Below are 113,276 nucleotides of genomic sequence, written 5' to 3' on the forward strand. Positions count from 1 at the left end.
ATCCCTTGCCCTGCCCGCTGGCATGACTGCGGCCGCGTCGGCCAAATCGTCTATCGGCAGGCTCGACCTGTTGACCCGCGTGATCACCGATCATGGGATCGAATTTGACCGTGTGCCCGAAGGCTACGTTGGCCCGCTTTACGTCGAAATCTGCCCGCGGTCATTTTCTGTCGTCGCCCAAACGGGCCAGATGCTGAACCAGATCATTTTCCGCAATGGCAAAACGATCATGGACGACGACGCGCTGCGGGCGCTGCATGCCAAGACCCCGATTGTGGACGGGGATGCTGTAATCTCGGACGGGCTCGGGTTCTCGGTCGATCTGCGCCCTGACGGCACCGATCTGGTCGGCTACCGCGCCAAACCGCACACAGGCGTGATTGATCTGGGCAAACTGGCGCACTACGACCCTACTGAGTATTGGGAGGAAGTGCGCACCGACAAAGGCTGGATCATCCTTGATCCCGGCGCATTCTACATTCTGGTCAGTAACGAGGCCATCGTGATCCCGCCCATGGCCGCCGCTGAAATGGCGCCCTACATCGCGATGGTGGGCGAATTTCGGGTGCACTACGCAGGCTTCTTCGATCCGGGGTTCGGGTATGCAGAAGCAGGCGGATCAGGGTCACGCGGGGTGCTAGAGGTGCGCTGCCACGAGGCTCCGTTTGTGCTGGAACACGGCCAGATCGTTGGGCGGCTGGTATACGAACACATGGCGGCAATGCCGGACGCGCTATACGGGCGCGAGATCAAGTCGAATTATCAGGGGCAAGGGTTGAAGTTGTCGAAGCATTTTGGGTCAGGTCGACAGGTTACTGCACAGTCAGAGTAAACGTCTGAATATCGCCGCAGTTTCTCAAGTCAGAAATGAGGAATGACTTGTCCGCGAGTTGTGAATCGTAAAGTCGGCGATAAGTCCCTTCATTAAATGCAAGTACATCTGCCAGTGTTTCCCCTGAGATCTGATTGCTTACACTATCGACAAGTTGAAGAATCTTGTCTTCCGTTCCGAAGATCGCAACATCAAAGGTAGCAGATCGCAAAACTTGAAAGAATGACCTGCGGTTCCTTTCGACGACTAGGACCGGCGAATACCATACCCAGAAATTCGGCCAATTCATATCGGACGTGACCGTGTTGTTTCGGGCTTTTCTACGTGCCTCTGCCGCATGACGAGCTCCAACAAGCCAGTCATCATAGCCGCGAAGCTCGACCTCATCACAAGTGAGGCCTTGACCACCAGGGAGGAATTTTTCGCTTAGCCTTACAGCGCGCTGAGCACTTCTTTCCGCAGGCGGTTCGTTTCCGTAGTCAAAATCCCAACGCCTACTAAGAACCTCTTCTCCATCCAATTGCAGACGAAAAATATCACTTATGAATAGTTTAAATCTTGGCAAAGGGTCGTCTAGCGCAATGCAGCCAGACAACATGAACAGCGGTACAAAAATGTATAAGAATGAATCAAAACGAATCCGCGACGGAAATCTCATGCAAGCATTCCTAATAAATTACTGGTCGCGTTTGACAGCATTAGCGGCATAGAAACCTAAACGTTAGAACCATATCGCTGCCTCTATGCAGGAATTTGGAAACCCTTCAAAGGAAAGCGACTGAGTGAAGACCTACTGGGTTCCTCTGGCTGCACCAAGTACGGAATTCCCGCCCCTAGTATCTTTATCTGCCTTTACTCCTCAAACATCTCTTCCTGCCCGTCATCCTCATCATCAACGTCAACATCCCCCGTCCCCGGCGGTGGTCGGTTCTCCAACAACCCAGCGGACCGAAGTTCTTTCAGCCCCGGCAGGTCACGCGCGTTTTCTAGCCCGAAGTGGTCGAGGAAACCGGCCGTCACCACAAACGTCACAGGTCTGCCCGGTGTCATGCGGCGACGGCCAAGCCGCACCCATTCCAGTTCAATCAACTGATCAATCGTCCCGCGAGAAACGCTAACCCCCCGAATTTCTTCGATCTCCGCCCGTGTCGCGGGTTGGTGGTAGGCGATGATCGCGAGGGTCTCGATCGCAGCGCGACTTAGCTTGCGCACCTCGACCGTTTCTTTCTGCATCAGATAGCCAAGGTCAGGTGCCGTCCGAAACGCATAGGCGTCTTCGATCTTGACCAGATGCACGCCCCGCCCTTCGTATCGTTTGCCCACATGCACCAGCGCCTCCGCCGGATTGCAGCCGTGCGGCATCCGCCCCGTCAGTTCCTTGATCGACACGGGGTCGGCGGTCGCAAACAGGATCGCTTCGACCATGCGGGTCTGTTCGGCCATGGGGGGCGCCTCGAACAGGCTTTCGTTCATTGTGTCGTCAGTCACGGGGTAGCCTTTTTCGGATTTGGATCGGCGCGAAAATCTCGCCCTGCCGAATTTCGATCTTGCCTTCTTTGGCCAGTTCCAGCGACGCCGCAAAGGTCGCCGCGGTGGATGATCGCGTGCGCACCGCGTCCGCATCCCAGCCATCGGGGAAATAGCTTTGTAAATCAGTCCAGTCGCCTGCAAAGCCGATCATGCCCCGCATCCGTTCCAGCGCCTGCTCCATCGTCATCACATGGGCGCGGTCCAGCACAAAAGGTCGGAAATCGTCCTTCGTCCTGATCCGCGCGTAGCCTTGCATCAGATCAAGCAGCGTTGCGGTATAGGTGACTTTGCGCACGCGTTGCACATCTTCGGTGATGCCGCGTGCAAAGAAATCACGGCCCAATTGATCGCGGCCCATCAGCTTTGCGGCAACTTCACGCATGGCGGCCAACCGTTCCAACTGGAATGCCAGATGCGCGGCAAGCTCTTCACCCGACGGTCCGTCTTCAGTCGGATCAGGGGGGAGCAACAGCCGCGATTTCAGAAACGCGAGCCACGCCGCCATCACCAGATAATCGGCCGCCAATTCCAGCCGCAGTTCTTTGGCTTTCTCAACAAACGCCAGATATTGTTCGGCCAGCGCGAGGATGGATATCTGGCGCAGGTCCACCTTCTGCGTCCGCGACAGCGTCAGCAGCAAGTCCAGCGGCCCTTCATACGCACCCACGTCCACGATCAACGCTTCAGCGGCCACACGTTCGCTGACGCTCATCAGGTCGGGTTCAGAGGTATCTGTATCGCTCATCTGTGCCTTCAGCCAAGTTGGGCTGCAAGGTCCGCTTTGAGCGCTGAAATGTCAATGTGATCAGGGTCTTTTCGCCATGTCAGCGCGCGATCTGCGCGGGATTGCGCGGCATCGGTCATTTTGCCTGCAGCCGCTGCGACAGCGATCATTTCGTTCTCGTCGCCGTTGCAATGCAAAGCCACGTCACAGCCTGCTGCAATCGACACTTCGGCCCGTTCAGCGATACTGCCCGACAAAGCCTCCATCGAGATATCGTCAGTCATCAGAAGCCCGTCAAACCCGATATCCACACGGATCATTTCGATCAATGCAGGGTTCTGGGTGGCAGGCAGTTCACCAGCTTCGGGGAACACCATATGCGCGGACATGCCCATCGGCAGGTCGTTCAACGCGCGGAACGGGGCGAAATCCCATGCGCTGGCTTCCAGCAGTTCCGCGTTGGCGGTCGGCAGGTTCAGGTGGCTGTCCACCGTCGTGCGCCCATGCCCCGGCATGTGTTTGATAATCGGCAGGACACCGCCTGCAAGATAACCATCAGCCACCGCACGCGCGTTTTCAGTCACCGTCTCTGGGTTGCGGCCCATACACCGGTTTTGCAGAAACGGATGGGTTTCATCAGATGCGATGTCGCAAGTCGGCCCACAATTCGTATCAATGCCCACATCACGCAATTCAGCCGCAATCAAACGGGCCCGCATATAAAAGCTTTTGGCAGGGTCCTGCGCCCGATCCGCTTGGTCTAACGGCGGCCAGTATTCGGCCCAATGCGGTTCGCGCAGGCGTTGCACACGACCGCCTTCTTGGTCGATCATGATCGGGGCGTCGCGGCCGACGCTGTCACGCAATTCGGCGGTCAGTGACCGCAGTTGATCCGGCGTATCCACATTGCGGGCGAAAAGGATAAACCCCCACGGGTCCGCATCCCGAAAGAACGTCTTTTCCCACGCTGACAGGCGCAGCCCCGCGGGCGCGAGGATCGTGGCACCGTTGCGCATCAGCGTACGACGACCGGAATACAATCCGTGTTTGCAGCCTGCAGCGTCGCACAGAAACGGCGGGCATCCGCAGCCTCAGTAAAGCCACTGGCGCGCAGACGGTAGAACGTGCTGCCACCACTTGATGCTTCTTGGATCACGCGGGTCTTATCGCCCATGTAGTCAGAGAAAAGCGACGACATACGCGTCCATTCAGCGGCGGCTGTATCGGCGGACGGGAACGCGCCAAGCTGCACAAGGTTGGTGCCAACAGGCAATGCGCCATCAGTTGCAATAGTGGCCTCGGCCAGTGCTGCAGCAACAGCTGTGCTGGTATCAGCAACCTGTGGTGCCGCAGCGACAGGCGCTGATGTCGTCACCGAAACAGGTGTGGCGCGGCGCGGTCGTACAGTTGGGCGCAAGGATGTCGAAACACCCGGCACAGATGGATCGACGGCAGGCGCAGACGCAACCTCGGTACCATCAACCGTGACGGTTGGTGCCACGTCTTCGCCGTCAGCCAAGGCTGTCAGCGGCGCGGCAGTGCCTGCGATCTGATCGGCAAGTGCCAGAATGCCTTCGGTCGTCAACGGCTCTTCCGTGTCAGTTGTCACGGCGGTTTCAAGCGCTGTCGGAATTTGTGTCTCGGACGGGGCCACGTCCGCAGCAGGCAGAACTTCACCCGCTTCGGCCAACGGCTCAACCCGTAAATCTTCTTCGGCCAACCCCGGTGTGGCAGGTGCCAACAACAGGCTATCGGACGGCCCTGCGGCCTCGCCTATCCCTGCTACGTCATTCACGGACAAACCAGCGTGGGATGCAATCTCACCGCCCGGTGCTTGCGGGGCGACACGCATCGCCCCTTCCATCGCGCGGACGACGGGGATGCCGGACACGTCGCGCATGATCAATTGGTAGCCCCAAACGCTCACGCCTACGACCAAGGCCAGCGATACCGCCGCACCTGCGTAGTTCACCAGTGAACCGGATTGCACAAAAGACTGGGATTGATCCCGCTCGTCGTAAATCGCCATACCTGCCTCGCGCCAGCTTACCGCCAAGCCAAGTCAGGCGGGGACTGATCATCTAGAGTTTGCTCGCCCCCGCGACGGTGCAGTTGATCTACATCTCTTCCGCAGGAGTAACCCCAAGAATACCCAACCCAGCCACGATCACAACAGAAACGGCGCTGATCAGCGCAATTTTCGCCTGTGTTGTCGAAACGTCACCCTCTTGGACAAAGCGCAGCGACACATCGTCGTTGCCTTTGTTGTAGAGCGCATGGAAGTCTGACGCGAGTTCATAGAGGTAGAACGCGATCTTATGCGGCTCGTGCCCCTTGGCAGCAATTTCCACCAAACGCGGCCATTCGGCGAGCTTTTTGGCGACGGTCAATTCGGCCTCATTGGTGAGACCAGACAAATCAATCTCTGCCAAAGTGGCGTCTGACACGTCCGCAAACGCAGCTGCTTTCGCCTTGGCTGAATTCACCCGTGCATAGGCGTAGTTCACGTAGAACACAGGGTTGTCTTTGGACTGCTCCAGCACTTTCGCGAAATCGAAGTCCAGCGGCGCGTCGTTTTTACGGGTCAGCATGTGGAACCGTGTGACGCTTGCGCCCACCTGATCCACAACATCGCGCAGGGTCACAAACGTCCCTGCCCGTTTCGACATCTTGAACGGTTCACCGTTTTTGTAGAGCTTCACAAGCTGCGTCAGCTTGATATCCAACGGCACCTTGTTGTCAGACAGCGCAGACACAGCCGCTTTCATCCGCTTCACATAGCCGCCGTGATCCGCCCCAAAGACGTTGATCAGCGCGTCATAGCCGCGTTTCACCTTGTCGTAGTGGTACGCGATATCAGGCGCGAAATAGGTCCACGCCCCGTCAGATTTCTGAACAGCTCGATCTTGGTCATCGCCAAAGTCGGTGGATTTGAACAAGGTCTGCTCACGTGCTTCCCAATCATCGGGCATTTTGCCTTTTGGTGGTTCAAGCGTGCCTTGGTAGATCAGACCCTTCTCCTTGAGTTCCGCAATCGCGGATTCAATCAAGCCCGTGCCGTAAAGCGACTTCTCAGAAAAGAAGTTATCCATCTCGACGTTCAAAGACGCCAGATCGTCGCGGATCAGGTCCATCATCTTCTCGGTGGAAAATTCACGAACGTCTTGCAGCCAAACATCCTCTGACTTCCCGAGGTACGCGTCGCCAACTTTTTCTTTCAACGCTTCGCCAACCGGGATCAGATAGTCACCCGGATAAGTGCCATCCTCGAACGCAACCTCTTGGCCGTGCGCCTCTTGATACCGCAGGAACACAGACCGCGCGAGCACGTCGACCTGACCACCGCCATCGTTGATGTAGTATTCTTTGGTGACGTCGTAGCCTGCATAGGAAAGAAGCGTTGCCAGCGCATCACCAAACACAGCGCCCCGCGTGTGACCAACATGCAAAGGCCCTGTGGGGTTGGCGGACACATATTCCACCATCATCTTTTTGCCCTGACCGAGATCGGACTTGCCGTAGGACGGGTCAGTCAACGCGGCCTTCACCACGCCCTGCCACACATCCGCGTTCAACCGCATGTTCAAGAAACCGGGTCCTGCGACCTCTGCCGACGCAATCCGCGCATCAGCCGTCAGTTTGCCTGCAAGAGCTTCGGCAATCGCCCGCGGGTTCATCTTAGCGGGTTTCGCCAGAACCATCGCCGCGTTCGTCGCCATATCACCATGTGCTGCGTCTCGTGGCGGTTCCACAGACACATTGGTCGTGGACAAACCGTCCGGCAAAGTGCCGTCAGCAACAAGCGCGTCAAGACTGTCGATCACAACAGTCCGGATATCAGCAAAAAGGTTCATAGCGTTTTCACATCTCTCAAAGGTAAGTCGTCCGTCTAACACTCTTGGCGTCTAGGTCAATTGCCGGGACAGAGCTTCTGCCACAATCTAAGGGAAACGACCGTCGCCGACATGAAACGGCTCATCGCCAAAAATCGCTTTGCGTTTTGCATTGTGGATCATGTGCAGTTGCCATTCCCACATAAACGGATCACCGATCACTTGAACACGCAGTGGCCATGAATGGGTTTCATCGGGCGCAAGCAGGACACCAGTGTCCGGCCATGCGTCATCCGCCGGTTCGATGGATGTATCGCTGATGCGTAAATCAAACCCCGCCAAAAACTCTGGCGTCAAGAAATACGGCTCATCGGACAGGTTTTCGATAACCATGCTGCCAATATCGAACATAGGTAGATCAGGCCGCGTATCGCCCATACCAAGCGAAATCATGCGCGGAGAAAAATGGATCCGAAGCCCATCGTACAGTACAAAGTCGGACTGCGAATGCGCGCCGCAAATGCGCGATATGTCGTAATTCTCGGCGTTTGGATCGGGAACATCCGACCGATACCAACCATAGCTCAGGCACGCATTGCCGACCAACAAATCGTCATCAAATCCGACGCCTACCGGTAAATTGCCTGGGCGAGCCACCACGCGGGACCCGTAGAAAATTTCATTTTCGACGACTGCATAAGCGCCAAGGCGCGAAGCTGGGCCATGATCGATGATATGGCGGTCTTCGACTTCGTCTTCAGGAACTACGGTGAAGTAATGCCCATTTAGCCAAAACGCGTATCTAAAGCTCATCGCTTCTTTGTCCGGCAGCGCGTTCAGCACCCCAATGTTTTGCACAACCGGCTTATCGTTAAGTCGGACCGCGTAAACGGTCCCAGACGGCGCTAGCGTCAAGAACACGTTCCGAGAATTTAATCCGCGCCCCATGAACACAGCCTGCGCAATCGGTTCCGGAAGCGTCACGATATCCACCACATCATGTAGCAATGTGAGCCGCGTGATAGCGGGCCCTTGCCGGATCAACAGCCCAGCGTTAGCCGACAGGTCTTCCGTGCCGACACCGTCCTTAAACTGTGTAGAGACGAGCGTATCACAATCAAGCATTTCGGCCGGTTCGTTCGCAACTAGATCATATAGCCGCGTCGCCCCCTCCCAAATGGCCCCGTTCATCTCGAACCAGAGCCGGCAATGGTGACGCGGCTCGGTGACGGGCCGTTCGGGCAGCGCAAACGCAGGGTTGCTGGCAAACCAAGTCTCTTCGCCAATCGATAGTATATGATCTGAATGGATTTCGACCGTAGGCGTCTCTCCTGCAGGCAACGACATCACCTGCGTGCCACCTTTCCAAACCTGAAAAGCGTCATGGGCAAAACCACGTTCCAAAACCGCAAACGTCGCCGGATCAGCGCCCACGATCTGGCGACCTTCCAGCCAGACCCGTGTGTGATCCAGACCGTAGCGCCCCGCGATGACGCGAAAACTATCAACATCAGCCGTGTCTAATGTCCGCCCGTTCACCGTCTTGGAATTGGCAGCCAACCCTAGCGTCAGGACATTGAACACAAATTTGTCGACACCCGACATCGGCCGCCAAGCCATTTTCCCGTCCTCGACGACGTAGCCGGTTGTCGCACCGCTGCGCTGCGCGGGCGCGTCTCTGTTTTGAAACAATGGCCGCCATACGAAAACATATGCCACCACAAGCAACACCACGATGACCAACGCACGACGGAAAGATTTAGACGGCGTATCGCTATGATTACTCATGTCGCGGCCCCGCGTCCGTCACCCTTTTGCGTCCGACGGCGGTTGCGTCCCTGCCCTGTCTTCGGCAGGCCGCAACGCGATCAAGCGCACGTTGGCCCCACTTTTGATTTCAGTGTCGTACCGCACCAGCTTGATCGCACCGCCATCAGGCCACCAGCCCAACAAAATACTGTCAGCATGTTCGGCGCGCCAAGCGTCAAAATCGAACTCTTCCGTCAGACGTGTCACGCGGAACGTCCAACCATCTTCCACCATCGCTTCAAGATCTTGATACGACTGATCGGGGCCAAATCGCTGTCCACCCAACGTCCGAGGCAATTGGTGCCGCGCACTGTCGGATTTTTCGCGCATGATCTGGAAAACATTGTCGCGACCATATTCAGGGGACAAATCTGTTGCGACCAAGGTGTTGTAGGCATCGTTATCAGTCGCGGCGACCAAGGTTGCGTAGTTGATAAACTCAAGCCGGTTCTCTGCAGCTTCCGATAGGATATCACCAGAGAACGTCGCAATCCCCGCGCTCCGCGCACGGCGCAAATGGCCAAAGTTGGGATCGGTCATCAGCACCGGAATTTCCGCTTTCTGCAACGCTTCAGCCAAGCCAGTAGTAAAGCGCGATCCACCGATCAAGATAACCCCCGGCGTGCTCGCACCTGTCAGGCCCAAGAGCCGCGCAAACGGGGCCAAGGTAAAGCCGTGGATCACAACGGTCACGGCCACCAGAACAAACGCCAACGGCCCGATCAGGTCTGCGTCGGGAATGCCCAGTTCTTGCAAGCGTTCCCCGAACAACCCTGCAACGGCGATCAACACGACACCCCGCGGGCCGGTAAAGGCGACCAAAACCTGTTCCTTGAATGGCAGCTTTGACCCGATCAACGACACAAATACAGTCACGGGACGCGCAACAAACACGACGGCCAACACAAAGATCACCGCGCGCATGTCCAACTTGGCTAGCGCTGCGAAATCAAGGTTAGCTGCCAGCAAAATAAAGACACCCGATACCAACAGAACGGTCGCGTGTTCTTTGAAGCGCAGCAATTCAGTATAGCTGGGCAGGTTCGCGTTTGCGATCACAACGCCCATGACGGTCACAGCCAATAGACCGCTTTCGTGCAGCACCGCGTCCGATACGGCGAAGGTCGCCAAGAGCAGCGTGAACAACACAGGCACCTTCATATATTCCGGCACAAGCGCTTGCTTGAACGCACGAGACAACCCGTAGCCCGCGAGCCACCCCAGAACTGACGCGACAACAATGCCCAAGATCAGCTCGATTGCGGCGTCCATGGGGGTCGCACCTTCGGTGTTCAGAACCAAAACGACAGAGAACGCGAATACAGCCGCCAACGCCCCGATGGGATCGTTTACGATGGCTTCCCACTGCAGCAATGCAGCTGGCCTGCGCGACAAACGCGCCGTGCGCAAAAGCGGCGCGATCACTGTGGGGCCCGTCACGATCATGATCCCGCCAAAGACAGCCGCACTTTCCCAGCCGATCCCGGCCCCATAATGCAGCGCCAGCACCGACGTTAGCCACCCCAACGGCGCACCAATAAAGACAAGCCTACGCACACCAACAGCCGCATCCCGCAGGTGGTGGAAATTCAGGGTCATCCCGCCTTCAAACAGGATTATCGCCACGGCAATCGAAATCATTGGCGCCGTCAACGGGCCGATGTCACGGATCGGATCAAATATCCCCAAGACAGGCCCGACGATGATGCCAGCGACCAACATCAGGACAATCGCAGGCATCCTTAAACGCCACGCAAGCCACTGTGATCCAACACCTAAAGCGCCAACAAGGGCGATTGCTTCAACGGGGCTAAGGCCCGTCGTGGTTTCAGTGGCCATGAGTATTCTCCTGTCGCAGGCGTATTGCCTATCATGCAAAACCTAGATCACAAGGGGAGAGAAACCAGTTAAACCGCAGCTTTGCGTCCCATCCAGCGCCGCCAGCCCACAAAAGCCAGCAATCCCGACAGTAAAAGCGGCAACCCAGCTGGCACCGGAACAGGCGCGACAGGTTGCGCCAAGCCGAAAGAAAAGTTGTCGAAATTATGGGTTTCAGCACGACCTGGGCCAGATCCAGCCTGAACAGTCACGGACGTAAAGGACAAATCCGAAACGAACCCCCAAAATCCTTCGAACGGCGCACCGATTTCTTCCGAAACGATCTCTCCGTTGCTCAGGACAAACCGCAACCCATTTCCGTTTCCGCGCGGCGACAGGTCAAAATCACCACCAAATGCGGTGGTCGGCGACGCAAACGTGTAGGTGGTCGTATCGCCTGACTGAAAAAAGCTGCTTGGCGTCGGCCTGTCGCGGAAAAAGCCGCTGGTGACAAAACCGGCATCCGAACTGATCGCTACGTTCTCGAAAGTCGTATCACTGAAGTCTTCAAAATTGAGACTGCCACCTGTCGCAATATCGAAAGCAGCCCTATCCGTGTATATCGTGGTCGCCGCAATTGTGGCACCTGCATCAATGCACAGCGCACACAAAACGCCGCATAAAACATGCGTTCGCTTCACAGAACTACCCTTCTCGTCTCAATCGCGTGGCGCCTGCGCATGAAAGCGCGGAACCCTTTGTTGAGCGCAAAAGACTATCGGCGCACGTCTTTTGGGTGACGAGAATATGTCAAATCTGCGGAAATTAACCTTTTGTTAACTATTTGGCAGTCAGCACCCGTCACGTTCCCTTGAGACCGGATACCCCACCCAAAAGACGCCCGTGTTCTTGGATCGCAAACCGGTCTGTCATGCCCGCAATGTAATCCGCCACGATGCGCGCCAGCGTGATCTGATCAGGGGCCGCATCCACGTCCTTGCGCCATTGTTTGGGCAATTCTTGCGGGTTTTCCATAAAAAACGGGAACAGCGAGTCGACCATGGCCGTGACCTCTACCCGCATTTCGACGACTGCAGGGGCGCGGTACATCCGTTCGAACAGGAACTGGCGAATAACCTTAAGGTCTTTCCAAATCTCGGGCGTAAACTGGATCACCATACGGCCCGCATGACGGACATCATGCACGGAATGCGGATCAAGCTCCGCCAGATTACGGCGGGCCAGAACAATCACATCTTCCACAAGAATACCAAAGAAGCGGCGTAAGGCTTCATGCCGGCGACGGTAATAATTCAACCCCGGATATTTGTGATCCACGCGCTTGAAGCAATCATCTAGGATCGGCAGCTCAGCAAGGTCATCCGTGCTGAACAACTCCGCACGAAGACCATCGTGTAAGTCATGGTTATTATACGCAATATCATCTGCTAAGGCGGCAACTTGTGCTTCGGCGCTGGCATGCGTGTGCAGTTCCAGATCATGGCGGTCGTTGTATGCAGACAGCGCATAGGGAACATCACCAGTGACGGGTCCGTTGTGTTTAGCGATGCCTTCAAGCGTCTCCCACGTCAGGTTCAGCCCGTCCCATTCGGCGTAATGGCGTTCCAGATCAGTCACGATCCGCAAGGCCTGCGCGTTATGATCAAACCCGCCATATGGGGCCATCAATGCATCCAACGCCTCTTCGCCGGTATGACCAAAGGGCGTGTGCCCAAGATCATGGGCCAACGCGACAGCCTCGGTCAGCTCCACGTTCAAATCCAGTGCCGCAGCCACAGTCCGCGCCACCTGTGCCACTTCAATCGAGTGGGTCAAACGTGTGCGGAAATAATCGCCTTCATGTTCTACGAACACTTGGGTCTTATGTTTCAACCGCCGAAAGGCGCTCGCGTGGATAATCCGGTCGCGGTCGCGCTGAAACGGAGACCGAAAGGTGCTTTCCACCTCAGGATAAAGCCGCCCGCGCGGATTTGCGGGGTCGGTTGCATAGGGGGCTGCCATTGGTGTCCCTGCCCTTTTATCTTCACAAGTCATCGCATTGCCCTGCGACGGTCTTGTTGTGTTTGCCTGCCGTCTCTATATTGCAAACGTAACCAGATCGTAAGGTGCCAAGATGCTAACCCTGCCCCCAAAAGTCACAGAACGCGCGTTTGAACGTCTCGCTGAAATTGGTGCGGCGGCGCAAGGCAAAGCATTGCGTGTCGCCGTTGAGGGCGGCGGCTGTTCCGGTTTCCAATACGAAATCGATCTGGACGAACCCAAAGAAGACGATCTGATCCTTGAAGGCCAAGGCGAAAAGGTCCTGATCGACAGCGTCTCACTGCCGTTTCTGACGGACGCCGTGATCACGTTCTCCGAGGAATTGATCGGCGCGCGGTTCGTCATCGAAAACCCCAACGCAACATCATCCTGCGGCTGCGGCACGTCCTTTTCAATGTAGCCTTTCCGGCTAATCTGCCCCACTAATAGGGTTAGATTGGCTAAAGGATACCGCGCAAATGACTGACGACACTGACAAAACGCTTGAGCTGGGCCAACAACGCGGATCGCATGGGCGTCAGCAAGACGAAGGCGTACTTGTCATTCGCACCATCGCGATGCCTGCCGACACGAACCCATCCGGCGATATCTTTGGCGGCTGGCTGATGTCCCAAATGGACCTCGCAGCAGGCAACATGGCAGGCCGCGTGTCGCAAGGACGCTGTGCCACGGTATCGGTCGAGGCGCTGCAATTCCTGCGGCCCGTCAAAGTCGGCGACGAAGTCACCCTCTACGCCACCCTGCGCAAAGTCGGCCGCACATCTATGCGCATCCACGTCGACGCATGGGGCCGCCCCCGCTATTCCGACAAAGCCGCGAAAGTGACCGACGCGGACTTTGTTTTTGTGGCGCTTGATGACGACGGCAACTCTCGGCCTGTGTTTGACAGCTGAACGATTTGTTACGTTACGCGACTAATCGACCTACCGTACACCAATAACGCCTAGGGTCACGCTGCGACGAAGGTCTGCTTCGAGCCCATGCCTAGAAAATTGTGCGTTTCGGGGAACATCGCTTTGTGTGCATACGGAGGTTAATCGCCTACCTCTAGATCTAGGGGTCCCGCACGATCCTACGATTGGCAAGGTTCACATTCATATGCTCTTTTTGGGTGAGATTTTCCTGAACATAGCCTGTTAAAAACAATCTTCTTACTATCTAAGGGAGGCTGGTATTCTCTCGGATCACGGCAGAAATATGAAAAATCCGGTTAAAAAAACCCTTGTTCTAGGGGCCGCTTCTTTTTTAGCTCTCCTTTATTTTTGGCCCGCCCCGCCAAAATACTCGCGTGATCCGCCAACCACCGACGGTTGTTCTGCGCCTCGTACTGGTTTTGTAGTAATACAGTCAAAAATCTGTCTGGATCTAGCTGACAGCCCTTTTTTTGACGTCCGCATAAATCCGGATGATGCAAAAAGCGATCTGGGTCTTATAAGACGCATAACTTGGCAGGATCCTGAACTACTAGTGGGAAAATATGGCTTTCCTGCCGCAACAAGACGTGTTGTGCTTTCCTATGGGCAGATCACACATGTCCGTGACCAATTTGAGGTCACGGCGTCAGAGCTGCCCAATCTGCAACGTTATGAAACACCAATCGGAGAGTATGTATTCACGGATGGTGATAGGGGCTTTGTTCTAAACTGCAAGCCAAGCTTCAGTGGTCGGCAGAAAGAACTAGGTGCGGAATACTGCGATGTGAGTTTTCAGCTTGATCCATTTTTAGCGGTTACCGTTTCATATGGGACGTTTCAATGGTCCGGCGAACCGGGTTGGCCGGTCTTAGATGCAAATTGGGCGACTAAGCTCGCACCCGTTATTCAAGCGGCCCGGGAAAGTGTGCCTGCTCTCATTGAAATCCAACGGAAATAGATCCACGTATTCCGACATTCGATGAATACTAAAAAGCGTTGTTCCACTGACGAAAGCCACTCGTGGATGCGCCCCTCGGTCACCACTGCGAAAGCTCGCTAAGGCCGCATCTGGCAAACTTCCGATTAGCGCTAAGAAATTAATAAATCCACGTCAAACATTCACCCCACACGATTATCCCCCACACCAGTGGCCAATCCATTTCATTGTGATAGATCACTCCCAAGCAATCGGGGGCCAATCCATGAAAATCGCGACTTTCAACATCAACGGTGTCAAAGCCCGGATCAACGCATTGACCGACTGGCTTAAAGAAAGCGCGCCTGACGTGGCCCTGCTGCAAGAAATCAAGTCCGTTGACGAAGGTTTCCCCCGCGAAGTGATCGAAGACCTCGGCTACACTGTCGAAACCCACGGCCAAAAGGGCTTCAATGGCGTCGCCATACTGTCGAAACTTCCGCTAGAGGACGTCACACGCGGCTTACCCGGTGACGACGAAGACGAACAGGCCCGCTGGATCGAGGCCACGGTGATTGGCGAAACTGACGCCGTGCGCGTCTGCGGCCTATACCTGCCCAACGGCAACCCTGCCCCCGGCCCGAAATACGATTACAAACTCGCTTGGATGGAACGGCTATACGCCCGCGGCCAACAGTTGCTTGCGGATGAAATGCCCGCGCTGATGGCGGGCGATTACAACATCATCCCGCAGCCCGAAGACGCCAAACGCCCCGAAGTCTGGACCGACGACGCGCTTTTCCGCCCCGAAAGCCGTGCAGCCTACCGCAAAATCCTGAACCTTGGGTTTACCGAAGCGTTCCGGTCCCGCACCCTCGGCCCCGGCCACTACAGCTTCTGGGACTACCAAGCAGGCGCGTGGAACAAAGACGATGGCATCCGTATCGATCACTTCCTGCTGACACCACAATGCGCGGACATGCTGCAAGACTGCTGGATCGAAAAAGAGGTCCGTGGCCGCGAAAAGCCATCCGACCACGTGCCGGTCTGGGTCGACCTCAAAGCCTAAAATAGTCGGAACTTTTTCGCTGACTGTCCGTTCTTTACGCAACATTGCATATAAAGAAGGGCTTGTATCATGCTGAAGTTAATCACTTTTGTCGGTTTTCTCTTGACCGCGTCCTCGATTCCTCTGACCGCGACCGCGCAAAGCTGCGCGATGCAAACGACTGGCGCATCGTGTGTTGTCGCGGGAGAACCGACCACTGCCAAACCCCAACTGCGGCAACGCCGTGCACCAAAGGTTGATATGCTTGATGCAGGTACGACGCTGCCGCGTGGCGAATACAATGTGATCATTATGGCGGATTATTACGGGCTACCCCCCGTACAGGATGGTTGGGTCTATATGGACATTGACCGCCAAGTCTACCGGGTCGATTTTTCGTCACATACGGTGATCGACAATGTGACGCATCAAACTGCCGCAAACTGGTGAACCGCTGCGGCATCGTGATCGTAGAGCCAAGCCAACCGACTAAGAAACGCATTTGGTGCGATGGCCCCCAACACGCCCAGACCCGCATGCGCAATCCTGCGCTGCACACCATCCAAATGATAATTGCGGGCATTCGCATTCGCCGCTTTGATCGCCTTAGACACGCGCGGGCGGCGGAGCGCTTGGTAGTTCTCCAATGCCCGCTCCAATGACGGATCATGCTGGCAACAGGCGGCCAGCGCCAACCCGTCTTCAATCGCGAGGTTCGCGCCTTGTGCCAAAAACGGCAGCGTCGGGTGGGCAGCATCCCCGACCAAGGCCAAGATACCGTCCTGCTGCCAATGGTCGGCAACCGGATGGCGGAACAAGCCCCATAACCGCGCGTCCGTCACATCTGCCAGAATAACCCGCAGGTCATCGCCCATATCCGCAAACACGGCTTGCATGTTCGCAGGGTTATCTTCGTGGTGCCAGCCTTCGGCGGCCCAATCGGAGCGTTCCTGAACGGCAACGACATTCAGCATCCCGTCCCGCAGCGGATAAGTCACGACATGTCGCCCCGGTGCCATCCAGATTTGCGCACGCGGCGCGGCATCTTCGCGACGCACCAACGCACGCCAAGCAACTTGTCCGGTAAAGAACGGCTTTTCCGGCCCATTCAACAATGGACGCGTACTGGAATGCAGACCATCCGCGCCAATCGTCAAAAGCGGTTCAATTGTCTCGCCATCCGCGACGAACCGGCCATCCGATGACACGGTATCAATCCGGCACCCCAGCTTGATCGTCACGCCCGCCCCGCGGCATCCGTCCGCTAGGACGGCCAACAAATCAGCGCGGTGATAAAAGCGGTAAACCGGATCTTGCGTGGTCAGATCAAACCGCGCGATCTGGCGGCCCGTTATCGCATCCATTGGACACACGGCCTGTGCAGCAACGCCGACAGCCGCCAAAGCGTCTTCAAGACCAAGCGCGTTCAAAACCCGCGCACCATTTGGGGTAATTTGCAGACCTGCCCCGACTTCGGCCAGTGCGTCTGCCTGTTCGTAAACCGTGACCTCTGCACCTGTCAGGGCAAACGCCAATGCGGTGGTCAGGCCGCCGATCCCTGCCCCGATAACGGCAACACGGCGACCCTTGTTAGCTTGCACCAATCCGACCTTAGTCGTCGCGGTGAACTTTTTCACGACGCTCGTGACGCTCTTGCGCCTCAAGGCTCATCGTGGCGATTGGACGTGCGTCCAGACGTTTCAGACTGATCGGTTCGCCTGTGATAGAACAGTACCCGTATTCGTCTTCTTCAATCCGGCGCAGCGCTGCATCAATTTTGGACACCAATTTGCGTTCGCGATCCCGTGTACGCAATTCCAGCGCACGGTCAGTTTCTTCGGACGCACGATCGGCAACATCAGGGATGTTGCGCGTCTGGTCTTTCATACTTGCCACTGTATCAGAGCTGTTTTCAACGATGTCAGACTTCCAAGCCAGCAATTTGCGGCGGAAGTATTCTGTCTGACGGTCGTTCATGAACGGCTCGTCTTCAGCTGGGCTATAATCCTCTGGCAAGAAAACTTCGGCTTTCATGTCAATTTCCCTCACTTGGTCCAAGGACGCATCAGCTAAATTATCAGACATGTCCGGACCCCCACTGAACTGTGGGTCGTTTACGCCCTAACCTTTGAATTGTCACCCCCTTTTCCTGTTTATCGCGAGGTGTTGAAGCCAGGCGCATTGCTGATAATGTATCCAGCGAAACCAAGGACATGACTTATGCAATTTACCGGCACCGACGACTACATCGCGACTGACGACCTTAAGATGGCGGTGAATGCGGCCGTCACGCTGGAACGCCCCCTGCTCGTTAAAGGCGAGCCGGGCACAGGCAAAACAGAACTCGCCCGTCAGGTCAGCGCGGCGTTAGACATGCCCATGATTGAATGGCACGTCAAATCTACGACGAAAGCACAGCAAGGTCTGTACGAATATGATGCCGTCAGCCGCCTGCGGGACAGTCAACTTGGGGATGAAAAGGTCAACGACGTGTCGAACTACATCCGGCGCGGCAAACTGTGGCAGGCTTTCACGGCTGAACGCCGATCCGTTTTGCTGATTGATGAGATCGACAAGGCCGATATCGAGTTCCCGAACGACCTGCTTCAAGAGCTCGATAAGATGGAGTTTCACGTTTACGAGACCGGAGAAACTGTCAAAGCGGTTAACAGGCCTGTCGTCATCATCACGTCAAATAACGAGAAAGAATTGCCAGACGCGTTTCTACGCCGCTGCTTCTTCCACTACATCCGGTTCCCGGACATGGAGACACTGCGCAAAATCGTCGAAGTCCACCATCCGGGGATCAAAGACGCCCTGCTGACGGCAGCGCTGACGCAATTCTACGAAATCCGCGAAACGCAGGGTTTGAAGAAGAAGCCGTCGACATCGGAGGTCATCGATTGGCTGAAACTGCTGCTGGCCGAAGATCTTTCGCCAGAAGACCTAAAACGCGACGGTGCTAACGCATTGCCCAAACTACACGGCGCGCTGCTGAAAAACGAACAAGACGTTCACCTCTTCGAACGGCTGGCATTCATGGCGCGCGGCGGGCGGTAATCGATCCTCAGCCTTGGCGCTCGCGCGCCATCTACCGCCCAGCTTAGGATTTCGCTTCGCGGCCAAGTTCATCAGCAAGGAACCGCACGAACAGTAGTGTCAGATTTTCCCGCCGTGACGAATCCGGCCACACAGCGTGCAGATCAATGTCGGGCGGCCGCCACTTGGGCAACAAGCGGACAAGTGCGCCAGACGCGACCCCTTGCGCGGCCAGATTTTCCGTCAGCACTGTTGTGCCCACGTTCTGCTGGGCGAAGTGATAGAGCGCGTTGACGCTATCAACCTCAATCTGCGATTGCCCGCCGACCTTTTCCATTTTGCCCTTTTCGGACATCAGGTCGACCGTGTCTGACCGCTGCTGGTACTGGATCCAGTCCCAATTTTCGAGGTCTTTGGGTCGCTGGGGGACCGAACGGGCGGCTGCGTATTCGACACCAGCGACCAACGCGCGCGGGATAGCGCCTAGCTTGCGAGACATCATCGCGCTGTCCGCAAGCGAACCCGCTTTAATGGCAAGATCGAACCCGTTTTCGATGATCTCGACCTTCCGATCGTTATAATAAAGTGAAAGCGCCACGTTCGGATACCGTTTGATAAAATTGGCCATGGCGGTTGAAAGATCAGACATAGCCAGAAACGCCGGAACAGACACGCGCAGCGCGCCGACTGGGTCATTCGTATTGGCGTTAATTTCATTGAACCCGGCTTCGGCACTGCGCAACATTTCCGTGACGCGTCGATAAAGCGTTCTGCCCTCACCCGTCAGCGCAAGCTTGCGTGTCGTGCGATAAAGCAGGGTCGTGCCGAGATAACTTTCAAGATCAGTAATCGTCTGACTTACGCGCGACGGGGCCACGCCAAGATCCTGTGCCGCAGCGCTAAATGACCCTTTATCGACGACGCGGGCAAAAACGGCCATGTGTTTCAGGTGGTTAATCATTGATCTCTTTTTCGGAACTATGAAGTCAATATTCATACCATATTCGAAACAGATCAACGGGACTAGATGTGTTTTCAACACTGAAGGAACACCCCGATGAACGCAGAAACAACATTCAAGACAGAACAGGCGCAACGCTACCTCGGCACGCTGTGCAAGCACTTCGGCCATAAGGTTCCGGTAGAACTGGACGGAAATACTGGCCGGATCGACCTCCCGTTTGGACAGTGCGAATTGGCCGCGAACGACGCCGCGCTCGACATGAAAGTGTCCGCGGAAAACAAGGCCGATCTCGACAAAACAGCACAGATTATTGCCAGTCACCTCGAACGTTTCGCCTTCCGCGAGAACCCGCAAATCGAATGGCACTAAGCCACGCGTTCCACCCATCGACCTGACCAAATCACCCCTGAAACCTGGAGTTAAACATGACTACGAAAACACTTATGGCCACCGCCGCCATCGCAGTTGCGCTACCAATCACCGCGATAGCTGACAGCGCGGAAAACAAGGCATTTGTTCTTGAGGCGTTGGAAAACACGCTCTTGGCGGGCGATGTCGACGCTGTTGATCAGTATTTCGCGACCGACATTATCCAGCATAACGACATGTTCGCAAACGGCATCGAAGCCCAAAAAGGCGTTGTCGGCTTCCTGTCCGGCAATGGTGACTTTAGCGCTGAATATATCCGCGTGATCGCCGATGATGATATCGTCGCCGTCCATGCCCGTTACGAAGGCTTCGGTCCCGATCCGGTCATTGGTTTCGACGTTTTCCGTGTCGAGGACGGCAAGATCGCTGAACACTGGGACAACCTGATCTCCGAACAGCCCCTGAACCCGTCAGGCCGCAGCCAGATCGACGGCGCGACCGAGATCACCGATCTTGATCAAACCGAAGCGAACAAGGCGCTGGTTGAAGATTTTCTGACCAAATCATTGATCGAACATGCTGAGGTCAACATCACCGATTACATCAGCCCTGTCACATACATCCAGCACAACCCGATGGTTGCAGATGGATTGGAAGGCTTCGGCGCATTCATGGCTGAGATGGCCCAGCAAGGCATCAGCATGGACTACACCAAGGTCCATAAGGTCATCGGCGAAGGCAACTTCGTACTGACAATGTCCGAAGGCACGCTCGGTGAAGACCCTACCGCATTTTACGACCTGTTCCGCGTCGAAGACGGACTGATCGTCGAACATTGGGATGTCATCGCGCCGATGCCAGCCGCAGACGCGGCACACAACGAAGCCGGCAAATTCTAATCCACCGTAGCGCCGCGGCCCGCCCGCGGCGCACCAAACAGGAGCAAAAAATGAACCGTAGAACATTACTCACAACGTCGCTCGGCGCATCGCTGGCGATCATCCTTGGAACACAAGCAGGAGCACAAGAAATGGACGAAGAAACACAAGCATCATTCGACACAGTCATGGCCTTTATGGGCGCGATGGGATCAGGCGACATGGAAAAAATGAACAGCCTGATGGCCGATGACATGGTTTGGCACAATGAAGGCGACGAAAGCCTGCCGTGGATCGGCGAGACCCGTGGCAAGGAAAACATCTTTACCTTCCTCGGCGTCTTTTCCGAAAACTTGCAAACGACCAAATGGGAAAACACCGACGCTTTCGCATCGGGCGATACCGTGGCCGTTTTCGGTGTGATGAACGGCATCACAACACATTCAGGCAAAGAAACGGGTGAATTCACATTCGCCCTGCGCGCCAAGGTCCGTGATGGACAGGTCGTTCTTTGGCACTGGTTCGAAGACAGCTTCGCAATCAGCCAAGCATATCACGGCTGATATTTACTGACCGGAATGGCCTGCCAATCGGGCCATTCCCCCGCCCGTAGGAGAAACTTATGATTTACGCCGTCACCGCCGTTTCCGGACAATTGGGCCGCGAAATCGCGCTCAAACTCATCGACAGATTTGGTACAGACAACGTCATAGGTCTGGCCCGCACCCCCGCCCGCGTGGAAGGCTTAGGTATCCAGGTTCGCCCCGGCGACTATGATAAACCAAACGATCTACGCGCATCGCTCAAAGGCATCGACGCCCTAATCCTCGTCTCCGGCATAGCCCCGCCGGAAGATCGCATTCAGCAGCATCGCAATATAATCGATGCCGCAAAATCCGCAGGGGTGCGCAAAATCGTCTACACCAGCATTCAGGGCCCCATTGAAGGCACCGCCTTTTCCCCTGTTGTCCAAAGCAATCGCCAGACCGAGGCGGACATCCGCGCCAGTGGCCTAGACTGGGCAATCGGGCGCAACGGGATCTATATCGAACCGGATGTCGAATATATCGACAGCTACCGTACCCAAGGCGAAATCGCCAACAGTGCAGGCAACGGCAAATGCGGTTACACCACGCGGTCGGAATTAGCCCATGCCTATACAGCTTTGCTGACACGGGATGACCTGAACGGTGAGACCTTCAACCTGAACGGCACGCCCATCACGCAAAACCAACTGGCCGAACACCTGAACGCCGCATTCGACACCGAACTGACCTATCGCGCAATGTCGTCGGCAGACTTTGTCGCGGATCGCTCCGCAGAATTGGGTGACTTCTTCGGTCCAATCATCGGCGGCATTTATGACGGCATCAGCAAAGGCAGCTATGACCGAATAGGAGGTTTCGAGACAGTGACTGGCCGCCCCCATCAAAGCTGGGGCGACTATTTTTCGTCTCTTGCAGAATAACCGCGACGGAGCTGCAGCCGCGCTTCGTACAACTCTCGATCTTTCGGAGAAACCCCATGTCCACACTCAAATCCATTTGGGACCATCCCTACACCTTCTGGGCGCTGCTCAGCCTGCCCGCAATTCCCATGATCCTCGGCTTGACCTCGGGCGATCCCGATGCGGTGAAGAACGTCCTTCACCCATCCGGCGAATTCGCCGCGCGGTTTATGATTATCACGATGATGATTACGCCGTTGATGATGTTGTTTCGCAATTCAAGCTGGCCGCGCTGGATGATGAAGCGCCGCCGTCACCTTGGCGTTGCTGCATTCCTTTACGCGCTGGCACATACGGTGCTTTACCTCATTGACGAGGGGGCCGTGGCCTTCACCGGTGGCGAAATCTCGAAACTCTATATCTGGACGGGCTGGCTGGCCTTCCTGATCTTCGTGCCATTGGCCATCACATCAACAGACGGTTGGGTCCGCAAATTGGGCCGCAATTGGAAAACGCTTCAGCAGTTCGTATACGGCGCTGCTGTGCTGACGCTTGTCCACTGGGCGGCATTACATGATTGGGGCGGTGTCGGACCTGCCTTGGTACACTTCATGCCACTCGTCCTTTTGGAAATCTACCGCGTCTCGTCGATAAGGGCGCGCCGCCGCCAGCGTGTTACGGCGTAGGGTGTTCATCGAATGCGACCGTGGTATCAAAGCCTGATGGACAAAGGCACAAGATGACCCGCAAAACCCACCCTTATTCGCTGGGCCGGACACTCTTGGTCGGTCTGGCGACAGCGGTCGCATTCGCGCTGCTCTCGCTGTTTTTCCTCTACATGCAGGCGCAAGAAACACATCACCGTCTTGCGGGTGAGGTCGTCAGCGTCACCACAGACAGCGCGCGCATTCAGGACGCACACGGCGAGATCACCGTCCTTGTCGTGTCCGCCGACGCGGAGCTGCGCGATATCGCGTCGTTCTGGGAAATGGAAATTGGACAGCATGTCATGATGCGGGGCAGCTTTGTGGACGATGGGACTTTCGCGGTCGACCGCATGCGGCCCCTAACCGATAGGCCAGCAGAGTGACCGCCGCCGAAATCAATCCGCCCCCAAGACGCGGCAAGAACGTCGCCAAAGTGGTTACGGTGGTCGGTGCATACCTCGCGATGTCGATCGCTGTGGCAAGCTTTCCGGCAGACGACCTGATTGACGCGGTCGGTGCCACCAATGCCTATGTGGTAATGTTCGCCTTGGGCATGATCGGCGGCTTCACAACATTCACCGGCATTCCTTATCATCTGGTTTTGATGAGTCTGGCAGCCGGCGGGTTGAATCCTGTTGTGCTTGGGATCAGCACTGCCATGGGCGTCATGATCGGTGACAGCACGATGTATTTGATCGGGCGCACGGTCAAAACAAGCCTGCCGCCAAGGGTCGAGGCAACGATGGAGCACTTATCCGAACGCCTCGCGCGTCACCCCAGATTAGTGACACCTGCTCTTTTCGTTTACGGGACTGTATCGCCGTTCTCCAACGATTTCGTCGTCGGCTCGCTCAGCATTATCGGCTACAACTACTGGCGGATCATCGTGCCGTTGGCCATTGGGAACACCATCTACAATATCGCTCTGGCTTACCTTGGATTGTATGCCTACGACGCGATCATCGATTGGTTCTAAACCGAGCTTCGAGAGTAGGGCCTGACGTTAGACGTGAACGGTACAACCACAACATTGAACGCGAAGTGATCATTCATCAATTCGCGCTCGTTGCTTAAACCTGCCTAGGCGTCCTCAATCGCTGTGATCATGTCGACCCGCGTGCCGTGGCGGCCGCCCTCAAAGGCTGCTCCAAGAAACGCATCGACGATATCCAGCGCAAGGCCTTCGCCGATCACCCGCGCGCCCATCGACAACATATTCGCGTTATTATGTTCACGGATCATCCGAGCGGAAAACGTGTCAGAGCAGACGCCGCAGCGGATGCCCTTCACTTTGTTGGCCGCCATCATGATCCCCTGCCCCGTGCCGCACAGCAAAATGCCAAGCGCACAATCACCTGACGCGACCATCCGCGCAGCCGCTTCGCCATGCTTGGGGTAATGGGTGCTTTCCGAAGTGGTCGGGCCGATATCAACCGCCTCATAGCCCAACTCAGCCACGCGCGCCGCAATGGCTTGGCGCATCGCGATATCGGCATGGTCGCTTGAAATAACGATACGTGTGTTGTCAGTCATGGTCGTGGCCTCCCGCCGCCCAGTCTATCGGGTCATGTTGCGCGGGCCTGATACGCGGATGCGGGACGGTGGTCTAGGACCAACCCGTCGCCTGTTAGCGTTAAAACTGATCGAGCGTATCTTGAACCGCCTGAAAAAACGCACCGACATGCGCGCCATCGACCAACGCGTGATGCACTTCGAGCGTCATGGCCATTTTCCATTCGTGCGCTTCAGACACATATTTGCCCCAAGTGACCCGCGGAATGCTGTCATCTTTATGGGGCATCGCGTTGTTGATCGACGTATAATCCAGCCACGGCATACAGGACAAGAAAGCCACATCGTCGGTCCCCGCCCCCACAGCATTCAATTCGTCAGCGGCGGCGGCGGCGTGTAAAATTGCTTTAGTCTGGGGATCAAACTCCGCGAAGTCTGAGATAAACGGAACATAGGCGTAGTTAAAACTCCCCTGCGGAGTCGGCACTGGCATCGACAAATGCGTCGTCGCGTGGCGCACAACCGTGTCACTTCGAAACCGCATCAGCAGCTCGGGCACCGCATGCAGGCCACAGCCAATCGCAAACAGGCTCGCGCGGTACACAGAAAAGTCCGACGCGCCACGCCGCGCGATTAAACGCGAGACGTCCAAACGAGACGTGGTTGCATAATGCGGGCGATCATAGGTGCGAAACCAGCGAAACTGGGCAGCACGGGGCCATGTCTCTAAATCTACAATTGTCTCGGTCATAACGTGCCTTTTAGCCTAGAATGCAGGCCGTATTGTCATGGACCCGACAGGCCTGAAAATCTACGGGGAAAAAGTCACGTCCAATCGCATCAGCCTGCCTTGCCAACGGTTTCAGGACCACTGAGATGATATTTGAGACGCCCGACCGCGAGGTTGATTTCGAATATGATCCGGTATCGCTGCTTGTCCTTGATTAGGAACGAACTTTGCCATCTTAACGCCTTAGAAGTGTATTCAATGTGTGAGATATTGAAAACTACGCTCAACTTGCGGTTACAGATTGACTTTCAGCCAACCGCCGCTTTTACAACATATGAGTGGTCAAAAAAGGAATGTACAAATGAATAAGTTGTTTGGATTAGCCGTCGCTGCAGCAACCTTGTCTGCCTGCGGCAACAGCTCAGGCAACGAAGTCATTACAACGCCGGACATTCCTGCCGTGGAGGCGGAAACCCCTGAAACGCCGACCGAAGTCGTCGATACACCAACAGATGGCACAGTCGTACCACCATCGCCAGGCGAAGCGGCCGATCCCAAAAACCTGCCGCGTGCGCAGCCGCCAGTCGTTGCGGCCCCGACCGATCCTTCCGCTGAATTAGCGACAACACGGGCAGTCGCATCAGGCGATGTTGGCACCGCCTCGTTCGATCCAGAAGCTGGCACCTTGACCGTACAAATCGCATTGGACGGCAATGACATTCTGCAAGAATACATCGCAGCAGGAACAGTGGATGGCTATGCGCGCTTTGTGAAGCAAGATGACCCGCTTGATCGCGCATTTACAGGCTTTGCAGCCGAATCTGATGACGCTGGTCTCAATGCTGTTCTTGTGATGGATGGCGGACAATTCAACCGTTACTTCGGCGGTGGGGTCGTTCAGCAGGTCGCGTACACAGCGGCGCCAGCAGGACTTGCAAGCTTTGCAGGTGATTATGTTGGCCTGTCCAACATCGGGTCACTTCTGACGACCGGCAACGGCGCGGATCCATCACTTGTACCAGAAGCTGCTACGCTGATTACCGGCGATATCTTCGTCAATGTCGATTTTGGCGAGCGTCAGGTCAACGGATCTATCTATGATCGTGTGTATGATCCCGACGGGCTGGCCGTCGACCTGCAGACCATTATCCTGACAGCAACTGAATTCGATCTTGACGGTCAATTCGCTGGTACTGTCGAATTTCAGGACCTCGAAAGCGTCGGCACTTACGAAGGGGCATTGGGCGGCGAAGAAGCATCAGCCATCGCAGGTGCGATCACTCTTGGCGAAGGGTTCCTTGAAGACGCAACTGTTGGTGGCGTTGCGACAACGCTTTTCGACGACGTCGAGGGCGAAGCCGAATTTGGCCTCTTCCTCAATGAACGGTGTCAGGCTGGTAACGCCGGGTGCTTTGACGCGAACTAATTATCGGTGCTCACATCGACGGGCCCCGCGATTGCTAGGCTTGGATGCACCAACACCTGATTGAAACGGCCCGTCACCAATGTGGCGGGCCTTTTGCTTTCCCATGAACGCCGCACCCAAAAACGCCACCTTTAACAAAGTTGCGAAAAATCGCCTTCTGACGACATTTTCTCCAACTCAGGCGTTGACCCCCCTTTTTCATCTGCATAGTGTGTCCCCACACGAAGGAGCCTGAGATGAACATCGTCATTCTAGTGGTGAATATAACGCGCATGGGCCGGTAACGGTAAAGCCATAACAGCTTCCCATGCGCCCTCGATAACATCGGGGGCTTTTTTGTGAGAACACGACCGGCACCCCACGTTGCCAATCGATTTGAAAACTGACGCGAAGGACGCGAGTGATATGACAAAAGCCATGACCGGCGCAAAAATGGTAGTACAGGCTCTGATAGATCAGGGCGTGGAAGTCGTCTTTGGATATCCCGGTGGTGCCGTCCTTCCGATCTACGACGAGATTTTCCAGCAAAACCATATCAAACACGTTCTGGTCCGCCACGAACAAGGTGCGGTTCACGCAGCCGAAGGGTATGCGCGATCCACTGGTAAGGTTGGTGTGGCCTTGGTGACATCCGGCCCGGGTGCGACAAACGCCGTCACGGGGCTGACGGATGCATTGATGGACAGCATCCCATTGCTGGTTCTGACCGGTCAGGTGCCGACATTCATGATCGGGTCCGACGCGTTCCAAGAAGCCGACACCGTTGGCATCACACGGCCATGTACGAAACATAACTGGCTCGTCAAAGAAACCGACGATCTGGCGCAAACACTGCACGAAGCGTTCCATGTCGCAACGTCTGGCCGTCCGGGTCCGGTGCTGATCGACATTCCGAAAGACGTGCAATTTGCAACTGGGGCCTATTCCCAGAAAAAGCAGATGGAAACGCACTACCAGCCGCAGGTCAAAGGCGATCTGGAAATGATCACCGAACTCGCCAAAGCGATGGAAACGGCAAAACGCCCGATCTTCTATACAGGCGGCGGCGTCATCAACTCTGGCACGGCGGCCTCCCAACTGCTGCGCGAACTGGTTGCGGCGACAGGTTTCCCGATCACATCTACGCTGATGGGTCTGGGCGCCTACCCTGCATCCGGCGACAACTGGCTGGGCATGTTGGGGATGCACGGGCTGTACGAAGCCAACATGGCGATGCATGACTGCGATCTGATGATCAACATCGGGGCGCGTTTCGACGACCGGATCACAGGGCGTCTTGATGCGTTTTCACCGGGATCGAAGAAAGCACACATCGACATCGACGCATCATCCATCAACAAGGTGATCCACGTTGATATGCCGATCTTGGGCGACGTGGCCCATGTTCTTGAGGACCTGCTGAAAGTTTGGAAGGCCAACGGACGCAAGACCAACAAAGAAGGTCTGGCCAAATGGTGGGACCAGATCAACGAATGGAAAAAAGTCGACTGTCTGAGCTTCAAACAAGAAGGCAAGATCATCAAGCCGCAGTACGCGTTGCAGCGCCTTGAGGAACTGACCAAGAAACACGACCGCTACATCACAACCGAAGTGGGCCAGCACCAGATGTGGGCCGCGCAATACCTTGGCTTTGAAGACCCGAACCGCTGGATGACCTCCGGTGGTCTGGGCACGATGGGCTACGGCTTCCCTGCCTCCATCGGTACACAAATGGCGCATCCTGACGCGCTGGTCATCAACGTGGCAGGAGAAGCGTCATGGCTAATGAACATGCAGGAACTGGGCACCGCGATGCAGTACCGCCTGCCCGTCAAACAGTTCATCCTGAACAACGAACGTCTGGGCATGGTCCGTCAATGGCAGGAATTGCTGCACGGCGAACGCTATTCATCCAGCTGGTCTGAATCCCTGCCCGATTTCGTGAAACTGGCCGAAGCGTTTGGTGCAAAAGGCATCCAGTGCCACGACCCCGACACGCTGGACGATGCGATCATGGAAATGATCACGCACGACGGTCCGGTCCTGTTCGATTGTCTGGTCGAAAAGCACGAAAACTGCTTCCCGATGATCCCGTCAGGCAAGCCGCATAACGAAATGCTGCTGGGCGACGCGGACACGCAAGGGGCAATCAAGGCGGGCGGCGCAGTCCTCGTTTAATGACACACCTGTGCACGGGTTGTGCACGCATTGTGCACGTCAGTCACAATGCAAAAAATGCGAAAAAGGGACATCACCATGTCACCACTCAAACTCAAAAAAGGCGCCTCCAGCCACTCTGCCTATGACCTGAAAACGCCGTTTGGCGATACGGTCGAACAGCACACATTGGCGGTCATCGTCGAAAACGAACCGGGTGTTTTGGCCCGTGTCATCGGCCTGTTTTCAGGCCGCGGCTACAACATCGAAAGCCTGACAGTGGCTGAAATTGACCACACCGGTCATCAGTCACGGATCACGATTGTGACGTCTGGGACGCCGCAAGTGATCCAGCAGATCAAGTCGCAGCTGGGCCGGATTGTCACCGTGCACACCGTCAACGACCTGACTGTCGAAGGCCCATCTGTGGAACGTGAACTGGCGCTGCTGAAAGTCGCTGGCAAAGGCGATCACCGGATTGAGGCGATCCGCTTGGCCGATATTTTCCGCGCCAATGTGGTCGATAGCACGTTGGAATCATTTGTGTTTGAGATCACAGGCACGCCTGAAAAGATCGACGCATTTGCTGACCTGATGCGTCCGCTGGGCCTTCAGGAAGTCGCACGTACGGGCGTCGCTGCCCTGTCGCGCGGACCAGACGCACACGTCTAAAAATCATGCTCACGGCAGGCGTCCCCGCCGTGCGCATCTATCTGTTATTCTTCTGGATTGACGATCAGACCCGCTTCGATTGCGGCCGTAATTTCGTCAGCTTCCAGTAGGCCATCCCCGTTCACATCCAGTACGACATAAGCGTCTTCGGTGATCTCGGGCATTGCGGCCTGCAGTTCCGGAAAACTATACATTCCATCCCCATTCACATCGATACTTGCGGCCTGTGCGGACGCAGCCCCGGCTGTCATCATCAATGCGATTGCAGGCGTTGTGAGCTTCATTTGCGTTGTCATGGTCATGTCTCCATTTTTCGGATCTTGAAAAGCTGATGCTTCCCGAAACCCTTTTGACCACAACGTCTTAGACCCACCATGGGGTTGTGCGTTGATGTCCAATTTCGGCCATGAGTTGCTGAAATCATCCTTGCGATACAGCGTAAAAAGGATCGCTTAAAAATCAGCCTGAATTCGGCGGACGACGCGCCAAAACCAACGCAATCATCGGCGCAAATCAGCCTTCGCGCGCCACGTTATCGCGCCGCCAGCCCTTGCCCCTTTTGCCCCAAACCGACACAGTGACGCGGAATCAAAAGGACGTTTCATGCCCCGCAAAATCATCATCGACACGGACCCCGGCCAAGACGACGCGGTCGCCATTTTGTTGGCGCTTGCGTCACCCGAAGACCTTGATGTCTTGGGCGTTGTGGCCGTCGCCGGTAACGTACCACTGCCCCTGACCGAAAAGAATGCACGCATCGTTTGCGAATTGGCTGGTTTCCCCGAAACAAAGGTCTTCGCGGGCTGTGACGCACCCATAAATCGCAAACTGATCACAGCCGAACATGTTCACGGATCGACCGGTCTGGACGGGCCGCAAATGGATGATCCGACCATGCCGCTTCAGGACCAGCACGGCGTTGATTTCATTATCGAAACGCTGCGCCGCGAAGATACAGGTACCGTTACGTTGTGCCCGCTTGGTCCTTTGACGAATATTGCGACTGCATTCGACCGCGCACCGGATGTCGTTGAAAAGGTACAAGAAATTGTGCTCATGGGCGGCGGTTATTTTGAAGGTGGCAACATCACACCAAGCGCCGAATTCAACATTTACGTCGATCCAGAAGCTGCTGATATCGTGATGAAATCCGGCGTGAGGATCACGATGATGCCGCTTGATGTGACCCACAAGGCGCTGACCACCAAAGCCCGCGTTGATAAGTTCCGCGCTATGGGGACCAAGGTCGGCGACATGGTCGCTGCTTGGACCGATTTTTTTGAAAGGTTCGACATGGAAAAGTACGGATCAGAGGGCGCGCCGCTGCATGACCCAACCGTGATTGCCTACCTCATCCAGCCGGATTTGTTCGCAGGCCGCCACATCAACGTCGAGATCGAGACAACGTCGGAACTGACGCTTGGGGCCACAGTCGCGGATTGGTGGCGCGTGTCGGATCGACCGGCTAACGCGACCTTCATGAAAGATATCGACGCTGACGGTTTCTTTGATTTGCTTGCCACACGGTTGGCAAGACTATGAGCGCCGCCGTGAACCTTGCGACGCCCGATAGCGCCGAATTGTGCCTCGCGTTGATGGAAAAACACCATACCGAACAAGGGCTTCCTTACGACGACGCCCACCGTGCAGCGGTGGCCGCCCCTTTGCTTGAAGGAAACCCACTGGGTGCCATCTGGCTGATCGGCCCTGCCCGCGCCCCGTTGGGTTACGTGCTGGTCACCTTCGCATGGAGCGTTGAGGCTGGCGGTATGGTCGGCTGGATTTCAGAAATCTATATGCGCCCGTCTGTCCGTAAACGCGGAATTGGCACCGAAACTTTGCACGCGGTCGCTGTGGCCTTGCGTGCGGGCGGTGTGAAAGCTTTGCATGCTGAACTTGGCGCAGCGGACAATCCGCTGCTGCATTTCTGGAAACGCGTTGGTTTTCGGACAGATAGCACCCGGTCAGTGGTGACTGATATTCTGTCATGAAGGCGCATTTCGATAATTCTTACAGTCGCTTACCGGCCAATATGTTCGCTGAGGTGACACCGACACCCGTCGGAAACCCGCATTTGATTATCCGTAACGATGAACTGGCCAAGGAACTTGGGATTACGTTTGACGATGACGACACGGCTGTGTTTGCGGGCAATACCATTCCAGACGGTGCCGCCCCCCTTGCGCAGCTTTACGCGGGCCATCAATTCGGGAACTGGAACCCCCAACTGGGCGACGGACGCGCGCTTTTGTTGGGTGAAGTTGTTCACGACAATCAACGCTTCGACATCCAGCTGAAAGGGTCCGGTCGTACGCCGTTTTCACGTGGTGGCGACGGGCGCGCCTGGCTTGGTCCTGTGTTGCGCGAATATCTCGTGTCCGAAGCCATGCATGCGCTTGGCGTTCCCACAACGCGCGCCTTAGCCGCTGTATCGACGGGTGAACCTGTGGTGCGTGAAACCGTCCTGCCCGGTGCTGTGCTGACCCGCGTTGCCAGCAGCCACATCCGCGTCGGCACGTTCCAGATTTACGCCGCACGCGGCGATATGGATGCGTTGAAGGCCCTGACCGACTACACAATTGCGCGGCATTATCCGGATGCGACAGGTCCAAGCGACCTACTGAATGCCGTGATTGCGCGGCAGGCCAGACTGATCGCGGAATGGATGGGGCTTGGGTTTATCCACGGTGTGATGAACACCGACAACGCATCAATTGCGGGTGAAACGATTGACTACGGGCCCTGCGCCTTCATGGACAGCTATCACCCCGAACGCGTGTTCAGCGCGATTGATCAATTTGGTCGCTACGCCTATCAAAACCAGCCGCAAATCGCGACGTGGAACATGGCCCAATTTGCCACGTCCCTTATTCCCCTGATGGATGATCGCGACGCCGCGATTGAAGAATTTACGATTGTGGTCAACGGCTTCGACAACATCTTTCAAGCTGAACGTCGGCGTGTTTTTGGGCGAAAGCTGGGCCTGACCGTGATGACAGAGGCCGATAATGACCTTGCGCGCGATCTACTGGACCTGATGGCGGCGGACGGTGCCGATTTCACGAACGTCTTTGCCAATCTTGACGATGCGCGGGATCAATTCATGGACCGCGATGCATTTGATGCGTGGCATGATCGCTGGACCAAACGTCGCGATGCTGAGCCGGTGAACCCTGTGATCATTCCGCGCAACCACAATGTCGAAGCGATGATCACAGCCGCGGTTTCCGGGGATTTTGCACCGTTTCACGCACTTTTGGCAGCCGTCACGGATCCTTTTGCGCCGCTCACTGACGCGACCAAGGGATTCGCCAAGGCTCCGACCGAGGAGGAACAGGTCACCCGCACATTTTGCGGGACCTAGCGGTCTGCATTACCAAAAAAGAAGACTTCTGGGGTGCTCAGGTCAAAGGACGGATCGCTGATATCGCCCCCGACCCCAAACGCCTGATCCCCGTCGAACAAGACGGCCATTGCGCCTGTTACATTTACTGTTTGCGTGGTCCCACCACCGGTATCGGCGCTGAGCGTCCCCGCGATTTCAAATCCGGCAGCAGCGACACCGGACGTATTGGCCAATTCGCCGTTTGTGAAAGTGATCGACCCTTCGGCATCGAAAGTCGGCGTATCGCTGGCGATCGGCACAAAAGAATCCGTTTCCACGACAGCCGCTAATTCCGGCCCATCCACATAGATGAAACCATCCGCACCGCCTGCAACGCTTGGGTTCGAAGGATCATCAAAGCCGATTTCAATAACGCTGTTGCCGACAAATCCATCAACACGCGAAGCGTTGCCATAGACGTAAAAGACACCGTCATAAGTCGCACCGCCCCGTGCCTGCAGGTCGGCGACAGAATCTAGCGGAGCCAGCTCAGTCAGGTCTTCGCGTGCTCCTATTTCCGTCAACAAAGCCGCGAACCCAGCAGCGTTCGCGTTCACCTGTGAAAGCGTAATTGAGGTGTCAGATACAGCCGGCGGCGTCACGGCGGGCGTTTGCGTATCTGGTGTCGGGGTTGCGGGTTGGTTTGGCGTCGGAACAGATGTCATTACTTCGGCCGTATTCGACGCGCCACCGCCGCAGCCAGCCAGTAGCACTGCTATCAAACCGTAAGTTAGAAAATCTGGTCGCATATCTGTATCACCACTAAACTCAACAAGTCGCGACACTAACAGCCTTGCGACCTGACACAACCATCGGTCGTAGCGTCACAGCAGTGTTTCCCAAAAGGAAACGTGGTTGCCCAATAAAAAAGGCGGGCCCTATTGGACCCGCCTTTTGCACATCAAGTATGATGCGTTATTCCGTTACGCGTACGGCGCTCATCACGTCAGGCGTGCCCGCAACAGACCCGCTTTGGCCTTGACCGCGCTTGATCGCGTCGACAACGTCCATGCCCTCGGTAACTTCACCAACCACTGTGTATTGACCGTTCAAGAAGTGACCCGGTGCAAACATGATGAAGAACTGCGAATTCGCAGAGTTCGGGTTTTGCGACCGCGCCATGCCGACGACGCCACGATCAAACGGAAGATCAGAGAATTCCGCGTTGATGTTGCCGAGGTCAGACCCACCAGTACCCGCACGGGACAGGTTGCCACCCGCGACGCCATTTTTGACATCGCCGGTTTGCGCCATGAAACCTTCAATCACACGGTGGAATACGACGTTGTCGTAATCACCCGCTTCTGCAATCGCAGTGATCTGGGCTACGTGGTTTGGTGCTACATCTTCGAAAAGGTCGATCTTGATGGTGCCATTGGCCTCACCTGTCACGTCGATTTCAAGACCTGTCGCCACCGCAGGACCTGCGACAAGTGCAAGAACGGCAGCAAACTTAAGCATCAGCAGCCACCACAACTTTCACCATACGATCAGGGTTCGCAGGTGGTTCGCCTTTTACGATTGCGTCAACGTGCTCCATGCCTTCGATGACTTGACCGTAAACAGTGTACTGGCCGTTCAGGAAGTCATTGTCTTTGAAGTTGATGAAGAACTGGGAGTTCGCAGAGTTCGGGTTCGCAGACCGTGCAGCTCCGATAGACCCGCGTGCGTGTGGGATCTTGGAGAATTCCGCTGGCAGGTCGGGCATGTTCGAGCCACCTGTGCCTGCGCGGCCCGGGTTGTAATCTTTTTCCATGTTCGCATTCGCCACGTCGCCTGTTTGCGCCATGAAGCCGTCGATCACGCGGTGAAACGCCACGTTGTCGTAGTCGCCATTGCGCACGAGTGTCTTCATCCGCTCGCAGTGTTGTGGTGCCACATCAGGCAAAAGCTGGATCACAACGTCACCGTTTTTCAGTGTCATGATGATCGTGTTTTCTGGATCTTTAATATCGGCCATTGGGCGCTCCCGTGTTTTTAGGTTGGCCTAGACATATGGCCCAAAGCGGCAATTGCCAAGGGACGGCTAGTTGACGTTTTCGGGTCCTTCCCTCAGGTAAGACACAACCCAGACTTAGGAGACGGCAAATGGCGTGGAAAACCCTTGATGATATGGACTTTGCGGGCAAGCGCGCGTTGGTCCGCGTAGACATAAACGTGCCGATGGAAGACGGGCGCGTAACGGATACAACTCGCATTGAGCGGATTGCCGCGACTGTTGACGATATTCAGGCCGCGGGTGGCAAAGTTATCCTGATGGCTCACTTTGGTCGTCCGAAGGGTCAGGTCGTTCCTGAAATGTCGCTGGAACACATCGCAGGTGCGGTGTCAGACACGCTTGGTTTGCCTGTGACATTCGTGGATGGTGATTACGCTGATGCCGTCGCTGAAATGGAAGACGGCGACGTACTGCTGCTGGAAAACCTGCGGTTTAATCTTGGCGAAGAAAAGAACGACGAAGGCTTTGCAAAGCGTTTGGCGTCACTCGGCGATATCTACGTGAACGACGCCTTTTCTGCAGCTCACCGCGCGCATGCGTCGACCGAAGCCATTGCGAAATTGTTGCCCGCCTGTGCAGGTCGTCTGATGGCGGCAGAGCTTGGTGCGCTGGAAGCGGCCCTTGGCACGCCAAAACGTCCGGTTGTGGCCGTGGTTGGCGGCGCGAAAGTGTCCACGAAACTTGATTTGCTCGGCAATCTTGTCGGTAAGGTCGATCATCTGGTGATCGGTGGCGGCATGGCGAATACGTTCCTTGCGGCCCAAGGCATCGATGTCGGCAAATCCCTGTGCGAACACGATCTGGCGGATACAGCCCGTGATATCCTTGGCAAAGCCAAAAAGGCGGGCTGCGAAATCATCCTGCCGCGCGACATCGTTGTAGCGCGTGAATTCAAGGCTGGTGCAGACAATGAAACAGTCGCCCCTGACGCCTGCCCTGCGGACGCAATGATCTTGGACGCGGGTCCGGACACGGTGACATACATCTCCGAAGTTCTGGCGGGCGCCAAAACCCTCGTCTGGAACGGCCCGTTGGGTGCGTTTGAAATCGAACCGTTTGATCGGGCTACAAATGGCGCCGCCAAGGTAGCTGCAGCCCTGACAGAATCGGGTGCGCTGATCTCTGTTGCGGGTGGCGGTGACACCGTAGCCGCGCTGAACCAAGCGGACGCGGCGGACAGTTTTACCTACATTTCAACCGCTGGCGGGGCCTTCTTGGAGTGGATGGAAGGCAAAGTTTTGCCGGGCGTCGCGGCCCTAGACGACTAGAATACCAGTTTAGCGCTAACAGTTAGCGTAACCATAATTGCAAGGATCATCCCCCGCGCCTAATGACATTGGGTAACGGGGGTGACCCAGTCAATTGCAAGGAAATTGGTGATGCTAGACATGTCTAATCAAGCGCAGTGGGAACAGGTTCGGGCCGGCAAAGGCTTTATCGCAGCTTTGGATCAAAGTGGCGGTTCAACCCCAAAAGCACTCAAATTGTACGGCGTCACAGAAGATGCCTACAAAACCGAAGACGAAATGTTTTCATTGATCCACGGGATGAGGTCCCGCATCGTGAATGCCCCCGCCTTTACGGGCGATAAGGTCGTCGGCGCAATCTTGTTTGAAATGACGATGGACCGCCAGATCGACGGTAAGCCTGCGGCAACGGCACTGTGGGAAGATCACCACGTTGTCCCATTCCTGAAAGTCGACAAGGGCCTGTGCGATGCAGAGGGCGGCGTTCAGTTGATGAAACCGATCGACGGTCTGGATGCACTTTTGAAAAAGGCGGCTGATGCCGGTATTTTCGGAACCAAAATGCGCTCTGTTATCTCGGCGGCCAATGCTGACGGCGTTGATGCGATCGTCGCCCAACAGTTCGAGGTTGGCAAACAGATCTTGGCGCACGGTTTGATGCCAATCCTGGAGCCTGAGGTCACGATTTCTATCGCTGACAAAGCAGAAGCCGAAGACCTGCTGCTGGCCGCGATCACAAAGCAATTGGACGCCCTGCCCGACGATCAGCAAGTCATGCTGAAACTGACGCTGCCGGAAGTCGCAAACCAATATCAATCATTGGTCGACCATCCGAAGGTGCTGCGCATCGTGGCGCTGTCTGGTGGCTACAACCGTGAAGAAGCCAATACGCGTCTGGCCCAGAACAAGGGCATCATCGCGAGCTTCTCTCGGGCGTTGACCGAAGGCCTGTCTGCCCAGCAGGACGACGCTGATTTCAACAGCGAATTGTCCAAAACAATCGATGCGATCTACGCGGCCTCTGTGGCTGGCTAATGCTAGACCACGCCCACTTGCACGGCTAAGTTGCACCAAAGCAAGGGGGCGTGGTGATGCTACGATATAGTTTTGTTCTTTTGGGACTGGTGGCCTGCACGCCTGTCGAAGAACCAGTGCTGGATGGTATCCCGCCCGCATGGACGCAAGTCGCAGCGGAAGGTAGCCCAAATTGGCAGCAAAGCGATCATCCCCTGCGGGATATCCCAAAGCTTGGTACAATTCACCTGTCCATCGCGGGTGATCTTTATGATTGGGAAACGGTAGATTTCTCAACCGACGTCATCGACTTGAGCGCCGAGTTTCTGGCCGAAGGCGGCCCGATGCCCAATACGCTGTATCTGGTCGGCTATGACAGCGGCGACCGCCTGCTTGAAGGCGCAGGCCTGATCAATATCACCGCCACCTTCGCGCAAGCCGCCCCTAGCACAGGCACAAGCGCCACGCTTTTCACGGCAGGACAATTCGCGGAAGACGTCGTCGCACGCACGCAAAGCGATCTACGCGTGACCCTGACAGAGCTGACACCGGATCCGGTCGACGACATCGGATATGTCGCGGGAACCATCGCAGGCCACCTGTGTGGCGAACCGCCAAGCGCCCCCGAATGCCACTATATCACCGGCAGTTTTGCGACGCAGGCTTGGATGCCGGATTAATCCGCCATTAATTGCATGGCGGTGCATTTTTAGGATTCACAAAGTGATTCGGATGTGCGATTCTAGCGATAGATCGTCCAAAGAAGACGGCATTTTGAGGCACCGATGCGAAAACGTAGCCGCCCAGCGATGGGCACACTCCTTTCTTTCCTAGGTCTGTTGGCCATGGGTCTGTATTTCACTTTTGCCGCCGTGCAGGGTGATTACGGGGTGTTCAAACGTGCGGAAGTCACAGCAGAGGGTCGCGCGCTATCCCAAGAGCTCGCGACCCTACACGCCGAAGTGGCACGCATGGAAAACCTGACACGGCGGTTGTCGGATAACTACCTTGATCTGGACCTTCTGGACGAACAAGCGCGCGATGTGCTGGGCATGATCCGTGCAGACGAGATTGTTATTCAGTAGGTTTGGCTGGTCGTGGGATAGTTGAGCGGACAAAATGTGGCTTCGCTGCGGATGCGCCAACGGTTGCTTCTTCGGTGACTGAACCTGCCTTACAGACATATGCCCCCATATTTTGATGTCATTTCGCTGACAGCACCATCTACTTCTTCCCAAAGGATTCTCCAGATTAGCGTGCAGGGAAAACCGCTCTGTTCAAAGTTTCCATAGTTATTTTCAGCATAAACTTTAAACCCTTGCTCGCTCAACCGATCGGTGAGTTCTTCGACCGTTAATGGCATCGGGAATGCTGCCAACACTCGCCTATTAAACTCTTCGTCAGCTTCGGAGAAATTACTCGGAAGTCCTTTAGCAATTTCGGGGAGATTTGGGAGCGGCGGAAACAGAAAAAGATTTCCCCCGATGAAAATCAATGCCAATAGCGCGCCCACCCAAATAAGCAATTTCCTCAGCATTTCCGTCCTCTTTTATTGCGCAGCCCCCAAGTCTTTAGTCGATGTTGAAGGACTTTGCAGCATCTGGAAACTTTGGCTCTTCCAACATCATCACTGCGCTGATCACCAGTTGCCGGTCCGGAAATTACCGCCGTTCGCTTAGCAGCGCTTAAGCTAGTAAGAGACGGACTTTGTTACACTTTGTACATCGGTCGAAACCAACGCTTCGGAGCCAAGCCCACGCGAGAATTCATCAAGTTCCGCAACAGTCAATGAGGCCACGGGTACAGCCCTTTTAATATCGCTGAAGGGAAACCATCCTTGGTGGTTTCAGCCCATGCAAATTCGCTTGGGACAAGCTTCGCATTAACAAGATACTCAGTGCCATCTCTCTCGCTAAATATCTCATAAAATTCGGTGAAATCGTCTCCCCAAATATCAAGGTCAGTTACGATTTGGGTTTCTCGATTGAGATTTTCCAGTCAGGCGTTCCAAGAGTGCATAGTTGGTTTGACACGAAACAGACATTCGCTCTCTTATCAGTTGATCTGTAAAATCTAATAGAGCGAGCTGTTGACCATGATCCCTTCAGAATCTTGCATCAACATCTAGCCCGCTGCGCCACCGCCACCACAAACGTCTGAGTCTTCTGTGCAACGCAGTACCGAGAAAGCGGGTACTATCCCGAATATCAGGTGCGTGCCTCCCTCTGTTCACCTTTAATCAACCTGCCCCCACCATGATGGCCGCGCATTTGCCGTAGCCACACACACGAGGGGACGCAGTCTTGTGGCAGGCAAGATTGACGCACTTGAGGAGAGCAGACGTGACCAAGGCAAAAATGCCGGTCATCATTCGCCCGCTTCACGCAGCTGATCAGGCGGCGTGGTCCGGGCTGTGGACCGCCTATCTTGAATTCTACGGCACCGCTTTGCCGTCTGACATCTTTGCGTCCACCTTTGACCGCCTTTTGGGCGACGATCCGCAGGATTTTTCCGCTCTTGTCGCTGAAGTAGATGGCGAACTGATTGGCCTCGCCCATTACCTTTTCCACCGCCACGGCTGGAAAATCGAAAAGGTTTGTTATCTGCAAGATCTCTACGTCAACCCCGCCGCGCGTGGCACTGGCTGCGGTCGGAAATTGATCGAAGCGGTTTATGCCGCCGCCGACACCTATGGTGCGCCGAACGTGTACTGGCTGACCCAAGACGACAACGCCGCCGGTCGCCAGCTGTATGACCGCGTAGGTCACCTGACTAATTTCATCAAATACCAACGGCCCGCCGCATGAGCCGTCTCGCAGCCCTCAGCCTCGCCGTTCTCACGGCATGTGCACCCGTCCCGCAAGACGTCGCCGCAACCCGCGCGGCCCCGATTGCGTCCGTGTTGCCACCGGTCAAAACTTTCGCGGCTGTGCCCGTGCGCACCCCATTGCGATCAAACACCGAGATTTCGCAGGACTTTCTCGACCTGTCGTTCCGCATGGAAAGCGGCAAACAAATCCCGTTTATGACCCGTTTCGAAGGGCCGATTAATGTCCGTGTACAGGGCGAAATTTCTGACACATTGCTGAATGACCTTGATCAATTGCTTAGCCGTCTACGGCGCGAAGCGAACATCAACATCGACATGTCAGAGGCCGCACAGCCACAGATCATCGTGCAGGCCATCCCCCGTCGCGTGCTGAACGACGCGGTGCCGCGTGCAGCCTGTTTTGTTGTACCCCGCGTGTCCAGTTGGGACGAATTCCTGCGCGTCCGCCGGACCGACACGGTCGACTGGACCACGCTGACACGCCGCGACCGCGCAATTATGTTTGTGCCGTCCGATGTGGCCCCGCAGGAAATCCGCGACTGTCTGCATGAAGAACTGGCGCAAGCGCTTGGACCGCTCAACGATCTGTACCGCTTGCCGGATTCGGTGTTCAACGACGACAACATCCACAACGTACTGACCAGCTTTGATATGCTGGTTTTGAAAGCGTATTACGCCCCTGAATTGGCAAACGGCATGACACGCGGTCAAGTGGCAGAAAAGCTCCCTGCCCTTCTTGCCCGGCTGAACCCTGCGGGCAATCGCGGATCGCGGTTCCCCGAAGATGACACCAATCGCGACTGGATTGACGCCGTTCAAACGGCGCTGTCGGGTGCAGCAACACCATCGCGCCGCCGCGCAGCTGCCCAAAACGCAATCCAGATTGGCAACGCCTTCGGCTGGGGCGGCACACGTGAAGCATTTGCACATTACGCCCATGGACGTTTGCAAGTCGGGAACAATTCCGAACTTGCGCTGGCCTCTTTCAACGCGGCCGACCGCATCTACCGGTCCAATCCTGCGACACAAATTCACGCAGCACACATCGCCGTGCAACGTGCGGCATTTGCGCTCACTGCGGGGGATGCAGAGGCCGTCATCGCGCTGACAAACGGTGCAATTCCCCTCGCCCGTGACCACCAAAACGCCGCCCTGCTTGCTACGTTGATGATGTTCAAGGCCGAAGCACTTATGCTGCAAGGCAACACCACAGAGGCCGAAGCGGTGCGTCTGGACAGTCTGGGTTGGGCGCGATACGGCTTTGGTCAGGATGTATTTGTGCAGGCCCGTCTGAACGAGATCAGGGCGCTGCGCCCGCTCTAAAGGACGATTTGCGCGATGATTTACCCCCTTTCCGGCCTTCTGATTGGTGCCATTCTTGGGGCGCTCAGCGCCAAACGGCGCGGTGGCAAGATGCTTGATCTGTTGCAATGGGGCGGCGTGCTGGCGATCATGGGCGGCATCATCGGCATGTTCGCACTTGTGCTGATCGAACGCGCCAGCATCTAAACGATGTTCCTGCCCTTCTTCGAAAACCTCCGCGCGGCAAAGGTTCCTGTGACGCTGCGCGAATTTCTGGCCTTCCTCGAAGGGATGCAGGCGGGACTGGCGACCTATGATGTGGACGCGTTCTACTTTCTGGCGCGCACTGTGATGGTCAAAGACGAACGGCACCTCGACCGGTTTGACCGTGCATTCGGGGCAACCTTCGCAGGGCTGGAAAACATCACCACAGATCAGGTTCTGAACGCAGTCGACCTGCCCGCAGATTGGCTGGAAAAGCTCGCTGAAAAGCACCTGAGTGCGGAAGAAAAAGCCGAGATCGAAGCACTAGGCGGCTTTGATAAACTGATGGAAACGCTGAAGAAACGGCTCGAAGAACAAAAGGGTCGCCACCAGGGCGGGTCTAAATGGGTTGGGACAGCTGGCACGTCCCCGTTTGGCGCCTACGGCTACAATCCCGAGGGCATCCGCATCGGCCAAGACAAATCGCGCCATCAACGCGCCGTCAAAGTCTGGGACAAGCGCGAATTCCGCAATCTGGACGACACGGTTGAACTGCAAACCCGCAATATCAAGGTCGCCCTGAAACGCCTGCGGTCTTGGGCACGTGACGGGGCCGCCGAAGAACTCGACCTGAACGGCACCATCCGCGCGACGGCCGAAAATGGCTACATCGACGTCAAAACGCGGCCTGAACGGCGCAACGCCGTCAAAGTCTTGCTGTTTCTCGATATCGGCGGGTCCATGGATCCGCACATCAAAATGGTCGAAGAACTGTTTTCAGCGGCCAAATCCGAATTCAAAACGCTGCAGCATTTCTACTTCCACAATTGCATCTACGAAGGCGTCTGGCGCGACAACCGCCGCCGCTGGAACGACCAGACCGATACGCATGAAATCATGCGCACCTACGGGTCCGACTACAAATGCATCATCGTTGGCGACGCATCCATGTCACCCTACGAAATCGCCTACCCCGGCGGCGCGAATGAGCATTATAATCCCGAATCCGGCGAAGTCTGGCTGACCCGCGTCCGCGACCAATGGCCCAACCACATTTGGATCAATCCCCTGAACGAAGCCTACTGGCGTCACACCCAGTCCACCCAGATGATCCAGCAAATTTTCGGTGCAGACCGCATGGTGCCAATGACCATCGCAGGGCTCACCAAGGGGATGAAGTCGCTTGGCTAGGCGCGCCTTCCCCTTCGCTTCGCCAAAACAACTCATTCCACCGCTTGCCCTGCACGCCCCCGCACCCCATATCTAGGGCATGTTGCGCCTCGCCCCTATTTTGCTCGCCGTTCTGTACGGCCTCGCCATGTATCGCTTTTCCGTTTGGCGGACGCAGCGCGAGCTTGATCAGAAATCAACGCCGTTAACCGATCCCATGCTGCGCCAGCTCTGTGATCAGATGGCTGGTGCGTTGGATCTGAAGCAGATCAAGGTCAATATCTACGAAATTGATCCTGTAAATGGCCTCGCGTCCCCTGATGGTCGCATCTTCATCACGCGCGGTTTCTTCAACAAGTACCGCGCGGGCAAGGTGTCCGCTGATGAAATGGCCAGCGTGATTGCCCATGAACTCGGGCACGTAGCACTGGGCCATGCCCGCCGCCGCATGATCGACTTTTCCGGCCAGAACGCTGCGCGTACCGCGATTGCAATGGTGCTGGGACGGTTCCTGCCTTTTGGTATTGGCAACTGGATCGCAGGGCATGCAATGCGTCTTCTGGCGGCAGGTTTGTCTCGCAAGGACGAATTTGAAGCTGACGCCTACGCCTCTGCCCTGCTCGTGAAATCCGGCATCGGCACCGCGCCGCAGATTTCGCTATTCCATAAACTCGAAACGCTGACAGGCGCACGTGGTGCAAAAATTCCCGCGTGGATCATGAGCCATCCAAAGACCGACCAACGGATCGCGGCGATTGAAGCAAACGCTGCGAAATGGCAGACCTAGGCCGTTAGGGCTTTGCCCAAACGCGGCAGGCGTGCCTTCTTCATCAATGGCCGCATCTGCCAATCGTCGCCTGACAATCGCCGCGCCTCAGACAGCACCGCGTCGCCAACGCCGCGCACCACATCCGGGTTTTGATGGAACATTTCCACAAGATAAACGTCAGGGCTGAGCCGATCCAGATCGTTTTCGGCCAGCACATCCTTCGGGAAATCCTTGACGTTCACCGTCATAATCGCGTCGCAAGATCCAACTACAGCGGCCGTCAGCACGTGGATATCGTCCTTATCGGGCAACCAGAACTGACGCAGCTTGTCTTCGGGATAGGCCACCACAGCATTTAGAAAACGGGCAGAAACACCCGCGATTTCGCCACGCGCCAAGGTTTCCCCTTCTGGTCCGATCTTGCGTGCTGCCCGCGCCCATTCTTCCAAAATGCGTGCTGACCAGCGAACTTCGAATAGGCCCGCCTGCGCACAACCAAGCACGACTTCGCGCATGACTGTTGGGTATAGAACGCAGGTATCGACCAAGATCCTCACAGGCGGAAGAACACCGACTTCAGATAACCTGTTTCCGCCAGATGTGGCATCAACGGGTGATCAGGACCGGCAAAGCCTGTGTAAATGATCTGACCGCGACGCCCTGCACGGCCAATGCCACGCGCAGAGGCATTGCGGAATTTTGTGAGGTCCGCTGCGTGTGAACACGAACACAGCCCCAAATAGCCACCTTCAGCAACCAAAGGTGCCGCAAGGCGCGCGACACGTTCATAGGCGCGCAGGCCTGCTTCCATCGCTTTTTTCGACGGCGCAAACGCGGGTGGATCACAAATCACCACGTCGAACGTCTCGCCCTCTTCCGCCAATTTCGTCAGTACGTCAAAGGCATCGCCCTTACGCGTTGTAAACTTATCAGACACGCCCATCACCTCAGCACCTTGTGCAGCGAGATCCAATGCTGGTTGCGATCCGTCAACGGCCAATGCAGACGTCGCACCACCAGCCAAAGCTGCCAGACCAAACCCGCCAACGTGTGAAAAAACATCCAAAACCCGTGCGCCTTTGGACAGCGACGCCGCAAAGGCATGGTTCGGACGTTGGTCAAAGAACAGACCCGTTTTCTGGCCACCAATGACATCCGCCATATAGGTCGCACCGTTCATCTGTACCGGAATTGCCGCTGTGGGCGTCTGGCCCACCATCACATCGGTGCGTTCGTCCAGACCTTCCAAGGTCCGCGCACGCCCCGTTCCGTTCATCACCACGGTCGCAACACCCGTCACATCGACCAATGCCTCAACCAGCGCCTCGATATTCGCATCCGCATAGGCGGCGTTGGGCTGCACAACAGCCGTATCGCCAAAGCGGTCAATTACAACACCCGGCAGCCCATCAGCCTCGGCATGAACCAACCGATAGAACGGTTCCGCAAACATCCGTTCGCGGTGCGTCAACGCACGCTGTAGCTTCGCCGCAAACCACGCCTGATCAATCACCGCATTTTCATCGCGGTCCAACATCCGGCAGATGATTTTCGACTGCGGGTTCACCGCGACCATCCCCAACGGGCGGCGTTCGGCATCTTCAAGCCGCGCGATTGTGCCCGCCTTGATGCCTTTGGTGCGGCGGTCCATGACCACCTCGTTTGCGTAAACCCATGGAAAACCATGCCGAATTGCGCGTGCATCACCCTTCGGGTTCAGGCGCACTGTGGGGGAAGCTGTATCTGTCATACCTGCCTCCTACAGCGAAACACCGTCCCTTGGAAAGAGCCCAGCCAGACTGCGACAAAGAACACTGTTGTTAGCGCTAACAAACCCTGCTACGAGAACACCAAATCAAACGTAGAGGTGCGTCATGACACTGAACCCCCAAATCGCCGCAGTCACAGACCGTATTCGCAAACGGAGCGAAGCCACACGCGGGGCCTATCTGGATTTGATGGCAAAGGCCGCCTCTGACGGGCCGCGTCGCGGGCATATTTCGTGTAGCGGTCAGGCTCACGCATTTGCGGCAATGGGCGAACAAAAGGGTGATCTGGCAGCAGGCAAGGCCCCAAACATCGGGATCATCACCGCATACAACGATATGTTGTCCGCGCACCAACCGTTTGAAACATATCCGAACCTGATCAAGTCAGCCGCGCGCGCGGTTGGGGCCACGGCCCAAGTTGCAGGTGGCGTGCCTGCGATGTGTGACGGCGTGACTCAAGGCGAAACAGGCATGGAATTGTCCCTGTTTTCGCGTGACGTGATCGCATTGGCGGCGGGCGTCGGCCTATCCCACAACGTCTTTGACGCGGCAGTTTACCTTGGCGTCTGCGACAAGATCATTCCGGGTCTGGTAATTGCAGCAGCGACATTCGGCTACATCCCGTCCGTATTCCTGCCTGCAGGTCCAATGGTCAGCGGCCTACCCAACGATGAAAAAGCCAAAGTGCGCCAGAAATTCGCCATCGGCGAAGCCACGCGCGAAGAACTGATGGCCGCCGAAATGGCCGCTTACCATGGTCCGGGCACTTGTACCTTCTATGGCACGGCCAACACCAACCAAATGCTGATGGAATTCATGGGGCTGCACCTACCGGGCGCGTCTTTCGTGAACCCGAATACACCGCTGCGCGACGCGTTGACCGTTGCAGGCACAGAACGCGCCGCTGCAATCACAAGCCTTGGCAACGAATTCCGGCCGGTCTGCGATATTCTCGACGAAAAAACATTCGTGAACGGCCTTGTCGGCCTGATGGCAACGGGCGGGTCAACCAACCTTGTGCTGCACCTGCCAGCCATGGCGCGGGCGGCGGGTGTGATCCTCGACCTCGAAGATTTCGATGACATCTCAAAGGCCGTGCCTTTGATGGCCAAGGTCTATCCAAACGGTTTGGCGGACGTAAACCACTTCCACGCGGCGGGTGGGCTTCAGTACCTGATCAACGATCTGCTGGATGCGGGTCTGCTGCACGACGACGTGAAAACCGTCGCGGGCGACGGGCTGTCGCATTACCGCAATGAAGCCGAACTAAAAGACGGGCGCGTCAGCTACCGCGCAGGTGCGAAAAAGAGCTTGAACGAAAAGATCGTGCGCCCCGTATCCGATCCATTCGCGACGACAGGCGGGCTTGTGCAGCTTGCGGGCAACCTTGGGCGCGGCGTGATGAAAGCGTCCGCCGTGGCACCAGAACGGCACATCGTCGAAGCACCGGCAAAGGTCTTCCACACCCAAGACGCTGTTAAAGCAGCGTTTAAGGCGGGCGAATTGGCGCAAGACACAATCATCGTTGTACGTTTCCAAGGACCGCGATCCAACGGCATGCCAGAACTGCACGGCCTGACGCCGACCCTATCGATCATGCAGGATCGGGGCCTCAAGGTCGCACTCGTCACGGACGGCCGCATGTCCGGCGCATCCGGTAAAGTCCCATCCGCAATCCACGTCAGCCCAGAGGCTGCAGATGGCGGACCGCTTGCGAAAATCCAAGACGGAGACATCATCCGCCTTGACGCCACGACCGGGACCATTGATGTAGTCGGCGTCGATCTGGACACACGCGACCTTGCGGTTGCGGACCTGACTGGCAATGGAAACGGGGTTGGCCGCGAATTGTTCGAGGTCTTCCGCCAGAACGTCGGACGTGCCTCTGAAGGCGCAGGCGTTGTGGTTTAACTTTTATGCCTCCGGCGGGGATATTTGGAGCCAAAAGAAACGGGGACAAAAATTCCCGCGACACCAGCGCCTGATACTGCCGCCGCATAATACGTAACGCAGACGAAAGAGATACCAATGACACCGCAAGACGCCTCTCAAGCCGCCGCCGACATTTGCGCCCTCGCCCCTGTTGTGCCTGTGCTGGTTGTGGAAAAAGCCGACACTGCCGAAGAACTCGCAAAAGCACTTGTTGCTGGCGGTTTGCCGGCGTTGGAAGTCACATTGCGCACGCCAGCCGCGTTGGACGTGATCCGCGAGATGGCAAAAGTTGAGGGCGGCGTTGTCGGTGCTGGCACATTGTTGACGCCGAAAGACGTGGAAAATGCGAAGGCCGCGGGTGCAACATTTGGCGTATCTCCGGGTGCAACTGACAAACTGCTCGACGCGTGTGAAGCCAACGATCTACCATTGCTGCCGGGTATCGCGACGTCCTCCGAGGCGATGCGCCTGCTGGAACGCGGCTATTGGGTGCAGAAATTTTTCCCGGCCGAAGCAAATGGCGGTGCCGCAGCCCTGAAAGGTATCGGCGGTCCGATCCCACAGGTGAAGTTCTGCCCAACAGGCGGTGTGTCATTGAAGAACGCACCGGATTACCTGAGCCTGTCGAACACGCTTTGTGTTGGTGGTAGCTGGGTTGCCCCCAAAAACCTGATTGATGCGGGCGACTGGGCTGGCATCACTGCCATCGCAGCCGAAGCCGCAAAACTAACGCGCTAATCTCGCAGCTCGCCCGCCCCGTCGTTTGGCGGGGCTGGCATCCGCCAATGCGGCCGTTAGCGTTTGTGTCATCGGATGATCCAACCGCCCCGGCCCGTAAGCCGTCAGCAGCTTTTCAATGGCAGGCGTATGATCGTCGCTATTGTGGCTCAACGCCCAATCCAGAAAAATTGACCGGCATTCATAGGATGAAATGCCGTCGATGTTGTAGGCTTCGCGGATCAGACCTTTGGGGTCGAGCGGATCTCTTTCAGCCATTTAAGTCTCTCCTGCCAATAGCGCCGTTATCGCGGCATCCGCTTGTGTCGCGGCATCATCCATCTGGGTCAAGAGCGATTGCATATCCTCTGCCCCCGTTTCGCGTAGCACCACAGCACATCCGCCCACGCCGATCTGTTCAGGGTCCAGCACCCCGCCTGTCAACAAACGCGCAGCGCCCTGCACCGCTGAGAATAGACGATACGCCCGCAGGATCGCATCGGCCTGCGCGGCATCGAGCCACCCGTCCGCGACACCCGCCGCAATCTGGTCTTCCGTTGCGATAACAGCCTGACCTGCACGCAAAGCAGCCGCTTGCGCCAACAGTTCGCAATCCTGCAGACGTCCTGCACCGTTCTTGGCATCCCACGCGGCCCCGTCCCCACGTGCATCCGCGATCCGGCGCCGCATATCCCGCAGGTCTGTCATGATCCCCGCTTTGTCGCGGTGTGTGGCCACGACGACGCCCAGAAAATCCGTGATTTCAGCACACAATCCCGCATCGCCAACAATCGGTTGCGCCCGCGTAAGCGCAAGATGTTCCCACGTCCATGCTTCGTTCAATTGGTAATTCTTGAAAGCAGGCAACGATGTCGCCACTGGCCCTTGCCGTCCCGACGGACGCAACCGCATGTCCACTTCATACAACCGACCTTCGGACATTGGCGCGGAAAGTGCGGTCACCAAGGCTTGTGTCAAACGCGCAAAATACGGTCGCACGGCCAGCGGGCGTGGCCCGTCGGACATTTCGGCCTCGCCTGCATCGTAAATCACGATCAGGTCCAAATCCGACATCGCCGTCAGACGATGCGCACCCAGCGACCCCATGCCTACAACAGCGGCCCCACGACCGGGGGCGGCCCCGTGTTTCCGAGCAAATTCTACTTCGACCACTGGCATAACAGCCGCTATAGAGGCCGCCGCAAGGTCCGCATATTGCTGCCCCGCTGTGGGCGTATCGGTCAAACCGCGCAACAAATGCACGCCAATTCGGAAATGCCATTCCTTTGCCCAACGCCGCAACGCGATCAATTGCGCCTCGTAATCGGGTGCGGCCGACAGGACCTTGGTCGCTTCCACAGTCAACGCATCCGCACCCGGCCAATCGCCAAAGAACGATCCCCCCAGCACGGCGTCAAACACACCTGAATTGCGCGAAAGATATTGGGCCAAGGCAGGTGCTGTCGCTGCAATATCCACGACCAATTGGGTCAATTGTGGGTTCGCTTCAAACAACGAAAACAGCTGCACGCCTGCTGGCAGTCCCGCAAGGAAACCGTCAAACTGCGCGAGCGCCTCGTCCGGTTTTGCAGACGCCGCCAGACGGCGCATAATATCAGGCCGCAACCGATCAAAAATCGCCTGCCCGCGGTCAGATCGCAACGCGGGGTACGTGGGCCAACGGTCTGTGGTGTCTTTACCCCAATCGCTATCGTCTTCAGCTGCGACCTCGTCTGGCGCAAAGAAGCTTTCCGTCAGTTCGTGCACCGCGTCCAACCGCGTCTGAATATCCGCCCGCAGCCCCGCCACATTGCGCCCCATCAACGCCGCCAAGCGGGCAAACCCGTCATCGGTCGTCGGCAATGTATGGGTCTGCGCGTCATTAATCATCTGCAACCGATGTTCGACTTCGCGGTGGAATTCATAATGGTCGGTCAGTTCTGCCGCATTATCGTCGGTGATCCAGCCCGCTGCCGCCAAGCGCTGCAACCCTTCCACCGTTTCGCGGGTCCGCAATGACGGATCTCGCCCGCCCGAAATCAACTGTCGGGTCTGCGTGAAAAATTCGATCTCGCGAATACCACCCTGCCCCAGCTTCATATTGTGGCCTTCAAGCGATTGCGTCCCGCCCAGCCCCTTATGATCCTTGATTAGCAACCGCATATCATGGGCGTCCTGAATCGCAGCAAAGTCCAGATGCTTACGCCAGACAAACGGCCGCAACGTGTCCAAGAACCGCATCCCCGCCGCAAGATCACCACCGCAGGGGTTTGCCTTGATGTACGCGGCGCGTTCCCACGTGCGGCCAAGGCTTTCGTAATACCGTTCAGCCGTTTCCATCGAGATGCAAACAGGTGTGGACGATGCATCGGGACGCAACCTCAGATCGGTCCGAAACACATAGCCGCCCTTAGTCACATCCTGCATGATCGCCGTCATCTTGCGGGTCACGCGGATAAATGCGGCGCGGGCGTCGTGGTAGTCATCAGGGTCGAACCGCGTTTCATCAAACAGACAAATTAGGTCGATATCCGATGAATAATTCAGCTCCCCCGCGCCCATTTTGCCCATTGCGAGCGCCACCATCCCTGCCCCGGTTTCGGCATCCGCATCGACCATCCCCGGCAACTTGCCGCGTTTGATCTCTGCGGCAACCAATTGCGTGATGCATTGATGAACAGCGGCATAGGAAAAATCGGTAATGGTCCCCGTGACGGTCGCCAAAGGCCACACGCCCGACAGGTCCGCCAATGCCGTGATCAACGCAATCCGGCGTTTGGCTTGGCGTAGGTGATCTGCCAGATCAGCGGCCTGACAACCGCGCACTCCTGCCAGAATATCAGCGACCGCCGTCTCTGGATCATCCATTGCGGGGATGACCCAATCCGCTTCGCTTTTCAGCAAACCTGCAAGGTACGGACTAGACCCCGCCGTGCCCCTGACCAGATCCGCCAATCCATCCGGCAACGCATCAAACGCAGCCAAAGCATCCGCGCCCCGTTCGGCATTAAACGGATGCGGGCAACGGGTCATCCGGTCGGCGATACTCATGGGGAAGCTCTTGTCTTTAGGAAAACGCGATGATGTGTTGGAGGTCCACGCTAGGCAAGGACGTTCCCATGAGCAAGAGCTTGAAACGAGTGAAAGCAGCCCTTGAAGCGGCAGGCATCACAACAGACGTGATGGAAATGGGAGAACTGACCAAAACCGCGCAACAAGCCGCAGACGCGGCTGGGTGTCATTTGGACCAGATCGCGAAATCTGTGATCTTCCAAGGCTTGGACAGCGGTGACGCGGTCCTGTTCCTGACAGCCGGCGGCAATACGGTCGACGCGGATAAAGCCAGTCGCGTCGCAGGCGAACCGCTCGGCAAAGCGGACGCCGCGCTGATACGCAAACAAACCGGCTTTGCCATCGGGGGCGTTTCACCCGTTGGGCACCTGAACCCGATACGGGCGTTCGCGGACCCCAGATTGACGGAATTCGACGTTATTTATGCGGCAGCGGGCACGCCACGGCACATTTTTCCGATCAATCCAGATGAACTGCTGCGAATTTCAAACGCGCAACAGGCTGATTTTACAAGCTAATCCCGATTAATGTAAAAAACATTTACATTATCCCTTGCAAGAATGCGCCACACCTCCCATCTTGAGTAATGTAAAGGGCATAAACATAAGACCCTCTACCTTACACACAAAGGATTTTGAGATGGACACCGCAACCCTGAACTCCACGTCTTCCATGGGCACACAGGCCCCTGGCTTTTTTGCCCGGACCGAAGCGTGGTTGGACGCACGCGGTCGGGCTGCATGGATCACGGCAATGGTCGGCAGCTATATTGTTTTCTGGCCGGTTGGTCTGGCGATGACGGCTTATATGGTCATCAATAACAAATTTTCGGGCACGCACAGCCAGAAACGCTATCACCGTGGGTCACATTCTGTCCACATGAACCGGTCCACCGGCAACGCAGCCTTTGACACGTACAAAGACGAAACACTGCGCCGCTTGGAAGAAGAACAGACAAACTTCGAGGAATTCCTCGAACGTCTGCGCGAAGCCAAAGACAAAGCAGAATTCGACCAATTTATGGACGAACGTGGTCATCAGAACAAATCTGACGACTCTGCTGACACCTCTCACTAATGGTTCAACGGGTCCCTTCGGGGACCCCATTTGATTTAGGATTTTTTTTGATGACGCACACACCGCCCCCCGCACAACAGATGCCGGTCGCTGTCCAAATTGTATCAACCGTGTTGTTTGCAGGGTTTGCTATTCCGGTCACCATTGTCGCGCTGAATGTCTTTTGGCCGGCAGGTATCGCAATCGCAGCCATCCTTGCATGGCGCGGTGGATTTGCACCGGGAATGGGGAATAGCATTGATATGGCAGCCCTTGGTGAAGCCGTAAAAACCGTTTCCCCCGAAGCCGCGCAACGGCGCAGCGGCAACGCCAGCTTTGACCGATACCGCGACGAAATGCTGGAACGGCTCGAGCATGAACAAGAAAACTTTGAAGATTTCTTGGACCGCCTCCGCGCCGCGAAAGACTCGACTGAGTTTGATCAATTTATGGATGACCGTGCAGGCAGATTGTCCGCATCGTTCTAAGACGGGTGTCACCCCATCCCCGTCGCGCCTTGCCTGTGTCCCCGGGCAAGGCGCCCCTTTTTTGGGCGGATGCATGAAAGAACGGCATAAGATTGCTTTGTAAGAACCTCGCTATTTTCGGGGGGCTTGGTTTGTGCGATATTGCTTGCTAACGTCACCCTAGTTCATTTCGACAGAGTACCATGCGCCACACGCTTCCCATCGCGCCGCAGTTTTATGTCACGGCCCCGCAACCCTGCCCTTACCTTGAGGGCCGGATGGAACGGAAGTTGTTCACTGCTTTGCAAGGTGACACCGCAACGCGTCTGAATGATAGCCTGTCCAAACAGGGATTTCGGCGGTCGCAGAACGTGCTTTACCGCCCATCTTGTTCGGAATGTTCGGCCTGTATGTCTGCACGCATTCGTGTGGCGGACTTTGTACCAACAAAATCCCAAAAACGCGTCAGGAACCGCAACACGAACCTGTCACGCCGCGCGACGTCGCCTTGGGCGACTGAAGCGCAATACGACCTTTTCCGGCGTTATCTGGATAGCCGTCACGCGTCCGGTGGCATGGCCGACATGGACATGTTCGAATTCGCAGCCATGGTCGAAGAAACCCCGATCCGGTCCCGATTGATCGAATATACCGACAAGGAAACAGAAGATCTGCGGGCCGTATGCCTGACAGATATTCTCGATGACGGGTTGAGCCTTGTGTATTCATTCTTCGATCCGGACTTTGACCGATCGTCGCTGGGTACGTTTATCATTCTCGACCACATCGCCATCGCAATCGACCTTGGCCTGCCCTATGTCTATTTAGGTTATTGGGTGCCGGGATCGCCGAAGATGGATTATAAGTCCAAATTCAGCGGGTTAGAGGTTTATCACAATCGTGAATGGGCGCCCATTCGTGAACCATCGGACTACGATAGCGCGCTGCATCCACTGAGCACCGATCCCATCGCCGAACAAGTGGCACGGATCAGTCTGCCAGACAGCCGCCCAACGGGTTAAGCGATCTTCGGTCCGCGGACCTGTTTCATCGTGACATCGCGAACGTCGTCGACTGGCATTGGTTTGCCAAAGAAATAACCTTGCACCGCATCACAACTTTCTCCTACTAGAAATGCGATTTCTTCTGCAACCTCTGCCCCTTCCGCAAGAACCGGCACATCTAACGCGCCGCCCAACAAAAGCGTGGCGCGCACAATCGCTGCGTTTTGTCGGCTTTGATGGACGTTGTGCACAAAGCTGCGGTCAATTTTGATTTTATCAAACGGAAAGGCCTGCAGGGTCGACAACGACGAATATCCGGTGCCAAAATCGTCCATCGCAATGCGTAATCCCATCGATTTCAGTTTATGCATCACGGCAAGCGCGTTTTCTTGATCCTGAATGATCGTGGCTTCGGTGATTTCGACCTCTAAGCGTTCAGGCGCGAGCTGGCATTCGTCCAAAATCGCAAGAACCTGCGTCACAAAGTCGGGTTCGATCAATTGCTGCGGCGATACGTTGACGGCAATCGGATAAGGTTGATTCCATGTTGCAGCTTCCTGGCAGGCAGTCCGCATCACCCACATCCCGATATCCTTGATCAGGCCGGTTTCCTCGGCCAGTGGAATAAAGACATTCGGGCCGATCAGCCCTCTTTCAGGATGTCGCCAGCGCAACAGAACCTCAAAGCCAATGATGGCGTGACTGACGATACTGTTTTGGAATTGGTAGTGCAAAAACAACTCTTCCCGGTCGATTGCCTTGCTAAGATCACCCATTAACGCTTGTTTTTCGCGTCTGCGTTGCTCAATCTCATTGTCATAAAACTCGATCTTACTGCGCGACTGGCCCTTGGCCTGATACATTGCCAGATCGGAATATTGTTGCAGTGTTTCCAGCTGATCCCCGTCATCGGGGTACGTCGCAATCCCGATGCTGACCCCCAGTTTCAGATCAGACATGCCCAAATACAACGGTTCGCCAATAGCGGTTTGCAGACGCATAGCAAATTCGCGCGCGTCATCTGGGTCGGTCAAATCCGACTTCAACGCGGCGAATTCGTCGCCGCCAATACGTGCGATGAATTCATGATCTTGCAGGACTGCATTCATTTGATCAGCGACGTGCCGCAGCACGATGTCACCCGTTGCATGCCCCATCGTATCATTGATTTGTTTAAACAAATCCAAATCAATCGTCAGAACTGCAATCCGGATTTGGTGCCCTCGATCAACCCGTTTTTGCAGTCGCGCGGCACGTTCTGCAAAGCCTAAACGGTTTGGCAACGTCGTCAGCAGATCGCGGCGCACGGCATCGCTTAGCTTGCGTTGCGTATCCGCGCTCATTTCAGTTTCAATGACAAACGTGGTGAAGCCGATCAACAGGATCAGGCTCACCACCGTCAAAACGATGAACCCTAAAACAAAGTTCGAAATCAAGCGCGCAGGCACGATAAAGCTGGGGTCAGGGACAAATGTCGCCGCAGCCATCCCTGTGAAGTGCATGGTGCAAACCGACAAAACCATCGCGGCCGTGGCACCCGCCCAGCAAAACCGTGTCACAGGATGCATCACGCGGTGCACCATGATCATGCCAAACACGCTGCCGAAAACGATCGACAGAATGACGAGGTCTGCGTCCCATTCAAACCGTCCGGGAACCTGTAGTGCTGCCATCCCAGTGTAATGCATTGCGGTCACGGTCAGGCCGAACAACGTGCCGCCCACAACGCTTCGCCATCGCATTTGCGGCATTGCGGCAAGTGCGACAGCCGCAGTACAGCCGCCGATAGCAATGAGCAGCGATAGCCCCGTGAGAACGGGTTCATAGGCGGTCGTTTCCGCAGGGCTATACCCCAGCATTCCGATAAAATGGGTCGCCCAAACAGTGGTCCCTGCAATCATTGCAGCAAGACCCAGATGCAGTTGACGTCGCCTTCTACGCAACGCCTTGGACCGCATCAGAAGCACGACCGTCAAAGCCGCACCAATCGTACATACGAACGCCGCCACGATGACAAAGCCACCGTGGTGGGCGTGGACGAGTTCGGACATCGCGTGGTTCATAAAGAAAGCCCCGGTTCTGCGCTCTGCATAACCGGGGCTTCCTAAGGTTTCGTTGACGCGGACCTAAGCCGCATCCGTTAGTTCAGCAAATTCGGAACAATTGTCACCACCGCTGGGAAGGCCGCAAGCAACGCGAGGCCCGCAACTTGGATCCCGATGAATGGCATCACACCGCGATAGATTTGACCCGTCGTGATTTCTTTCGGGGCAACACCCCGCAAGTAGAACAAGGCAAAACCGAACGGTGGCGTCAGGAACGATGTCTGCAGGTTCACCGCAATCATGATCGTGACCCACTTCGGATCGAATGTACCGCCGTAGATAACGGGCCCTACAATCGGGATCACGATGTAGATGATTTCAAGGAAATCAAGCACGAAGCCCAGCACAAACAGCACCAGCATCACGATGATGAAGACCTGCCATTCACTGTCGAATGACCGCAGGAACTGCTGAATGTAGTGCTCACCACCGAACGAAATCAGCACAAGGTTCAACAACTGCGACCCGATCAGAATGGTAAAGACCATCGACGTGACCTTCGCTGTTTCGCGGACCACCGGGGACAGAACCCCGCCCGTGAACAACACGCCACATGACCAGATCAGACCGAACATCGAGAACAGGAAGGCTGCGAAAGCAACCAAGTAGGCCACGTAGTTTTCGAACAACACGACTTCTTGGCCAAGGCGCATATCAAAGTTCGTGCCAACCAGCAGCATGATCATGATTGCAGCAGTGGTATAAAGCACCATGTTGCCGGACTTGCCCTGCTCTTGCAGCTTGCGGAAGGTGGCCAACAGAATAGCCCCGCCTGCCCCAAGTGCCGCTGCAGGTGTCGGGTTTGTAATCCCGCCAAGGATTGACCCAAGCACAGCAATGATCAGCACCAACGGTGGGAAGACCACTTTGACGATCTCATTGGCAAACAAACGTGCAGATGCATGTTTCATGCCATAGAACACCGCGATCATTGGCAATGCGATCAGGACAACGGTCGTTCCCGGCGTCGTCAATGGCCCGATCAACAGGATATCGACCAACAACAAGGCCAGCACACCAGCAGCACCTGCGATCAGCGGTGCCGCGTTTGCAGACGGTGCAACACCGCGTGCTAGTACCAACGTCAGACCTGCCAGCAATGCGATCAGACCGATGCCTGTGCCGATCGGTGCCGCTGCCGCTACTTTCGCGTCCACAGCTGCCGCACGTTCTTCCGGCGACAATTCACGCGCTTCGGCAACGCCACCCGCATCATCAATTGCAGCTTGTTCTGCCAAGGCCGCAGCCCAAGCTTCCGCACCGTGCAGTTCCTGCATAGAGACTGCGCATTCTTCACCAACATTGGTCCGCAAGGACGCCGTTTGGCCTGCATCTGTATAGCTATCAACGATAACTGTCTGTGACCCGCGGATGTCGAATGCACCGAATGCGATGAACACGGCGATCAATGCGATAGGTGCGCCAAGGAACCACAACAGCGCTTCGTTACGTGTGATGACTTCACCGCTAGACGCTTCGCCCATTTCCACGGGTGGGGCCTTCGATGGGTTCAGCAATGCGAAACCAAATGCATATGCGGCATAAAGGAACGCCAACAAGATACCCGGCAACAAAGCGGCCTGGAACAACGTCCCCACCGACACAACCGCAGGCTCACCAAGGAACGTCAGCGCGTCTGAACAGCCAGCCAATTGGGCGCGGTCTTCTTGTGCAGCGGAATACAGGTCGCCCGCGAGCGTCCCGAGAAGAACGATCACGATGGATGGCGGAATAATCTGACCCAGCGTACCGGATGCGGCAATCACACCAGTAGACAGTTCCGGCGAATAGCCGTTCTTCAACATGGTTGGCAGCGCCAGCAGACCCATGGTTACAACAGTTGCACCAACGATCCCTGTGGACGCCGCGAGGAATGCTCCCACGATCACAATGGACACAGCCAAACCACCTGGCAGCGGGCCAAAGACCTTCGCCATTGTGGTCAGCAATTCATCGGCAATACGGGACCGTTCCAACACGATACCCATCATGACGAACATCAGCACGGCCAACAGAGTCTCAATAGACTGACCCGCGAGCACGCGTTCGTTCATCCGGTTCACGAGGAAACCAACGTTCCGATCCAGCGCCATTTCCCACCCTTGCGGGAACAGCGCCGTTTCATAAATCGGCAAATCAGGGTTTCGGAATACTGATATGGCATCAGGTCTGACCCCTTCTGCGATCAAGGCCGCATAGGCGTCCGATCCAGTGTCGATGGCCTCGTGGATCAAAAGACCCGAACTATCGAGTGCTGCAATCACAGCGAATGAAATGACCGCAGAGCCACCAATCGCAAAGGCCACGGGAAAGCCTGACAGAATGCCCGCAAAGAGCGTCAGGAAAACAATGATAATACCGACTTCTACGCCGTCTAATCCAAAAAGCATGGTCTTTGGTCCTTAATGAATTTCAGCGACGAGTTCGGCTTGCGCGTCACCCAGCTTGTCTTTGTCGAGGTATTTGCCTTCGCTATCCTCGCCTTCTTTGCGCTCAAGGTATGAACGGTAGAAGAACGCGATGGCTTGCAAGATCACCATCAAGGTGAAGACCACGAGCAGAATTTTGAACAGGAAGTAGGCGTTGAACCCGTTTGGTGAAAACCCGATGGTCTCAATATTCCAGCGTAGTGCACGGGATTTACCCAGCAGACGTTCAAGACTATCAGACGCAGACGGGTTCGGCACTACAAGGTGACGCCACAAGAAGAACCAACCGTAAAGCCATGTCAGCAATGCAGCAGGCACCATGAACAGCATGGCCCCGATCATATCGATCGTGCGCTTGGCGCGGAACGAAATCGCGGAATAGACAAGGTCAACACGCACGTGGCCACCTTGAACAAAGGTGTAGGTGGCGCACAAACAAACGATCATCGCGTTGTAAAGCTTCAGTTCTTCAGACCACCAGCTGACGTCCTTGGTAAAGGCCGATCCGAACCCGAGCGATATCTCTGACACCGCAAAAATCCGCTGCATAAAGATGATCATGATCTGCTGAAGCACCATCAACAGCCCCGCCCACGCAAAGAACCGACCAACGCCGTTGGCAAAGCCTTCCAACACGCGCACGCAGGCCCACATAAACTGATTGCGCCGTAGGCCGATTATCGTAACGACCCAGAAGATGCCGAATAGAATGAAGAAGAGTTCCGCTGACGCTCCATAATAGATAAAGCGCATAAGCGATTCTTTATCTTCAACCGTACCATTCCAACTTAACCAGTCCAGCCATAGGGATGGATTGGTCAAAGCATCCCATAAATTAAAAAATGGGCTGAAAATTGTATCGAGGAATTCACTTCGACGAGTGCTGAACATCATTCACCTCATGATATCGGATAGAAGCGATGTACCACTTCTGTCCTCGGTGCGCGGGGATTCAATAACAAACCCGCTCCACGCAAAAATGTCGAATATGGCCCGACATCGCGTAGATGCCGGGCCAATCTTTATTGATTTAGAACAATGCCTTACGGGCTTAACCCATCACGCGGTCACGCTGGGCGCGGTACGCACCTTCGGACTTCTGGATCCAACCAGAAGACGCAGCCATGGATGCGTTGTAAGACGCGCGCAGGCGGTCATACAGGTCATCACCAGCGTACTGGTCAAGCGTTTCGCGTGCTGCGTCGCCCATTGCATCCCAAACAGAGTCAGGGAATTCCAGAACTTTTACGCCGCCAGCTTGCAGGCGCTGCAGTGCTGCACCGTTGTTGTCCATGAACTGGGCAAGGTTCCACTGGTGTGCTTCGCCAGATGCGATCTCGATGACCTTCTGGTGCGCAGGTGAGAGGCTCTCAAACACGTCGAGGTTCGTCGCCAAAGACAGAGCTGCGCCCGGCTCGTGCATACCAGCTGTGTAGTAGAACTTTGTGATCTCTTGGAAACCAGCTTTTTCATCTGCCCATGGGCCGATCCACTCTGTGCCGTCGATGGCGCCAGATGCGAGAGCTTGGTAAACTTCAGCACCTGGAAGGTTCTGAACGGATGCGCCCATTTTACCCAGTGCTTGACCACCAAGACCCGGCATACGGAACTTGAGACCTTGGAAATCTTCTGGACCGTTGATCTCTTTTGAGAACCAGCCACCAGCCTGTGGACCAGTATTACCCGCGAGGAAGGATTTCAGACCAAAGATGGAACCCAGCTCGTCGTGGAATGCGCGGCCTTCGCCTTGGTAATACCAGTTAGAGATTTCCTGTGGCGTCATGCCGAAAGGCACGGATGTGAAATACGCGTAACCAGGGTGCTGGTTGACGAAGTAGTAGTCAGCACCGTGATACATGTCAGCCTGACCAGACGTCACAGCGTCAAACACTTCGAACGCACCGACGAGTTCGCCAGCCGCTTTCAGATCGATGGTCAGGTCGCCATCTGTCATTGCGGTGATTGTGTCAGCGGCACGCTGAGCTGCGTCATGCACACCAGCAAGGCCACGGCCCCATGTTGTGACAAGCGTCAGTGTCCGCTTGCCCTGCGCGTAAGCAGGTGCTGCCAGCGTAGTTGCTGCTGCAGCTGTCCCGCCAAGCGCGGAATTTTTAAGAAAAGAACGACGATCCATTTGGTTTCCTCCCATTGGTATTCCTCACAGCACGCGCACCTCCCAGTGGCGCACTGCGGATCATTTCGTAGGCAAAAGCTAGCCTAGTCGTCCGGAAGGTAAAATACGTAGTTCTGCGTAGTTTGTGGTCGAATTTGCAGAATTTGCGATTTTTCTGAACAAAGTTTGGGCGCTAACGGCCAATGATCCAATAAACCGTTGTGCGATTCGGATTTGATTCGCCGGGGATTCGCGACTATCCCCGCCCCCCATGAAAGACATCTTTCACCGCCTGCGCGGCGCACTCAGTTTCAGTTACGGGCAAAAGCTTTTTTTGCTGGCAACGGTCCCGTTGATCCTTGCGGTGTCGGTGATTTCGATTGTCGTGACCAACCAATCGCGCGACTTGGCCGAACGCGAAATTGCAGCGCTTGAGGCGCAGCTGATCGCCACCAAGCGCGAAGAGCTGAAGAACTACCTTTCCATCGCACGCACCGCATTTGTGAACACCTACGGACGAGCAGCGCCAGATGACGAAGCGGCAAAACTTGAGGTTTCTCAATTACTTTCAGCCATTCTTTATGGTCAAGACGGCTACTTCTTCGTGTTCGATTACGACGGTAACAATCTCGTCGCCCCGCGGCAGACCTACCTGATCAACCGCAATTGGACCGGCCTTGAAGACGCCAGCGGCATTCCGATTACAGACGAATTGATCCGGATTGCGCGAACTGGCGGAGGCTATCACAGCTTCGATTGGCCAAAGCCGTCGACAGGCGAAACAGGTCGGATGATCGTCTATGTGAACGGCCTACAAGACTGGCGTTGGGTCGTTGGCACCGGCATCTTTATCGATGACGTGCAACAGACGGTTGCATCCGCACGCGCCGAAGTTGAATCACGAATCGCGCAGACCTCCGTTTACATCGTGGCGATTGTCATTGTGGCCCTGCTTGGCGTGTTTCTGAGCGGATTGGTGATCAATATCCGTGAGCGGCGTTTGGCCGACGTGAAACTCAAGGCGCTGACCCAACGGATCATCGACACCCAAGAAGAAGAACGCGGACGGGTGGCGCGTGAACTCCATGACGGGATCAGTCAGATGCTCGTCGGGGTCCGCTACGCGCTGGAACTGACCAAACGCCGGTTCCAGATCAACGATGATCGTGTGGGCGATAGTCTTGATAAAGGCATCGACGGGCTGGGTGGTGCAATCCAAGAAGTCCGTCGGATCAGCCGCGACCTGCGCCCCGGTGTCTTGGATGACCTCGGTCTCGGCCCTGCCCTGCAATCGCTGGCGGATGATTTTGCCCAACGGACCGACGTGACCTGTAGCGTGGAAACCGTGGTCTTCCGCAACCGGCTCGATCAAGAAGCCCGCATCGCGCTGTACCGGATCGCCCAAGAGGCGCTAACCAACATCGAACGCCACGCAGCCGCCCAAAACGTGACGATATCGCTTAAGGGCAAACGTAGCGGTGCTCACCTGATGATCACCGACGACGGAAAAGGCATGCCAGCCCAGAAATCCCAAGCCCGCACCAGTGGTGGTCTTGGCCTGCGCAACATGCAAGAACGGCTGGAACAGATCGGAGGGACATTGCGCATCCGCTCTTCGACACAGGGCACAATGATTGAAGCCCAAGTCCCCCTGACACATATGCTCCGCCCAGAGGCAGGCAGCAATGACGACGACAACCAAAGGAAATCCGCATGAACGTCCGTGTTCTGATTGTAGACGATCACCCAATGGTCACCGAAGGCATCCAAGCGATCCTTGAAAGCTATGACGACATCACGGTCGTCGGTGCACTGAACAACGGGCGCGAGGCGGTTGAACAGGTCGGTGATCTTGCGCCTGACGTGATCTTGATGGACCTCAACATGCCGGACGTGAGCGGACTGAATGCGACCGAAATGATCTTAGAGAAATGCCCAGACACCCGCATTCTGATCCTTTCGATGCACAACAGCCCCGAATACATCAACACTGCCCTTTCACACGGCGCCAAAGGGTATGTCCTGAAAGACGTGCCGACCGACGAGATCAAGACGGCAATTGAAACCGTGATGGCGGGCCAACAATACCTGTGTACGGGGGCCAAAACATCGCTGTCGCCGCGTATCGCAGACGGGCGCGAACCGCTGACAGGGCGCGAACAGACGATCCTGCTGGAACTGGCGCAAGGCAAGTCCAACAAAGACGTGGCCGCGACGCTGAATATCTCTGTACGCACGGTTGAAACACACCGCAACAACATCAAACGCAAACTCGGGATTTCCAGTACAGCTGGGCTGACCCGCTACGCAATGGAACACGGCGTACTCCAAGGCACGGGACGTTAAGTGTGGGCGATCCTGTCTTCTTTACATCCAAGAACGACTTTGCGGCTTGGTTCGCAGAAAATCCCGCAGCAACAGAACTTTCTGTTGGTTACTACCGCAAAAGCACTAAACGGCCCAGCATCACATGGTCGGAATCCGTGGACGTCGCACTATGCTACGGCTGGATCGACGGGGTGCGCAAATCAATCGACGATCAAAGCTACAAAATTCGATTTACGCCTCGCAAAATCAATAGCGTATGGAGTGCTGTGAATGTCAGAAAGGTACAGGAATTCATCCCGCTTGGGCTAATGAAACCAGCGGGGCTGCACGTCTACAACAACCGTAAAGACACCAAAGGCTACACATCTGCGGACCGCAACGTCCCGCTGTCACCGGATTTTGAGGCACAAATCAAAGCCAACCCGGCAGCATGGGATTTTCTCAATGCGCTCGCGCCATCCTACAGAAGGGATTCCATCTGGTGGGTCATGAGCGCAAAACACGAAGATACACGACTAAAAAGGCTCGGTATTCTGATTGAATCTTGCCAAGCGGGGATGAAAATCCCGAGCATGCGCAAGACCTAAACACCCGCCACGAGATCGCTAAACTGTGATGTATCTCTGCTATTTTTGAGGTGGTGGTTTTACATCCGCTCGGCCACCCCTATGTCACTGAACACAACTTGAACAACGCGCTCAAAGGACACAACATGACGTATACGCCCCCCAAAGTCTGGACATGGGACGCCGAGAGCGGCGGCAAGTTCGCCAATATCAACCGCCCCATCGCAGGCGCGACCCACGACAAAGACCGCCAAATCGGCAAACACCCGCACCAGCTGTATTCGCTAGCAACGCCCAACGGCGTCAAAGTCACGATCATGTTCGAAGAACTTTTGGCGGCAGGTCACACAGACGCCGAATATGATGCGTGGCTAATCAACATCCAAGAAGGCGACCAATTCTCGTCCGGCTTTGTGGAGGTGAACCCGAACTCCAAGATCCCCGCCCTGTTCGATGAGACCAACGGCGTGCGTATCTTCGAATCCGGCGCGATCCTGCTGTATCTGGCCGAAAAATTCGGGGCGTTCCTGCCGACCGATCCCAAGGCACGGGTCGAAACCCTGAACTGGCTGTTCTGGCTCCAAGGCTCCGCGCCTTATCTCGGCGGTGGCTTTGGCCATTTCTACGCCTATGCGCCCGAAAAGTTCGAATACCCGATCAACCGCTTTGCAATGGAAACCAAGCGCCAACTCGACGTGCTCGACCGTCGTTTGGGCGAGGCCAAATATTTAGGCGGAGACGACTATTCCATCGCCGATATGGCGACCTTCCCGTGGTACGGCGCGCTCGTGCAAAATCAGGTCTACGAAGCCGCCGAGTTCCTCGACGTTGCATCCTACAAAAACGTAAACCGCTGGGTGGACGACATCTCCGCACGTCCGGCGGTGGTGCGCGGTAAGATGGTGAACAAAGCATGGGGCGACGAAGACCAGCAACTACGTGAACGCCACGATGCGAGCGATTTTGATACCCAAACATGGGACAAAATCAAACCGGCAGACGCTGAGTAAAACGAACTTGCCAAGCATTTACGGGTGCTTGGCACGATCCGGACGGATGAGATTGCTATTCGGTAATCGGTGCATTAATTTGGCTGTTCCGGCTTTGTGACCCTTCTCGACCGCTTCTCAAAATCGAAAAAAACCGCTCAATTGCTAAACGGCAATTTATGTAGATTGTATCCCGTGTTTTGCAAAATTCATTCTGCGAGCAACTCTTTGACCTTTGGATGGATCAACCAGCCAAATGCACAGTGGTGCGCAAAAAAATTGCTGTCTCTATTCCAAATCTCGTCACTTAGCCAGGCACCAAAATGCCACTTTGCCGAAAACCAATTCTCCAATGCATGGGGTTTAGATCCGATATTCGAAAGGATGTAGTCTTTGTCCTCTGACGATGCCGTTTGAACAAGTTGAACTGCCGTTTCGCGAAGAAGCGCGTCTACTCCTTCAGCATATTGCCCAGTTTTACCATCGCAAAAGCCCCAGCGACCCAACGCGTGCAGTAGAAATTCCCTAGAAGGTAAACCGCTGGAATCAATCAGCTCTAGCGAAACAAGGATCGGTTCCAGATCATGATCAACAGGCATCGGATCGGTCAGCGCACGAGAGCAGCCGTAAAAATGAGTATTCAAACAAAGCGCCGTGTCCAAGAATGCCTGAATACAGGGAATGTCGCCCGACGCGTCCCCATCGATCACTTCCAACATTTGCGCTATTGATTTCGACGGCTTGTAGCCTTGGAATGACGTGTCTTCTGGTGGATCGAAATGCCACAAAAACCGACACGCGTGTTCCCATGTTGAGTCGAAGCAATGCTCAAAGCTCGTACGTCCATTCAAGGCTCTGTTGCGAACGTACTCCAAAAGTTGCTTTTTCACGAGCCGCTCATTTGGTTCCGAAAGTTGAATTAACGCCATTCAAATTAGCCCCTACCGTCTAAAACGCCCAAGTGAACTGCGTGCCCCCGGACAGTCAAGCTTTGGCTGAAAGGAGATTGCCGACTTCCTCAGAGCCGAGCCGGTCCACTCACGTCCTACCCATTTTCCATCCGCATCCCACATATTCCCCCACCGAATACCTCATATGTCGTTTGCATCTCGTAACGTCATGTGTTTTGCTTTAGGGGATAGTTTAACACTAAACTAATTTACGAATTGGATGGAGGACCGCCCATGCCGCCAAAGAAGGCCGCCGCGAAGTCGAACGTCTCAGCTGAAGAATTGCTGGGACATTACCGGGAAATGCTGCTGATCCGGCGGTTTGAAGAAAAGGCGGGCCAGCTTTATGGCATGGGTCTGATTGGTGGCTTTTGTCACCTTTATATCGGTCAGGAAGCCGTTGTTGTGGGTCTAGAGGCCGCAGCAAAAGAGGGCGACAAGCGCATCACATCTTACCGTGACCACGGCCACATGTTGGCCTGCGGCATGGACCCCAAAGGCATCATGGCCGAATTGACAGGTCGCGAAGGTGGCTTTTCAAAGGGTAAAGGCGGGTCGATGCACATGTTCTCGAAAGAGAAGCATTTCTACGGCGGCCACGGGATTGTTGCAGCACAGGTACCGCTGGGTGCCGGTCTGGCGTTTTCTGACAAATACAAAGGCAATGATAATGTGACCTTCACTTACTTCGGTGACGGCGCTGCCAACCAAGGTCAGGTTTACGAGACCTACAACATGGCTGAACTGTGGGAACTTCCCGTCGTGTTCGTCATTGAAAACAACCAATATGCGATGGGCACATCCGTTCAACGTTCGACGAAGTCCCCGTCCCTGTGGGAACGCGGTGCGGCTTACGGCATCGAAGGCGAAGAAGTTGACGGCATGGACGTCATCAAGGTCAAAGAGGCCGGCGAACGCGCAGTGGCACACTGCCGTGCTGGCAAAGGCCCGTACATCCTAGAGGTTAAGACATACCGCTATCGCGGCCATTCCATGTCTGACCCTGCGAAATACCGGACCCGCGAAGAAGTCCAAAAAATGCGCGACGAACGTGACCCGATTGAACAGGTCCGTGACGCGCTGCTGAAAGGCAAACACGCCTCCGAGGATGACTTGAAGGCCATCGACAAAGAAATCAAAGCTGTCGTGAACGAAGCTGCTGAATTCTCCAAGGAAAGCCCGGAGCCCGCGCTCGAAGAGCTTTGGACAGATATCTACAACGAGGAGACAGCATAATGGCTATCGAAATTCTCATGCCCGCCCTGTCTCCGACGATGGAAGAAGGTACATTGGCCAAATGGCTGGTGAAAGAAGGCGACACCGTTTCATCCGGCGACATTATGGCCGAGATTGAGACCGACAAAGCAACGATGGAATTCGAAGCTGTTGACGAAGGTATCGTCGGCAAGATCGTTGTGGCCGAAGGCACCGAAGCTGTGAAGGTGAACGACGTCATCGCGATCCTCGTGGAAGAAGGCGAAGACGTACCAGAAGCTGGTGCAGCACCTACAGCGCCGCAAGCAGCCGCCGCACCCGCAACGGAAGAGACTGCCAAAGCCCCAGCCGAGGCCGCAGCACCTGCCGCCCCTGCCCCAGACCAGTCGCCTGATTGGCCCGAAGGCACCGAAATGAAGAAGACCACGGTCCGCGAAGCCTTGCGCGACGCGATGGCTGAAGAAATGCGGAACGACGAAGACGTATTCCTGATGGGTGAAGAAGTTGCCGAATACCAAGGCGCTTACAAAATCTCCCAAGGTCTGTTGGACGAATTCGGCGCCAAACGCGTGATTGATACGCCGATCACCGAGCATGGTTTTGCTGGGATCGCCACTGGCGCATCCTTTGGTGGTCTGCGCCCGATTGTGGAATTCATGACATTCAACTTCGCGATGCAAGCGATTGACCACCTGATCAACTCTGCGGCCAAGACATTGTATATGTCAGGCGGTCAGATGGGTGCACCTATGGTGTTCCGTGGGGCCAATGGTGCAGCGGCGCGTGTGGGTGCCCAGCATTCCCAGTGTTACGCCGCTTGGTATATGCAGGTTCCGGGTCTGAAGGTTGCGATGCCTTACTCTGCAGCTGATGCCAAAGGTTTGCTGAAAACAGCGATCCGCGACAATAACCCTGTGATCTTCCTCGAGAACGAAATCATGTACGGCAAGTCGTTTGACGTGCCTGTCATGGATGACTTCACCATTCCATTCGGGAAAGCCAAAATTGAACGGGCGGGCGACGACGTCACCATTGTATCCTTCGGGATTGGCATGACCTACGCGCTTGAGGCGGCTGAGAAATTGGCGGCCGAAGGCATCAATGCCGAAGTGATCAACCTGCGGACATTGCGTCCAATGGATACCGAAACTATCCTCGCGTCTGTGCGCAAGACCAACCGTTGTGTGACCGTCGAAGAAGGCTGGCCGCAAGGCAGCGTCGGCGGCTACATCTCTGGTGTGATCATGCAAGAAGCGTTCGATTACCTCGATGCGCCAGTGATCACATGCACAGGTAAAGACGTGCCGATGCCATATGCGGCGAACCTTGAAAAGCATGCGCTTTTGACCACGGACGAAGTGGTAGATGCGTGCAAAAAGGTAACGTACCGGTGATGCGTTTGGCAGGCATGATCGCGGGCTTGGGACTGGTGGCATCGGCTGCCAGCGCCCAGATGCCCGCAGATTGCCCGCCCAACGGTCTACTGATTGAACGCGGTGATCATTCCCACACGGTTGAGATCATCATTGGCTGCCTGTCGGATCCCGAAGACCTCGGGCGTGCGATGGCCCTGATGACCCGCGAAGTCGCCTACCTGCATATCGAACAAAACCTAAGACAATCCTACGTCGCAGTCGAAGAGGTGTTGGTTGAATCCTACGTCTCTGAAATTCTAGAACCCAGCGTTCCTGCGCCCGGTCAATAACGGAGCCATTCCATGCCTATTGAAATCCTGATGCCCGCCCTGTCGCCTACGATGGAAGAAGGGACGCTTGCCAAATGGCTCGTCAAAGAAGGTGACACTGTGTCGTCTGGCGACGTGATGGCTGAAATTGAAACAGACAAAGCCACGATGGAATTCGAAGCCGTTGACGAAGGTGTGATCGGTAAGATCGTAATCGCCGAAGGGTCCGAAGGCGTGAAGGTCAACGAAGTGATCGCTGTTCTGCTCGAAGATGGCGAAAGCGCGGATGATATTGGGTCAGCACCTGCGGCCAAAGCGGAACCGGCAGCGCCAACTGCTGCCGCGGCTGCAGAGGCGGCCCCCGCAGGGGGCTCCGATAAGGCCGCCACACCTGCGCCAGCAGCACCTGTCAAAGACGGAGAACGTGTTTTCGCGACCCCTCTTGCCCGCCGCATCGCCGCTGACAAAGGTCTGGATCTGGCCGACGTCGCAGGTTCCGGCCCGCGTGGCCGTATTGTGAAGGCTGACGTGGAAAACGCGCAACCGGGTACAAAACCTGCTGCAGCTGCGGCAAGCGCGCCAGCGAAAGCGGCCCCTGCTGCTGCTGCTTCCGTCGCCACAGGCCCAAGCACCGATGCCGTTCTCAAGACTTATGCCGATCGCCCTTACGAGGAAATTTCGCTCGACGGAATGCGCAAAACGATTGCTGCCCGCCTGACAGAGGCAAAGCAATCCGTGCCGCACTTCTACCTGCGCCGCGATATCAATCTGGACGCCTTGCTCAAGTTCCGCAGCCAGTTGAACAAACAGTTGGAGCCACGCGGCGTGAAGCTGTCCGTGAACGATTTCATCATCAAGGCCTGTGCTTTGGCGTTGCAGCAAGTTCCTGAAGCCAACGCCGTTTGGGCTGGTGATCGCACACTGCAGTTCGAAAAATCTGACGTTGCGGTTGCTGTCGCGATTGAAGGCGGGTTGTTCACACCGGTCCTGAAGGACGCCGAAATGAAGTCCCTGTCGGCTTTGTCCGCTGAAATGAAGGACCTCGCCACCCGTGCGCGCGACCGCAAGCTGGCCCCGCACGAATATAGCGGTGGATCATTCGCGATTTCCAACCTCGGCATGTTCGGCATCGACAACTTTGATGCAATCATCAACCCACCGCACGCCGCAATTCTGGCCGTTGGTGCAGGCACGAAAAAGCCAATTGTCGGCGCTGATGGTGAACTGACTGTGGGCACTGTAATGTCCACAACGCTGAGCGTGGATCACCGTGTGATTGATGGCGCGCTGGGTGCGAACCTGCTCAACGCCATCAAGGACAATCTTGAGAACCCAATGACAATGCTCGCGTAAAGCGACGTCATTACGAAACAGAAAACGCCGGGCCATTTGGTCCGGCGTTTTGCATTTTGACTGAAGTAAGCGGACGTGGAAAGGACGGGAGCCTCCGGCGGAGATTTAGAAGACGTCAAAGATGCTATTAATGCGTACCATCGTTGCCGTGCAATCTAGCTGATCGCGTCGAACAGGTGGTCCATTGTCAGCGACGGTTGTGAACAGCCGCTTTCGCCCACGATCCGTGCGGGCACACCCGCCACCGTTTTCATCGGCGGCACAGGTTCCAGCACGACAGAACCTGCTGCGATCCGGCTGCAATGGCCCACGGTGATATTCCCCAGCACCTTGGCCCCTGCCCCGATCAACACACCGTCCGCGATTTTCGGATGACGATCGTCGTCTTCTTTTCCGGTCCCGCCAAGTGTAACCGAATGCAGCATCGACACGTTATCGCCGACAACGGCTGTTTCACCAACGACAATCGAATGTGCGTGGTCGATCATAATGCCTTTACCGATCCGCGCTGCCGGGTGGATGTCCACCCCGAACAATTCGGACACGCGCATCTGCACGTAATAAGACAAGTCTTTACGACCCGTATTCCACAGCCAATGCCCAAGACGGTAAGCCTGCACCGCTTGAAAGCCTTTGAAGAACAACAGCGGTTGCATCAAACGGTGGCAAGCCGGATCACGATCAAAGATAGCAACGAGGTCGGCCCGCGCAGATGCTGTCAGATTGGTGTCCGCCGCATATGCTTCGTCCAAGATTTCCCGCAGGATTTGTTCTGACATTTCGCGTGACGCGAGCTTCATGGAAATCCTGTAGGCCAGTGCTTGTTCAAAGCTGCCGTGGTGCAGGATGCCAGCATGCACCAATCCACCCATCAATGGTTCGGACATGATCGCGGCTTCAGCTTCTTCGCGGATGCGATGCCACACGGGGTCAACCGTGCTCAGGGCTGCGTTATTTTGGGCCATGGTGTCGCATCCTTGCGCTGTGTCATGTCGTTCTAATCTAGTTAGGTTCGGCGCGACAAGAAAAAACCCCGTGAACTGAATTTACGCAGTTTGCGCATGGTTTTGACGTTTGGCGAGCAGTGCGGCCACCACCACCTGTAGTGCTTCCAAGTAAGCCGTCTCGCAGGGGGCGTGTGTGCTTTCCATCTGAAATCCCCTCATTGCGCTCGACAGCGTGCCGGTCCCAAAGTCAGGATGTCCCCGCCGCAGTTTTTTTCGGTAGCGGTCCGCTGTATCTGCTGCCTGTAGCGCTTGAATCATCAGCGCGACACGTTGATCCGGCGGATGATCCCGCAGGATCAATGCCGCCGTGTGCAGATCAGACAAATGGACCGGACGCATCTAGCTTGGCACCGTGATCGTCTGCGCAGGCCCTGGACCGTAGCGATCTGAAATCTGAGCGACCGCTACTTTGGTGCCAGCGGCCAATGCGCCTGACCATGTGGGGGAATTCACAATCGTCGTCCCGACCAAGCTGCCACCTTCGTAGAATTGCAAAAGATAACTTTCCCGATCTTCGCCCAAGGGCACATCCACGCCAGACCAATCATCCCCGTCGATCCGCGTTTGTCTGATCCAGTTAATGCCCCATCTTCCGCCCAGCGCCGTCGCCCTAAGATGCGCTACTGGGTAAGGCCGCAACCCGTTGCCGGCAAAGCTTTGCGTGGTGTAGCGGTAGGTTTCATCCCCCAATGGTTCTGATGCAGGACCAAACCGGAAATGGCGCTCTGTACCGCGTGTTGTGGCCGCCAGATTGGGTTGTGTCACAGCTTGGTTCAGCACCACGACCTTCGACCCGACTGGCCAGATATCAGGCATAAGCCCACTGGACCCCGCCTGCCCGCGCAGAAATCCTGACAACGCGTATTCCTGTGCACCAATCGGGTCCGCCTTGGTGAACTGTAAGATTTCCCAATAGTCTGCTGTGCCATCACCCACTGCGATAGCGCCCGCACCGGACAGCACCGCGCCCACTTCAGCGCCGCTGAGCGCCCCGTGGATCAGCTTCACATTTACACCGTTTTGACGATCCCATGTCCCGACGGGTCCCCGCAGAAGTGGCGTCGTCAGTTGTCCAATGCTGCCTTCACGCCGGATGATGCTGTCGAGCGCATAGTCACTGTCCGTGCCAGACCGGTATACGGCGACTTGCCCCGGCCAAGGGCGTCCCGTTGCCACCATATGCGGCGCATGGGGAATTTCGTCGCCGGTGATCAGCGGAATATCCAGAAATTGCAGCTGCACTGGCACAGGGCCTACGTAGGGTTTCAGTTTCGGGGCAATTTCGGGGATGTTTTGCGGCAGGTAGACTTCGGGATCGACGCGCGTCGCTTCGACCAATCGCAAACCTGCTTCTTCGACGCGGTCGATACGGAACGTCCCCGCGTCCCCGTCGACGTGTAGATCAACCACATCACCTGCGCCCAGCGCCTGTTGCGATGGCGGCAGTGCAAAGCTAATCCCGTCTTGCCCGACACGGGTTTCCGCTAGCCAGCGCCCCACGATGCCCTGCGCTTCTGCTTGTGTCAGGGCCAACGGCACGGACGTGCGCGACAATCCCAGTGTCTTTTGCTCGGGGTCAGAGGTTTCGGTCACTGTGCCTTCGTAATCGGCTTCGGAATCGAGGTATTCAAATTGCACACGTGCTGCGATTTCTGACAAGGGTCCCCGCACCTGACTGATCGCCGTTGGCCTGTCTGGATCGAAGGCCAATGTGTCTTGCGTCATCTCTTGTGTCGGCTGCCCCGTGCGATTGGTGAACACAAGCATGCCGTCTCGTTCAGCCGCTTCAAACCCGTAGGTGGTCATTAACGGTTGCAAGGCTGCGCGCGCTGATCCGGCATCTGCAATGTGATAGCCTCGAACAAGACCGTAAAGCTTTGAAACGTCATAAGCCGTAACCCCCGACCGTTCACAAATGTCTGCGACCACAGACGCCAATGTTCGGCTCGAACTCCGGCCATTGAGCCAATGGCCCCGTGTGTAGTTGTCTCCATCCGACCAAAGGTCCTGATTGCCGGGGAAATACGGGTAAGGCCGCACGTCCCATGCCCAGACGTGTGCGCGGTACATATCTACCATTGGGCCACCATAAAGCGTGGACGTCGGGTTGTTCGCAGGATTTGCGTAATGCCCATAGATCGCCCGCAAATATTGCATCTGCATAAAGTCATCCCGCCTGCCGTTTGAATAATGCGGCATGAAGGATTCAGACGACTTGGGGTCGAGGAACTTGTTGGGTTGGTTCGTCCCCTTATCAATTGCAGCACACCCAAGTTCGGTGAACCAGATCGGTTTGCTGCGAGGTTCCCATGCTGTTGGTGTAGCAGACCGGACCCCGCCTATGCGGTCATGGTGTGCGTTCCCCCACCAATTGGGCAGATCTTTGTAACGGTAAACCCACGGTTCATTCGCTAAGCCATCTGTAATCGGCGTGCGCCGTTGCGCGTCGCGAGCGGTGTCGCTCTTGTAGTACCAGTCGTACCCTTCGCCGGCCGTCACATTCGTGGACAGATAATCGAGATTATAGATTGATCCCGCATCCGCATCGACGTGGTCTACTCCATCCCGCCAATCAGACAGTGGCATGTAGTTATCAATCCCGATGAAATCGATGTTCGGATCTGCCCAGAGCGGATCAAGGTGGAATATCTTATCCCCCGTCCCCGTAGGCTGATACCCGTGGTATTCAGACCAATCCGACGCGTAGCTGATCTTGGTATCCGGTCCGAGGATCGCGCGGACCTCTGCCGCCAATTGGATGAACGCATCCACGGCAGGATAAGACCCACCTGCCCCACGTATTTGGGTAAGCCCCCGCATTTCGGACCCAATACAAAAGGCTGAAACCCCACCCGCCGCTTTACACAAATACGCGTAATGCAGAATGAAACGGCGATAGCGCCATGCATTAGGGCCGGTATAGACGACGGTCTCTCCATCCAAGCTGAAATCGCTCGGCTGTGCTGTCCCCATAAAGGCCGCAACTTCGGCCTCTGCTGCCATGGTCTGGTCAGGTGTCCCATCAACAGTCGGCGCAAGCGACGTCGTGATCCGTCCGCGCCACGGCAAAGGCGGTTGCCCAGCGCTACCGGTCCACGGATCATTCAGCGTATTGCCGTATTGTTGTTCCATCAGGATGAACGGATAGAAGACGGGTGCTTGCAGACGCGCTTTGAGCCCCTTGATTGCCTCAACCACAGACGCATCACACGGCGTCCCGCCATAGACGGGCCGATCCCCGTTCTGCGGGACCACCCCCGCCGTGGCACGCGGCTGACCGGACACCACCCACGGCATCTCGTCCCCGTCGACCTCGGTCTGTTCGACCTTTGGGGCTACGTCGCATTCCCCACAGCGCAAGTCATTGCCAAACCATGACACAACCAACAGCGCAGAATGGCAATTGGGAAGCTCTTCTCGGAGCGCCTCTGACGCCACATAAAAATCTGTGCCCCCTAGTGGAGAGTTCACATTGATCGCGATTTGGTCACTGAAATCCGGTGACAGGCGCACAGGCTGCGTCGCCAGCGCATATTCCCCCGTCCCCGGAATCAAAGCGACACCGCGCACTTGGCGGGCGATATCAGCTGTGGCGGCAGGTTCTGTGATCTCGGACGGGCGCATGACCTCGAAGGTGAACTGCGGCACGCGGTTGCCAAATTGCGCAAGCGGCAGGTCTTCAAACACCACATAGGCAACACCGCGATAGGCTGGTGCGTTTTCCGCACCCTCAACAGCGACAATTTTCGGATCAGGCGATTGGAACGCGGACCCGTCGTAAACGGTCATGTTCAGCTTGGCATGGCTCATGACGACCCCGTCCGCCCAGACACGGCCCACACGGGTGATCGTGCCTTCACACAGGGCAACGGCAAGACTGACCGTATAGCTATATTCCGTCACCTTGGGTTGGGCACCCGCCCCTTTGCCACCTGTTGTCTCAGTGGTCTCTTGAAACTGCGTGGCCCAGATCACCGGCCCCGGCACGCGCATACGACCATATACTTGACCGACCGTGTTCCCCTCACCAGCGCCCGTAATCCGAAAACGATCGACGCGGCCTGTTTCAACCGCCGCACTGCCAGCCCCAAGAACACGTTGGTCGATCATCCGGCCAAGTGTTGCCCCCGCAGCCTGACCAATGGCCGCGGCAGACACACCTAGCACGGCCCCGCCCACACTTGCCCCAAGCGACATACCAACAGCAGATAAAACAAGCGTGGCCATAGTGGCTATCCTTCCATGAAAGCAAAACGGGCAACAATCCGGCGTTGCCACGGTGCGGACAGCGGGCTTTCAGTGACCCCGTGTCCCGCGTAGGCGTGGATAAAGGTCGGGGCATCGCCCACCTCAGCCACCACACCCAGATGTTTCGCGACCCAGCCTTCGCGCATCCGGAAAAGGATCACCTGTCCGGACTGCATCGGCTGGTCGCTGACGTCGTCAAAATGATCTATTGCGGATTGCCACAGGCGTTCATCGCGTTGCGGTTCTCCCCAATCGGCGGAATAGGCAGGCACGCCCTGCGGGTCTTCGCCGTATCTTGTGCGCCACAAGCCGCGGATCATCCCGAGGCAATCGGTTGCGACCCCTTTGACCGCAGCCTGATGCACATAGGGCGTGCCGATCCAAGATCGCGCCTCTGCCACGATATCGTTCACTGCAGGCTCCCACCGTCATTCGCGTCACCCGAACGCGGCACAGCCATCAACCAGTCGTCCCCCGGAATATGCGGAAAACCTTGGAAATTGGCGAGGTTCGTGAATTTCTCGCGACAGGTCTTGGCGTGCTTGTCGCAGCCCGCAACGAGCCGCAGCTCATCCCCGACGGCAATCGGCAACCCGAGCGGCTGCCACAACAGGATCTCGCGCCGCGTCCCGTTCAACTGATCCGCCTTGATCGTGGCCGACAGCCCCTTGGCCGCACCCGCCATCACTTCGAGAAACCCGTCCTTGAACCATTCCGCATTAAACGGCACCAGCGTGGCCAGATCAAAGGTTTGGCCATCTGTGTCGCGGTCCACAGTCACCTCTGCCACATAGGCGGCATCGGTCTTGGTATTGATCCCACAAGACCGATCCCCAAGCACCGCTGAACAGGTTTTCAGATAGGACCGTCCCTGCGGTTGGTTCAGCGCCTCGGCCAAGCCGCGCAGATCCACCTGAAACTGGCCACCGTTGCGGGTAATTTCACCCATTGTGCCGCGAAACTTCACCTTACGGGCACTGACATCATCCCAACAGACAAGCCACACTGTGACCTCTGCCTGATCATAGCGCCCGGCAGCGATATCAGCTTCGGTCACCGCGTCAGCGGTCAGCACACCCACCGCTTCAGTATTATCGACGGACAGCCCAGTCGTATGGCTGAGCGCACGCGCCGTCATCCCGCTTTCTGCGACAAAGGTGATCCCGTCAAAGGCCAAAACGCGGTCATGATCCGTAAAACCAAGCACCACACCGTCGCGCCGCTTGATAGCCCAGCACTGGCAAACGTGGGTGAGACCCGTCGCCAGATGATCGTGAAGCGCCTGCACAGTCATACCCGCACCTCAACCACAGGCACATTCGGCACATCACCCGCACGGAAGCTGGCAACAGACGTCTGGATGCGGTCTGTGTCAAACCGCGCTGGTACATCGAATTCAAAACCGGCCTGTATCGAAGCGCCCATAGGCGGCGCTTCAGCGAAATGGATCAGCCCCGTTGTGCTATCCACAGTGAAATCAATCGTGTCCTGCAACGCGTCCCCGCCCACAGCCACACGCACCGACCCCACAACAGGTTTCGTCACTGGCCGCTGGTAACAAGCTTCACCGGACGGATAGTCCTTCACCAATTGCCATGCGCTTGTGGCCTCGTCGCCTTCACCAATGCGCTGATCAAACGGGGTGGGATCAGTATTTGCCGAGCAGGATTTATAGTCTGCCCAATCCTTCCAACGAAACCCGTATAGCTGCCCCTGACGCGCCTCAAAGAAAGCAACCAATAAGGCCACGTCATCCAGTGACCGCAGACCAAGCCCCGCATCATAGCGCCTGCGCGAATGGGCCCACGGGGTATTACGTTCTTCAAAGCCGTTGGCGAGCGTGACAATCTCTGTCCGCCGCTCTGGCCCACCAATCGCGCCAAAGGACAGCGACGCAGGAAAACGAGTTTCGTGAAATGACATGGTGGCTGCTCCTATCGGTTACGGTTGCCTTGCCCGATCGCACGGGCAACGCGGGCGGCGATCTGTCCTTGCGACCGTGCAAAGCCCGCCACATCAGGGGTCGAGATATTCATGTTGATGTTCACACCCCCGCCCCCTTGAGTACGCACACCAAGGCGGCCATCGGCACCGCGCGCCAACGGCATAATCGCCTCTGGCCCCGCTTCGCCCATCAGGCCCGTACCACCGCGCATCGGGAACGTGGTCGCGCCACTGACGACACCACCCAAGGCAAAGGGCATCACGCGGCCTTGCGAAAACGGTGCGCCATCCTTGAAGGGCATCACATTTGCGACTATCCCGCTGATCCCGTCGGCAATCGCGCTGCCAAAACCATTGGCGACAGGTTTGATCGCAGCCGCATAGGCCGTATCAATCATATTGCGGGCAACCATGTTCAGCGCATCGCTGAGCTTCAGCCCGTCAAAGGCCAACCCGTCGAACGCTTTGCGCAACCCATTCGATAGGCCGCTATCAAGGTTCGTCGCTTCCTTGAACGTCTCGGCAAAGGCGACACGCATTTCACGGATTTCAGCCGTCAGACGGGCGGCATCTTCTGCAGCACCACCAAACGTATCGTCATCAAAATCATCCATCCTCAGATGTCCTTTTTGTATCCGGATAAGCTTGGGACAATGCATCGAGTGCTGCCCGTCCCATCGGCGCCGATCCTGCATCAATTCCCAGCATCAGGCGAAATTCGGCAGGTGTGAGCCGCCAGAACTGATCGGGCCGCAACCCAAGACCGCGCACACCGGCGCGTAACAACGCGGGCCAATCAAACTTCATGATCCACCACCGCCAAAGGCACGGGCCAGCAATTGGGCAGCCACCTTCGCCGCCGCCACAGGTCCATCGCCAATCTCGGCTGTCAGCAAATCTGCGCGGGTGCCAGACCAACCGCCCCCCCGCAGACCAGCGACGATCAACGCCATCACATCACGGCTGGCAAAAGCGCCGCTTTCAAACCGCTGGACCAAAGCCACCAAAGTATCCTCGCCCAGCGTGTCCTCAAGTTCGGCCAGCGCCCCAAGGGTCAGCTTGCAGACATGCGGAATACCATCCACCGTGATCGTGACCTCGCCAGCCCAAGGGTTCGCCATCAGGTCAACGCCGTGAAGGTGATCGCGCCAGCGGACGCCATCGCCAGCTCATATGTCGCCTCGCCATTATAAGCGCCGGAATATTCCACGGACGTGATCTGGAACGGCCCTTCAACAGTGCCAAAATCAGGAATAATTACCTGAAAGTCAGGCGTTTCCCCGTCAAAGAAAATCTGGCGCGCGCGTTCATCGCTATCGGCATCCTTGAAAACGCCAGAGCCCGAGATCGCGCAGGTCTTCACGCCTGCCCCCGCCAGCAATTCACGCCAGCCACCGGTGCTTTCCAGCGATGTCACATCCACGCTTTCAGCGTTAAAGCTGATACGGGTTGCCCGCAGCCCTGCCACCGTCTGAAACGATCCGTCACCGGTCATGTCGATTTTGACCAATAGGTCCTTGCCATTTTGGGCCACCATGGGGTGTCCTCCTATATTTATCAGGGAGTTGCGGGTGCGCCGTCACAAACACGAGCGCGGAACGTCAGATCAACTTGGCGGGCATCGCCGCTGCGGGCGCGTGTGGCGCGGGCTTTGGCAAATTGCAGATAGACCAATGCGCCGCGGGTCAGCGTCAGATCAACATTGTGCAATGCATCAGACACGGCCGCCGCCACCTGTTTGGCGCGGGCAAAGCCGGACTTTTCAGACACCACGCGAATAACAAATTCATGCAAAGCGCCAGCGCCCGTCATATCGGACTGATCGCGGACCTGTTCGGGGCCTAGTGCCAGATACAATTCAGGCCGTGGCCCTGAAGGCACCGTGTCGTAAACCGCGTCGCCTACCAATGCTGTAACGGCAGGGTCCGTCGCCAAGGTCTCGAATATCGCGGTCTGTAAGGCCGCGCTGACAGCGTAAGTCATACGACGGCCTCCTCGACGGCGAAGCACGTCAGATAATGGGCACCACGATCAAACGGAGCGACCGCATCAATGCGAAAGGTTGATTGACCTTCGCGGAACCGCTGTCCCACTTTAGGACGTGACGGCGCACCAACGACGGCGGCACGCACAATCACACGCACAGTGTTTTTCGACAACGTCGCAACCAAATCACCGCTTTGACGCCCGGTGCCGGACTTGACGTCCGCAAACAACGTCCCCAGTGGCTGCCATGTCGTCACATAACCACCCGCGCCATCATCCGTGCGGACGGGGTCTTCGAGGATCATCTGGCGCGTCAAACGTGGTAAACTCATGACCGACCTCCCATAAACAAACGGACATTGCGGTGCGGGGCAATCAAGGCAGCAACGCCAAGGGGGATGTCACCCCCCTGTCCCGCATGCCGGAATTCGTAGAAATGGGCGGCCAACAGAAATGTAGCCTGCGCCAGATCTTCGGGCAGGTCTGACCATTCCGCGCCAAAGCCAGCCAGCATCCCGATACGGACAGACCCGTCTTGCGGCACAACGGCCAAAGGACCATCAACACCGATCAAACGCGGACGATGGGTGTCCGGTGCAAGCGACCAACCCGATGCAGGGGCCGTCGTTTCGACACCGTAACGATCAATCAGGACAAATTCTGTAATGGCAGCAACTGGCGCAATCGGCAGCGGTTCGCGGTACACATCGCGCCATTGCGAAATGGTCCAGGCAAATTCACGCGATATCAGGATTTTCCCGGTGCGCGCTTCGATCGCGGCAATGGCGGCCCTTAGATGGGTTTCCAACAATCCATCCTGCAAGTCATCATCGGCAAAACCGGACCCCAGCCGCATGTGGTCTTTGAATTGGGCGACCGGAAGGGCCTCGGCGGGCACAGTGGTCTGTTCGACTAACATCATGGGAAACTCCGACTTATCCTGCGGTTTCGGCTTTGGTTGACCGGATGCACACCCACAACGCCGCTCGGACGGAAGGGAGCAGCTAGACGACGCTGCATAGATCGGACGTGCATCCGGGGTGGGACGGGCCGTGACAGACCGCCCCTTTTCACGACGCAAGCGTTAGCTGGTCGCGAACTTCAGCAGCTTGATCGCGGCAAAGTCTGACACGGCACCGCCGACGCGCTTTGTGGCGTAGAACAGCACGTGTGGCTTGGCAGAGAACGGATCACGCAGCACACGCAGATCAGGGCGTTCCGCGACAGTGTAGCCCGTCGCGAAATCACCAAACGCGATGGCAAACGCATCACCGGCAATGTCCGGCATGTCTTCGGCGATCAGCACCGGATACCCCATCAGACGCGCAGGTTCGCCTGCAGCCAGACCATCAGACCACAAGAAGCGCCCATCATTGTCTTTCAGTTTGCGGATCGTGCCAGCCGTTTTTGAGTTCATCACGAAGGTGCCGTTCGCGCGGTACTGCGCACCCACGGCATAGACGAGATCGACAATCGGATCAGCGTTATCAATCCCGCCAACAGAACCAGTCGGCACATATCCAAGGTTACCCCATGCCCAAACATCATTATCGACGGTTGGATAGGTCAGCAGACCCTTCGGCTTATCGACGCCATCGCCAGCAATAAACGCGTTGGCCTCAGACCGGGCGAACTTGTCCGCGATACGGCCAGCAAGCCAACCTTCGATGTCGAACGCTGTATCGTCCAGCAGACGTTGTGACGCTTTGGGCAGCGCTGACAGTTCGTGCAGCGGGATCGTGATCCGGTCGATTTGCGGACTATCTGTTTCTGTCAGCCCGCCCGTCTCAGTGGCCCAACCAGCACCCATATCTGTATGGTCGACCAAGACGTCAAACGATGTCGCATCCACCGTCACCACCTGTGCAATCGCACGGATGGACGCCGTCGCACTTAACGTGCCTTTGATCGTGTCAGACGTCTGCGGATCCACCAGATATCCGCCGTCAGCAGCAACAGCCGTGTTCAGCGACTTGCCTTCGACGTCGAGGCCACGCAACCCGTCATCATCGCCAGAGCGCAAATAGGCAGCGAATGCCTTTTGATGCGGCGCATCCATTTCAGCGGATACGGCCAACGACGGGCGTGCAGCCATCAAGGTCTTTCGATCAAGCTTGTTCATGCGGTCTTCCTGTTTTTGAAGTTTGGCGCTGACGCCGTTGGAGAAATCTTTGAATTCAGCCACGAAGCCGCCCAAGGCAGCCCGCAACTCTTGGGCCGGCGACATGTCATCAGACATGCCTTTCCCGGCCCGGGACGCGTTCCCGGTTGTGGTCATCTTCCACTCCTTACGTGTTGATCAGTTGCAGCTTGCGCTGACGGCCCTAGACACGGGCGATAGTCAGGCGGGCATCGGTTAGGACAGCCGCCAGTTCGCGCAGGTCCGGCGCATCGGGATCATCCCCTTTTGCGCCCACCCGGGCATCGGGAAGCATGGGAAACGTCACAAGCGACACCTCCCACAGCTCAAGTTGGGACAGATGACGTTTGCCTGTGTCATCCTTGGTTGATTTCACTGTGCGGTACCCGATGGACAGACCGTCAATCGCACCAGCTTCAAGCAATGCTGCGGCTTCGCGCGCTTTGGCGACATCCGGTAACAATCGGCCTTTGACCCAAAGGCCCTTTGCATCTTCTCGCACTTCATCCCACACACCAATCGGTTGGGTCGGATCGTGCTGCCAAAGCATCTTGATGGTGCGGCCTTTGGATTTCGAAAACCCCAGCGATTGCTGATAGGCACCGCAATCGACGACATCGCCTCCCTGATCCGTCAAACCAAACAGCGACGCGTATCCAGAAATTTCGGTGCCGTCTTTGACCTTCACTTCAGGCCCAAGCTGACAGTATTTGTGTTCTAAATGCATGTTTCGTCCTTTTCAGAAGCCACGAATGGCTTGAACAATTTCAAGAACCAGCAGCCCAAAGGCACCGCAAGCAATCAGCAGAATTTGCCACTCTAATCTGGCGACCATGAACTCGATCCGACCAAGGCGGACGTCCAACTGGGCAAACCAGAAATCAGAAACAGGTGGCGGGTGCGGTGCTTTCTTGGACCGCCCGTCGAGATCAACTATTTTACCCGTCATCGCTGACCTCCAATGCCGGAAGGCCTAGTAGACTTCGCTTTTCGGCTGCACTCAGGAAAGACGCATCAGCCACACGACGCCATTGTGCATCACGTTCAGCAGACAAAGCGGGGATTTGATCCAGATCGGGACGCACATCAATGCGCTCACCGGTGAAATCCGACAACCAATCGGCAATCGCACTGGTAACGCGAGTGGCCAGCGGCAGCACCGTCAGGCGGTAAAACGCGCGGTTCGCTTCCTGATAATTGGCATAGGTGGCATCGCCAGGAATGCCCAGCAACATAGGCGGCACACCATAAGCAATGGATATTTCACGGGCGGCGGCCTCTTTCGTCTTCTGGAACTCCATATCGGACGGAGAGAACCCCATGGGTTTCCAATCAAGCCCCCCTTCCAGCAACATCGGCCGACCAGCATTGCGGGCACCTTGATGCTGGCTTTCCATCTCATCGACCAAACGGGTGTATTGATCATTGGTCAGTTGGGCCTGCCCTTCAGCACCCTTGTAGATAATCGCCCCTGAAGGTCGCGCGGCGTTATCAAGCAATGCCTTCGACCACCGCGACGCGGCATTGTGCACATCCACAGCATTGGCTGCCGCCTGCATGGCAGAAAACCCGTAATGGTCGTCTTGCGGATGAAAGCTTTTGATATGACAAACCGTGGACAGACCTTCCGTCACCGGAAAACGAACCTTCCGACCGCCAAGGTTATACTCATACGCGACAGGCCAGCCGTTCTTTCCAGGGATCAGGCTCATCCGGTCAGAGCGCAGCACATGCATCTCGGCTGGTAATCCTTCATCCGCGACAGCCTCAAGATACCCATTCCCCGTCAGCAAAATCTGGGCAAACAACGCTTCAAACAATTCGGCGCGGCCTTGCGACATATTCGGACGGCCCAGCAATTCCTGCACCGGATGCATATCATAACGACGCAGGCGGTCTTGGACGACCAATGGCAATGCAGCCGCAGCTTCCGAAATAATCTTAACCGCCCGAAACCCGATCGGGTTTGCGTTAAACCCATTGCGCGTCAGCGATACCGTATCACGTGGAGACCAAGCCACACGGCCCGATGATTGCATCGCAACGACAGGTCCGGTAGCTGACGCCTTCGCGGCGGGGGCCGCTTGCGCTGCAGCCTCTTTGCTGCCCGATGCCCGGTTGAGAAATTCAAACATTCGCGTCTCCTTGAAGTGTGCGGCGGACTGAACCGTCGTTCGCTGCTATGAAAACAATATGCGGTACAGTTCTTGAGAAGGATAAAACGGCCCGTGCGATGGGCCGCGCAACACCCTATCCCAGCGTGCGGACACGCGGGGCGCGCCAGCCGTATGCGGGATCAATCACCAGATCACGCAAAGCCCAGACAAGCGCATCCACTCGGTCGGGCGATCCGGACCCCACAAAACCCTGATGGGTCATCAAACACATCTGGTCCTCTAACGCGCCTAGACCCCGCACATGCGACACACGTCCCTGTTCGTACAAAGCGGCGACGGGCTCAGCGCGGGCAGCTTTGCCTTTATGGGCCCTGACCGCGTGATACGGCACCAACGGGTCAATGCCTTGAATGATCGTCTTGACCATGTCCCCGCCTTGATTGACCTCGGCCACCAACCGTTGGGCGTCGAAACGATCCACAGCGGCAATCGCCATCTTGGCCCATTCGGTTGGGGATTCAGTATGCACCGTCAGATCAGCCAGCACGTAGGCCTTCCATGTATGCACCGGCCCCTGCGTCACAGCACCGGCCACAATAATCCCGCAGGCGTCAGAATTCCCCTTGTGCGTGACAGGCGGGTCAACCGCGACGACAATCCGGTCCATCTCAGGCAAATCATCCGCCACCGCGTCGGCCATCATCGCAGTCGTCCACATCGCGCCCTCAGCATCGGCCAGCAGCACACCTTCCAGCTCTTGGCGACCCAAACGCGTGCCTGCATAGCGGGATTGGACCTCTTCCAGAAATCCTTCAGCCAAGTTCGCGGCATTCGCTTCGGTCGGAGCATGTGTGACCACTGTGCTGGGGCGTTCCAATATCCCCTTCAACACAGGCACATTGCGGGGGGTCGTCGTGACACAGGCCTGCGGGCAATCCCCTAACCGCAAGGAAAACTGCAGCATGTCCCACGCGTCTTCGCCGTTCTTCCACTTCGCAACCTCATCCGCCCACAGCGCATCAAACTGCGGACCGCGCAAAGCATCAGGGTCATGGGCGGAAAACACATGCGCGGTGGCACCATTGGGCCATTCCAGCATCTTGCGACCGGAAATCCACTTCGGCCTGCGATCTGGCGGAGATACAGCGAGTATACCACTTTCACCAAAGATCATCACTTCACGGGTCTGATCCACGGTCTCGCCTACAATCGCAATGCGGCGGGCGCGGCCGGCAGCCGTGGGGGTCGGACCTTCGGCAATGCCACGGACCCATTCAGCACCAGCACGGGTCTTTCCCGCACCGCGACCGCCCATAATGACCCACGTCCGCCAATCGCCAACCGGTGGGCGCTGATGCGGCATGGCCCAGAAATCAAACAGATAGGGAAGCGCTTCAATCTGATCCGGCGTCAGGCTTTCCAGAAACGTCCTTTGGACCAATTGAGGCCCGCAAGCGATCCAGTTCGCGCCCGATGGTATCCCTTGCGTCGTCGTAATCGATGCCGGTGTCGGCGTCTGGTGATCCGTACTTTTCATGGAATACCTCTTCTGCGCGCAGCACCATCAGATGCGTCGATTGGAGTTCGTTGATTTTGGTCATCATTTGCTTGGTCGACGCGTCCGCTGCCGGACCGGCTTCGTCTAACCACCGTGCCAATAAGATACGCATTTCCGAAAATAGATCGGCGATCTGAGATATTCGTAGTCGCGCTGCCTCTTCCCTATCGGGGTCTGGGTTGTCTTGTTTTTTCATGCTGCTAATGCCTGTCGGAGACTTCCGTACAGTCGAGAAACCACCCCACACACAACGTCCAAACTGTGAGAGAAAACTCTGGGGATGGTCTACTAGCCTGCATCCAAAGTAGCGAAATCGGACGCGTCAGGTCAATGTTCCGGCCATGGGCAGCGAGCGGGCAAATTAACAAATGCTTTCGCCCACGCAAAAGGGCCAAACGCCTTTAAACGTTTGGCCCTCGTAACAAGAAGTCAAATTTCAACCCAAGGTTGTTGCGTCAGTTCGCTGCTCGCTCAGCCTCGATTTCACGCCACCGCGCAACGTTACTATTATGGTCATCCAAATTGGTCGCAAAAGCGTGGCCACCGGTGCCGTCCGCAACAAAAAAGATGAACTCGGTTGTGTCAGGATTCAGTGCCGCTTCGATGCTGGCACGCCCCGGATTGGCAATTGGCGTGGGTGGCAAAGCAGGGATCACATAGGTGTTCCATGGCGTCTCACGACGCAATTCGCTTTGGCGCAAACCACGGCCCAATACGCCCTGCCCTTCGGTAATCCCGTAGATCACGGTCGGGTCAGTTTGCAGGCGCATGCCGCGGTTCAGGCGGTTGGTAAAGACGCTGGCAACCTGACGGCGTTCTTCCGCGACACCCGTTTCTTTTTCCACGATACTGGCCAAGATCAGCGCCTCTTCAGGGCTGTTCAACGGCAAGTCATCAGCACGGTTGGCCCATGCTTCCGCAAGAATACGGGTCTGGCTTTCGGTCATGCGGTCGATGATGGACGCGACCGGGTCACCAGGGCTGAATTCATAGCTGTCAGGTGCCAATGACCCTTCAGCAGGCAAATCAGCGTAATCTTCGCCGAGCAAATCAAGACCGTTCAGCGCATCAACAACCTGCCAGCTTGTCACACCTTCCGCGATCAAGGCACGGTAGCGCGTATCGGCCTCTTCTTTCACTTCGGTATAAGCCGCGGGCGTTTCTTCTTCGGCTGGATTGAAACGAGCAATTTCAGCGTAGCGGTTCGTTGAGGGATCAAGCTCGCGGACCTGAATGGTCGTGCGGGTCACACCAACACGGTACACAACTTCTGTACCGCAGGTACTTTGACCGCCACGAGTGATCTGATCAATGATCTGCTCCATCGACGCACCCGCTTCGACCAAGAATGACCCTGCCTTCAACTGGCTCGCCTTCTCGGAATAATCGGCACCGATGCGGAAGATGGTCGGAGACGAAACAGCCCCCTGTTCGTCCAGCGTATTGCTGACGATACGCATATTGGATCCGCTTTCAACGCGCAGGCAGATCGCTTGGCTCAGCGGACCAGGGGCAGAATACTGCCCCGATCCCCAAACAATCGCACCACCTATAAGAAACAACAGAACAATGAATAAAGTCAGCGCGTTAGACGCAATGTGTCGCCACATTTAGGAAACCTTCCCAAAGATCACGCTGGCGTTTGTGCCACCGAAACCAAAGCTATTGGACAAAGCGATATCGATTTTGCGCTCGCGTTTTGCGTTTGGTGCCAAATCGACAGGTGTTTCAACGGCAGGGTTATCCAAATTGATCGTTGGCGGCGCGACCTGATCTCGGATCGCAAGGATCGAGAAAATAGCTTCAATTGCGCCAGCAGCCCCCAGCAGGTGACCTGTCGCTGACTTTGTCGACGACATGGTCACTTTGGATGCGTGATCTTCCAACAGCCGCTCAACAGCGCCCAATTCAATGGTATCGGCCATTGTCGAAGTGCCGTGCGCGTTGATGTAGTCCAAATCAACTGGCGTCAGGCCAGCATCTTCCAGCGCCATCCGCATGGACCGTTCACCGCCTTCACCGCTCTCGGATGGGGCCGTGATGTGGTACGCGTCACCAGACAGACCATACCCCAGCACTTCGGCATAAATCGTAGCACCACGTGCAACAGCATGCTCGTATTCTTCCAGAACAACGGCACCAGCGCCTTCGCCCATCACAAATCCATCACGATCAGCATCGTAAGGACGGGACGCGGCTTTGGGGTCATCAGCGCGTTTTGTGGACAACGCCTTACACGCGTTAAAGCCAGCAATACCAACTTCGCAAATGGCAGCTTCAGCACCACCCGCAACCATCACGTCAGCATTGCCGTATTTGATCAAACGGGCCGCATCGCCAATCGCGTGGGCACCGGTTGAACAGGCTGTCACAACCGAATGGTTCGGGCCCTTAAAGCCATACTTGATAGAGACTTGACCGGAAATCAGGTTGATCAGCGCACCGGGAATAAAGAAAGGCGACACGCGACGCGGGCCCTTTTCCTTGATCATCACTGCAGTATCGGAAATAGACTTCAGCCCCCCGATGCCGGACCCGATCAGCACACCTGTGCGGTTGCGATCATGATCGTCTGCAGGCACCCAGCCTGAATCCTCGACAGCTTGCTGTGCTGCCGCAATCCCGAACAGGATGAATTCATCAACCTTACGGGCATCCTTTGGCGCCATATAGGTATCAGCATTGAACGTGCCATCAGACCCATCGCCCAACGGCACTTCACATGCATAGGTCGTGGCCAATGCACTCGCATCAAAACCAGTGATCGGACCAGCGCCCGATTGACCATCCAATAGCCGAGACCAAGTAGCTTCAACGCCATCGGCCAACGGGGTGACGAGCCCCAATCCAGTCACAACAACACGACGCATGAACTGCCCTCACCTCTTCGCGTGGTTTTTCAAGCCTCTCTTACCCCACAGCCGCCCAAAGGAGCAAGGGGAGCAGGCAATTTCACGGGGCGTTAACCGATCTATGCCAATGAAGGTCCTGAAAAGCGTATAGGTAGGAAACGTGCGTCACTTGCTAGCACTCATACTGATCATGTCGGTAGCACCATGCGTGTTACACGCGGCGGTCGATTGCAGTGCTGTAAATCGCATCGCACGGATCAAAACCACCATTGGGCACCTCCGTGCTGATCCAATTAGTGAAAGCGCGCCATACAACCAAATCATTCTGATCAATGATCTTGCCGCGCTCAGCACACGTGTCGCAACGATTGCGCTCGCGGATCACACCGACAAGACCGATACCAATCGCCTGATCGCGCTGGTCAGCATGGCGCAAAGATCTGTCGAAGGCATCTCGGAAAAATCAATCGGCCAGTTTGCCCTGTCATTACGGACAGACCGGTGGTCGGCTGTTCTCAGGGAAGCGACGATCGCGCTTAGTCACATGCCTTGTGGCCTGATCAACGGACGATTGCCCGGTGATGCGGAAGGCCGCGAAATCGACGGGAAAACAGTCGACCGGAAAGAAATCACCGTCAAAGAACCTATTGTCGAAAAACCCTTACAAACTGCCGTGCTGTCGATCCTGATGATCGTGGGTATCGTCTTTGCCGGCAGACAAGTCATTGCATGGATGCGCATGCGCGCGCGTCTAAAAAAACGCCAATCAAAACGGTTCGCCACGCAGATCGACAGTCATCTGGCCATAGACAAAAACGTCTACGAAGCCGAAGTGCTTGATCTTAACTGCCATGGTGCAAAGGTCCGGTATTGGCACACTTCCACCGTCGCGATTGATCAAGACGCTGGCATTTTCCTTGCAGGCGCTTGGCGGATGGGGGCGATCGCTTGGTCAAACAAATTGTATTGCGGCGTTCGTTTCGACGCGCCCTTGCCGATCCCGTTGGTGCGCGACCTTGCCGACGTCAGCGAAACTGACGGCCTCGGGCGCATCATCCTCAAAAAAGAAAAAGCGGCCTCTGCGTGAAGCAGGGCCGCTCTTTACGTCATTTAAGACGAATTACTGTGCTGCAGAGATGAACTTAACAGCGTCGCCGAATGACTGGATAGTCTCGGCAGCATCGTCAGGAATTTCGATGCCGAATTCTTCTTCAAAAGCCATAACCAGCTCAACAGTGTCGAGGCTGTCTGCGCCCAGATCGTCGATGAAGGATGCACCTTCAACTACTTTGTCTTCTTCTACACCAAGATGCTCTACAACAATCTTGCGTACGCGGTCTGCGACGTCGCTCATGGACTAATCCTCACGTTCTGTTGGGTCTTTGACCCGGTTTTGGACGTTAGTTACCCAACGTCCTTTCTTGATCTGCGTGGCCTATAACAGAGAATTTCTGCGAGGCAAACATTTTCAACACCCCACCGGACGATGGGGCGTGGATCACAACATGGCCATGCCACCGTTCACATGCAAGGTCGTGCCCGTCATATATCCGGCCTCATTGCTGGCAAGGTACAGCACCGCTGCGCCGATTTCCGCCGGATCGCCCATGCGACCTGCTGGTACATTGTTCAAAATACCTGATTTTTGGTCGTCAGTCAGCTTTTCGGTCATCGGCGTAGTAATGAAACCGGGTGCGATACAATTGACGGTGATGCCGCGGCTCGCGACTTCGTAGGCGATGGATTTGGACATACCAACCATACCGGCCTTGGACGCGGCATAGTTCGCCTGCCCCGGATTTCCGGTCGCGCCAACGACGCTAGAGATGTTGATGATTCTACCCCAGCGGGATTTCATCATACCGCGGATCGCGCCTTTACACAGTCGCATTGTGGACGTCAGGTTGACCTCTAGGACAGATGACCATTCTTCTTCGGACATCCGCATGAAGATGTTGTCGCGTGTGATGCCAGCGTTATTCACTAGAATATCGACCGACCCCATCGCCTCAACGGCTTGTTTCGGCAGTGCATTTACTGCGTCCGCATCGCTCAGGTTACAGGGCAGCACATGCGCGCGGTCCAGTTCAGAAGCCAAGGCTTCGAGCGGCTCCACCCGTGTGCCTGACAACGCTACAGTCGCCCCAGCATCGTGCAGCGCGTGGGCAATCGCCCCGCCAATGCCGCCAGACGCGCCTGTCAAAAGTACATTTTTCCCAGTCAGATCAAACATCTTCGATCCCTTCTTAATCTATTTTATGAAAGTGAGGCAGCAGCGGCTGCGACGTCTTCTGGCGTGCCGACATTGCGCGACGCGATCTCTTTGTTGATGCGGCGGATCATACCGGACAAGGCCTTGCCCGACCCGATTTCCCAAGCCTGATCAACACCTTGATCGCCCATCCACAACACGCTTTCGCGCCAGCGCACGGAACCTGTGACCTGCTCCACAAGCAATTTACGGATTTGATCAGGGTCAGTCACCGCTTCTGCCACGACGTTCGCCACGACCGGAACCGCAGGAGCGCTGATCGTTGTGTCCGCCAAAGCCGCGGCCATTTTATCGGCGGCTGGCCCCATCAATGCGCAATGGAATGGCGCGGAAACTGGCAAGAGCATTGCGCGTTTTGCGCCCTTCTCTTTTGCGATTTCAACGGCCCGTTCAACGGCAGCTTTGTGTCCAGAAACAACAACTTGGCTCGGGTCATTGTCATTTGCGGCCTGACAGACTTCGCCCTGAGCTGCTTCTTCGGCCACGGCTTGTGCCGTCGCGAAATCCAAACCCAGCAAAGCGGCCATCGCGCCAACACCCACAGGTACGGCTTCTTGCATCGCCGCACCGCGCAGGCGCAACAGTTTCGCAGTGTCGGAAATCGATAGCGCACCGGCTGCGGCCAAGGCAGAATATTCGCCCAGCGAATGACCTGCCACAAAATCAGCCGCAGAGATCGTAACCCCTTCTGATTCCAGCGCTTTCATCGCTGCAAGCGACGTCGCCATCAATGCAGGTTGTGCATTCTTGGTCAGGGTTAAATCCGCAATATCGCCGGTCCAGATCAGGTCTGACAGCTTTTCACCCAAGGCGTCATCCACCTCGGCGAAAACCTGTGCCGCCGCTGGATATGCATCGGCCAAAGCCTTACCCATCCCAATGGCTTGCGCCCCTTGTCCCGGAAATACAAATGCCCGCATCTTGCGCGTCCCCACTTTGTTAAACTCTTTCCCTTGCAATAGCCTGACGACGCCCTGCACACAAGGAAAGCCGCCCTGTGATACGCGTGCACAACCCGTGCACAAGGCGTGCACAGGCGTTGTGCGATTATCGGCCTGCCGCAGACACCCTGTTCGTCGTAAATTGGGTGCGTATCGACCAAGGATTTAACCATGTCACATCCCACCACCTACCATACCGTCACGAAGTCTTTTCACTGGCTAACCGCGCTTTTGATCCTCGCGATCATCCCGCTTGGCGTCATTGCAAACGGCCTGCCTTTTGAAACGAGCGATCAATTGGCCACCAAGGCATTCGTGTTTTCACTTCACAAGACGCTCGGGGTCGCAGTCTTTTTCGTCGCCCTGCTCCGCATCCTTTGGGCTGTCACACAAGACAAGCCCGGACCGCTTCATCCTGAACGCAAAGCTGAAACGCTTCTGGCCGAAGTCATCCATTGGGTGCTCTACATTTCTCTTGTTGCTGTTCCGCTGACCGGTTGGATCGAACATGCCGCGACAACAGGTTTTGCCCCGATCTGGTGGCCATTCGGTCAATCGCTGTTCTTCGTCCCAAAGTCCGAAGCACTGTCCCACACCTTTGCGAGCCTGCATTGGATGTTTGGTAAATTGATGGTGGCATCCATCTTGCTGCATATTGCGGGCGCATTGAAACATCAGGTTGTCGATAAAGACGCAACGCTGCGCCGGATGTGGTTTGGTAAAGCCGATGCACCGACAGTCGCGCCACATGTGACCAAAGCGGCACCGCCGTTGATCGCGGTGATTGCGTTTGTCGCTGCAGGAATTGCAGCATACGGGCTGGGCTTGCTTGAAAAGCACGACGGACCAGCGGTTGAATCTGCCGCGCTGGAAGCGGTCGCATCCGAATGGGCTGTGCAAGACGGCGAGATCGCCATCACAATATCGCAGTTTGGTAGCGCCGTGACCGGCAATTTCGCTGACTGGACGTCCGACATCAGCTTTGACCCTGCCCCAGCGGACGTCATGGGCAATGTCACGACGGTGATTTCAATCGGGTCTTTGACGCTTGGCTCTGTCACAGCGGATGCGATGAAACCAGATTACTTTGACGTCGAGGCGCATCCCACTGCGACCTTCACTGCCGACATCAAACCTGACGGCGACAGCTATATCGCAGACGGTAGCGTCACGATCAAAGGCACGACGGTTCCTGTGCAAATGCCGTTTGAACTGGTGATTGACGGAGAGACCGCCACAATGACGGGCGGGCTGACGTTAGACCGGCAGGCCTTTAACGTGGGCGAAAGCCAATCGGATGCCGCATCTTTGGGATTTGATGTTGAAGTCGCCATCGCACTGACAGCCACGCGCAACTAACGCGCCATCCCCCAGACACACAAAAGGGCCGCGCATCACTGCGCGGCCCTTTCTATTTTTATCCGCGATGCAGATTACTGCGCAGCAACCGCTTCGATAGAAATTGCCAGTGGGATTTCGTTCGGAATGAATGGTGCGAACATGCCCAAGTTATAATCCGAGCGGTTCAGCGTCACTGTCGCGTCCAGACCAATGGCCTTGCTGCCTTGGTATGGTGGGAATGGATATTCTTCCGTCTGCGCATTCAGAACAGTTTCAAGCACAACAGACTGTGTCACGCCGTTGAGTGTCAGATCGCCTGTGATGTTCGCGGTCGCGTCGCCTGTCACTTCGATGGATGTGGATGCGAATGTCACGTCAGGGAATTCGCCAAGCTTGAAGAAGTCACCGGACTGCAGGAAGTGACCTGACCGCGCGTCCCAGCCTGTGATCATGGATTCGGCAGGGAATGTGACGGAAACGGTAGATGCGGCTGGGTCTTCAGCGTCAAACATGATCTCGCCGCCAAAACCGGAGAACATGCCGTAAGTTGTCGAGAAACCAGCGTGGTTATAAGAGAAAACGATCTGGCTGTGGCTTTCGTTCAAAGCGTAAGCTTCTGGGGCAGCAGCAGCAGCAGTTGCGAATGGGGCGGCCAATACGGCGGCGAGTACGATATTTTTCATCGGGTAGCTCCTAGGTGTGGTCAATGCCGGTCGTGGTGCATTTGATAACCTGTAAATTGCAAAGCTTCCCCGCCCACTCAATTCTGCATTTTTGAACATGACGTGTGGATAAAAGAAAAAACGCGACCCTTCCGCTGGAAGAATCGCGCCTGAATGTCAGTTATTTGAGCGGCTTAGGGGGAATTAAGCGGCGTCTTTGAAAGCGTCGATGTCGGCTTTGCGTTTTGCGATCGCGTTGGCACCTACGATCACGTCTCGGCTGATGCGGTCATGAAGGGTGGACAACGCCCCTTCGCGGCCAGTCGCAACTTCAACACTTTCGGATGAATTGCGATAGAGCAGGACAAGGCTTGCAGGGCCCTTTTTGGCGCTTGGTTCCAGCACAACTTTGCCAATGGAATCGAAGCTGTAGCAAGCCAACAGGGACATGCGGCCCGTGTGATTACGAATGACTTCGCGGATTTCACCGCGTGCATTGTCGATTTGAATTTCAGAGATTGTACCGCGGCTTGCGTACCACAGCAGCAGTGCGGATGCGGCTACAAACACAATCGTTGCGAACAGGCGCATCATCAATGCGTCCACGCTGAACAACATGCCCGGAATGATCCACATACCAAGGGCCGCAGCCAAAAGAGCGGCACCGGCAATCAAGCTAAGCGATTGGGCGAAGATCAGGCTATGGCCCGTCTCGCTTGTCGAACGAACGATGTAACCCCAATGGGTTTCTTCTGTGCAAAATCCGTCTCGCGGCAAATCACACGGCGTTGGTGCGTGCATCTTGGATGTGCTTATTGTTGCATCTGACATTGTTGCGTTCTCCCCTAGCTTGCCGGTCCAAGTGACGATCAGATCAGGGCAAGATCAGGGCAACACCGAGGCAAAACACGAAAAAGGGTAAAAAAATCGTTAACGCGCCCAAATCCCGTGGTTTTTATCGCTGAAACGGGTCTCATCGTTACTTGCAATGCGATGCGTCGGCTGTATAAGGCACCGTCCGCTGCAACGTATATGAACTGCGCAGTCTCTCGTGATTGGGGTGCGGTGGACCTGAGATGCCCCTCTCTATGAAATGCGCTGAACATGAATGGAGATCGCATGCCGCTATATGAGCATGTTATGATTGCGCGTCAGGATTTGTCCGCCACGCAAGCAGAAAGCCTGATTGAACACTTCGGTACTGTTCTGTCCGATAACGGTGGTAAACTGTTGGAGAACGAATACTGGGGCGTCAAAACAATGGCGTACAAAATCAACAAGAACCGTAAAGGCCACTATGCCTTCTTGCGCACAGATGCACCTGCACCTGCTGTACAAGAAATGGAGCGTCTGATGCGCCTGCACGAAGACGTGATGCGCGTTTTGACCATCAAGGTCGATCAGCACGCTGAAGGTCCTTCAGTTCAAATGCAAAAACGTGACGAGCGGGACCGCGGTCCACGTGAACGTCGCTAATCGGATCAGGAAAGGACATTAATCATGGCTACTAAACCATTTTTCCGTCGTCGTAAGTCTGATCCGTTTGAAGGCGAAAACGCGCCTAAGATCGACTATAAAGACACTCGCCTTTTGCAGCGCTACATCTCTGAGCGCGGTAAAATTGTTCCAGCCCGTATCACAGCTGTTGGTGCCAAGAACCAGCGTGCGCTCGCTCGTGCGATCAAACGCGCGCGTTTCCTTGCCCTGCTGCCATACGCTGTAAAGTAAGGAGACTACACAATGGATGTTATCCTACTTGAGCGCGTCGCAAAGCTTGGCCAAATGGGCGAAGTTGTGTCTGTGAAGCAAGGTTACGCACGTAACTACCTGCTGCCACAAGGCAAAGCACTGCGCGTGAATGCTGCCAACATGGCACGTTTCGAAGCTGAAAAAGCACAACTCGAAGCACGCAACCTCGAAACCAAAAAAGAAGCAGAATCATTGGCTGAAAAGCTTGATGGTCAGTCCTTCATCATCATCCGGTCTGCGTCTGACGCAGGTTCGCTTTACGGTTCTGTTACACCACGTGACATTTCCGAAGCTGCGGATGCTGAAGGTTTCACTATCGACAAGCGTCAGGTTGTTCTGGCCGCTGGTATCAAGGATCTTGGTCTGCACACTGCAACCGTGAACCTGCACCCAGAAGTTGCTGCTGAAGTCACGCTGAACGTTGCACGTTCCGCTGAAGAAGCAGAACTGCAAGCGGCTGGTAAGTCGATCCAAGAGCTGGCAGCTGAAGAAGAAGCAGCAGCTGAGTTCGAGATCAACGAACTGTTCGACGATATCGGTGGCGCGCAAATGGACGACGACGGCGACGAGGCACCTGCCCCGCGTTCCGACGACGACTAAGTCGCACTGCGATGAATTTGAAAAGGCCGTAGCGCAAGCTGCGGCCTTTTTTGTTGCGGTGTGATTGTGACCGAAACCGGCACTGCACCTCATAAAAACAAGGCATTTCCTGAACCTACCGCCACGTCATCAGATTTGGGCGCAGATTTTTCACCCTGTCGTGGAATTTCTGTTACGTTCATCCTCTTTAGTGGGAAAAAAGGGGAAACCATGACACTTACAATGAATCGTCGCGGCTTTTTGGCTGGGACTGCTGGTCTTATCGCCATGCATCCATTCTCTGCCAGTGCAGCTAGCAATCAGGCCCATTTGCGCCTGATGGAAACCACAGATTTGCACGTCCACGTCTTTCCGTACGATTATTATGCAGACAAGCCGGTCGATACGGTTGGTCTTGCGCGCACCGCATCCATCATCGGTGAAGTACGGGCCGAATCTACGAACTCACTGCTGATCGACAACGGAGATTTCCTGCAGGGTAACCCGATGGGCGACTACATCGCCTATGAGCGCGGCATGAAAGACGGAGACATGCATCCCGTCATCACTGCGATGAACACGCTGGGCTTTGATGCGTCCACATTGGGCAACCACGAATTCAACTATGGCATCAGCTTTTTGATGAAAGCGCTCGCTGGTGCCGACTTCCCCGTCGTCAGCGCGAACGTCGTTAAAGAAATGGGCGCGACCCCACGCGAAGATACCACGTTGATCAAGCCATACGTGATCATGGACAAAATGATCACCGACGGGAACGGCGAAAGCCACCCGATCAAAATCGGCATGATCGGCTTTGTTCCACCACAGATCATGAACTGGGACCGCAAGCATCTTGAAGGCAACGTGCAGACCCGCGACATCGTCGCGACCGCCAAAGCCTACGTGCCGCAAATGCGCGAAGAAGGTTGCGATATCATCGTGGCGCTTTGCCATTCGGGTATCGGCTCTGCGAACGCAGAAGACGGCATGGAGAACGCAGCGATTCCTTTGGCCGCTGTTGATGGCATCGACGCAATTCTGACCGGCCACAGCCACCTCGTCTTCCCATCGTCCAAATACGCAGATCTTGATGGTCTCGACGTTGAAAAAGGCACGATTTCAGGCAAACCCGGCGTTATGGGTGGGTTCTGGGGCAGCCACATGGGTCTGGTTGATCTGCTGCTAGAACGCGACGGCAACGGTTGGCGTATTCTGTCGCACACATCCGAGGCCCGTCCGATTTCACAACGCAACGAAGATCGCAGCGTGACAGCCTTGGTTGAAAGCGACGAGACTGTGCTTGCATCGGTTCAACAGGACCACGACGAGACGCTCGCCTATGTGCGGCGCGCCGTTGGCAAGACTGACGCGGCTTTGCACAGCTACTTTGCCTTGGTCGCAGATGATCCGTCCGTGCAAATCGTGTCCAACGCACAGCTGTGGTACATCAAAGACCAGATGGTCGGCACCGATTACGAAGGACTGCCAATCCTTTCTGCGGCAGCACCATTCAAAGCTGGTGGCCGTGGCGGTCCGGAATACTACACCGACGTGCCAGTGGGCGACGTAGCGATCAAGAACGTGGCCGATCTGTACCTGTATCCGAACACCGTACGCGCGGTGAAGGTGACGGGCGCGCAGGTCAAAGACTGGCTGGAACGCTCTGCGGGTATGTTCAATCAGGTTGAAGCTGGCGCATCCGATGCGACCCTGCTGAACCCGGACTTCCCAAGCTACAACTTTGATGTGATGGACGGCGTCGCATACCAAATCGACTTGTCCCAACCATCCAAGTTTGACCGTGACGGGGCTGTTGTGAACGCAGATGCGAACCGTATCGTGAACCTGACGTTCGAAGGCCAACCTGTTGATCCGGCACAGGAGTTCATCATCGCGACGAACAACTACCGCGCCTCTGGTGGCGGCAGCTTCCCTGGTGCGGATGGCAGCACGGTGATCTTTGAAGGTCCCGACACCAACCGCGACGTCATCGTGCGTTACATCGTGGACAAAGGCACGGTCAGCCCTGCGGCCGACGCGAACTGGTCGTTTGCAAGCATGGACGACACGACGGTTCTGTTTGAAACGGGCCCAGCGGGTGCAGCTTATGCGGCCGACGTTCCGGGCGTGTCGATTGAAGAAGCAGGTACAAGCGACACAGGCTTCGCCCTGTTCCGCATCACACTTTGATCTAAAAACGACGAAGGGCCGCAGGTATCACTGCGGCCCTTTTCTGTTGGTATTCACCCGACAAAAAACTTCGTTTCCCGTCCTTGCAGCTCCACCCGAAGTCAAGAACATTGCCACATTTCAAATCCTATGCAATCGTAACGCGAATGACACCGTCATTTATTGCAAATCGATTTTGGCCTGCCATTTTTGAAATTTTATGAAGGAAATTGTTCATGCCGATGTGCACTTATCCGCTGGGATGCGACAAATACGCCGTCAGGAATAACGTCCGCTGTTCGGATCATTTGACCCGCAACGCTACTGAGCGCAAAAAAGAGGCGGCAATGGTCAAGCAATTTCGTGCTGACGAGGCCAACCGAGCAAAACTTGCTGAGGAACACGAGGCGAGAAGCGCCAAAGCGACCAAGTTACGAGATGCCCAAATTGCCAAAGTCGAGCGCCAGGCAAAAGTGATCCGTGAACATGTGCAACGTTGGGAAGCCTTGATTGACGGTATCGAGGCGCAAGTCATCGCGCTTCGCGCTACTATTCCGGGCGCAAATGCGGGCCAGAACAACGGCGCTGATGATATCCCAGGTGGCAATACGAATGAAATCCGGCTTTTGATTTCGGGCCCGTCTGAAGGTGTCACCGTTGGGGAAATTTGCAGACACATCGCGGGCTTTGATTCATCTGACAGCGGGTGCTTTAAGTTCCGGCGTGCCACGGGTGCGGGCAATGGATCAAATATATTGATCCATTGCCGTTAACAGGACCACGCAGGTAAAATTACTTTGCGAAAGTTTCCATCCGCAGCTGCGCATTACAATATTCGCCATCGTAGGTTCCCATCCAAACGTCGATGCGACCGTCAACGGGACGCGTCAGGACGATCTTCGGGTCCAGATTGCCGTTGTCGTCGTCGTCATAATACCAATTGGCGGACGACGTGTTGATCAACAGAGCGGAATCGCATTCGCTGACAGCGCTGACTACCAGACGCAGACCGGACATGCCCGACAGTGTGAACGAAAAGTCTGGCTGGGATGTAAAGTACCCTGCCCCTTGATCCGTACCCGGACGCACGTTCGAGCAATTCCAAACGTAGTTTTCGCCACCAGCCACAACGCTGAATGTCTTCGGCGACCGCAACTGCGCGCCAGAGGCGGAATAAGCCTCTGCAGCCTGCATGTTGAAGTTAGGGCACGCAACTGCGCTTGAACCAAAACCAAGGGCAGCAACTGCCGCCAGAATAACTGTCTTCATAAATTCGTCTCCTCGAAAGCAATGATCAAACGATAGACGACAAAAGCGAAGGTGAGAACCACCTACGTTTCGGAAATCAGTCATGGTTTCCATACCTTACGGGCCTGAAACGAAAAAAGGCGCCCCGACTGGGACGCCTTTTCCAATTGATTTCAAGCTGGGATTTACTCTTCTTCGAGCTTCTCAACCGCAGCCTGCAAATCGTCTTTGCTGACTTCTTTTTCAGTGACTGTCGCTGCTTCAAAGATGTGATCGACAACTTTGTCTTCAAACATTGGTGCCTGAAGCTGCTGACGGAACTGTGCGTTCTGCTGAACGAATTCGAAGAACTGCTTTTCCTGACCCGGGTACTGACGCGCTTGGTTCATGATCGCTTGTGTCATTTCAGAATCAGATACCTGAACCTGTGCTTTTTGACCGATTTCAGCCAACAACAGACCCAGTTTCACGCGACGACCAGCGAGCGCTTTGTGCTCGTCAGTTGCTTCGATTTCAGGGTGATCGTGGCCCTGAACGTCTGGGTTTTCTTCGTGCCACAGCTGGTGCGCGATTTGGTTCGCTTCAGCCGTTACAAGTGATTCTGGCAGTTCGAAATCGACAACGCCGTCCAATTGGTCGAGCAACGCACGCTTTGTGACCGCACGGGACGCACCAGCGTATTCAGCTTCAAGACGCTCTGTGATCTGCGCTTTCAGACCGTCAAGGTCTTCCGCGCCGAACTGCTTTGCCATCTCGTCGTTGATCTCAGCAGCTTTTGGTTCTTTGACTGCTTTGATTTTGCATTCGAACACAGCAGCTTTACCAGCAAGGTGTGCGGCTTGGTAATCTTCAGGGAAAGACACTTCGACGTCTTTCTCTTCGCCAGCTTTCACGCCAACCAGACCTTCTTCAAAGCCCGGGATGAAAGAGTTGGACCCAAGAACCAGTGGGTAATCTTCAGCAGCGCCACCTTCAAAGGCTTCGCCGTCTACTTTACCCAAGAAGTCGAATACAACTTGGTCGCCGTCTTTGGCTTTAGAGCCTTTTTTACGATCTTCGAAGTTCTGGGCGTTGGATGCGAGGTTATCCAATGCTTCTTTCACAGATTCGTCGTCTGCTTTGACAACCATACGCTCGAGTTTGATCTTAGAGAAATCAGTCTCAGGCACGTCTGGCAGTTTTTCATAGGAAACGTTGACGTTAACGTCGTCGCCTTCTTTCCAGTCTTTGTCGGCCATCACCATTTCTGGCTGCGCTGCTGGACGGTCACCGGATTTTTCCATGTGCTCGTTCATTGCGCCGTCGATGGCTTCTTGCATCGCTTCGCCCATAACGCGCTGACCAAACTGCTTGCGCAGCATTGGCATAGGGACTTTCCCTTTACGGAAACCCTTCATTTCAACTTCAGGCTGGGCTTCTTTCAGCTTTTCTTCGACTTTAGCGTCAAGTTCAGCGGCAGTGACCGTGATCGCGTAACCGCGCTTCAGTCCTTCGTTCAGGGTCTCTGTGACCTGCATGGAATGTCCTTCATCTTCAAAACTTTGGTGCGGGTGAAGGGACTCGAACCCCCACGCCTCGCGGCGCCAGAACCTAAATCTGGTGCGTCTACCAATTCCGCCACACCCGCAATGATCAAACGGGGCAGGTTTTCGGGCCTGCCCCGCTAGGTTGGGCGCTGTCTAGCAAAGGTCGCAGGGGGATGCGAGCAGAAAAATCATCTAAAAATGAACCCTGACTTAACGCAATGTCGCCACATTTGGCCAACAAACCTGATTTCAACGAAGCGAACGAACTCGGGGACACGATAATGCATACTGAAATGACAGTTGAGACGGAACGCCAAGACGCAAAAACAGCCCTTCACACAGGTATTTGCGCAGGCACTTCTATCATGACCCTCGACGGCGAAATGCCGGTTGAGCATCTTTCAGTTGGCGATCGTGTGATCACCCGTGACAGCGGCATGAGCGTTGTGAAGAACATCACAATGAAGAAAGCCCAAATGCAGCCGATCCGCATCAAGGCGGGGTCTTTGGGCCATACACGTCCCGACCGCGACATGATGGTAACGGCTGGTGCCAAACTTCATATCCGCGACTGGCGTGCGGAGGCCCTGTTCGGGACGTCATCTGCAAGCGTCGCCGCCGAGCGTCTGGTTGACGGTGAATTTCTGGCCGCAGCCGGTGCCCGCGAAATGACCGTGTACCACATCGAATTCGACCGCGAACACATCATCTACGCTGATGGCGTTGAGATGATCGCGGGCGCATAACCCCACGACCACAAGACATCGAACAGGTTACTCGAGAGAAAGGCGCGTCCCCCAACGCGTCTTTTTTCGTGTCTAAACGTCCAGTTCGCGGAAAACGGTCGGCAATTCTTCGGGTAAATCCTCGGCAATCAACCCCGGTCCGAACGACAGTGCACATTCTACATGCAACCAAGCACCTGATTCTGCCGCCTGCATTGGATCAAGCCCGCGGGCAAGTAATCCCGTGATAAACCCTGCGAGCACATCGCCAGCTCCCGCTGTTGCCAACCACGGAGCGTTCCGATCATAAAGCGCCGCATTGATGCTGCAGCGTCCATCAGGATGCGCAATTACCGTGTCCGGCCCTTTGAACAGAACGACACAGCCTGCGCGCTTTGCCGCCTCTCGTGTCGCGTCCACCTTTGAATATACTGGCCCCGTCGTCACCGGAGCGGCGAGCCGTTCTGCGATATCAGGAAACAGCCGCGCAAATTCACCGGCATGCGGCGTGATCACACAGTTTTCGGTCAAAGCAGCCATGAGATCGGGATCACGACTTATCAATGTCAGTGCGTCCGCATCCAAGACCGCCTTGCGCGCGGTCCGCGTTCCAGACAGTACCGCCGCAACCAAATCTGCCTCACGCGGGCCAAGACCTAAGCCCGGGCCCACACAGATCGCGTTTAAACGATCATCGGTCAAAATGTCCGTCAACGCAGCGGCGTCAGGCACCTTTCGGACCATCACAGCGGTCAATTGTGTGGCATGTTCAAGCAATGCAGACGGTGGACAGCCAACCGTGACCACACCCGCACCAATCCGTATCGCACCGCGTGCAGCAAGACGGGCAGCACCGCCCCTGCCCATCGACCCTGAGAGGATCAGGGCGTGACCGTGTAAGAATTTGTGACCAATGTATTTCCCCACAGACCAAGTACGATTATCGGTGCTTACGATATCATTTAACGACAGGGACGTTCGATCATCGAGACCAAGATCAACAACACTTATTTTCCCGCTATGCCGTGCACAATATTCTAGAAAATGCCCCACCTTCGGCTTGTGAAAAGTAACCGTTAGATCAGCTGCAACGCAGCAAGCTCGCGCGCCACCACAAAGATCGAAATCCGCAGCAACAATGCTTCGCCCGCTATCTGCACAAAACCCTGACGGGACATCAACCGCGACGACAGGCGGATAAAACGGACGCCGTTCTTCCAGAGAAAGAGCAGCGCCAACATCGGAACAATCGCACAGATGACGCAATATTTTGCCCAAGCCAGCAATGGGCCTTGAGAGCCCGGTCCCAAACAAAGCATCAATATAAATGTCAGGCTCACCTTCCCGAAAACCCGTGAATTGATCATGCAGCGGCAAGACCTCCCCCAGAACACACCACAGCTCATAATTGACCCGCGCATCCGGCGGTAACCTTTCAGCATCCCCATAGAAGAAGACATCAACGTCCCACCCGACCGCATGCAATAACCGAGCGACAACAAACCCATCGCCGCCGTTGTTACCCGGCCCACATAGCACTACGGCACGTCGCTTTACCTCTTCTTTTGGTCCTAAATATCTCGGGGGTCGCCTTTGTTGCGCCATTGGTCCGAGTGACAATGGCGACGGGGCTGGCCCCCACGCTGTGCCCGCCGCAGGCGCAAGCTGTGGCCATTCAGCAAAAACCGCATCAACAACACCCTGCCCGGCCCGTTCCATCAGCTCCAGCCCTGTGACCTCACCGCTGTCGATCGCAGCTTGTTCAATGGCGCGCATTTGGGCTGCAGTTAAGAGTTCGGTCATTTATCTGGCACCTTATGTTTACAAACCGCACATTATGGCGTCTATGTGCTTAAAAATTGGGCACACCTAGTTTTTTGGAGGGTGGATATGACGCAAACTTGGCGCGTCAATTGTTCCTCCGCAACAGAAATGATCTGAGCGTCACTGAATATATCAAGGGGAGTCGCGGGCCTATGAAAAAGATCGAAGCCATTATCAAGCCATTCAAACTCGACGAAGTGAAAGAAGCTTTGCAAGACGTAGGCGTACAAGGCCTGAGCGTCGTCGAAGTCAAAGGTTTCGGCCGTCAGAAAGGCCACACTGAATTGTACCGCGGCGCGGAATACGTCGTTGATTTCCTCCCGAAAGTGAAAATCGAGATCGTTTTGGCTGATGATCAAGTCGATGCGGCTGTTGAAGCTATCATCGGTGCTGCGAAGACAGACAAAATCGGCGACGGTAAGATCTTTGTCTCTCCTGTTGAGCAAGCGATCCGTATCCGTACGGGCGAATCCGGCGACGACGCACTTTAAGGCGCGGCACACATAGCCGTCCTACCGACCAACACACACCTAACACACGACACGAAACAAAAGGACATATCGATGGACAACAAAGCTGTTCTCAAAATGATCAAGGACGAAGGCGTTGAATACGTCGACGTGCGCTTCACAGACCCGCGCGGCAAACTGCAGCACGTGACTGTGGTCTCTGATCTGGTTGACGAAGACTTCCTCGAAGAAGGCTTCATGTTTGACGGGTCTTCCATCGCGGGTTGGAAATCCATCGATCAGTCCGACATGAAACTGATGCCACAAGCTGAAAGCGTCTACCTTGACCCCTTCTACGCTGAGAAAACTCTCTGCATTCACTGTAACGTTGTTGAGCCGGACACTGGCGAAAGCTACACACGTGATCCGCGCGGCACAGCTGCAAAAGCAGAAGCTTACCTGATCTCTTCCGGTATCGGTGACCAAGCATTCTTCGGCCCAGAAGCAGAATTCTTCGTCTTCGACGACGTGCGCTTCCAAGTGTCCATGAACAAAGTGTCCTACCAAGTTGATGCGCTTGACGGTGCATGGAACACAGACACAGAATACGAAATGGGCAACACAGGCCACCGTCCGGGCGTTAAGGGTGGTTACTTCCCTGTGAACCCAATCGACGACGCACAAGACATGCGCGGCGAGATGCTTTCTACAATGAAGCGCATGGGCATGAAGGTTGATAAGCACCACCACGAAGTGGCGTCTTGTCAGCACGAGCTGGGCCTGATCTTTGGTACGCTGACGCACCAAGCTGACGAGATCCAGAAGTACAAATACGTTGTGCACAACGTTGCCCAAGCTTACGGCAAATCCGCGACATTCATGCCAAAGCCAATCGCTGGCGATAACGGCACAGGCATGCACGTGAACATGTCCATCTGGAAAGATGGCAAGCCATTGTTCGCAGGCGACAAATACGCTGATCTGTCACAGGAAGCCCTGTACTTCATCGGCGGTATCTTGAAGCACGCGAAATCCCTGAACGCGATCACAAACCCATCCACAAACTCTTACAAGCGTTTGATCCCGGGTTTCGAAGCACCAGTTCTGCGCGCCTACTCTGCGTCCAACCGGTCCGGTTGTGTCCGTATTCCTTGGGCCGAATCCCCCAAGGCAAAACGCGTCGAAGCACGTTTCCCTGATCCAGCAGCCAACCCATACCTGTGCTTCGCAGCGCTGATGATGGCTGGCCTTGACGGCATCAAAAACAAAATCGACCCGGGTGCGGCATCTGACAAAGATCTCTACGATCTGCCACCAGAAGAGCTGGCTGAAATCCCAACTGTTTGTGGGTCCCTGCGCGAAGCGCTGGAAGCTCTCGAAGCAGACCATGACTACCTGATCGCTGGTGACGTATTCACCAAAGACCAGCTGCAGGGCTACATGGACCTGAAATGGGAAGAAGTGTACGCCTACGAGCACACGCCACACCCAATGGAATACAAGCTTTATTACTCCTGCTAATTTTAATTTGGCAGAGGCTTGAAGTTAGGAAGGGCGTCCCAAGCGGGGCGCCCTTTTTTAGTGACTTTGTTGCATTTACTTTCTTTTCGTCTAACGGCTCAAAAGGCCAATCGTAATAAGTCCCCGTCAGGTCCATGCATTAATGGTGCTGCGTCAAACAGTCTTCGAAAAATTTGGAGCCGAGAACTGTTTCCACGCTCAAATGCGGAATGTCTGCATCAATGAAACAATCTAACGCAGCCACATTTTCAAATCCTGAGTCCTCGAAGCTTGATTTCAAGGCAAATGCCAAAGCGTTGACGTGATTACTTAGTGTCGTCGCCTCATCGGGGGAAAGGCGAGCATACTCTCGTAGGATCGCAAACTTATAGGCAGCTGACCTTACCGTATCATTTTCCGGCAAAACCGCGAGCGCGCTCATTAGTATCCCGCCTTTGCCCATGACGGAAGGCTCAGAGAGGACACTTGATTTAAACAAGACATAGTAGATGTAGTCGGCTTGTGCCAACGTCCCGATCGAAAACCTAGCCCGGGATGATATCTCATTGTAACGCAAAAAGATCGTCCCAAGTCGGTCGCAAGGCTCTACGTCATTGAGTGCTGACTTTGGGAAGTCCAGCATTTCTTCAGCCGTCTTGCAATCAGCAAGCGCGATCGTTGGAGCGAACAATACTGTTGCAAGTGCAAAAGCAATTCTTCTAAAAATCATAGAAAATCTTTCTCGTTACTGTACTAAAAAATCTCTAGTCTTGCTAGAATGGTACTCGAGAGTTCGAGCACACCGCCACCGCAAAATACACCGCTCAAACCACCCGCACCCTCAACCCTGCCTCCTCCAGCACCCCCAAAATCTCATCCACATGGAACTGGTCCCGCGCTTCAATCACCACTTCCAGCTCCGCTTGTTTCAGCGATACCGATTGCATCATGCGTTGGTGGATCACTTCGATCACGTTGGCCCCGGCGTCGCCGATGATCTGTGAAATCTTGGACAATTGCCCCGGCGTGTCTGCGATTTCGAACACCAGCCGTGTGATCCGTCCGTCCCGCATCAGCCCGCGCACGATTAGCGTGGACAGCACGCGGCTGTCGATGTTGCCGCCGCAGATCAGCAGCCCGACCTTTTTGTCCGCGAACTGATCGAGGTTGTTTTTGATCACCGCAAGGCCCGCGCCCGCCGCCCCTTCGGCCACGAGTTTTTCCACCGACAGCAAGTCAAACACCGCCTGTTCGATCTCGACCTCGGTTGCGGCATCCACGCGGTCCACCAGATCGCGGATCACGGCGAGGTTCGCCTTCGCGGGCGCTTTCACTGCGATCCCTTCGGCCAGTGTCGCCCCGCCAAAATGTGTGCTGGATTGATCAAAGTTCGCCTTAGCCGCATCAAACAGATGCGCCTGTGCCCCGATCACTTCGATCTGTGGCTTCAAGCCCTTCGCCGCCGTGGCCATCCCCGCAATTAGCCCACCGCCGCCAATCGGCACGACGATGCAGTCCAGATCAGGTTCCTGTGCGAGCATCTCGAGCGCCACGGTGCCCTGCCCCGACACGACCTCTGGATCATCAAATGGATGCACAAAGGTCATCCCTTTTTCCTCTGCCATATCCAGCGTGAACTGCACGGAATCGTCAAATCCTACGCCGTGGATCACGACTTCGGCCCCCATGTCTTTGGTCCGCTTCACTTTGTTAAACGGTGTCCCTTCGGGCATCACGATGACCGCAGGAATGCCTAGACGGTTGGCGTGATAGGCCAGCCCTTGCGCGTGGTTCCCCGCCGAACAGGCAATCACGCCCGCCTTTTTCGCCGCGTCCGACAGCGTCAGCAGTTTCGCCAATGCCCCCCGTGCCTTGAACGCGTTCGTGTGCTGGAGGTTTTCAAGCTTGAGGTACAGATCAATGCCCAAATGCTGCGATAGCCGCGTGGCCTTGACCAAAGGCGTTTCAATCGTCGCGGGTTTAATCGCCGCATGAACGGCTTGGATGTGGGAAAGCGTGACGACCATTTCGGGCTCCTTCAACTGATGGTCCAGAGGTAGAACAGCCGCCGCGCCCCGTCCATCACGTTTCACGCAAGGGCGACTACCGTGTGGATCGCAAAGACCACCGCGCGGGTTTGCGGCAGCCGGAACAGGGTCTGACGTTCGCTGCGCTCATAAAGGCTTTGTGCTGTGCCGACGGGGCGCGGGTTGCCTTCTGTCCGTGGTTGATACAGCGCCGGATCGTCATAACGCAGCAGGTTGGCGCGCCAGAGCGGTCGCCCGACCTGGATCCCGTCAAACAGTCGCTGCACACGTTTCGCAAGGTTAGCGTCATATTCCGGTACCGGATCATGGATCGCGGTCAGCGGTTTGCCGATCTTCTGCGCAAGCGTCCAAGACGCGGGAAAGCAGAGCAATGCGGCGGTCATTCGGTGCACGTCACCCATCGGCTGGTGGATCACTAGATCTTCTTGCAAGAGCTGCGATAACACCTGCAAGGGCGCGCCGGACGTGTCGACATGCCGCCTGTCCGGACAGATGATTTTTGTTCCCGTGACATCGAATCCGGCGCGCTGTTTCAGCAGCTTCAAAACCTCGACCAGCAGTTCAGCCGCCGCGTCGTCGGCTTCCGGCAATTGGCGCAGGACGTCCGTGGGCCGTTCCGCGCGTAACGTCTGTTTCAATGCGATCTGTTCCGCATAGGAATCGTCGGTTGTAATCCAATCCGTCCCCGTAACGGGCTGTATCCCCGGCAAGCGCGCAGCCGCCGCATGGCGTTGGTTTTCAGGGATTTGGCCAAGGATCATCGTCATGGAAACTATCTACCCAAGACAGACACAAACGTCACCATTGCGTGACAAGCCCACGCAAAGATTGCGCCGCCCGCGTTCAAACGCCACCTATGACCCAACGCAAGACGATGACCCGGCAACGGGGCCCAAGAAACGGGAAAGACACTATGACATCCGAAAAATTCACCTTCGCCGGCCACGCAGGCCATATGCTGGCCGCGCGGCTCGATATGCCAAATGGAACGCCACGGGCTGTGGCGCTTTTCGCGCATTGCTTTACTTGCTCCAAGGAGATCGTGGCCGCGCGTCGTTTGGCAAGCGGGCTTGCGGATAACGGCATCGCTGTGCTGCGGTTTGATTTCACAGGGCTCGGCCATTCCGAAGGCGCGTTCGAGACCACGACGTTCAGCTCTAACGTCGCGGACCTGCATGCAGCCGCGGCCGAACTGGATCGCCGTGGCCTGACGCCAACGCTGCTGATCGGGCATTCATTGGGCGGTGCCGCTGTCCTGCGTGCAGCACCCGACATGCCGTCTATCAAAGGCGTCGTGACCATCGGTGCTCCTGCCGATCCGGGTCATGTCACCCACAACTTCGGGGCCGCCTTGGCAAGCATTGCAGAACACGGCGTGGCCGAAGTGCAGCTTGGCGGGCGTCCGCTGAATATCGGACAGGGTTTTGTCGATGATGTGGCTGCCGCAAACCTGCAACCTGCGTTGGCCAAATTGAACGCCGCCCTGCTAGTGCTTCATGCCCCGCGTGACCACGTTGTGGGTATTGAAAATGCAGGCGAGATTTTCCTTGGTGCCAAACACCCTAAAAGCTTCGTGACACTCGACGATGCCGATCACCTGCTCAGCAAACCCGCAGACGCGGCCTACGCCGTTGATGTCATCACGACGTGGTCACGGCGCTACCTGCCCGCTCCGGTCGAAACACAGGTCGCCAAAGCGCCAGAGGGCACCTTGCGCGTCACCGAAACCAGCCCCGATAGTTTCGCCCAGACCATCCAAGTCGGCGATCACACGATGGTCGCGGACGAGCCGGTCAAAGTCGGCGGCACGAACACTGGACCGACGCCGTACGGTCTGGTCTCTGCGGGGCTAGGGGCGTGCACATCGATGACAATACGGATGTATGCGCGACGCAAAGGCTGGCCAGTGGATGGTATCTCAGTCGATGTCGACCACGGCAAATGCCACGCAAGCGACAGCAAAGCGGGCGACAAGATCGACTGTTTCACACGAACGATCCACCTCACAGGTGATCTAGACGACGAACAAAAAACCCGCCTGTTGGAAATCGCAGATAAATGTCCGGTCCACAAAACTTTGGAACGCACCAACGAAGTGGTCACGAAACTGGTTTAGGCCAGCTTCTTTTGGTCTTCAATACCTCCGCCGGAGGCATGCAGAACTCTAAAACGCCCACTGGCCCACGTTATTCCCGTGTCCAGTCGCAACACACACCAGAATAAAAATAAGGCGCAGCCAACGGCTGCGCCTTTCGATTGCTTCAAACCAAGGTTTGATTATGTGCGTGCGTTGCCGATCAGCTTCCACAGCGCTGGCACGATCAATGCTGCCAGTGCCAATTTCAGCGCGTCACCGATCAGGAATGGTGTGATACCCCATGCCAGTGTCTGCTCCCAACCGGATGCGAACTGGTGCAGCCACAGCAAGCCGGGGATGTAGATCAGCGCAGAGCCCACGAGCATCGCCAGACCCATCGTCACAACGTTACGGTCCCAGCCTTTACGTGCCGCAACACCCAGCGCCAGTGCCGCCAGCATGTACCCAACAAGGTAGCCGCCAGTGCCGCCCATCATGTAAACAAGACCTGCTTTTTCAGCAGAGGACCCAGCAAACACGTCGAAACCCATCGCACCGATCGCGAGGTAACCCGCAACAGTCAATGCGCCCAAACGTGCGCCGTAACCTGCGCCGATTGTCAGAACTGCGAATGTTGTCAGTGTCACAGGCACAGGATTGCCCGGAATGAAGAACTGCATCTTTGCGGTCAGGGCCAGCACAGCCACACCAAGGATCACCATGATCGCTTGTTTGGCGCGGCGCATTGCGCCTTCGTTATTGGCAAATGTGTCGATGAGAACTTTGTCGTTGAGTGCGAATGCCATCAGGCTTTCCCCCGCTTTGTTATACGTTGCGGAACTTATTGCCCGAGCGATGCTGCACTTGCAAGATGTTTGCGTCGAAACCTATCGGCTGTAATGCGACACAGAGGTGTAATCCTTACGTGGTCCGCGCACCGACCACGTCGCTGTCCACGCGGGCCAATCACGGAAATCATAGGTCACGTCATATAAATCTTCACCGCACAGATGTGACGTCCCCGGCACCGTTCCTTCTGGAATGAAGCTGTGAAAATCAGCACCATCCGCAAATCGCACGACGACGCGTGCGCCTTCGAACGTCCAAAGGTAGGCCCGCGTCGCTTCCATCACAGGTCCGCTTTGCAGTTTGAGCCGCCCCGTTTCTTCGTATCGCAACGCATCACCTTGCCCCGCCAGCGTCGCCAGCCCCTGCAAAGTGCCATCCATGCCGCCGTGCCGATCCGTGATCGTGCGGTCTAACTGCCAATCGCCCGCGAAATCAGCCGCTTTTAACATCATCGTCCCTGCCCTTGTTCTTCTGACCTAACGGCACTTGAGCCTCAGGTCGCGGCCCTTTATGACGCGCGGATACGCTGTTGCCCATTCACAAAAGGCCATGATCCCATGATCCCACGTTACTCTCGCCCCGAAATGACTGCCATTTGGGAGCCAGCCACCAAGTTCCGCATCTGGTACGAGATCGAGGCCCACGCCTGTGACGCCCAAGCTGCCATTGGCGTGATCCCGCAGGAAAACGCGGACGCGGTCTGGAAAGCCAAGGATGTTGAGTTCGACGTGGCCGCGATTGACGCGATTGAAGCTGTGACCAAGCACGACGTCATTGCGTTTTTGACCCACCTTGCCGATATCGTCGGCAACGACGAAGCCCGTTTTGTACACCAAGGCATGACATCGTCCGACGTTCTGGACACCACATTCAACGTCCAGCTGGTGCGCGCCTCTGACATCTTGATCAAAGACATGGAACGCGTTCTTGCAGCTCTGAAGGACCGTGCGATCGAGCATAAAGAAACCGTTCGCATCGGTCGGTCCCACGGTATCCACGCGGAACCAACCACAATGGGTCTGACATTCGCGCGCTTCTACGCCGAAATGGATCGTGGCCTTGCCCGCCTTAAACTGGCCCGCGAAGAAATCGCGACCGGTGCTGTGTCTGGTGCGGTTGGTACATTCGCGAACATTGATCCAAGCGTCGAAGAGCACGTTTGCGAAAAGATGGGCCTGAAACCTGAACCGATTTCCACTCAGGTTATCCCACGCGACCGTCACGCGATGTTCTTTGCGACTTTGGGTGTGATCGCGTCTTCCATGGAAAACATCGCCACCGAAGTCCGCCACATGCAGCGTACTGAAGTGCTTGAGGCCGAAGAGTTCTTCTCAAAGGGTCAAAAGGGTTCTTCCGCGATGCCGCACAAGCGTAACCCTGTGCTGACTGAAAACCTGACGGGTCTTGCGCGCCTTGTGCGTATGTCCGTCACCCCTGCTCTTGAAAACGTCACGCTGTGGCACGAACGCGATATTTCGCATTCCTCTGTGGAACGCGCGATTGGTCCGGACACGACGATCACGCTGAACTTTGCGCTGAACCGTCTGGCAGGTATGATCGAAAAGCTGGTGATCTACCCGGACAACATGCTGGCCAACATGAACAAATTCCGCGGCCTCGTGATGTCCCAGCGGGTTCTGCTGGCATTGACGCAAGCTGGTGTCAGCCGTGAAGACAGCTACAAACTGGTGCAGCGCAACGCGATGAAAGTTTGGGAAGAAGGCAAAGATTTCCAAACAGAATTGCTTGGTGATGCCGACGTTCTTGCGGCCTTGTCTGAAGACGAGATTAAAGAGAAATTCGACCTTGGCTACCACACCAAACACGTCGACACGATCTTCAAACGGGTCTTTGGCTAAGCGGTCGGCGAAACGTCAACGTGACTTTTATGGATTTGCTGCTAAGTTTCCCCTACGGAAACAAATAGGAGTGAACGATGAAGATCAAATTGACTATCGCCGCCCTTTTCATTGCCATCTCGCCTGTGGCGGCCTTCGCCCAAGGGTGCCATGGGTCCCATGCGATGGATCAGCAAGCAGCAATATCATGCGCTGAAGGTATGGTTTTTGACGCGGACGCAAACACTTGCGTCGCTGAAACAACGAGTTAAACAGATAAACGGGGGGCAGCAGATTGCCTCCCGTTTCTTTTTTTATACCGCGCACATGACCGAAAACTCGTTAAACCCCGCACCGTTACACCTTTGACGGCGCGTGTAGCGGCTGTGGCTGCGGACGGTGCGTAGCTTTCGGCACAAAGGCGGTCTGACGTGCAGCTGACATGCCCAGAACGGCGTAACGGCGGCCATCGCCATCATTGAGATACGTGTCACCCATACGTTCCGCATCATAGCCAAGCTGACGCAGTGCGCGCATCATCGCCAAGGTAGACAGACACATCAGTTTGGTCGCGCCTTTTTCGTTGGCCAGATCGATCAGCCCGTCCACGATCATGCGCAAACATGTGCTGCGTTCTGCATGTGTCCGGACGCTATCGCACATCACAAGTCGGGTACATTCCCACATGTCCGCGTCGACAATATCGCGCCCCATGATGTTGGCTGGAATATCGATCAATTTCCCCTGGACGGCGTCACGCAGCATATACGTATGTGTGCCCCATTGTGACGTTGTCGGCATCACCCGTGCCCCACCGATCACTTTGCCATCCTTCAATACAAGCGAATAGCTCGCCTGTGGGTTGTCATATTGATCCATCTCATGTGATTCGTCATGGGGGATATCCCACCCAAGATTATCGACGAAGAACTTCTTACGCAGGGCAAGAAATTCAAAAAAAGCAGCACCATGTTGGTGCATGTCCGCAAGTTTAAACGTAATATTTTCCATGGTTCCCTCTCCACTTTAGAGAGTCAACGCATAGCATTTTAGGAAAGTTTATAAATAATTTTATAGTTAATAGGTCTTAACAGCCATTACTATTAACCAGTTAGAAACATTCCCAGTTTTCAAAAATCAACTAAATTTGGAACTAAATTAGTCCGAACTGACTGGCCAAAGCTGCGGCCTGAGGCCCCGTTTTGGCATCCAGTTTCAGCTTCGCGTTCTTCAACCTCTGCTTGATGGCACCTTCGCTGACGCCTAATTCATGTGCGATCTGCTTAATCCGTTCGCCGTTTTTAATCATTTGAAGCACTTCAAGTTCGGCGCGCGTCAGGTTTGACGGAGGTGCTGTTTCCTCATGACGTCGTTGGATAAATGCGTTCAGAAGCCGGATTTCGAGGTCTGTAAATTCGCGATCATTTCGTGCAAACGACCCGAAGGATCGTAAACCTTTTTGAACCTTGTCAGTGACAGATACAGTGGCCCCGTATCGCAGCCCAAATGTCTGTGCTTGGGCAAGCACCTTACGCGGGTCTTCTAGTTCAATTTCGCTCCAGCGAATCGCCGCTGCAGAACTGCTGTAGACCCATCTAATAACCGGATCGAACAGCATAAACCGCTGCATTGTGTAGTGTTCGACCCATGGCGGCGGGAAAGCATTTTGTTCTTCGAGAGGAAAAGCAAAACCGATACGCAACGCAATATGGAACCCTGCGGGCGCAAGCTGGTTGAGGTCATCAGAACTAAGGAGCCGTTCCATCAATTATCCTATTGAGCCGAACCCTCAAAAAGCACTAACACAAACACGACATCTCGGGTAACATGCGCCACACAGGTAGGTTTGGGCCTGTATATACTGAAACGTCATACAGGCAACTATAAAGCGAGTGCGATATTATGGCTGGACAGGCTGAAATAAAAGCGAAATTAGCAGAGCTGAAGGTCTTGTCACCTTCTGGCTACGCTTTGGCCTTGCACATCCGTTATACGACCCCGACTTTCTTGTTCCAGACATACGAAAAGAAGTGGTTGGATCACTATTCCCAGAACGGATACGTCATGACGGATCCGGCTGTGCATTGGGGGTTTGAAAACCGTGGATCCCGCACTTGGGCCGAATTGGCTGACTTGGATGTTGCTGGCGTTTTCAAAGCAGCTGCAGAGCACGGCCTGAAATACGGGATCGCATGCGCCGTTGGCGAAGACGCAAGCCCAAGCATTTGCGCGTTTGCCCGTCCTGACCGTGAATTTACGAAGGCCGAGACTGATGAAATCATGGGCCATCTGCACGAAATGCATGCGCTGACCGACAATCTACAGGCGCTTTCGCCTGAAACAGCGGCTGCGCTGAAAGAGATGTCGATTCTTTATACACACCCTGCAAATGACTGATTGTCTTTACACTTTGTTTAGGACGAAGTGAGACAACAAGGCCATGCAACAGCTTGGCCAATTATCCTCCGCATCCCCTACTCCGCCCGCTGGCCTTACGCGTCGGCGCAAGGCTGCATTGATCGTTCAAATGCTTTTCCGCGATGGGAACGGGATTCCCCTGACCCGTATGCCGGAAAAGCTGCAAGCGGCGTTG

The 113,276-nt window shown here is 55.8% G+C and carries 122 protein-coding genes and 1 tRNA gene (2 of these 123 running past the window's edge); 58 read left to right on the top strand and 65 right to left on the bottom strand.

What is annotated here, in order from left to right:
* Positions 1–832: the 3' portion of a 2'-deoxycytidine 5'-triphosphate deaminase gene (locus K3729_11910; GenBank protein UWQ98166.1), read on the top strand. It extends 284 nt beyond the left edge of the window; only the last 832 of its 1,116 coding nucleotides appear in the window; its start codon lies beyond the left edge, outside the window; the stop codon is at positions 830–832.
* Here the strand turns inward: K3729_11910 and K3729_11915 are convergent.
* From K3729_11915 to K3729_11960, 10 genes are all read right to left on the bottom strand, one after another.
* A complete protein-coding gene (locus tag K3729_11915; protein ID UWQ98167.1) occupies positions 813–1,490 on the bottom strand; it encodes a hypothetical protein in 678 nt (225 codons plus the stop codon). The two genes, K3729_11910 and K3729_11915, sit on opposite strands and share 20 nt — an antisense overlap.
* A gap of 194 nt (positions 1,491–1,684) precedes the next feature.
* The gene (scpB, locus tag K3729_11920; GenBank protein ID UWR01035.1) at positions 1,685–2,305 is read right to left on the bottom strand and encodes an SMC-Scp complex subunit ScpB; all 621 of its coding nucleotides are present in this window, start codon (positions 2,303–2,305) and stop codon (positions 1,685–1,687) included.
* Positions 2,306–2,312: 7 nt separating this feature from the next.
* Positions 2,313–3,107, bottom strand: coding sequence for a segregation/condensation protein A (locus tag K3729_11925; protein UWQ98168.1), 795 nt, complete (start codon positions 3,105–3,107; stop codon positions 2,313–2,315).
* An 8-nt stretch (positions 3,108–3,115) separates the two neighbouring features.
* Positions 3,116–4,102: a beta-hexosaminidase gene (locus K3729_11930; protein ID UWQ98169.1), complete on the bottom strand. Its 987-nt coding sequence runs from the start codon at positions 4,100–4,102 to the stop codon at positions 3,116–3,118.
* Positions 4,102–5,115: an SPOR domain-containing protein gene (locus tag K3729_11935; GenBank protein ID UWQ98170.1), complete on the bottom strand. Its 1,014-nt coding sequence runs from the start codon at positions 5,113–5,115 to the stop codon at positions 4,102–4,104. Before K3729_11935 ends, K3729_11930 begins: the two co-directional genes overlap by 1 nt.
* Positions 5,116–5,203: 88 nt before the next feature.
* On the bottom strand, positions 5,204–6,940 hold the full coding sequence (gene argS, locus K3729_11940) for an arginine--tRNA ligase (GenBank protein UWQ98171.1): 1,737 nt from the start codon (positions 6,938–6,940) through the stop codon (positions 5,204–5,206).
* Between the two features lie 87 nt (positions 6,941–7,027).
* A complete protein-coding gene (locus K3729_11945; protein UWQ98172.1) occupies positions 7,028–8,707 on the bottom strand; it encodes a DKNYY domain-containing protein in 1,680 nt (559 codons plus the stop codon).
* Between the two features lie 18 nt (positions 8,708–8,725).
* Positions 8,726–10,567 (bottom strand): cation:proton antiporter, encoded by a 1,842-nt coding sequence (locus tag K3729_11950; protein UWQ98173.1) that lies wholly within the window; start codon positions 10,565–10,567, stop codon positions 8,726–8,728.
* Positions 10,568–10,635: 68 nt separating this feature from the next.
* Positions 10,636–11,247, bottom strand: coding sequence for a hypothetical protein (locus tag K3729_11955; GenBank protein UWQ98174.1), 612 nt, complete (start codon positions 11,245–11,247; stop codon positions 10,636–10,638).
* 160 nt (positions 11,248–11,407) lie between these two features.
* A complete protein-coding gene (locus tag K3729_11960) occupies positions 11,408–12,568 on the bottom strand; it encodes a deoxyguanosinetriphosphate triphosphohydrolase (protein UWQ98175.1) in 1,161 nt (386 codons plus the stop codon).
* 112 nt (positions 12,569–12,680) lie between these two features.
* Between K3729_11960 and K3729_11965 the strand changes: the two genes are divergently transcribed.
* The 5 genes from K3729_11965 (at position 12,681) to K3729_11985 (ending at position 15,935) form a co-directional block, all read left to right on the top strand.
* Positions 12,681–13,007 carry an iron-sulfur cluster assembly accessory protein gene (locus tag K3729_11965; protein ID UWQ98176.1) on the top strand — a complete coding sequence of 109 codons (327 nt, stop codon included), beginning with the start codon at positions 12,681–12,683 and terminating at the stop codon, positions 13,005–13,007.
* 58 nt (positions 13,008–13,065) lie between these two features.
* On the top strand, positions 13,066–13,500 hold the full coding sequence (locus K3729_11970; GenBank protein UWQ98177.1) for an acyl-CoA thioesterase: 435 nt from the start codon (positions 13,066–13,068) through the stop codon (positions 13,498–13,500).
* A gap of 304 nt (positions 13,501–13,804) precedes the next feature.
* Positions 13,805–14,479, top strand: a complete 675-nt coding sequence (locus tag K3729_11975; protein UWQ98178.1) for a hypothetical protein — start codon at positions 13,805–13,807, stop codon at positions 14,477–14,479.
* A 244-nt stretch (positions 14,480–14,723) separates the two neighbouring features.
* A complete protein-coding gene (xth, locus tag K3729_11980; protein UWQ98179.1) occupies positions 14,724–15,506 on the top strand; it encodes an exodeoxyribonuclease III in 783 nt (260 codons plus the stop codon).
* Between the two features lie 69 nt (positions 15,507–15,575).
* Positions 15,576–15,935, top strand: coding sequence for a hypothetical protein (locus K3729_11985; protein ID UWQ98180.1), 360 nt, complete (start codon positions 15,576–15,578; stop codon positions 15,933–15,935).
* On the opposite strand, the gene K3729_11990 is transcribed toward K3729_11985, so the two are convergent.
* Together K3729_11990 and dksA are read right to left on the bottom strand one after the other, a co-directional pair.
* Entirely contained in the window at positions 15,914–17,086 is a 1,173-nt protein-coding gene (locus K3729_11990) for an FAD-dependent monooxygenase (GenBank protein ID UWQ98181.1), read from the bottom strand. The two genes, K3729_11985 and K3729_11990, sit on opposite strands and share 22 nt — an antisense overlap.
* Before the next feature lie 10 nt (positions 17,087–17,096).
* Entirely contained in the window at positions 17,097–17,519 is a 423-nt protein-coding gene (gene dksA, locus K3729_11995; protein UWR01036.1) for an RNA polymerase-binding protein DksA, read from the bottom strand.
* 186 nt (positions 17,520–17,705) lie between these two features.
* Between dksA and K3729_12000 the strand changes: the two genes are divergently transcribed.
* A complete protein-coding gene (locus K3729_12000; GenBank protein ID UWQ98182.1) occupies positions 17,706–18,545 on the top strand; it encodes a MoxR family ATPase in 840 nt (279 codons plus the stop codon).
* Positions 18,546–18,588: 43 nt separating this feature from the next.
* Here K3729_12000 and K3729_12005 read toward each other — a convergent pair whose 3' ends face one another.
* Entirely contained in the window at positions 18,589–19,485 is an 897-nt protein-coding gene (locus K3729_12005) for a LysR family transcriptional regulator (GenBank protein UWQ98183.1), read from the bottom strand.
* Positions 19,486–19,581: 96 nt separating this feature from the next.
* Between K3729_12005 and K3729_12010 the strand changes: the two genes are divergently transcribed.
* From K3729_12010 to K3729_12040, 7 genes are all read left to right on the top strand, one after another.
* Positions 19,582–19,857, top strand: coding sequence for a DUF2218 domain-containing protein (locus K3729_12010; GenBank protein ID UWQ98184.1), 276 nt, complete (start codon positions 19,582–19,584; stop codon positions 19,855–19,857).
* Between the two features lie 56 nt (positions 19,858–19,913).
* A complete protein-coding gene (locus K3729_12015; protein UWQ98185.1) occupies positions 19,914–20,756 on the top strand; it encodes a nuclear transport factor 2 family protein in 843 nt (280 codons plus the stop codon).
* A gap of 167 nt (positions 20,757–20,923) precedes the next feature.
* Positions 20,924–21,298, top strand: a complete 375-nt coding sequence (locus tag K3729_12020; GenBank protein ID UWR01037.1) for a nuclear transport factor 2 family protein — start codon at positions 20,924–20,926, stop codon at positions 21,296–21,298.
* A 59-nt stretch (positions 21,299–21,357) separates the two neighbouring features.
* On the top strand, positions 21,358–22,203 hold the full coding sequence (locus K3729_12025) for an NAD(P)H-binding protein (GenBank protein UWQ98186.1): 846 nt from the start codon (positions 21,358–21,360) through the stop codon (positions 22,201–22,203).
* Between the two features lie 56 nt (positions 22,204–22,259).
* The gene (locus tag K3729_12030) at positions 22,260–22,868 is read left to right on the top strand and encodes a ferric reductase-like transmembrane domain-containing protein (protein ID UWQ98187.1); all 609 of its coding nucleotides are present in this window, start codon (positions 22,260–22,262) and stop codon (positions 22,866–22,868) included.
* Between the two features lie 53 nt (positions 22,869–22,921).
* Positions 22,922–23,272 carry a hypothetical protein gene (locus K3729_12035; GenBank protein UWQ98188.1) on the top strand — a complete coding sequence of 117 codons (351 nt, stop codon included), beginning with the start codon at positions 22,922–22,924 and terminating at the stop codon, positions 23,270–23,272.
* A complete protein-coding gene (locus K3729_12040; protein ID UWQ98189.1) occupies positions 23,269–23,865 on the top strand; it encodes a VTT domain-containing protein in 597 nt (198 codons plus the stop codon). Before K3729_12035 ends, K3729_12040 begins: the two co-directional genes overlap by 4 nt.
* Before the next feature lie 104 nt (positions 23,866–23,969).
* Here the strand turns inward: K3729_12040 and rpiB are convergent, their stop codons facing one another.
* Both rpiB and K3729_12050 read right to left on the bottom strand, forming a co-directional pair.
* Entirely contained in the window at positions 23,970–24,422 is a 453-nt protein-coding gene (rpiB, locus tag K3729_12045; GenBank protein ID UWQ98190.1) for a ribose 5-phosphate isomerase B, read from the bottom strand.
* Between the two features lie 100 nt (positions 24,423–24,522).
* Positions 24,523–25,152, bottom strand: coding sequence for a chloramphenicol acetyltransferase (locus tag K3729_12050; protein UWQ98191.1), 630 nt, complete (start codon positions 25,150–25,152; stop codon positions 24,523–24,525).
* Positions 25,153–25,492: 340 nt separating this feature from the next.
* On the opposite strand from K3729_12050, the gene K3729_12055 reads away from it, so the two are divergent.
* The 3 genes from K3729_12055 to ilvN all read left to right on the top strand — a co-directional run bounded on the left by K3729_12055 (position 25,493) and on the right by ilvN (position 29,365).
* Positions 25,493–26,557 carry a hypothetical protein gene (locus K3729_12055; GenBank protein UWQ98192.1) on the top strand — a complete coding sequence of 355 codons (1,065 nt, stop codon included), beginning with the start codon at positions 25,493–25,495 and terminating at the stop codon, positions 26,555–26,557.
* A gap of 405 nt (positions 26,558–26,962) precedes the next feature.
* Positions 26,963–28,714, top strand: a complete 1,752-nt coding sequence (locus K3729_12060) for an acetolactate synthase 3 large subunit (protein UWQ98193.1) — start codon at positions 26,963–26,965, stop codon at positions 28,712–28,714.
* Between the two features lie 78 nt (positions 28,715–28,792).
* Entirely contained in the window at positions 28,793–29,365 is a 573-nt protein-coding gene (ilvN, locus tag K3729_12065) for an acetolactate synthase small subunit (GenBank protein UWQ98194.1), read from the top strand.
* A gap of 44 nt (positions 29,366–29,409) precedes the next feature.
* Here the strand turns inward: ilvN and K3729_12070 are convergent, their stop codons facing one another.
* On the bottom strand, positions 29,410–29,661 hold the full coding sequence (locus K3729_12070; protein UWQ98195.1) for a hypothetical protein: 252 nt from the start codon (positions 29,659–29,661) through the stop codon (positions 29,410–29,412).
* Positions 29,662–29,968: 307 nt separating this feature from the next.
* Here K3729_12070 and K3729_12075 point away from each other — a divergent pair, with 307 nt between their 5' ends.
* From K3729_12075 to K3729_12085, 3 genes are read left to right on the top strand one after another with little or no spacing between them, the layout of a single operon-like run.
* Positions 29,969–30,907 (top strand): nucleoside hydrolase, encoded by a 939-nt coding sequence (locus K3729_12075; protein UWQ98196.1) that lies wholly within the window; start codon positions 29,969–29,971, stop codon positions 30,905–30,907.
* Positions 30,904–31,356 carry a GNAT family N-acetyltransferase gene (locus K3729_12080; GenBank protein ID UWQ98197.1) on the top strand — a complete coding sequence of 151 codons (453 nt, stop codon included), beginning with the start codon at positions 30,904–30,906 and terminating at the stop codon, positions 31,354–31,356. Before K3729_12075 ends, K3729_12080 begins: the two co-directional genes overlap by 4 nt.
* On the top strand, positions 31,353–32,729 hold the full coding sequence (locus K3729_12085) for a YdiU family protein (protein ID UWQ98198.1): 1,377 nt from the start codon (positions 31,353–31,355) through the stop codon (positions 32,727–32,729). Before K3729_12080 ends, K3729_12085 begins: the two co-directional genes overlap by 4 nt.
* Here K3729_12085 and K3729_12090 read toward each other — a convergent pair.
* From K3729_12090 to K3729_12100, 3 genes are all read right to left on the bottom strand, one after another.
* Positions 32,726–33,499: a hypothetical protein gene (locus K3729_12090; GenBank protein UWQ98199.1), complete on the bottom strand. Its 774-nt coding sequence runs from the start codon at positions 33,497–33,499 to the stop codon at positions 32,726–32,728. The genes K3729_12085 and K3729_12090 overlap by 4 nt on opposite strands.
* A gap of 166 nt (positions 33,500–33,665) precedes the next feature.
* Entirely contained in the window at positions 33,666–34,211 is a 546-nt protein-coding gene (locus tag K3729_12095) for a peptidylprolyl isomerase (GenBank protein ID UWQ98200.1), read from the bottom strand.
* On the bottom strand, positions 34,204–34,710 hold the full coding sequence (locus tag K3729_12100) for a peptidylprolyl isomerase (GenBank protein ID UWQ98201.1): 507 nt from the start codon (positions 34,708–34,710) through the stop codon (positions 34,204–34,206). The genes K3729_12095 and K3729_12100 overlap by 8 nt, the downstream gene beginning before the upstream one ends.
* Positions 34,711–34,838: 128 nt before the next feature.
* On the opposite strand from K3729_12100, the gene K3729_12105 reads away from it, so the two are divergent.
* The 4 genes from K3729_12105 to K3729_12120 all read left to right on the top strand — a co-directional run bounded on the left by K3729_12105 (position 34,839) and on the right by K3729_12120 (position 38,095).
* Positions 34,839–36,017, top strand: coding sequence for a phosphoglycerate kinase (locus tag K3729_12105; GenBank protein UWQ98202.1), 1,179 nt, complete (start codon positions 34,839–34,841; stop codon positions 36,015–36,017).
* A gap of 120 nt (positions 36,018–36,137) precedes the next feature.
* Entirely contained in the window at positions 36,138–37,031 is an 894-nt protein-coding gene (locus K3729_12110; GenBank protein UWR01038.1) for a fructose bisphosphate aldolase, read from the top strand.
* A 56-nt stretch (positions 37,032–37,087) separates the two neighbouring features.
* Complete coding sequence (locus tag K3729_12115; GenBank protein ID UWQ98203.1) at positions 37,088–37,690, top strand: hypothetical protein; 603 nt, start codon at positions 37,088–37,090, stop codon at positions 37,688–37,690.
* Between the two features lie 105 nt (positions 37,691–37,795).
* Positions 37,796–38,095, top strand: a complete 300-nt coding sequence (locus tag K3729_12120) for a septum formation initiator family protein (protein ID UWQ98204.1) — start codon at positions 37,796–37,798, stop codon at positions 38,093–38,095.
* Between the two features lie 89 nt (positions 38,096–38,184).
* Here the strand turns inward: K3729_12120 and K3729_12125 are convergent, their stop codons facing one another.
* Complete coding sequence (locus K3729_12125) at positions 38,185–38,547, bottom strand: hypothetical protein (GenBank protein UWQ98205.1); 363 nt, start codon at positions 38,545–38,547, stop codon at positions 38,185–38,187.
* An 820-nt stretch (positions 38,548–39,367) separates the two neighbouring features.
* On the opposite strand from K3729_12125, the gene K3729_12130 reads away from it, so the two are divergent.
* The 5 genes from K3729_12130 to K3729_12150 all read left to right on the top strand — a co-directional run bounded on the left by K3729_12130 (position 39,368) and on the right by K3729_12150 (position 43,303).
* Positions 39,368–39,817: a GNAT family N-acetyltransferase gene (locus tag K3729_12130; GenBank protein ID UWR01039.1), complete on the top strand. Its 450-nt coding sequence runs from the start codon at positions 39,368–39,370 to the stop codon at positions 39,815–39,817.
* On the top strand, positions 39,814–41,163 hold the full coding sequence (locus K3729_12135) for a DUF2927 domain-containing protein (protein UWQ98206.1): 1,350 nt from the start codon (positions 39,814–39,816) through the stop codon (positions 41,161–41,163). The genes K3729_12130 and K3729_12135 overlap by 4 nt, the downstream gene beginning before the upstream one ends.
* Before the next feature lie 15 nt (positions 41,164–41,178).
* Positions 41,179–41,349 (top strand): hypothetical protein, encoded by a 171-nt coding sequence (locus tag K3729_12140; protein ID UWQ98207.1) that lies wholly within the window; start codon positions 41,179–41,181, stop codon positions 41,347–41,349.
* Positions 41,350–41,352: 3 nt separating this feature from the next.
* The gene (locus tag K3729_12145; GenBank protein UWQ98208.1) at positions 41,353–42,537 is read left to right on the top strand and encodes a VWA domain-containing protein; all 1,185 of its coding nucleotides are present in this window, start codon (positions 41,353–41,355) and stop codon (positions 42,535–42,537) included.
* Between the two features lie 79 nt (positions 42,538–42,616).
* Positions 42,617–43,303 carry a M48 family metallopeptidase gene (locus tag K3729_12150; GenBank protein ID UWQ98209.1) on the top strand — a complete coding sequence of 229 codons (687 nt, stop codon included), beginning with the start codon at positions 42,617–42,619 and terminating at the stop codon, positions 43,301–43,303.
* Here K3729_12150 and K3729_12155 read toward each other — a convergent pair.
* Both K3729_12155 and K3729_12160 read right to left on the bottom strand, forming a co-directional pair.
* Positions 43,300–43,842 (bottom strand): PIN domain-containing protein, encoded by a 543-nt coding sequence (locus tag K3729_12155; protein ID UWQ98210.1) that lies wholly within the window; start codon positions 43,840–43,842, stop codon positions 43,300–43,302. The genes K3729_12150 and K3729_12155 overlap by 4 nt on opposite strands.
* A complete protein-coding gene (locus tag K3729_12160) occupies positions 43,839–45,035 on the bottom strand; it encodes a class I SAM-dependent rRNA methyltransferase (GenBank protein UWQ98211.1) in 1,197 nt (398 codons plus the stop codon). The genes K3729_12155 and K3729_12160 overlap by 4 nt, the downstream gene beginning before the upstream one ends.
* Positions 45,036–45,159: 124 nt before the next feature.
* Between K3729_12160 and edd the strand changes: the two genes are divergently transcribed.
* The gene (gene edd / locus K3729_12165) at positions 45,160–46,965 is read left to right on the top strand and encodes a phosphogluconate dehydratase (GenBank protein UWQ98212.1); all 1,806 of its coding nucleotides are present in this window, start codon (positions 45,160–45,162) and stop codon (positions 46,963–46,965) included.
* 117 nt (positions 46,966–47,082) lie between these two features.
* Positions 47,083–47,724: a bifunctional 4-hydroxy-2-oxoglutarate aldolase/2-dehydro-3-deoxy-phosphogluconate aldolase gene (gene eda, locus K3729_12170; GenBank protein ID UWQ98213.1), complete on the top strand. Its 642-nt coding sequence runs from the start codon at positions 47,083–47,085 to the stop codon at positions 47,722–47,724.
* Here eda and K3729_12175 read toward each other — a convergent pair.
* Both K3729_12175 and K3729_12180 read right to left on the bottom strand, forming a co-directional pair.
* Positions 47,713–47,982, bottom strand: coding sequence for a hypothetical protein (locus tag K3729_12175; GenBank protein UWQ98214.1), 270 nt, complete (start codon positions 47,980–47,982; stop codon positions 47,713–47,715). The two genes, eda and K3729_12175, sit on opposite strands and share 12 nt — an antisense overlap.
* The gene (locus K3729_12180; GenBank protein UWQ98215.1) at positions 47,983–50,754 is read right to left on the bottom strand and encodes a glutamine-synthetase adenylyltransferase; all 2,772 of its coding nucleotides are present in this window, start codon (positions 50,752–50,754) and stop codon (positions 47,983–47,985) included.
* Between the two features lie 68 nt (positions 50,755–50,822).
* Here K3729_12180 and K3729_12185 point away from each other — a divergent pair, with 68 nt between their 5' ends.
* From K3729_12185 to K3729_12200, 4 genes are all read left to right on the top strand, one after another.
* On the top strand, positions 50,823–51,293 hold the full coding sequence (locus tag K3729_12185) for a YbaK/EbsC family protein (GenBank protein UWQ98216.1): 471 nt from the start codon (positions 50,823–50,825) through the stop codon (positions 51,291–51,293).
* Between the two features lie 121 nt (positions 51,294–51,414).
* A complete protein-coding gene (locus tag K3729_12190) occupies positions 51,415–51,852 on the top strand; it encodes a DUF2852 domain-containing protein (GenBank protein ID UWQ98217.1) in 438 nt (145 codons plus the stop codon).
* Positions 51,853–51,902: 50 nt separating this feature from the next.
* A complete protein-coding gene (locus tag K3729_12195; GenBank protein ID UWQ98218.1) occupies positions 51,903–52,319 on the top strand; it encodes a DUF2852 domain-containing protein in 417 nt (138 codons plus the stop codon).
* A 182-nt stretch (positions 52,320–52,501) separates the two neighbouring features.
* Positions 52,502–53,320, top strand: a complete 819-nt coding sequence (locus K3729_12200) for an arginyltransferase (protein UWQ98219.1) — start codon at positions 52,502–52,504, stop codon at positions 53,318–53,320.
* Here K3729_12200 and K3729_12205 read toward each other — a convergent pair.
* The 4 genes from K3729_12205 to K3729_12220 form a co-directional block, all read right to left on the bottom strand.
* Positions 53,317–55,353: an EAL domain-containing protein gene (locus tag K3729_12205; GenBank protein ID UWQ98220.1), complete on the bottom strand. Its 2,037-nt coding sequence runs from the start codon at positions 55,351–55,353 to the stop codon at positions 53,317–53,319. The two genes, K3729_12200 and K3729_12205, sit on opposite strands and share 4 nt — an antisense overlap.
* Positions 55,354–55,442: 89 nt before the next feature.
* Positions 55,443–57,797 (bottom strand): TRAP transporter large permease subunit, encoded by a 2,355-nt coding sequence (locus K3729_12210; GenBank protein ID UWQ98221.1) that lies wholly within the window; start codon positions 57,795–57,797, stop codon positions 55,443–55,445.
* Between the two features lie 12 nt (positions 57,798–57,809).
* Positions 57,810–58,727: a C4-dicarboxylate ABC transporter permease gene (locus K3729_12215; protein ID UWR01040.1), complete on the bottom strand. Its 918-nt coding sequence runs from the start codon at positions 58,725–58,727 to the stop codon at positions 57,810–57,812.
* A 160-nt stretch (positions 58,728–58,887) separates the two neighbouring features.
* The gene (locus tag K3729_12220) at positions 58,888–59,970 is read right to left on the bottom strand and encodes a TRAP transporter substrate-binding protein (protein UWQ98222.1); all 1,083 of its coding nucleotides are present in this window, start codon (positions 59,968–59,970) and stop codon (positions 58,888–58,890) included.
* Between the two features lie 250 nt (positions 59,971–60,220).
* On the opposite strand from K3729_12220, the gene K3729_12225 reads away from it, so the two are divergent.
* The 4 genes from K3729_12225 to yghU all read left to right on the top strand — a co-directional run bounded on the left by K3729_12225 (position 60,221) and on the right by yghU (position 63,853).
* Positions 60,221–61,666 carry a cache domain-containing protein gene (locus K3729_12225; GenBank protein UWQ98223.1) on the top strand — a complete coding sequence of 482 codons (1,446 nt, stop codon included), beginning with the start codon at positions 60,221–60,223 and terminating at the stop codon, positions 61,664–61,666.
* Complete coding sequence (locus K3729_12230) at positions 61,663–62,295, top strand: response regulator transcription factor (GenBank protein ID UWQ98224.1); 633 nt, start codon at positions 61,663–61,665, stop codon at positions 62,293–62,295. The genes K3729_12225 and K3729_12230 overlap by 4 nt, the downstream gene beginning before the upstream one ends.
* Before the next feature lie 2 nt (positions 62,296–62,297).
* Positions 62,298–62,864: a YdeI/OmpD-associated family protein gene (locus tag K3729_12235; protein ID UWQ98225.1), complete on the top strand. Its 567-nt coding sequence runs from the start codon at positions 62,298–62,300 to the stop codon at positions 62,862–62,864.
* 125 nt (positions 62,865–62,989) lie between these two features.
* Positions 62,990–63,853 carry a glutathione-dependent disulfide-bond oxidoreductase gene (gene yghU / locus K3729_12240; GenBank protein UWQ98226.1) on the top strand — a complete coding sequence of 288 codons (864 nt, stop codon included), beginning with the start codon at positions 62,990–62,992 and terminating at the stop codon, positions 63,851–63,853.
* Positions 63,854–64,041: 188 nt separating this feature from the next.
* Here yghU and K3729_12245 read toward each other — a convergent pair whose 3' ends face one another.
* On the bottom strand, positions 64,042–64,722 hold the full coding sequence (locus K3729_12245) for a hypothetical protein (GenBank protein UWQ98227.1): 681 nt from the start codon (positions 64,720–64,722) through the stop codon (positions 64,042–64,044).
* Positions 64,723–65,016: 294 nt separating this feature from the next.
* On the opposite strand from K3729_12245, the gene pdhA reads away from it, so the two are divergent.
* Genes pdhA through K3729_12265 form a run of 4 tightly spaced genes read left to right on the top strand, consistent with a single transcriptional unit; the run spans position 65,017 to position 69,034 of the window.
* On the top strand, positions 65,017–66,018 hold the full coding sequence (gene pdhA / locus K3729_12250) for a pyruvate dehydrogenase (acetyl-transferring) E1 component subunit alpha (protein ID UWQ98228.1): 1,002 nt from the start codon (positions 65,017–65,019) through the stop codon (positions 66,016–66,018).
* Entirely contained in the window at positions 66,018–67,391 is a 1,374-nt protein-coding gene (locus K3729_12255; GenBank protein UWQ98229.1) for a pyruvate dehydrogenase complex E1 component subunit beta, read from the top strand. The genes pdhA and K3729_12255 overlap by 1 nt, the downstream gene beginning before the upstream one ends.
* Complete coding sequence (locus tag K3729_12260; GenBank protein ID UWQ98230.1) at positions 67,388–67,702, top strand: hypothetical protein; 315 nt, start codon at positions 67,388–67,390, stop codon at positions 67,700–67,702. Before K3729_12255 ends, K3729_12260 begins: the two co-directional genes overlap by 4 nt.
* 12 nt (positions 67,703–67,714) lie before the next feature.
* On the top strand, positions 67,715–69,034 hold the full coding sequence (locus tag K3729_12265; GenBank protein UWQ98231.1) for a pyruvate dehydrogenase complex dihydrolipoamide acetyltransferase: 1,320 nt from the start codon (positions 67,715–67,717) through the stop codon (positions 69,032–69,034).
* Between the two features lie 155 nt (positions 69,035–69,189).
* Here K3729_12265 and cysE read toward each other — a convergent pair whose 3' ends face one another.
* From cysE to fabF, 20 genes are all read right to left on the bottom strand, one after another.
* Entirely contained in the window at positions 69,190–69,999 is an 810-nt protein-coding gene (cysE, locus tag K3729_12270; protein UWQ98232.1) for a serine O-acetyltransferase, read from the bottom strand.
* An 81-nt stretch (positions 70,000–70,080) separates the two neighbouring features.
* A complete protein-coding gene (locus tag K3729_12275; GenBank protein UWQ98233.1) occupies positions 70,081–70,380 on the bottom strand; it encodes a hypothetical protein in 300 nt (99 codons plus the stop codon).
* Entirely contained in the window at positions 70,381–74,268 is a 3,888-nt protein-coding gene (locus K3729_12280) for a glycoside hydrolase/phage tail family protein (GenBank protein ID UWQ98234.1), read from the bottom strand.
* Positions 74,269–74,273: 5 nt separating this feature from the next.
* Positions 74,274–74,702: a peptidase gene (locus K3729_12285; GenBank protein ID UWQ98235.1), complete on the bottom strand. Its 429-nt coding sequence runs from the start codon at positions 74,700–74,702 to the stop codon at positions 74,274–74,276.
* Positions 74,699–75,583, bottom strand: a complete 885-nt coding sequence (locus K3729_12290) for a DUF2163 domain-containing protein (GenBank protein ID UWQ98236.1) — start codon at positions 75,581–75,583, stop codon at positions 74,699–74,701. Before K3729_12290 ends, K3729_12285 begins: the two co-directional genes overlap by 4 nt.
* The gene (locus K3729_12295) at positions 75,580–76,212 is read right to left on the bottom strand and encodes a DUF2460 domain-containing protein (GenBank protein UWQ98237.1); all 633 of its coding nucleotides are present in this window, start codon (positions 76,210–76,212) and stop codon (positions 75,580–75,582) included. The genes K3729_12290 and K3729_12295 overlap by 4 nt, the downstream gene beginning before the upstream one ends.
* A gap of 11 nt (positions 76,213–76,223) precedes the next feature.
* Positions 76,224–76,847, bottom strand: coding sequence for a phage tail tape measure protein (locus tag K3729_12300; GenBank protein UWQ98238.1), 624 nt, complete (start codon positions 76,845–76,847; stop codon positions 76,224–76,226).
* On the bottom strand, positions 76,840–77,043 hold the full coding sequence (locus K3729_12305; GenBank protein ID UWR01041.1) for a phage tail assembly chaperone: 204 nt from the start codon (positions 77,041–77,043) through the stop codon (positions 76,840–76,842). Before K3729_12305 ends, K3729_12300 begins: the two co-directional genes overlap by 8 nt.
* The gene (locus K3729_12310) at positions 77,037–77,354 is read right to left on the bottom strand and encodes a gene transfer agent family protein (GenBank protein ID UWQ98239.1); all 318 of its coding nucleotides are present in this window, start codon (positions 77,352–77,354) and stop codon (positions 77,037–77,039) included. The genes K3729_12305 and K3729_12310 overlap by 7 nt, the downstream gene beginning before the upstream one ends.
* Positions 77,354–77,770, bottom strand: coding sequence for a phage major tail protein, TP901-1 family (locus K3729_12315; GenBank protein ID UWQ98240.1), 417 nt, complete (start codon positions 77,768–77,770; stop codon positions 77,354–77,356). Before K3729_12315 ends, K3729_12310 begins: the two co-directional genes overlap by 1 nt.
* Before the next feature lie 20 nt (positions 77,771–77,790).
* Complete coding sequence (locus K3729_12320; GenBank protein UWQ98241.1) at positions 77,791–78,216, bottom strand: DUF3168 domain-containing protein; 426 nt, start codon at positions 78,214–78,216, stop codon at positions 77,791–77,793.
* Complete coding sequence (locus tag K3729_12325) at positions 78,213–78,551, bottom strand: head-tail adaptor protein (GenBank protein ID UWQ98242.1); 339 nt, start codon at positions 78,549–78,551, stop codon at positions 78,213–78,215. Before K3729_12325 ends, K3729_12320 begins: the two co-directional genes overlap by 4 nt.
* Positions 78,548–79,141 (bottom strand): hypothetical protein, encoded by a 594-nt coding sequence (locus K3729_12330; GenBank protein ID UWQ98243.1) that lies wholly within the window; start codon positions 79,139–79,141, stop codon positions 78,548–78,550. The genes K3729_12325 and K3729_12330 overlap by 4 nt, the downstream gene beginning before the upstream one ends.
* A 162-nt stretch (positions 79,142–79,303) precedes the next feature.
* Positions 79,304–80,497: a phage major capsid protein gene (locus K3729_12335; protein ID UWQ98244.1), complete on the bottom strand. Its 1,194-nt coding sequence runs from the start codon at positions 80,495–80,497 to the stop codon at positions 79,304–79,306.
* 46 nt (positions 80,498–80,543) lie between these two features.
* Positions 80,544–81,086 (bottom strand): HK97 family phage prohead protease, encoded by a 543-nt coding sequence (locus K3729_12340; protein UWQ98245.1) that lies wholly within the window; start codon positions 81,084–81,086, stop codon positions 80,544–80,546.
* Between the two features lie 12 nt (positions 81,087–81,098).
* A complete protein-coding gene (locus K3729_12345) occupies positions 81,099–81,308 on the bottom strand; it encodes a hypothetical protein (protein ID UWQ98246.1) in 210 nt (69 codons plus the stop codon).
* Positions 81,298–82,494 (bottom strand): phage portal protein, encoded by a 1,197-nt coding sequence (locus tag K3729_12350; protein ID UWQ98247.1) that lies wholly within the window; start codon positions 82,492–82,494, stop codon positions 81,298–81,300. The genes K3729_12345 and K3729_12350 overlap by 11 nt, the downstream gene beginning before the upstream one ends.
* A gap of 115 nt (positions 82,495–82,609) precedes the next feature.
* A complete protein-coding gene (locus K3729_12355) occupies positions 82,610–84,013 on the bottom strand; it encodes a terminase family protein (protein UWQ98248.1) in 1,404 nt (467 codons plus the stop codon).
* 476 nt (positions 84,014–84,489) lie between these two features.
* On the bottom strand, positions 84,490–85,644 hold the full coding sequence (mltG, locus tag K3729_12360) for an endolytic transglycosylase MltG (protein UWQ98249.1): 1,155 nt from the start codon (positions 85,642–85,644) through the stop codon (positions 84,490–84,492).
* Positions 85,645–86,904, bottom strand: a complete 1,260-nt coding sequence (gene fabF / locus K3729_12365; protein ID UWQ98250.1) for a beta-ketoacyl-ACP synthase II — start codon at positions 86,902–86,904, stop codon at positions 85,645–85,647.
* Between the two features lie 151 nt (positions 86,905–87,055).
* Between fabF and K3729_12370 the strand changes: the two genes are divergently transcribed.
* On the top strand, positions 87,056–87,973 hold the full coding sequence (locus K3729_12370) for a hypothetical protein (GenBank protein UWQ98251.1): 918 nt from the start codon (positions 87,056–87,058) through the stop codon (positions 87,971–87,973).
* A 33-nt stretch (positions 87,974–88,006) separates the two neighbouring features.
* Here K3729_12370 and K3729_12375 read toward each other — a convergent pair whose 3' ends face one another.
* From K3729_12375 to fabD, 3 genes are all read right to left on the bottom strand, one after another.
* A complete protein-coding gene (locus tag K3729_12375) occupies positions 88,007–88,240 on the bottom strand; it encodes an acyl carrier protein (protein ID UWQ98252.1) in 234 nt (77 codons plus the stop codon).
* A gap of 144 nt (positions 88,241–88,384) precedes the next feature.
* The gene (fabG, locus tag K3729_12380) at positions 88,385–89,119 is read right to left on the bottom strand and encodes a 3-oxoacyl-[acyl-carrier-protein] reductase (GenBank protein UWQ98253.1); all 735 of its coding nucleotides are present in this window, start codon (positions 89,117–89,119) and stop codon (positions 88,385–88,387) included.
* A 23-nt stretch (positions 89,120–89,142) separates the two neighbouring features.
* Entirely contained in the window at positions 89,143–90,078 is a 936-nt protein-coding gene (gene fabD, locus K3729_12385) for an ACP S-malonyltransferase (GenBank protein ID UWQ98254.1), read from the bottom strand.
* Between the two features lie 192 nt (positions 90,079–90,270).
* Here fabD and K3729_12390 point away from each other — a divergent pair, with 192 nt between their 5' ends.
* Positions 90,271–91,458 carry a cytochrome b/b6 domain-containing protein gene (locus K3729_12390; GenBank protein UWQ98255.1) on the top strand — a complete coding sequence of 396 codons (1,188 nt, stop codon included), beginning with the start codon at positions 90,271–90,273 and terminating at the stop codon, positions 91,456–91,458.
* Positions 91,459–91,532: 74 nt separating this feature from the next.
* Here the strand turns inward: K3729_12390 and K3729_12395 are convergent, their stop codons facing one another.
* Both K3729_12395 and K3729_12400 read right to left on the bottom strand, forming a co-directional pair.
* Complete coding sequence (locus K3729_12395; GenBank protein ID UWQ98256.1) at positions 91,533–92,123, bottom strand: YceI family protein; 591 nt, start codon at positions 92,121–92,123, stop codon at positions 91,533–91,535.
* Positions 92,124–92,306: 183 nt separating this feature from the next.
* Positions 92,307–92,933: a hypothetical protein gene (locus K3729_12400; protein ID UWQ98257.1), complete on the bottom strand. Its 627-nt coding sequence runs from the start codon at positions 92,931–92,933 to the stop codon at positions 92,307–92,309.
* Positions 92,934–93,221: 288 nt separating this feature from the next.
* On the opposite strand from K3729_12400, the gene rpsF reads away from it, so the two are divergent.
* The 5 genes from rpsF (at position 93,222) to K3729_12425 (ending at position 97,372) form a co-directional block, all read left to right on the top strand.
* Positions 93,222–93,578 (top strand): 30S ribosomal protein S6, encoded by a 357-nt coding sequence (gene rpsF / locus K3729_12405; protein UWQ98258.1) that lies wholly within the window; start codon positions 93,222–93,224, stop codon positions 93,576–93,578.
* Between the two features lie 24 nt (positions 93,579–93,602).
* Positions 93,603–93,830, top strand: coding sequence for a 30S ribosomal protein S18 (rpsR, locus tag K3729_12410; protein UWQ98259.1), 228 nt, complete (start codon positions 93,603–93,605; stop codon positions 93,828–93,830).
* Positions 93,831–93,842: 12 nt separating this feature from the next.
* Positions 93,843–94,451, top strand: a complete 609-nt coding sequence (rplI, locus tag K3729_12415; GenBank protein ID UWQ98260.1) for a 50S ribosomal protein L9 — start codon at positions 93,843–93,845, stop codon at positions 94,449–94,451.
* Between the two features lie 210 nt (positions 94,452–94,661).
* Positions 94,662–96,620, top strand: a complete 1,959-nt coding sequence (locus K3729_12420; protein ID UWQ98261.1) for a bifunctional 2',3'-cyclic-nucleotide 2'-phosphodiesterase/3'-nucleotidase — start codon at positions 94,662–94,664, stop codon at positions 96,618–96,620.
* 326 nt (positions 96,621–96,946) lie between these two features.
* On the top strand, positions 96,947–97,372 hold the full coding sequence (locus K3729_12425; protein UWQ98262.1) for a hypothetical protein: 426 nt from the start codon (positions 96,947–96,949) through the stop codon (positions 97,370–97,372).
* Positions 97,373–97,391: 19 nt separating this feature from the next.
* On the opposite strand, the gene K3729_12430 is transcribed toward K3729_12425, so the two are convergent.
* The 3 genes from K3729_12430 to K3729_12440 all read right to left on the bottom strand — a co-directional run bounded on the left by K3729_12430 (position 97,392) and on the right by K3729_12440 (position 99,474).
* Positions 97,392–97,868, bottom strand: a complete 477-nt coding sequence (locus K3729_12430) for a hypothetical protein (protein UWQ98263.1) — start codon at positions 97,866–97,868, stop codon at positions 97,392–97,394.
* A gap of 164 nt (positions 97,869–98,032) precedes the next feature.
* Complete coding sequence (gene tig / locus K3729_12435) at positions 98,033–99,364, bottom strand: trigger factor (GenBank protein UWQ98264.1); 1,332 nt, start codon at positions 99,362–99,364, stop codon at positions 98,033–98,035.
* 25 nt (positions 99,365–99,389) lie between these two features.
* Positions 99,390–99,474: transfer RNA gene (locus K3729_12440), tRNA-Leu, on the bottom strand.
* Between the two features lie 192 nt (positions 99,475–99,666).
* On the opposite strand from K3729_12440, the gene K3729_12445 reads away from it, so the two are divergent.
* Positions 99,667–100,119, top strand: coding sequence for a Hint domain-containing protein (locus K3729_12445; protein ID UWR01042.1), 453 nt, complete (start codon positions 99,667–99,669; stop codon positions 100,117–100,119).
* Between the two features lie 72 nt (positions 100,120–100,191).
* Here the strand turns inward: K3729_12445 and K3729_12450 are convergent, their stop codons facing one another.
* Positions 100,192–101,901 (bottom strand): NAD(P)H-hydrate dehydratase, encoded by a 1,710-nt coding sequence (locus K3729_12450; GenBank protein UWQ98265.1) that lies wholly within the window; start codon positions 101,899–101,901, stop codon positions 100,192–100,194.
* A gap of 173 nt (positions 101,902–102,074) precedes the next feature.
* Between K3729_12450 and K3729_12455 the strand changes: the two genes are divergently transcribed.
* On the top strand, positions 102,075–102,413 hold the full coding sequence (locus K3729_12455; GenBank protein UWQ98266.1) for a P-II family nitrogen regulator: 339 nt from the start codon (positions 102,075–102,077) through the stop codon (positions 102,411–102,413).
* A 72-nt stretch (positions 102,414–102,485) separates the two neighbouring features.
* Positions 102,486–103,892, top strand: coding sequence for a type I glutamate--ammonia ligase (gene glnA, locus K3729_12460; GenBank protein UWQ98267.1), 1,407 nt, complete (start codon positions 102,486–102,488; stop codon positions 103,890–103,892).
* A 139-nt stretch (positions 103,893–104,031) separates the two neighbouring features.
* Here glnA and K3729_12465 read toward each other — a convergent pair whose 3' ends face one another.
* From K3729_12465 to K3729_12475, 3 genes are all read right to left on the bottom strand, one after another.
* On the bottom strand, positions 104,032–104,601 hold the full coding sequence (locus K3729_12465) for a hypothetical protein (GenBank protein UWQ98268.1): 570 nt from the start codon (positions 104,599–104,601) through the stop codon (positions 104,032–104,034).
* Between the two features lie 94 nt (positions 104,602–104,695).
* Positions 104,696–105,898: a threonine ammonia-lyase gene (locus K3729_12470; protein ID UWQ98269.1), complete on the bottom strand. Its 1,203-nt coding sequence runs from the start codon at positions 105,896–105,898 to the stop codon at positions 104,696–104,698.
* A 62-nt stretch (positions 105,899–105,960) separates the two neighbouring features.
* A complete protein-coding gene (locus K3729_12475; GenBank protein UWQ98270.1) occupies positions 105,961–106,686 on the bottom strand; it encodes a DUF3445 domain-containing protein in 726 nt (241 codons plus the stop codon).
* A gap of 146 nt (positions 106,687–106,832) precedes the next feature.
* Here K3729_12475 and K3729_12480 point away from each other — a divergent pair, with 146 nt between their 5' ends.
* Positions 106,833–108,035 carry a bifunctional alpha/beta hydrolase/OsmC family protein gene (locus K3729_12480; protein UWQ98271.1) on the top strand — a complete coding sequence of 401 codons (1,203 nt, stop codon included), beginning with the start codon at positions 106,833–106,835 and terminating at the stop codon, positions 108,033–108,035.
* A 161-nt stretch (positions 108,036–108,196) separates the two neighbouring features.
* Here K3729_12480 and K3729_12485 read toward each other — a convergent pair whose 3' ends face one another.
* Together K3729_12485 and K3729_12490 are read right to left on the bottom strand one after the other, a co-directional pair.
* Positions 108,197–108,802, bottom strand: coding sequence for a biotin transporter BioY (locus K3729_12485; GenBank protein ID UWQ98272.1), 606 nt, complete (start codon positions 108,800–108,802; stop codon positions 108,197–108,199).
* An 81-nt stretch (positions 108,803–108,883) separates the two neighbouring features.
* Positions 108,884–109,294, bottom strand: a complete 411-nt coding sequence (locus K3729_12490) for a hypothetical protein (protein UWR01043.1) — start codon at positions 109,292–109,294, stop codon at positions 108,884–108,886.
* Positions 109,295–109,402: 108 nt separating this feature from the next.
* Between K3729_12490 and purB the strand changes: the two genes are divergently transcribed.
* Both purB and K3729_12500 read left to right on the top strand, forming a co-directional pair.
* The gene (purB, locus tag K3729_12495) at positions 109,403–110,704 is read left to right on the top strand and encodes an adenylosuccinate lyase (GenBank protein ID UWQ98273.1); all 1,302 of its coding nucleotides are present in this window, start codon (positions 109,403–109,405) and stop codon (positions 110,702–110,704) included.
* 77 nt (positions 110,705–110,781) lie between these two features.
* Positions 110,782–110,955 (top strand): adenylosuccinate lyase, encoded by a 174-nt coding sequence (locus tag K3729_12500; GenBank protein UWQ98274.1) that lies wholly within the window; start codon positions 110,782–110,784, stop codon positions 110,953–110,955.
* A gap of 85 nt (positions 110,956–111,040) precedes the next feature.
* On the opposite strand, the gene K3729_12505 is transcribed toward K3729_12500, so the two are convergent.
* Together K3729_12505 and K3729_12510 are read right to left on the bottom strand one after the other, a co-directional pair.
* The gene (locus tag K3729_12505) at positions 111,041–111,694 is read right to left on the bottom strand and encodes an autoinducer synthase (GenBank protein ID UWQ98275.1); all 654 of its coding nucleotides are present in this window, start codon (positions 111,692–111,694) and stop codon (positions 111,041–111,043) included.
* A gap of 142 nt (positions 111,695–111,836) precedes the next feature.
* Positions 111,837–112,448, bottom strand: a complete 612-nt coding sequence (locus K3729_12510; GenBank protein ID UWQ98276.1) for an autoinducer binding domain-containing protein — start codon at positions 112,446–112,448, stop codon at positions 111,837–111,839.
* Between the two features lie 242 nt (positions 112,449–112,690).
* Here K3729_12510 and K3729_12515 point away from each other — a divergent pair, with 242 nt between their 5' ends.
* Both K3729_12515 and K3729_12520 read left to right on the top strand, forming a co-directional pair.
* A complete protein-coding gene (locus tag K3729_12515; GenBank protein UWR01044.1) occupies positions 112,691–113,080 on the top strand; it encodes an autoinducer binding domain-containing protein in 390 nt (129 codons plus the stop codon).
* Positions 113,081–113,123: 43 nt separating this feature from the next.
* On the top strand, positions 113,124–113,276 hold the 5' portion of the coding sequence (locus tag K3729_12520) for a flagellar motor switch protein FliG (GenBank protein UWQ98277.1). Its footprint extends 906 nt past the window's final position; only the first 153 of its 1,059 coding nucleotides appear in the window; it begins with the start codon at positions 113,124–113,126; its stop codon lies off the right edge, out of view.

This window comes from Rhodobacteraceae bacterium S2214 (assembly GCA_025141675.1).
In the GTDB taxonomy this organism is placed as follows: Bacteria; Pseudomonadota; Alphaproteobacteria; order Rhodobacterales; family Rhodobacteraceae; genus Yoonia.

Bases quoted from the DNA above. Each gene is read 5' to 3' on its own strand.
- K3729_12225 (UWQ98223.1), top strand. From the start codon at position 60,221: ATGAAAGACATCTTTCACCGCCTGCGCGGCGCACTCAGTTTCAGTTAC.
- K3729_12105 (UWQ98202.1), top strand. From the start codon at position 34,839: ATGGCGTGGAAAACCCTTGATGATATGGACTTTGCGGGCAAGCGCGCG.
- K3729_11925 (UWQ98168.1), bottom strand. From the start codon at position 3,107: ATGAGCGATACAGATACCTCTGAACCCGACCTGATGAGCGTCAGCGAA.
- K3729_12075 (UWQ98196.1), top strand. From the start codon at position 29,969: ATGCCCCGCAAAATCATCATCGACACGGACCCCGGCCAAGACGACGCG.
- K3729_12320 (UWQ98241.1), bottom strand. From the start codon at position 78,216: ATGACTTACGCTGTCAGCGCGGCCTTACAGACCGCGATATTCGAGACC.
- K3729_12345 (UWQ98246.1), bottom strand. From the start codon at position 81,308: ATGACGGGTAAAATAGTTGATCTCGACGGGCGGTCCAAGAAAGCACCG.
- K3729_12265 (UWQ98231.1), top strand. From the start codon at position 67,715: ATGCCTATTGAAATCCTGATGCCCGCCCTGTCGCCTACGATGGAAGAA.
- fabF (UWQ98250.1), bottom strand. From the start codon at position 86,904: ATGCGTCGTGTTGTTGTGACTGGATTGGGGCTCGTCACCCCGTTGGCC.
- K3729_12215 (UWR01040.1), bottom strand. From the start codon at position 58,727: ATGTTCAGCACTCGTCGAAGTGAATTCCTCGATACAATTTTCAGCCCA.
- K3729_11970 (UWQ98177.1), top strand. From the start codon at position 13,066: ATGACTGACGACACTGACAAAACGCTTGAGCTGGGCCAACAACGCGGA.
- K3729_12335 (UWQ98244.1), bottom strand. From the start codon at position 80,497: ATGACCACAACCGGGAACGCGTCCCGGGCCGGGAAAGGCATGTCTGAT.
- K3729_12130 (UWR01039.1), top strand. From the start codon at position 39,368: ATGCCGGTCATCATTCGCCCGCTTCACGCAGCTGATCAGGCGGCGTGG.
- K3729_12055 (UWQ98192.1), top strand. From the start codon at position 25,493: ATGAATAAGTTGTTTGGATTAGCCGTCGCTGCAGCAACCTTGTCTGCC.
- tig (UWQ98264.1), bottom strand. From the start codon at position 99,364: ATGCAGGTCACAGAGACCCTGAACGAAGGACTGAAGCGCGGTTACGCG.
- K3729_12485 (UWQ98272.1), bottom strand. From the start codon at position 108,802: ATGGCATTCGCACTCAACGACAAAGTTCTCATCGACACATTTGCCAAT.
- K3729_12005 (UWQ98183.1), bottom strand. From the start codon at position 19,485: ATGATTAACCACCTGAAACACATGGCCGTTTTTGCCCGCGTCGTCGAT.
- K3729_12315 (UWQ98240.1), bottom strand. From the start codon at position 77,770: ATGGTGGCCCAAAATGGCAAGGACCTATTGGTCAAAATCGACATGACC.
- K3729_12395 (UWQ98256.1), bottom strand. From the start codon at position 92,123: ATGAAAAATATCGTACTCGCCGCCGTATTGGCCGCCCCATTCGCAACT.
- K3729_12425 (UWQ98262.1), top strand. From the start codon at position 96,947: ATGGTCAAGCAATTTCGTGCTGACGAGGCCAACCGAGCAAAACTTGCT.
- K3729_12325 (UWQ98242.1), bottom strand. From the start codon at position 78,551: ATGAGTTTACCACGTTTGACGCGCCAGATGATCCTCGAAGACCCCGTC.
- purB (UWQ98273.1), top strand. From the start codon at position 109,403: ATGATCCCACGTTACTCTCGCCCCGAAATGACTGCCATTTGGGAGCCA.
- K3729_12510 (UWQ98276.1), bottom strand. From the start codon at position 112,448: ATGGAACGGCTCCTTAGTTCTGATGACCTCAACCAGCTTGCGCCCGCA.
- K3729_12480 (UWQ98271.1), top strand. From the start codon at position 106,833: ATGACATCCGAAAAATTCACCTTCGCCGGCCACGCAGGCCATATGCTG.
- K3729_11930 (UWQ98169.1), bottom strand. From the start codon at position 4,102: ATGCGCAACGGTGCCACGATCCTCGCGCCCGCGGGGCTGCGCCTGTCA.
- K3729_12160 (UWQ98211.1), bottom strand. From the start codon at position 45,035: ATGACAGATACAGCTTCCCCCACAGTGCGCCTGAACCCGAAGGGTGAT.
- K3729_12210 (UWQ98221.1), bottom strand. From the start codon at position 57,797: ATGCTTTTTGGATTAGACGGCGTAGAAGTCGGTATTATCATTGTTTTC.
- K3729_12010 (UWQ98184.1), top strand. From the start codon at position 19,582: ATGAACGCAGAAACAACATTCAAGACAGAACAGGCGCAACGCTACCTC.
- K3729_12500 (UWQ98274.1), top strand. From the start codon at position 110,782: ATGAAGATCAAATTGACTATCGCCGCCCTTTTCATTGCCATCTCGCCT.
- K3729_12100 (UWQ98201.1), bottom strand. From the start codon at position 34,710: ATGGCCGATATTAAAGATCCAGAAAACACGATCATCATGACACTGAAA.
- K3729_12000 (UWQ98182.1), top strand. From the start codon at position 17,706: ATGCAATTTACCGGCACCGACGACTACATCGCGACTGACGACCTTAAG.
- rplI (UWQ98260.1), top strand. From the start codon at position 93,843: ATGGATGTTATCCTACTTGAGCGCGTCGCAAAGCTTGGCCAAATGGGC.
- K3729_12145 (UWQ98208.1), top strand. From the start codon at position 41,353: ATGTTCCTGCCCTTCTTCGAAAACCTCCGCGCGGCAAAGGTTCCTGTG.
- scpB (UWR01035.1), bottom strand. From the start codon at position 2,305: ATGAACGAAAGCCTGTTCGAGGCGCCCCCCATGGCCGAACAGACCCGC.
- K3729_12030 (UWQ98187.1), top strand. From the start codon at position 22,260: ATGTCCACACTCAAATCCATTTGGGACCATCCCTACACCTTCTGGGCG.
- K3729_12290 (UWQ98236.1), bottom strand. From the start codon at position 75,583: ATGACTGTGCAGGCGCTTCACGATCATCTGGCGACGGGTCTCACCCAC.
- K3729_12015 (UWQ98185.1), top strand. From the start codon at position 19,914: ATGACTACGAAAACACTTATGGCCACCGCCGCCATCGCAGTTGCGCTA.
- K3729_12125 (UWQ98205.1), bottom strand. From the start codon at position 38,547: ATGCTGAGGAAATTGCTTATTTGGGTGGGCGCGCTATTGGCATTGATT.
- K3729_12195 (UWQ98218.1), top strand. From the start codon at position 51,903: ATGACGCACACACCGCCCCCCGCACAACAGATGCCGGTCGCTGTCCAA.
- K3729_12275 (UWQ98233.1), bottom strand. From the start codon at position 70,380: ATGCGTCCGGTCCATTTGTCTGATCTGCACACGGCGGCATTGATCCTG.
- eda (UWQ98213.1), top strand. From the start codon at position 47,083: ATGACACCGCAAGACGCCTCTCAAGCCGCCGCCGACATTTGCGCCCTC.
- glnA (UWQ98267.1), top strand. From the start codon at position 102,486: ATGGACAACAAAGCTGTTCTCAAAATGATCAAGGACGAAGGCGTTGAA.
- fabD (UWQ98254.1), bottom strand. From the start codon at position 90,078: ATGCGGGCATTTGTATTTCCGGGACAAGGGGCGCAAGCCATTGGGATG.
- edd (UWQ98212.1), top strand. From the start codon at position 45,160: ATGACACTGAACCCCCAAATCGCCGCAGTCACAGACCGTATTCGCAAA.
- K3729_12120 (UWQ98204.1), top strand. From the start codon at position 37,796: ATGCGAAAACGTAGCCGCCCAGCGATGGGCACACTCCTTTCTTTCCTA.
- K3729_12060 (UWQ98193.1), top strand. From the start codon at position 26,963: ATGACAAAAGCCATGACCGGCGCAAAAATGGTAGTACAGGCTCTGATA.
- K3729_11975 (UWQ98178.1), top strand. From the start codon at position 13,805: ATGAAAAATCCGGTTAAAAAAACCCTTGTTCTAGGGGCCGCTTCTTTT.
- K3729_12280 (UWQ98234.1), bottom strand. From the start codon at position 74,268: ATGGCCACGCTTGTTTTATCTGCTGTTGGTATGTCGCTTGGGGCAAGT.
- xth (UWQ98179.1), top strand. From the start codon at position 14,724: ATGAAAATCGCGACTTTCAACATCAACGGTGTCAAAGCCCGGATCAAC.
- K3729_12085 (UWQ98198.1), top strand. From the start codon at position 31,353: ATGAAGGCGCATTTCGATAATTCTTACAGTCGCTTACCGGCCAATATG.
- K3729_12330 (UWQ98243.1), bottom strand. From the start codon at position 79,141: ATGATGTTAGTCGAACAGACCACTGTGCCCGCCGAGGCCCTTCCGGTC.
- K3729_11935 (UWQ98170.1), bottom strand. From the start codon at position 5,115: ATGGCGATTTACGACGAGCGGGATCAATCCCAGTCTTTTGTGCAATCC.
- K3729_12110 (UWR01038.1), top strand. From the start codon at position 36,138: ATGTCTAATCAAGCGCAGTGGGAACAGGTTCGGGCCGGCAAAGGCTTT.
- K3729_12205 (UWQ98220.1), bottom strand. From the start codon at position 55,353: ATGTCCGAACTCGTCCACGCCCACCACGGTGGCTTTGTCATCGTGGCG.
- K3729_12390 (UWQ98255.1), top strand. From the start codon at position 90,271: ATGTCACATCCCACCACCTACCATACCGTCACGAAGTCTTTTCACTGG.
- K3729_12375 (UWQ98252.1), bottom strand. From the start codon at position 88,240: ATGAGCGACGTCGCAGACCGCGTACGCAAGATTGTTGTAGAGCATCTT.
- K3729_12070 (UWQ98195.1), bottom strand. From the start codon at position 29,661: ATGACAACGCAAATGAAGCTCACAACGCCTGCAATCGCATTGATGATG.
- K3729_12310 (UWQ98239.1), bottom strand. From the start codon at position 77,354: ATGGCGAACCCTTGGGCTGGCGAGGTCACGATCACGGTGGATGGTATT.
- K3729_11965 (UWQ98176.1), top strand. From the start codon at position 12,681: ATGCTAACCCTGCCCCCAAAAGTCACAGAACGCGCGTTTGAACGTCTC.
- K3729_12220 (UWQ98222.1), bottom strand. From the start codon at position 59,970: ATGGATCGTCGTTCTTTTCTTAAAAATTCCGCGCTTGGCGGGACAGCT.
- K3729_11985 (UWQ98180.1), top strand. From the start codon at position 15,576: ATGCTGAAGTTAATCACTTTTGTCGGTTTTCTCTTGACCGCGTCCTCG.
- K3729_12465 (UWQ98268.1), bottom strand. From the start codon at position 104,601: ATGATTTTTAGAAGAATTGCTTTTGCACTTGCAACAGTATTGTTCGCT.
- K3729_12470 (UWQ98269.1), bottom strand. From the start codon at position 105,898: ATGGTCGTCACGCTTTCCCACATCCAAGCCGTTCATGCGGCGATTAAA.
- K3729_12115 (UWQ98203.1), top strand. From the start codon at position 37,088: ATGCTACGATATAGTTTTGTTCTTTTGGGACTGGTGGCCTGCACGCCT.
- K3729_12430 (UWQ98263.1), bottom strand. From the start codon at position 97,868: ATGAAGACAGTTATTCTGGCGGCAGTTGCTGCCCTTGGTTTTGGTTCA.
- K3729_12150 (UWQ98209.1), top strand. From the start codon at position 42,617: ATGTTGCGCCTCGCCCCTATTTTGCTCGCCGTTCTGTACGGCCTCGCC.
- K3729_12200 (UWQ98219.1), top strand. From the start codon at position 52,502: ATGCGCCACACGCTTCCCATCGCGCCGCAGTTTTATGTCACGGCCCCG.
- K3729_11945 (UWQ98172.1), bottom strand. From the start codon at position 8,707: ATGAGTAATCATAGCGATACGCCGTCTAAATCTTTCCGTCGTGCGTTG.
- fabG (UWQ98253.1), bottom strand. From the start codon at position 89,119: ATGTTTGATCTGACTGGGAAAAATGTACTTTTGACAGGCGCGTCTGGC.
- K3729_12505 (UWQ98275.1), bottom strand. From the start codon at position 111,694: ATGGAAAATATTACGTTTAAACTTGCGGACATGCACCAACATGGTGCT.
- argS (UWQ98171.1), bottom strand. From the start codon at position 6,940: ATGAACCTTTTTGCTGATATCCGGACTGTTGTGATCGACAGTCTTGAC.
- K3729_12140 (UWQ98207.1), top strand. From the start codon at position 41,179: ATGATTTACCCCCTTTCCGGCCTTCTGATTGGTGCCATTCTTGGGGCG.
- K3729_12180 (UWQ98215.1), bottom strand. From the start codon at position 50,754: ATGAGTATCGCCGACCGGATGACCCGTTGCCCGCATCCGTTTAATGCC.
- K3729_12420 (UWQ98261.1), top strand. From the start codon at position 94,662: ATGACACTTACAATGAATCGTCGCGGCTTTTTGGCTGGGACTGCTGGT.
- K3729_12025 (UWQ98186.1), top strand. From the start codon at position 21,358: ATGATTTACGCCGTCACCGCCGTTTCCGGACAATTGGGCCGCGAAATC.
- K3729_12255 (UWQ98229.1), top strand. From the start codon at position 66,018: ATGGCTATCGAAATTCTCATGCCCGCCCTGTCTCCGACGATGGAAGAA.
- K3729_11915 (UWQ98167.1), bottom strand. From the start codon at position 1,490: ATGAGATTTCCGTCGCGGATTCGTTTTGATTCATTCTTATACATTTTT.
- ilvN (UWQ98194.1), top strand. From the start codon at position 28,793: ATGTCACCACTCAAACTCAAAAAAGGCGCCTCCAGCCACTCTGCCTAT.
- K3729_12355 (UWQ98248.1), bottom strand. From the start codon at position 84,013: ATGAAAAGTACGGATCACCAGACGCCGACACCGGCATCGATTACGACG.
- K3729_12400 (UWQ98257.1), bottom strand. From the start codon at position 92,933: ATGTCAGATGCAACAATAAGCACATCCAAGATGCACGCACCAACGCCG.
- K3729_12445 (UWR01042.1), top strand. From the start codon at position 99,667: ATGACAGTTGAGACGGAACGCCAAGACGCAAAAACAGCCCTTCACACA.
- dksA (UWR01036.1), bottom strand. From the start codon at position 17,519: ATGAAAGCCGAAGTTTTCTTGCCAGAGGATTATAGCCCAGCTGAAGAC.
- K3729_12490 (UWR01043.1), bottom strand. From the start codon at position 109,294: ATGTTAAAAGCGGCTGATTTCGCGGGCGATTGGCAGTTAGACCGCACG.
- K3729_12020 (UWR01037.1), top strand. From the start codon at position 20,924: ATGGCCTTTATGGGCGCGATGGGATCAGGCGACATGGAAAAAATGAAC.
- cysE (UWQ98232.1), bottom strand. From the start codon at position 69,999: ATGGCCCAAAATAACGCAGCCCTGAGCACGGTTGACCCCGTGTGGCAT.
- K3729_12035 (UWQ98188.1), top strand. From the start codon at position 22,922: ATGACCCGCAAAACCCACCCTTATTCGCTGGGCCGGACACTCTTGGTC.
- K3729_12185 (UWQ98216.1), top strand. From the start codon at position 50,823: ATGAGCAAGAGCTTGAAACGAGTGAAAGCAGCCCTTGAAGCGGCAGGC.
- K3729_12340 (UWQ98245.1), bottom strand. From the start codon at position 81,086: ATGCATTTAGAACACAAATACTGTCAGCTTGGGCCTGAAGTGAAGGTC.
- K3729_12050 (UWQ98191.1), bottom strand. From the start codon at position 25,152: ATGACCGAGACAATTGTAGATTTAGAGACATGGCCCCGTGCTGCCCAG.
- K3729_12230 (UWQ98224.1), top strand. From the start codon at position 61,663: ATGAACGTCCGTGTTCTGATTGTAGACGATCACCCAATGGTCACCGAA.
- K3729_12175 (UWQ98214.1), bottom strand. From the start codon at position 47,982: ATGGCTGAAAGAGATCCGCTCGACCCCAAAGGTCTGATCCGCGAAGCC.
- K3729_12090 (UWQ98199.1), bottom strand. From the start codon at position 33,499: ATGCGACCAGATTTTCTAACTTACGGTTTGATAGCAGTGCTACTGGCT.
- K3729_12455 (UWQ98266.1), top strand. From the start codon at position 102,075: ATGAAAAAGATCGAAGCCATTATCAAGCCATTCAAACTCGACGAAGTG.
- K3729_12135 (UWQ98206.1), top strand. From the start codon at position 39,814: ATGAGCCGTCTCGCAGCCCTCAGCCTCGCCGTTCTCACGGCATGTGCA.
- K3729_12295 (UWQ98237.1), bottom strand. From the start codon at position 76,212: ATGTCATTTCACGAAACTCGTTTTCCTGCGTCGCTGTCCTTTGGCGCG.
- K3729_12080 (UWQ98197.1), top strand. From the start codon at position 30,904: ATGAGCGCCGCCGTGAACCTTGCGACGCCCGATAGCGCCGAATTGTGC.
- yghU (UWQ98226.1), top strand. From the start codon at position 62,990: ATGACGTATACGCCCCCCAAAGTCTGGACATGGGACGCCGAGAGCGGC.
- K3729_12095 (UWQ98200.1), bottom strand. From the start codon at position 34,211: ATGCTTAAGTTTGCTGCCGTTCTTGCACTTGTCGCAGGTCCTGCGGTG.
- rpsR (UWQ98259.1), top strand. From the start codon at position 93,603: ATGGCTACTAAACCATTTTTCCGTCGTCGTAAGTCTGATCCGTTTGAA.
- K3729_12450 (UWQ98265.1), bottom strand. From the start codon at position 101,901: ATGACCGAACTCTTAACTGCAGCCCAAATGCGCGCCATTGAACAAGCT.
- K3729_12475 (UWQ98270.1), bottom strand. From the start codon at position 106,686: ATGACGATGATCCTTGGCCAAATCCCTGAAAACCAACGCCATGCGGCG.
- K3729_11950 (UWQ98173.1), bottom strand. From the start codon at position 10,567: ATGGCCACTGAAACCACGACGGGCCTTAGCCCCGTTGAAGCAATCGCC.
- K3729_12190 (UWQ98217.1), top strand. From the start codon at position 51,415: ATGGACACCGCAACCCTGAACTCCACGTCTTCCATGGGCACACAGGCC.
- K3729_12300 (UWQ98238.1), bottom strand. From the start codon at position 76,847: ATGGATGATTTTGATGACGATACGTTTGGTGGTGCTGCAGAAGATGCC.
- rpiB (UWQ98190.1), bottom strand. From the start codon at position 24,422: ATGACTGACAACACACGTATCGTTATTTCAAGCGACCATGCCGATATC.
- K3729_11960 (UWQ98175.1), bottom strand. From the start codon at position 12,568: ATGGCAGCCCCCTATGCAACCGACCCCGCAAATCCGCGCGGGCGGCTT.
- pdhA (UWQ98228.1), top strand. From the start codon at position 65,017: ATGCCGCCAAAGAAGGCCGCCGCGAAGTCGAACGTCTCAGCTGAAGAA.
- mltG (UWQ98249.1), bottom strand. From the start codon at position 85,644: ATGTGGCGACACATTGCGTCTAACGCGCTGACTTTATTCATTGTTCTG.
- K3729_12350 (UWQ98247.1), bottom strand. From the start codon at position 82,494: ATGTTTGAATTTCTCAACCGGGCATCGGGCAGCAAAGAGGCTGCAGCG.
- rpsF (UWQ98258.1), top strand. From the start codon at position 93,222: ATGCCGCTATATGAGCATGTTATGATTGCGCGTCAGGATTTGTCCGCC.